The sequence below is a fragment of the Enterococcus sp. UD-01 genome (assembly GCF_044909655.1).
GTDB lineage: Bacteria > Bacillota > Bacilli > Lactobacillales > Enterococcaceae > Enterococcus_L.
The window spans coordinates 1-115,016 of sequence record NZ_JBIYEU010000005.1 but is presented as its reverse complement, the minus strand read 5'-3'; the positions used below and the strand labels follow the sequence as shown (position 1 = coordinate 115,016).

Annotated in this window: 118 protein-coding genes, 1 other RNA gene, 1 pseudogene, 1 CRISPR repeat array and 2 other annotated features; of the genes and pseudogenes, 21 read left to right on the top strand and 99 right to left on the bottom strand. The window is 39.8% G+C overall.

Going from position 1 to position 115,016, the window contains the following annotated elements; translation table 11 throughout:
- Positions 1-128: 128 nt before the first annotated feature.
- From ABH902_RS06455 to yidD, 7 genes are all read right to left on the bottom strand, one after another.
- Positions 129-782 (bottom strand): CBS domain-containing protein, encoded by a 654-nt coding sequence (locus ABH902_RS06455; RefSeq protein ID WP_404589737.1) that lies wholly within the window; start codon positions 780-782, stop codon positions 129-131.
- A 4-nt stretch (positions 783-786) separates the two neighbouring features.
- Positions 787-1,488 carry an ABC transporter ATP-binding protein gene (locus ABH902_RS06450; RefSeq protein WP_404589736.1) on the bottom strand — a complete coding sequence of 234 codons (702 nt, stop codon included), beginning with the start codon at positions 1,486-1,488 and terminating at the stop codon, positions 787-789.
- On the bottom strand, positions 1,488-2,264 hold the full coding sequence (locus ABH902_RS06445) for an ABC transporter ATP-binding protein (RefSeq protein ID WP_404589735.1): 777 nt from the start codon (positions 2,262-2,264) through the stop codon (positions 1,488-1,490). Before ABH902_RS06445 ends, ABH902_RS06450 begins: the two co-directional genes overlap by 1 nt.
- Positions 2,245-3,213: a branched-chain amino acid ABC transporter permease gene (locus ABH902_RS06440; RefSeq protein WP_404589734.1), complete on the bottom strand. Its 969-nt coding sequence runs from the start codon at positions 3,211-3,213 to the stop codon at positions 2,245-2,247. The genes ABH902_RS06445 and ABH902_RS06440 overlap by 20 nt, the downstream gene beginning before the upstream one ends.
- A gap of 9 nt (positions 3,214-3,222) precedes the next feature.
- Positions 3,223-4,101 (bottom strand): branched-chain amino acid ABC transporter permease, encoded by an 879-nt coding sequence (locus ABH902_RS06435; RefSeq protein ID WP_404589733.1) that lies wholly within the window; start codon positions 4,099-4,101, stop codon positions 3,223-3,225.
- A 126-nt stretch (positions 4,102-4,227) separates the two neighbouring features.
- Positions 4,228-5,394, bottom strand: a complete 1,167-nt coding sequence (locus tag ABH902_RS06430) for an ABC transporter substrate-binding protein (protein ID WP_404589732.1) — start codon at positions 5,392-5,394, stop codon at positions 4,228-4,230.
- 378 nt (positions 5,395-5,772) lie between these two features.
- Positions 5,773-6,060 (bottom strand): membrane protein insertion efficiency factor YidD, encoded by a 288-nt coding sequence (gene yidD / locus ABH902_RS06425; RefSeq protein ID WP_404589731.1) that lies wholly within the window; start codon positions 6,058-6,060, stop codon positions 5,773-5,775.
- A 188-nt stretch (positions 6,061-6,248) separates the two neighbouring features.
- Between yidD and ABH902_RS06420 the strand changes: the two genes are divergently transcribed.
- Complete coding sequence (locus ABH902_RS06420; protein ID WP_404589730.1) at positions 6,249-6,395, top strand: SPJ_0845 family protein; 147 nt, start codon at positions 6,249-6,251, stop codon at positions 6,393-6,395.
- A gap of 71 nt (positions 6,396-6,466) precedes the next feature.
- Here ABH902_RS06420 and yihA read toward each other — a convergent pair whose 3' ends face one another.
- Complete coding sequence (gene yihA / locus ABH902_RS06415) at positions 6,467-7,048, bottom strand: ribosome biogenesis GTP-binding protein YihA/YsxC (RefSeq protein ID WP_404589729.1); 582 nt, start codon at positions 7,046-7,048, stop codon at positions 6,467-6,469.
- Positions 7,049-7,164: 116 nt separating this feature from the next.
- A complete protein-coding gene (gene clpX, locus ABH902_RS06410; RefSeq protein ID WP_404589728.1) occupies positions 7,165-8,418 on the bottom strand; it encodes an ATP-dependent Clp protease ATP-binding subunit ClpX in 1,254 nt (417 codons plus the stop codon).
- A gap of 190 nt (positions 8,419-8,608) precedes the next feature.
- Between clpX and ABH902_RS06405 the strand changes: the two genes are divergently transcribed.
- Positions 8,609-9,637: a lactonase family protein gene (locus ABH902_RS06405; RefSeq protein WP_404589727.1), complete on the top strand. Its 1,029-nt coding sequence runs from the start codon at positions 8,609-8,611 to the stop codon at positions 9,635-9,637.
- 62 nt (positions 9,638-9,699) lie between these two features.
- Here the strand turns inward: ABH902_RS06405 and ABH902_RS06400 are convergent, their stop codons facing one another.
- From ABH902_RS06400 to ABH902_RS06345, 12 genes are all read right to left on the bottom strand, one after another.
- Positions 9,700-10,551 carry a MurR/RpiR family transcriptional regulator gene (locus ABH902_RS06400; RefSeq protein ID WP_404589726.1) on the bottom strand — a complete coding sequence of 284 codons (852 nt, stop codon included), beginning with the start codon at positions 10,549-10,551 and terminating at the stop codon, positions 9,700-9,702.
- 69 nt (positions 10,552-10,620) lie between these two features.
- Positions 10,621-11,748 (bottom strand): anhydro-N-acetylmuramic acid kinase AnmK, encoded by a 1,128-nt coding sequence (anmK, locus tag ABH902_RS06395; RefSeq protein ID WP_404589725.1) that lies wholly within the window; start codon positions 11,746-11,748, stop codon positions 10,621-10,623.
- A gap of 17 nt (positions 11,749-11,765) precedes the next feature.
- Positions 11,766-12,860, bottom strand: a complete 1,095-nt coding sequence (locus tag ABH902_RS06390; RefSeq protein ID WP_404589724.1) for a DUF871 domain-containing protein — start codon at positions 12,858-12,860, stop codon at positions 11,766-11,768.
- Positions 12,857-13,756: a BadF/BadG/BcrA/BcrD ATPase family protein gene (locus tag ABH902_RS06385; RefSeq protein WP_404589723.1), complete on the bottom strand. Its 900-nt coding sequence runs from the start codon at positions 13,754-13,756 to the stop codon at positions 12,857-12,859. Before ABH902_RS06385 ends, ABH902_RS06390 begins: the two co-directional genes overlap by 4 nt.
- Positions 13,757-13,764: 8 nt before the next feature.
- Complete coding sequence (locus ABH902_RS06380; protein ID WP_404589722.1) at positions 13,765-14,058, bottom strand: hypothetical protein; 294 nt, start codon at positions 14,056-14,058, stop codon at positions 13,765-13,767.
- Positions 14,059-14,164: 106 nt separating this feature from the next.
- Positions 14,165-15,472, bottom strand: a complete 1,308-nt coding sequence (locus tag ABH902_RS06375) for a PTS sugar transporter subunit IIC (RefSeq protein WP_404589721.1) — start codon at positions 15,470-15,472, stop codon at positions 14,165-14,167.
- A 25-nt stretch (positions 15,473-15,497) separates the two neighbouring features.
- Positions 15,498-16,397, bottom strand: a complete 900-nt coding sequence (gene murQ / locus ABH902_RS06370; RefSeq protein WP_404589720.1) for an N-acetylmuramic acid 6-phosphate etherase — start codon at positions 16,395-16,397, stop codon at positions 15,498-15,500.
- 168 nt (positions 16,398-16,565) lie between these two features.
- Positions 16,566-18,107 (bottom strand): CHAP domain-containing protein, encoded by a 1,542-nt coding sequence (locus ABH902_RS06365; RefSeq protein ID WP_404589719.1) that lies wholly within the window; start codon positions 18,105-18,107, stop codon positions 16,566-16,568.
- Positions 18,108-18,287: 180 nt separating this feature from the next.
- Positions 18,288-18,665: a hypothetical protein gene (locus ABH902_RS06360; protein WP_404589718.1), complete on the bottom strand. Its 378-nt coding sequence runs from the start codon at positions 18,663-18,665 to the stop codon at positions 18,288-18,290.
- A 12-nt stretch (positions 18,666-18,677) separates the two neighbouring features.
- Positions 18,678-19,145, bottom strand: a complete 468-nt coding sequence (locus tag ABH902_RS06355; RefSeq protein ID WP_404589717.1) for a nucleoside deaminase — start codon at positions 19,143-19,145, stop codon at positions 18,678-18,680.
- A gap of 88 nt (positions 19,146-19,233) precedes the next feature.
- A complete protein-coding gene (locus ABH902_RS06350; protein WP_404589716.1) occupies positions 19,234-19,545 on the bottom strand; it encodes a hypothetical protein in 312 nt (103 codons plus the stop codon).
- Between the two features lie 199 nt (positions 19,546-19,744).
- Positions 19,745-20,587 carry a CPBP family intramembrane glutamic endopeptidase gene (locus ABH902_RS06345; RefSeq protein WP_404589715.1) on the bottom strand — a complete coding sequence of 281 codons (843 nt, stop codon included), beginning with the start codon at positions 20,585-20,587 and terminating at the stop codon, positions 19,745-19,747.
- Positions 20,588-21,568: 981 nt separating this feature from the next.
- Here ABH902_RS06345 and ABH902_RS06340 point away from each other — a divergent pair.
- Positions 21,569-21,862, top strand: a complete 294-nt coding sequence (locus ABH902_RS06340; RefSeq protein WP_404589714.1) for a hypothetical protein — start codon at positions 21,569-21,571, stop codon at positions 21,860-21,862.
- A 69-nt stretch (positions 21,863-21,931) separates the two neighbouring features.
- On the opposite strand, the gene ABH902_RS06335 is transcribed toward ABH902_RS06340, so the two are convergent.
- Positions 21,932-23,191 (bottom strand): hypothetical protein, encoded by a 1,260-nt coding sequence (locus tag ABH902_RS06335; RefSeq protein WP_404589713.1) that lies wholly within the window; start codon positions 23,189-23,191, stop codon positions 21,932-21,934.
- Between the two features lie 196 nt (positions 23,192-23,387).
- Between ABH902_RS06335 and ABH902_RS06330 the strand changes: the two genes are divergently transcribed.
- Positions 23,388-23,696, top strand: a complete 309-nt coding sequence (locus tag ABH902_RS06330) for a PadR family transcriptional regulator (protein WP_404589712.1) — start codon at positions 23,388-23,390, stop codon at positions 23,694-23,696.
- Positions 23,697-23,706: 10 nt separating this feature from the next.
- Positions 23,707-24,306, top strand: coding sequence for a DUF2812 domain-containing protein (locus ABH902_RS06325; protein ID WP_404589711.1), 600 nt, complete (start codon positions 23,707-23,709; stop codon positions 24,304-24,306).
- 183 nt (positions 24,307-24,489) lie between these two features.
- Here the strand turns inward: ABH902_RS06325 and ABH902_RS06320 are convergent, their stop codons facing one another.
- The 7 genes from ABH902_RS06320 to ABH902_RS06290 form a co-directional block, all read right to left on the bottom strand.
- Complete coding sequence (locus ABH902_RS06320; protein ID WP_404589710.1) at positions 24,490-25,239, bottom strand: class I SAM-dependent methyltransferase; 750 nt, start codon at positions 25,237-25,239, stop codon at positions 24,490-24,492.
- A 28-nt stretch (positions 25,240-25,267) separates the two neighbouring features.
- Positions 25,268-25,855, bottom strand: coding sequence for a 3-isopropylmalate dehydratase small subunit (leuD, locus tag ABH902_RS06315; RefSeq protein WP_404589709.1), 588 nt, complete (start codon positions 25,853-25,855; stop codon positions 25,268-25,270).
- Positions 25,855-27,231 (bottom strand): 3-isopropylmalate dehydratase large subunit, encoded by a 1,377-nt coding sequence (gene leuC / locus ABH902_RS06310; RefSeq protein WP_404589708.1) that lies wholly within the window; start codon positions 27,229-27,231, stop codon positions 25,855-25,857. The genes leuD and leuC overlap by 1 nt, the downstream gene beginning before the upstream one ends.
- A gap of 46 nt (positions 27,232-27,277) precedes the next feature.
- Entirely contained in the window at positions 27,278-28,318 is a 1,041-nt protein-coding gene (gene leuB / locus ABH902_RS06305; RefSeq protein WP_404589707.1) for a 3-isopropylmalate dehydrogenase, read from the bottom strand.
- Complete coding sequence (locus ABH902_RS06300) at positions 28,315-29,844, bottom strand: 2-isopropylmalate synthase (RefSeq protein WP_404589706.1); 1,530 nt, start codon at positions 29,842-29,844, stop codon at positions 28,315-28,317. Before ABH902_RS06300 ends, leuB begins: the two co-directional genes overlap by 4 nt.
- Before the next feature lie 329 nt (positions 29,845-30,173).
- Positions 30,174-31,175 (bottom strand): reverse transcriptase family protein, encoded by a 1,002-nt coding sequence (locus ABH902_RS06295; RefSeq protein WP_404589705.1) that lies wholly within the window; start codon positions 31,173-31,175, stop codon positions 30,174-30,176.
- Between the two features lie 269 nt (positions 31,176-31,444).
- Positions 31,445-32,725 (bottom strand): O-acetylhomoserine aminocarboxypropyltransferase/cysteine synthase family protein, encoded by a 1,281-nt coding sequence (locus ABH902_RS06290; RefSeq protein WP_404589704.1) that lies wholly within the window; start codon positions 32,723-32,725, stop codon positions 31,445-31,447.
- A 218-nt stretch (positions 32,726-32,943) separates the two neighbouring features.
- Positions 32,944-33,201: a binding site (T-box leader), on the bottom strand.
- Positions 33,202-33,325: 124 nt separating this feature from the next.
- Between ABH902_RS06290 and ABH902_RS06285 the strand changes: the two genes are divergently transcribed.
- Both ABH902_RS06285 and ABH902_RS06280 read left to right on the top strand, forming a co-directional pair.
- A complete protein-coding gene (locus ABH902_RS06285; protein WP_404589703.1) occupies positions 33,326-33,682 on the top strand; it encodes a hypothetical protein in 357 nt (118 codons plus the stop codon).
- Between the two features lie 32 nt (positions 33,683-33,714).
- The gene (locus ABH902_RS06280; RefSeq protein WP_404589702.1) at positions 33,715-33,876 is read left to right on the top strand and encodes a hypothetical protein; all 162 of its coding nucleotides are present in this window, start codon (positions 33,715-33,717) and stop codon (positions 33,874-33,876) included.
- A 364-nt stretch (positions 33,877-34,240) separates the two neighbouring features.
- Here ABH902_RS06280 and ABH902_RS06275 read toward each other — a convergent pair whose 3' ends face one another.
- Both ABH902_RS06275 and ABH902_RS06270 read right to left on the bottom strand, forming a co-directional pair.
- Positions 34,241-34,675 (bottom strand): hypothetical protein, encoded by a 435-nt coding sequence (locus tag ABH902_RS06275; RefSeq protein ID WP_404589701.1) that lies wholly within the window; start codon positions 34,673-34,675, stop codon positions 34,241-34,243.
- Between the two features lie 141 nt (positions 34,676-34,816).
- A complete protein-coding gene (locus ABH902_RS06270; RefSeq protein WP_404589700.1) occupies positions 34,817-35,404 on the bottom strand; it encodes an ATP-dependent Clp protease proteolytic subunit in 588 nt (195 codons plus the stop codon).
- Between the two features lie 186 nt (positions 35,405-35,590).
- Between ABH902_RS06270 and ABH902_RS06265 the strand changes: the two genes are divergently transcribed.
- The gene (locus tag ABH902_RS06265; RefSeq protein ID WP_404589699.1) at positions 35,591-36,109 is read left to right on the top strand and encodes a type 1 glutamine amidotransferase domain-containing protein; all 519 of its coding nucleotides are present in this window, start codon (positions 35,591-35,593) and stop codon (positions 36,107-36,109) included.
- Positions 36,110-36,198: 89 nt separating this feature from the next.
- Here ABH902_RS06265 and ABH902_RS06260 read toward each other — a convergent pair whose 3' ends face one another.
- From ABH902_RS06260 to ABH902_RS06155, 22 genes are all read right to left on the bottom strand, one after another.
- Positions 36,199-38,916, bottom strand: a complete 2,718-nt coding sequence (locus ABH902_RS06260) for a cation-translocating P-type ATPase (protein ID WP_404589698.1) — start codon at positions 38,914-38,916, stop codon at positions 36,199-36,201.
- Between the two features lie 401 nt (positions 38,917-39,317).
- Entirely contained in the window at positions 39,318-40,076 is a 759-nt protein-coding gene (locus ABH902_RS06255) for a tRNA 2-thiocytidine biosynthesis TtcA family protein (protein ID WP_404589697.1), read from the bottom strand.
- Between the two features lie 15 nt (positions 40,077-40,091).
- Complete coding sequence (locus ABH902_RS06250; protein ID WP_404589836.1) at positions 40,092-41,936, bottom strand: LTA synthase family protein; 1,845 nt, start codon at positions 41,934-41,936, stop codon at positions 40,092-40,094.
- Positions 41,937-42,042: 106 nt separating this feature from the next.
- Entirely contained in the window at positions 42,043-42,183 is a 141-nt protein-coding gene (locus ABH902_RS06245) for a putative metal homeostasis protein (RefSeq protein WP_404589696.1), read from the bottom strand.
- Between the two features lie 34 nt (positions 42,184-42,217).
- The gene (gene rpsN / locus ABH902_RS06240) at positions 42,218-42,487 is read right to left on the bottom strand and encodes a 30S ribosomal protein S14 (protein WP_404589695.1); all 270 of its coding nucleotides are present in this window, start codon (positions 42,485-42,487) and stop codon (positions 42,218-42,220) included.
- 186 nt (positions 42,488-42,673) lie between these two features.
- Complete coding sequence (locus ABH902_RS06235; RefSeq protein ID WP_404589694.1) at positions 42,674-43,678, bottom strand: sulfate/molybdate ABC transporter ATP-binding protein; 1,005 nt, start codon at positions 43,676-43,678, stop codon at positions 42,674-42,676.
- Positions 43,675-44,346 (bottom strand): molybdate ABC transporter permease subunit, encoded by a 672-nt coding sequence (gene modB / locus ABH902_RS06230; RefSeq protein ID WP_404589693.1) that lies wholly within the window; start codon positions 44,344-44,346, stop codon positions 43,675-43,677. Before modB ends, ABH902_RS06235 begins: the two co-directional genes overlap by 4 nt.
- A 9-nt stretch (positions 44,347-44,355) precedes the next feature.
- Entirely contained in the window at positions 44,356-45,186 is an 831-nt protein-coding gene (modA, locus tag ABH902_RS06225; RefSeq protein WP_404589692.1) for a molybdate ABC transporter substrate-binding protein, read from the bottom strand.
- 17 nt (positions 45,187-45,203) lie between these two features.
- The gene (locus ABH902_RS06220) at positions 45,204-46,178 is read right to left on the bottom strand and encodes a molybdopterin-binding protein (RefSeq protein ID WP_404589691.1); all 975 of its coding nucleotides are present in this window, start codon (positions 46,176-46,178) and stop codon (positions 45,204-45,206) included.
- A gap of 15 nt (positions 46,179-46,193) precedes the next feature.
- Positions 46,194-46,667 carry a molybdenum cofactor biosynthesis protein B gene (locus tag ABH902_RS06215; protein ID WP_404589690.1) on the bottom strand — a complete coding sequence of 158 codons (474 nt, stop codon included), beginning with the start codon at positions 46,665-46,667 and terminating at the stop codon, positions 46,194-46,196.
- Positions 46,660-47,094: an MOSC domain-containing protein gene (locus ABH902_RS06210; RefSeq protein WP_404589689.1), complete on the bottom strand. Its 435-nt coding sequence runs from the start codon at positions 47,092-47,094 to the stop codon at positions 46,660-46,662. The genes ABH902_RS06215 and ABH902_RS06210 overlap by 8 nt, the downstream gene beginning before the upstream one ends.
- Before the next feature lie 3 nt (positions 47,095-47,097).
- Positions 47,098-48,063 (bottom strand): GTP 3',8-cyclase MoaA, encoded by a 966-nt coding sequence (gene moaA / locus ABH902_RS06205; protein WP_404589688.1) that lies wholly within the window; start codon positions 48,061-48,063, stop codon positions 47,098-47,100.
- An 18-nt stretch (positions 48,064-48,081) separates the two neighbouring features.
- Positions 48,082-48,579 (bottom strand): cyclic pyranopterin monophosphate synthase MoaC, encoded by a 498-nt coding sequence (gene moaC, locus ABH902_RS06200; RefSeq protein ID WP_404589687.1) that lies wholly within the window; start codon positions 48,577-48,579, stop codon positions 48,082-48,084.
- Positions 48,580-48,741: 162 nt separating this feature from the next.
- Positions 48,742-49,944 carry a gephyrin-like molybdotransferase Glp gene (glp, locus tag ABH902_RS06195; RefSeq protein WP_404589686.1) on the bottom strand — a complete coding sequence of 401 codons (1,203 nt, stop codon included), beginning with the start codon at positions 49,942-49,944 and terminating at the stop codon, positions 48,742-48,744.
- A 58-nt stretch (positions 49,945-50,002) separates the two neighbouring features.
- Positions 50,003-52,735, bottom strand: a complete 2,733-nt coding sequence (fdhF, locus tag ABH902_RS06190; protein WP_404589685.1) for a formate dehydrogenase subunit alpha — start codon at positions 52,733-52,735, stop codon at positions 50,003-50,005.
- 1 nt (position 52,736) lies between these two features.
- Entirely contained in the window at positions 52,737-54,035 is a 1,299-nt protein-coding gene (locus ABH902_RS06185) for an NADH-quinone oxidoreductase subunit F (RefSeq protein ID WP_404589684.1), read from the bottom strand.
- An 11-nt stretch (positions 54,036-54,046) separates the two neighbouring features.
- Positions 54,047-54,535 (bottom strand): NAD(P)H-dependent oxidoreductase subunit E, encoded by a 489-nt coding sequence (locus tag ABH902_RS06180; RefSeq protein WP_404589683.1) that lies wholly within the window; start codon positions 54,533-54,535, stop codon positions 54,047-54,049.
- Positions 54,523-55,107, bottom strand: a complete 585-nt coding sequence (locus tag ABH902_RS06175; RefSeq protein WP_404589682.1) for a hypothetical protein — start codon at positions 55,105-55,107, stop codon at positions 54,523-54,525. Before ABH902_RS06175 ends, ABH902_RS06180 begins: the two co-directional genes overlap by 13 nt.
- Positions 55,097-55,912, bottom strand: a complete 816-nt coding sequence (locus tag ABH902_RS06170; protein WP_404589681.1) for a formate/nitrite transporter family protein — start codon at positions 55,910-55,912, stop codon at positions 55,097-55,099. Before ABH902_RS06170 ends, ABH902_RS06175 begins: the two co-directional genes overlap by 11 nt.
- A gap of 29 nt (positions 55,913-55,941) precedes the next feature.
- Positions 55,942-56,511 (bottom strand): molybdenum cofactor guanylyltransferase, encoded by a 570-nt coding sequence (locus ABH902_RS06165; RefSeq protein ID WP_404589835.1) that lies wholly within the window; start codon positions 56,509-56,511, stop codon positions 55,942-55,944.
- A gap of 269 nt (positions 56,512-56,780) precedes the next feature.
- Positions 56,781-58,112: a DUF438 domain-containing protein gene (locus ABH902_RS06160; protein ID WP_404589680.1), complete on the bottom strand. Its 1,332-nt coding sequence runs from the start codon at positions 58,110-58,112 to the stop codon at positions 56,781-56,783.
- On the bottom strand, positions 58,109-58,342 hold the full coding sequence (locus ABH902_RS06155) for a DUF1858 domain-containing protein (RefSeq protein ID WP_404589679.1): 234 nt from the start codon (positions 58,340-58,342) through the stop codon (positions 58,109-58,111). Before ABH902_RS06155 ends, ABH902_RS06160 begins: the two co-directional genes overlap by 4 nt.
- A 199-nt stretch (positions 58,343-58,541) precedes the next feature.
- Here ABH902_RS06155 and ABH902_RS06150 point away from each other — a divergent pair, with 199 nt between their 5' ends.
- On the top strand, positions 58,542-59,246 hold the full coding sequence (locus tag ABH902_RS06150) for a TIGR00266 family protein (RefSeq protein WP_404589678.1): 705 nt from the start codon (positions 58,542-58,544) through the stop codon (positions 59,244-59,246).
- A gap of 115 nt (positions 59,247-59,361) precedes the next feature.
- A CRISPR array of direct repeats spans positions 59,362-60,292; the repeat unit is 34 nt; unit sequence ATTTCAATCCACTCACTCCAGAATAGAGTGAGAC.
- Positions 60,293-60,474: 182 nt separating this feature from the next.
- Here the strand turns inward: ABH902_RS06150 and ABH902_RS06145 are convergent.
- The 4 genes from ABH902_RS06145 to ABH902_RS06130 all read right to left on the bottom strand — a co-directional run bounded on the left by ABH902_RS06145 (position 60,475) and on the right by ABH902_RS06130 (position 63,284).
- Positions 60,475-60,825: a DUF2200 domain-containing protein gene (locus ABH902_RS06145; RefSeq protein ID WP_404589677.1), complete on the bottom strand. Its 351-nt coding sequence runs from the start codon at positions 60,823-60,825 to the stop codon at positions 60,475-60,477.
- A 13-nt stretch (positions 60,826-60,838) separates the two neighbouring features.
- Positions 60,839-61,093 (bottom strand): hypothetical protein, encoded by a 255-nt coding sequence (locus ABH902_RS06140; RefSeq protein ID WP_404589676.1) that lies wholly within the window; start codon positions 61,091-61,093, stop codon positions 60,839-60,841.
- Positions 61,094-61,329: 236 nt separating this feature from the next.
- Complete coding sequence (locus tag ABH902_RS06135) at positions 61,330-62,007, bottom strand: winged helix-turn-helix domain-containing protein (RefSeq protein WP_404589675.1); 678 nt, start codon at positions 62,005-62,007, stop codon at positions 61,330-61,332.
- 155 nt (positions 62,008-62,162) lie between these two features.
- Positions 62,163-63,284 (bottom strand): tyrosine-type recombinase/integrase, encoded by a 1,122-nt coding sequence (locus ABH902_RS06130; protein ID WP_404589674.1) that lies wholly within the window; start codon positions 63,282-63,284, stop codon positions 62,163-62,165.
- Positions 63,285-64,053: 769 nt separating this feature from the next.
- On the opposite strand from ABH902_RS06130, the gene ABH902_RS06125 reads away from it, so the two are divergent.
- Positions 64,054-65,019 (top strand): sensor histidine kinase, encoded by a 966-nt coding sequence (locus ABH902_RS06125; protein ID WP_404589673.1) that lies wholly within the window; start codon positions 64,054-64,056, stop codon positions 65,017-65,019.
- A gap of 36 nt (positions 65,020-65,055) precedes the next feature.
- Complete coding sequence (locus tag ABH902_RS06120; protein WP_404589834.1) at positions 65,056-65,823, top strand: LytR/AlgR family response regulator transcription factor; 768 nt, start codon at positions 65,056-65,058, stop codon at positions 65,821-65,823.
- 255 nt (positions 65,824-66,078) lie between these two features.
- Here ABH902_RS06120 and eno read toward each other — a convergent pair whose 3' ends face one another.
- From eno to ABH902_RS06070, 10 genes are all read right to left on the bottom strand, one after another.
- A complete protein-coding gene (gene eno, locus ABH902_RS06115; protein WP_404589672.1) occupies positions 66,079-67,377 on the bottom strand; it encodes a phosphopyruvate hydratase in 1,299 nt (432 codons plus the stop codon).
- Between the two features lie 160 nt (positions 67,378-67,537).
- The gene (tpiA, locus tag ABH902_RS06110; protein WP_404589671.1) at positions 67,538-68,293 is read right to left on the bottom strand and encodes a triose-phosphate isomerase; all 756 of its coding nucleotides are present in this window, start codon (positions 68,291-68,293) and stop codon (positions 67,538-67,540) included.
- Between the two features lie 145 nt (positions 68,294-68,438).
- Positions 68,439-69,629, bottom strand: coding sequence for a phosphoglycerate kinase (locus ABH902_RS06105; RefSeq protein WP_404589670.1), 1,191 nt, complete (start codon positions 69,627-69,629; stop codon positions 68,439-68,441).
- 126 nt (positions 69,630-69,755) lie between these two features.
- The gene (gene gap, locus ABH902_RS06100; protein WP_404589669.1) at positions 69,756-70,757 is read right to left on the bottom strand and encodes a type I glyceraldehyde-3-phosphate dehydrogenase; all 1,002 of its coding nucleotides are present in this window, start codon (positions 70,755-70,757) and stop codon (positions 69,756-69,758) included.
- Between the two features lie 40 nt (positions 70,758-70,797).
- Positions 70,798-71,835: a sugar-binding transcriptional regulator gene (locus ABH902_RS06095; RefSeq protein WP_404589668.1), complete on the bottom strand. Its 1,038-nt coding sequence runs from the start codon at positions 71,833-71,835 to the stop codon at positions 70,798-70,800.
- Positions 71,836-72,159: 324 nt separating this feature from the next.
- Positions 72,160-73,035, bottom strand: coding sequence for a YitT family protein (locus ABH902_RS06090; protein WP_404589667.1), 876 nt, complete (start codon positions 73,033-73,035; stop codon positions 72,160-72,162).
- Positions 73,036-73,150: 115 nt separating this feature from the next.
- Complete coding sequence (locus tag ABH902_RS06085) at positions 73,151-73,927, bottom strand: ankyrin repeat domain-containing protein (RefSeq protein ID WP_404589666.1); 777 nt, start codon at positions 73,925-73,927, stop codon at positions 73,151-73,153.
- Positions 73,928-74,044: 117 nt separating this feature from the next.
- Positions 74,045-75,349, bottom strand: coding sequence for a PTS sugar transporter subunit IIC (locus tag ABH902_RS06080; protein ID WP_404589665.1), 1,305 nt, complete (start codon positions 75,347-75,349; stop codon positions 74,045-74,047).
- A gap of 3 nt (positions 75,350-75,352) precedes the next feature.
- On the bottom strand, positions 75,353-77,746 hold the full coding sequence (locus ABH902_RS06075) for a glycoside hydrolase family 9 protein (RefSeq protein ID WP_404589664.1): 2,394 nt from the start codon (positions 77,744-77,746) through the stop codon (positions 75,353-75,355).
- Positions 77,739-78,701, bottom strand: coding sequence for an ROK family protein (locus ABH902_RS06070; protein WP_404589663.1), 963 nt, complete (start codon positions 78,699-78,701; stop codon positions 77,739-77,741). The genes ABH902_RS06075 and ABH902_RS06070 overlap by 8 nt, the downstream gene beginning before the upstream one ends.
- A 184-nt stretch (positions 78,702-78,885) precedes the next feature.
- Between ABH902_RS06070 and ABH902_RS06065 the strand changes: the two genes are divergently transcribed.
- Genes ABH902_RS06065 through ABH902_RS06055 form a run of 3 tightly spaced genes read left to right on the top strand, consistent with a single transcriptional unit; the run spans position 78,886 to position 81,873 of the window.
- A complete protein-coding gene (locus ABH902_RS06065) occupies positions 78,886-79,944 on the top strand; it encodes a LacI family DNA-binding transcriptional regulator (protein WP_404589662.1) in 1,059 nt (352 codons plus the stop codon).
- A gap of 4 nt (positions 79,945-79,948) precedes the next feature.
- Positions 79,949-80,776, top strand: coding sequence for an HAD family hydrolase (locus ABH902_RS06060; RefSeq protein WP_404589661.1), 828 nt, complete (start codon positions 79,949-79,951; stop codon positions 80,774-80,776).
- Positions 80,770-81,873: an SIS domain-containing protein gene (locus ABH902_RS06055; RefSeq protein ID WP_404589660.1), complete on the top strand. Its 1,104-nt coding sequence runs from the start codon at positions 80,770-80,772 to the stop codon at positions 81,871-81,873. The genes ABH902_RS06060 and ABH902_RS06055 overlap by 7 nt, the downstream gene beginning before the upstream one ends.
- Positions 81,874-81,927: 54 nt before the next feature.
- Here ABH902_RS06055 and aspS read toward each other — a convergent pair whose 3' ends face one another.
- From aspS to ABH902_RS05985, 14 genes and pseudogenes are all read right to left on the bottom strand, one after another.
- Complete coding sequence (aspS, locus tag ABH902_RS06050; protein WP_404589659.1) at positions 81,928-83,697, bottom strand: aspartate--tRNA ligase; 1,770 nt, start codon at positions 83,695-83,697, stop codon at positions 81,928-81,930.
- 30 nt (positions 83,698-83,727) lie between these two features.
- The gene (gene hisS / locus ABH902_RS06045; protein ID WP_404589658.1) at positions 83,728-85,029 is read right to left on the bottom strand and encodes a histidine--tRNA ligase; all 1,302 of its coding nucleotides are present in this window, start codon (positions 85,027-85,029) and stop codon (positions 83,728-83,730) included.
- A gap of 172 nt (positions 85,030-85,201) precedes the next feature.
- Positions 85,202-85,409: a binding site (T-box leader), on the bottom strand.
- 90 nt (positions 85,410-85,499) lie between these two features.
- Complete coding sequence (gene folP, locus ABH902_RS06040; protein ID WP_404589657.1) at positions 85,500-86,300, bottom strand: dihydropteroate synthase; 801 nt, start codon at positions 86,298-86,300, stop codon at positions 85,500-85,502.
- The gene (locus ABH902_RS06035) at positions 86,293-86,892 is read right to left on the bottom strand and encodes a non-canonical purine NTP pyrophosphatase (protein WP_404589656.1); all 600 of its coding nucleotides are present in this window, start codon (positions 86,890-86,892) and stop codon (positions 86,293-86,295) included. Before ABH902_RS06035 ends, folP begins: the two co-directional genes overlap by 8 nt.
- 12 nt (positions 86,893-86,904) lie before the next feature.
- The gene (gene folE / locus ABH902_RS06030) at positions 86,905-87,471 is read right to left on the bottom strand and encodes a GTP cyclohydrolase I FolE (RefSeq protein ID WP_404589832.1); all 567 of its coding nucleotides are present in this window, start codon (positions 87,469-87,471) and stop codon (positions 86,905-86,907) included.
- Between the two features lie 4 nt (positions 87,472-87,475).
- Positions 87,476-87,964, bottom strand: coding sequence for a 2-amino-4-hydroxy-6-hydroxymethyldihydropteridine diphosphokinase (folK, locus tag ABH902_RS06025; protein WP_404589655.1), 489 nt, complete (start codon positions 87,962-87,964; stop codon positions 87,476-87,478).
- Positions 87,961-88,326: a dihydroneopterin aldolase gene (gene folB / locus ABH902_RS06020; RefSeq protein ID WP_404589654.1), complete on the bottom strand. Its 366-nt coding sequence runs from the start codon at positions 88,324-88,326 to the stop codon at positions 87,961-87,963. The genes folK and folB overlap by 4 nt, the downstream gene beginning before the upstream one ends.
- 192 nt (positions 88,327-88,518) lie before the next feature.
- The gene (dtd, locus tag ABH902_RS06015; RefSeq protein WP_404589653.1) at positions 88,519-88,965 is read right to left on the bottom strand and encodes a D-aminoacyl-tRNA deacylase; all 447 of its coding nucleotides are present in this window, start codon (positions 88,963-88,965) and stop codon (positions 88,519-88,521) included.
- Positions 88,966-88,976: 11 nt separating this feature from the next.
- Positions 88,977-91,190: a RelA/SpoT family protein gene (locus ABH902_RS06010; RefSeq protein ID WP_404589652.1), complete on the bottom strand. Its 2,214-nt coding sequence runs from the start codon at positions 91,188-91,190 to the stop codon at positions 88,977-88,979.
- A 199-nt stretch (positions 91,191-91,389) separates the two neighbouring features.
- Positions 91,390-92,043 carry a deoxyribose-phosphate aldolase gene (locus tag ABH902_RS06005; protein WP_404589651.1) on the bottom strand — a complete coding sequence of 218 codons (654 nt, stop codon included), beginning with the start codon at positions 92,041-92,043 and terminating at the stop codon, positions 91,390-91,392.
- 13 nt (positions 92,044-92,056) lie between these two features.
- Positions 92,057-92,806 carry a 16S rRNA (uracil(1498)-N(3))-methyltransferase gene (locus tag ABH902_RS06000; protein WP_404589650.1) on the bottom strand — a complete coding sequence of 250 codons (750 nt, stop codon included), beginning with the start codon at positions 92,804-92,806 and terminating at the stop codon, positions 92,057-92,059.
- Between the two features lies 1 nt (position 92,807).
- Positions 92,808-93,755: a 50S ribosomal protein L11 methyltransferase gene (gene prmA / locus ABH902_RS05995; RefSeq protein WP_404589649.1), complete on the bottom strand. Its 948-nt coding sequence runs from the start codon at positions 93,753-93,755 to the stop codon at positions 92,808-92,810.
- 15 nt (positions 93,756-93,770) lie between these two features.
- Positions 93,771-94,256, bottom strand: a complete 486-nt coding sequence (locus tag ABH902_RS05990; protein ID WP_404589648.1) for a DUF3013 family protein — start codon at positions 94,254-94,256, stop codon at positions 93,771-93,773.
- A pseudogene (locus tag ABH902_RS05985) lies at positions 94,192-94,891 on the bottom strand (DNA-3-methyladenine glycosylase). The gene ABH902_RS05990 and the pseudogene ABH902_RS05985 overlap by 65 nt, the downstream one beginning before the upstream one ends.
- Positions 94,892-95,079: 188 nt before the next feature.
- Here ABH902_RS05985 and ABH902_RS05980 point away from each other — a divergent pair.
- From ABH902_RS05980 to ABH902_RS05965, 4 genes are all read left to right on the top strand, one after another.
- Positions 95,080-96,357: a replication-associated recombination protein A gene (locus ABH902_RS05980; protein ID WP_404589647.1), complete on the top strand. Its 1,278-nt coding sequence runs from the start codon at positions 95,080-95,082 to the stop codon at positions 96,355-96,357.
- Between the two features lie 61 nt (positions 96,358-96,418).
- Positions 96,419-96,612, top strand: a non-coding RNA gene (gene ssrS, locus ABH902_RS05975) — 6S RNA.
- A gap of 68 nt (positions 96,613-96,680) precedes the next feature.
- On the top strand, positions 96,681-96,959 hold the full coding sequence (locus ABH902_RS05970; RefSeq protein WP_404589646.1) for a hypothetical protein: 279 nt from the start codon (positions 96,681-96,683) through the stop codon (positions 96,957-96,959).
- A gap of 103 nt (positions 96,960-97,062) precedes the next feature.
- A complete protein-coding gene (locus tag ABH902_RS05965) occupies positions 97,063-97,536 on the top strand; it encodes a universal stress protein (protein WP_404589645.1) in 474 nt (157 codons plus the stop codon).
- A gap of 49 nt (positions 97,537-97,585) precedes the next feature.
- Here ABH902_RS05965 and ABH902_RS05960 read toward each other — a convergent pair whose 3' ends face one another.
- The 17 genes from ABH902_RS05960 to ulaG all read right to left on the bottom strand — a co-directional run bounded on the left by ABH902_RS05960 (position 97,586) and on the right by ulaG (position 111,383).
- The gene (locus tag ABH902_RS05960) at positions 97,586-98,773 is read right to left on the bottom strand and encodes an acetate kinase (RefSeq protein WP_404589644.1); all 1,188 of its coding nucleotides are present in this window, start codon (positions 98,771-98,773) and stop codon (positions 97,586-97,588) included.
- Between the two features lie 25 nt (positions 98,774-98,798).
- A complete protein-coding gene (locus tag ABH902_RS05955) occupies positions 98,799-99,803 on the bottom strand; it encodes a class I SAM-dependent methyltransferase (protein WP_404589643.1) in 1,005 nt (334 codons plus the stop codon).
- A gap of 173 nt (positions 99,804-99,976) precedes the next feature.
- Positions 99,977-100,408 carry a competence type IV pilus minor pilin ComGG gene (gene comGG / locus ABH902_RS05950; RefSeq protein WP_404589642.1) on the bottom strand — a complete coding sequence of 144 codons (432 nt, stop codon included), beginning with the start codon at positions 100,406-100,408 and terminating at the stop codon, positions 99,977-99,979.
- Positions 100,344-100,808 (bottom strand): competence type IV pilus minor pilin ComGF, encoded by a 465-nt coding sequence (comGF, locus tag ABH902_RS05945; RefSeq protein WP_404589641.1) that lies wholly within the window; start codon positions 100,806-100,808, stop codon positions 100,344-100,346. The genes comGG and comGF overlap by 65 nt, the downstream gene beginning before the upstream one ends.
- On the bottom strand, positions 100,774-101,097 hold the full coding sequence (gene comGE, locus ABH902_RS05940) for a competence type IV pilus minor pilin ComGE (protein WP_404589640.1): 324 nt from the start codon (positions 101,095-101,097) through the stop codon (positions 100,774-100,776). Before comGE ends, comGF begins: the two co-directional genes overlap by 35 nt.
- Positions 101,072-101,533, bottom strand: coding sequence for a competence type IV pilus minor pilin ComGD (gene comGD / locus ABH902_RS05935; protein WP_404589639.1), 462 nt, complete (start codon positions 101,531-101,533; stop codon positions 101,072-101,074). The genes comGE and comGD overlap by 26 nt, the downstream gene beginning before the upstream one ends.
- A complete protein-coding gene (gene comGC / locus ABH902_RS05930; RefSeq protein ID WP_404589638.1) occupies positions 101,505-101,792 on the bottom strand; it encodes a competence type IV pilus major pilin ComGC in 288 nt (95 codons plus the stop codon). Before comGC ends, comGD begins: the two co-directional genes overlap by 29 nt.
- Complete coding sequence (gene comGB / locus ABH902_RS05925) at positions 101,789-102,835, bottom strand: competence type IV pilus assembly protein ComGB (protein ID WP_404589637.1); 1,047 nt, start codon at positions 102,833-102,835, stop codon at positions 101,789-101,791. The genes comGC and comGB overlap by 4 nt, the downstream gene beginning before the upstream one ends.
- Entirely contained in the window at positions 102,789-103,751 is a 963-nt protein-coding gene (gene comGA, locus ABH902_RS05920; RefSeq protein WP_404589636.1) for a competence type IV pilus ATPase ComGA, read from the bottom strand. The genes comGB and comGA overlap by 47 nt, the downstream gene beginning before the upstream one ends.
- A 546-nt stretch (positions 103,752-104,297) precedes the next feature.
- The gene (locus ABH902_RS05915) at positions 104,298-105,620 is read right to left on the bottom strand and encodes an APC family permease (protein ID WP_404589635.1); all 1,323 of its coding nucleotides are present in this window, start codon (positions 105,618-105,620) and stop codon (positions 104,298-104,300) included.
- A 122-nt stretch (positions 105,621-105,742) separates the two neighbouring features.
- A complete protein-coding gene (locus ABH902_RS05910; RefSeq protein WP_404589634.1) occupies positions 105,743-106,450 on the bottom strand; it encodes an L-ribulose-5-phosphate 4-epimerase in 708 nt (235 codons plus the stop codon).
- Entirely contained in the window at positions 106,443-107,303 is an 861-nt protein-coding gene (locus ABH902_RS05905) for an L-ribulose-5-phosphate 3-epimerase (protein ID WP_404589633.1), read from the bottom strand. The genes ABH902_RS05910 and ABH902_RS05905 overlap by 8 nt, the downstream gene beginning before the upstream one ends.
- 4 nt (positions 107,304-107,307) lie before the next feature.
- The gene (locus ABH902_RS05900) at positions 107,308-107,946 is read right to left on the bottom strand and encodes a 3-keto-L-gulonate-6-phosphate decarboxylase UlaD (RefSeq protein WP_404589632.1); all 639 of its coding nucleotides are present in this window, start codon (positions 107,944-107,946) and stop codon (positions 107,308-107,310) included.
- Positions 107,947-108,030: 84 nt separating this feature from the next.
- Positions 108,031-108,330: a PTS sugar transporter subunit IIB gene (locus ABH902_RS05895; protein ID WP_404589631.1), complete on the bottom strand. Its 300-nt coding sequence runs from the start codon at positions 108,328-108,330 to the stop codon at positions 108,031-108,033.
- Between the two features lie 19 nt (positions 108,331-108,349).
- On the bottom strand, positions 108,350-109,828 hold the full coding sequence (locus tag ABH902_RS05890; protein WP_404589630.1) for a PTS ascorbate transporter subunit IIC: 1,479 nt from the start codon (positions 109,826-109,828) through the stop codon (positions 108,350-108,352).
- A 16-nt stretch (positions 109,829-109,844) separates the two neighbouring features.
- A complete protein-coding gene (locus tag ABH902_RS05885; protein WP_404589629.1) occupies positions 109,845-110,303 on the bottom strand; it encodes a PTS sugar transporter subunit IIA in 459 nt (152 codons plus the stop codon).
- Positions 110,304-110,318: 15 nt separating this feature from the next.
- Complete coding sequence (gene ulaG / locus ABH902_RS05880; RefSeq protein ID WP_404589628.1) at positions 110,319-111,383, bottom strand: L-ascorbate 6-phosphate lactonase; 1,065 nt, start codon at positions 111,381-111,383, stop codon at positions 110,319-110,321.
- Between the two features lie 205 nt (positions 111,384-111,588).
- On the opposite strand from ulaG, the gene ABH902_RS05875 reads away from it, so the two are divergent.
- Both ABH902_RS05875 and ABH902_RS05870 read left to right on the top strand, forming a co-directional pair.
- On the top strand, positions 111,589-112,368 hold the full coding sequence (locus ABH902_RS05875) for a hypothetical protein (RefSeq protein WP_404589627.1): 780 nt from the start codon (positions 111,589-111,591) through the stop codon (positions 112,366-112,368).
- Positions 112,369-113,136 (top strand): DeoR/GlpR family DNA-binding transcription regulator, encoded by a 768-nt coding sequence (locus ABH902_RS05870; protein ID WP_404589626.1) that lies wholly within the window; start codon positions 112,369-112,371, stop codon positions 113,134-113,136.
- Positions 113,137-113,197: 61 nt separating this feature from the next.
- Here ABH902_RS05870 and rlmN read toward each other — a convergent pair whose 3' ends face one another.
- Positions 113,198-114,268, bottom strand: a complete 1,071-nt coding sequence (rlmN, locus tag ABH902_RS05865; protein ID WP_404589625.1) for a 23S rRNA (adenine(2503)-C(2))-methyltransferase RlmN — start codon at positions 114,266-114,268, stop codon at positions 113,198-113,200.
- 368 nt (positions 114,269-114,636) lie between these two features.
- On the opposite strand from rlmN, the gene ABH902_RS05860 reads away from it, so the two are divergent.
- Positions 114,637-115,016 (top strand): transposase (locus tag ABH902_RS05860; protein WP_404589624.1); only part of this gene is annotated, 380 nt, incomplete at its 3' end.

Below are 115,016 nucleotides of genomic sequence, written 5' to 3'. Positions count from 1 at the left end.
GTTCTAAAAATAACCATCAACCTTTTACTTAATTAAGTGACTACCAATACCACTCTTTATAAAATTATCACAAGGAATTCTAATAGTCAAACCCATTTTACAAGAAGAAATAATAAGCACGCGAACTTTTAATTTGGTTTAGACAGTAGAACCGCTTCAAAAACATCATAACCGGCCGCAGTCAAAATATTTTTTATTGTTGCCGTTTCTCTGCTTTCAATTTGTAATTCAATAATAGTCTCCAGTTCTTTTCGGTGAACGATAACCGTTAGTATGCTAAAATCGTTATCTGCCAGAAGCTTAGCAATATCAGCTAAAATTCCTTTATGGTCTTCTGGAATACGTAACTGAATTCTTGTTCCGCCGTCTGTGTATCCTGAAATCTTCAAAAAGGCATCAAAGATATCGTTGTTTGTAATGATTCCTACGAGTGCTTCATTCTCGTTTACAACCGGCAAAACACCTATGTTTTTTTGACGCATGATAAAAATCCCGTCCTCAAGAGACGCTTGCGGATTGATCGTCTGCACATCTTTTACCATAATATCTGCTACTGTCGTTTTATTAAGCAGGTAGTTTACTTCATAAACACTTAGACTCGTCGCTTTTGACGGCAAGGCGGATTGAATCGTTCCTTCTGTAATTAGCCCGATCAAATGCTCATTCTCCACGACTGGTAAACGATGGATCTGATGTTTTTTCATCAAATCGACTGCATCAAAAATCTTCATTTCAGGCTGTGCCACTACTAAGTTTTTGGTCATAAAATCACTTACGCTCATGTTCTTACCCTCCTAAATAGGCTTTTTTCACTTCTTCACTTTCAAGCAGCTCTTGTCCCGGACCGCTTAAAACCACTTCGCCTGTTTCTAATACGTAGCCGCGATCTGCAATTGACAAAGCCATTTTAGCATTTTGTTCAATTAACAGAACCGTCGTTCCTTGTTTATTGATTTCTTTTATAATATTAAAAATTTCTTGAATAAAGATCGGAGCCAATCCCATGGAGGGTTCATCCAGTAATAACAGCTTAGGCTTCGACATTAAAGCTCGCCCCATTGCCAGCATTTGCTGTTCGCCCCCTGATAAAGTCGACGCATCTTGATTTCTGCGTTCTTTCAAAATAGGGAAACGCTCAAAAATCATTTCATAGTCTTCTTTAAGGTTCTTATCTTTTCTTAAGAAAGCACCCATTTCCAAATTTTCCTGAACCGTCAAGCCGGCAAAAACATGTCGCCCTTCCGGCACTTGACATAGACCGCCAGCGACAATCTTTTGCGGCAGCGTTTTTTGGATTTCCTTCCCTTCAAAGGAAATAGTCCCGTTTGAAGGTCGAATTAAGCCAGAAATAGTTCTTAAAATCGTTGTTTTACCAGCGCCGTTTGCACCAATCAGCGAGACGATTTCACCCTGATTCACTTTAAAGCTCACTTCTCGTACTGCTTGAATCACGCCGTAATGCACGGATAGATTATCAATAGTTAACATTACAGCTCACCTCCTAAGTAGGCTTCAATAACTCGTGGATCAGCCTTGATTTCTTCCGGTTTTCCTTCGGCAATAATCCGACCGTATTCCAACACATAAATGCGTTGACACACATCCATGACCAGACTCATATCATGTTCAATTAAGACGATAGTAATTTGAAATTCTTTTTGGATCTTACGAATTAATTCAGTTAAATCAGCCGTTTCCTGGGGATTCATTCCGGCTGCAGGTTCATCTAAGAATAATACTTTTGGTTCAGTCGCTAAGGCTCGCACAATTTCCAATCGTCGTTGTTCTCCATACGGCAAGTTCTTTGCCAGCGTATGCACTTTATTTTCTAAGCCAAAAATTGAAAGTAAGTTTATTACCTTTTTTTCCATTTTTTCTTCTTTTTTATAAAAACCAGGCAGACGCAAAATACTTGAAAAAAGATTTTCTTTGTTTTTACTGTCCATAGCAATTAACACATTATCCATGACAGTTAAATCTTTGAACAAACGAATATTTTGAAAGGTTCGGCTTAAGCCCAGATCAGCAATTTTGTATGGCTTAAGTCCGTTAAGCACTTGCTCTTTTCCTAAAGCCTCCAAGGTTACGGTTCCTTCACTTGGTTCGTAAACGCCTGTTAACAGGTTAAACAGTGTGGTTTTCCCTGCTCCGTTCGGTCCGATCAATCCAATTAATTCATCTGTTTCAAGGGTAATATTTACATTGGAAACGGCGGCAAGTCCGCCAAAGTTTTTAGTTAAGTTTTTAACGCTCAGTAGAGGCATTGGCTTTTTCCTCCTTTTTATTGAATAATTTTTTAACAGAAAATTCCCAAGTACCAAGTAGGCCACCTGGTTTGAAAATCATAATGATAATCAAAGCCAACGCATAAATAATCATTCTAAGCGCACCAGCATCTTGTAAAAACATATTTAAAATACCTAAAACAATCGCTGAAATAAAGGTGCCCGTTACACTACCGATGCCGCCAAAAACAACGATAATTAAAATATCAATAGATTTCATAAAGCCAAAATCCTTCGGCGCAATGGTTTGGACATAGCTTGAATAGATCGCGCCGGCAACACTGGCCGTTACCGCACCGATAATAAAAGCGGTCACCTTGTATTTAGTGGTATTGACGCCCATTGACTCGGCAGCAATTTCATCCTCTCTAATCGCCATTGTCGCCCGTCCCGGACCACTGTGAATGAAATTAACAATAATTAGTGTTACCACCACCACAAAACCAAAAACCATTGGCCAGCTTACCATTGGCGGAATACCGAAGATTCCGGCCGGTCCGTTCGTCAACTCTTTCATGTTGATAATAATGATCCGAATGATTTCAGAAATTCCCAGTGTGGCAATCGCTAAATAGTCTCCTTTTAATCGAAGCGTCGGAATCCCCACAAGCAGTGCAACTACTCCAGAGATCACAATTCCTAATAATAAACCGCTGAAAAAACCGCCCATCGTTGGGTATTTTACCGACATAATAGCGGCACTGTAAGCACCAATTGCCATAAAGCCGGCATGCCCTAATGAAAATTGCCCCGAAAAACCAATAATTAAATTTAAGCCCAGCGCCAGCATAATATTGATGCCGATTGTAATCAATGTGTATTCAGTAAAGGGTGTGATGATCCCCGTGATATACAAAACATAGATAAAAGCATAAGCAAAAGCTGCAATACAGAGCCAAATAAGATTATATTTTAGATTCTTTTTCATGCTTTACACCTACACTTTCTCTTTTATATTTTTGCCTAAAATTCCAGCCGGACGAATCAACAGAATAATAATCAATAATGCGTAAACCACCGCATCCTTATATTCTGAAAAACCTAAAGCAATCGTAATAGTTTCCAAAAGCCCGATAACAAAGCCGCCTAAAGCAGCCCCTGGAATAATACCAATACCGCCTAAAACCGCAGCGACAAATGACTTAAGTCCCGGTACGACACCCATCATCGGATCAATCGAATTGTAATACAAACCGATTAAAATCCCCGCAGCAGCAGCTAAAGCTGAGCCGATTGCAAAGGTAAAGGAAATCGTACGATTCACATTAATTCCCATTAATTGAGCAGCATCCGCATCAACAGAAACCGCCCGCATGGCTTTACCCATTTTGGTTTTTTTAACAATTAACTGCAAAGCTACCATCAGCACTAAAGAAATAACTAAAATAAGAACCTGAATATTTGAAATTTGAATAAAACCTAGCTGATAGCTTTTGTAAGCAATGGCCTGCGGAAATGATTTTTTCTCTGGACCCAACCAATAGATCATCCCGTTTTGCAGTAAAAAGGAAACACCGATCGCTGTGATTAACGCCGCAATTCTGGTTGACTTTCTCAATGGTCGATACGCTAAAAATTCAATGACTACGCCGATAATTGCTGCACCAATCATTGCTAAAATTAAGGCTGGGAAAAAGCCTAAACTTAGTTTGTTAATAAAGAAATAGCCCATAAAACCACCGAGCATGTAAATTTCACCATGTGCAAAGTTAATCAATTTAATAATTCCGTAAACCATGGTATAGCCCAAGGCTAAAAGAGCATAAATACTGCCGAGAAACAGCCCGTTTACTAATTGTTGGATCAAGACTTCCATGTTTATCACTTCCAATACTTTAGTGTAGTTATTCTTGCTTTAAAGAAAAAAGAGGATGGACAAAACGCAAAATATTGTCTCACCCTCTTCAAATTTGTCTTCAGTTGCCTTTAACAGGTAGCTGCTTTACGGATTTACAGCGTCTGCTGAGGTTTCTTTTCCTTCCGTCAATCCTAATACCACTGCAGATTTTTCAGGGTTGTGATCTTTGTCCATCGTCATTTTACCTGTCACACCAACAAAGTCTTTTAATGAAGCAAGTCCAGCGGTGATGTCTTTTGAATCAGCAGAATCTTTGTCTTCCATTGCTTGTTTTAACATATACACAGAGTCGTAGCCTAACGCATTAAATGCAGAAGGTTGTTTGTTGTACTTTTTCTTGAAGGCTTCTACAAACGGGGTTACTTTATCCGTTGCAGGTGCTTTTTCAGAGAAGTGACCAGTGTAGTAAACTTTAGATACATTCTTTGCTCCAGCAATTTCAACTAGCTTTTCATCGCCGAATCCGTCAGCGCCAAGAATTGGCTTGTCAATGCCCATTTCACGTGCCTGTTTGATAATCAAACCGGCTTCAGCGTAGTAACCTGGGATGTAGATTGCATCATAGTCAAGGTCTTTAATTTTAGTTAGTGTTGCTTGGAAATCCTTGTCGCCTGCGGTAAAGGTTTCTTCCTTAGCAATCTTGCCTTTGTAAGTCTCTTTGAAGGATTTAGTTAGCCCAATTGCATAATCACTTGAATTATCACCAATAATGACTACATTTTTCGCTTTTAAATTATCTTGAGCAAAGTTGGCTAAAATAACGCCTTGGAAAGTATCCTGGAAACAAGCTCTAAAGATATATTCCTGCACTTTGTCATTAGCAACAGTAATCGAATCATCTGTTCCAGAAGGAGTGATGACTGGGACTTGAGCTTTGGTCATATTGGGAATGGTCGCTTTCGTTGCACCGGATGTTGCCGGGCCTACTACTGCAACGACTTTATCTTTAGCAGTCAGATTGGCTGCCACAGATGTTGCTTCACCATTTTCCGACTTATTGTCTTTTTCAATAAGTTCTAATTTTTTCCCTAACACGCCGCCTGCATCATTGATTTCCTCAACAGCTAAAGCAATACCTTCTTTTTCTGCATTGCCATAAGCGGATACATCTCCAGAAAGCTCCATGTTCATACCGATTTTGATTGTATCGCCATCCGCTTTATTTCCGCCGCCTGATGTACTGCCGCCGGCTGCCGGACCACATGCTGCTAGTAAGAATAAACTAGCGAACAAAAAACTAAACTTTTTCATTTTATTTCCCCCTTCATTTGAAAAACAACTCGGCTCGTTCTAAACGAACTAACTAGCTGATTCCTATCTCCGCTAAATAGTATTAATCTTTATGATTCACTAGCTGCTTTTTTAGCTACCTATTTCTCTCAATCAAACCTATTAAAGCGAAGTAATTCTCTTTGCATATATAATTATTAAAGAGTATGTATACAAATATAATCAATAACCTTGAAAATGTCAATGAATATTCAGAAAATTTCTATAATTCAAATTATTGGCAATCGTCCGTTAATTAAAAATAATTGGTTGAACGTTTTAAATAGCAGTACGCCGTTCATCAAGGTTTAGCGAATCCAGCCAAATTAAAAACGAGAACTGTCTGCACAGCTCCCGCTTTTAATTTTTCTTATTTCTTCTATAGTTGTAGGGACCATGGTATTCTTGATCCGGATTTCTTTTTAAGCTGAACTTTAGCGGCACATAGTCAATTCCGCCCTTGGTCAGTGGATGACAGCGTAAAAATCGCGAGGTTCCCATCAAAATGCCCTTAAATGAACCATGCGTTTGAATCGCATCAATCATATATTGTGAGCAGGTTGGGTGATAACGACAGCTTGCCGGCAAGCCCGGTGAAATAAAACGCTGATAGCCCCGCACCATTCCTACAAAAATATTTTTTGCCATATCCTCCCTCTTTTCTCTATCCGAAAGAACTATACCGTTTTTTATCAGGAAATGCAAGTCGGAGAGCAATTTATAAAGATCTCTTTAAGTTAAAAAGAAAACTACCCAAATTTCAAAAATGGTGCTACACTATCACCATGGAGCTATCTGATAGTTTACTCAATTTAAAAAGAATGGAGCGAATAAATATGGGATTAAAATTCGAACGTACAGATGATTTAGATAAATTATTTGATGCTTTTGCGGTTGATCCGAAAAAAGTAGAGATGCCCAATGAAGAATTAGAAAAACAACAAGCAAAAGCTGCAGAAAAAGAAGCGAAAAAAGAAAAATAAGGCTTGTTGCTTTCCTGACTGCTTAATCAAAAAAGAGCTGCGACAGAAGATTGTCGCAGCTCTTTTTCTTTCTATAAGTACTTTTCAATTGCCTGCCATGCTTCTTCCTTACCTTCTTTTGTTTGAGAAGAAAAAAGAATAAAGTCGTCATTTTTATCAAAATCCAAAGCTTTTTTGACCATACTTTCGTGTTTATTCCATTTGCCGCGCGGAATTTTATCCTTTTTCGTCGCTACAACGATTACCGGAATATTGTAGTATTTCAAAAACTCATACATTTGAATATCTTCACGCGTTGGTTCATGACGTAAATCCACCAGTGATACGACAGCCTTCAACTGCTTTCTGGATGTGATGTAGGTTTCGATCATTTCGCCCCACTTCGCCCGTTCAGTTTTAGAAACCTTCGCATAGCCATAACCGGGAACATCGACAAAATGCAGTGCGTTTTCGATTAGGTAAAAGTTTAGCGTTTGCGTTTTTCCTGGTTTACCTGAAGTTCTTGCCAGATTTTTCCGATTAATCAGCGTATTGATAAAAGAGGATTTCCCAACGTTTGAGCGACCTGCCAAGGCAATTTCCGGCAGCTCTGTTTCAGGGTACTGCTTTGGTGAAACGGCACTGATGACAATTTCAGCGTTATGTACGTTCATGTTTAGCCCTCCAATCTGTTTATTTTTCACACAGTAAAAGAGGCAGAGACAGAAGTCTTTAACTCAAACACTCAGTTAAAAAACTGTTTCCATCCCGCCATCTCATTATTCTTTATTTAGCCGGCTTTTTGGTCTGTTTTGTCATAGACAATCGCTGGTTTGCCGGTACCTTCTGCAGCCATTTCAGTGATAATGACTTTTTTGATCGTATCATCAGACGGAACATCAAACATGACATCCATCATGATATCCTCGATGATCGAACGCAAGCCACGTGCACCAGTATTACGTTCGATCGCTTTATTCGCAATCGCCCGTAAGGCTTCTTCCTCAAATTCCAGTTCAGTATCATCTAATGAAAGCAATTTTTGATATTGCTTCACTAACGCATTTTTTGGTTCAGTCAAGATTCGAACCAAATCATCCGTCGTTAGTTTTTCTAAAGCTGCGGTTACTGGTAAACGTCCGATGAATTCAGGAATCAAACCGAATTTTAGTAAATCTTCCGGAATGATTTGCTGCATAACACTTTCACCTTCAACCAGTTTGCCGTTATTTGTACCAAAGCCAATCGTTTTTTCACCTAAGCGGTTTTTAACAATTGTTTCGATGCCATCAAATGCTCCACCAACAATAAACAAGACATTCGTGGTATCAATTTGGATAAATTCTTGATGAGGATGTTTACGTCCGCCTTGTGGTGGTACACTGGCAACCGTTCCTTCCAGAATTTTCAGCAATGCCTGCTGTACTCCTTCACCTGAAACATCTCGTGTGATAGAAACATTTTCGCTTTTACGGGCAATCTTGTCGATTTCATCAATATAGATGATGCCTTTTTCAGCACGCTCAACGTTAAAATCAGCAGACTGCAGTAATTTTAAGAGAATGTTTTCGACATCCTCTCCCACGTAACCTGCTTCCGTTAGGCTCGTTGCATCGGCAATCGCAAATGGCACGTTTAATGTTCTAGCCAAGGTTTGCGCTAAGAACGTTTTTCCAGAACCCGTTGGTCCAATTAAACAAATATTGCTCTTTTGTAATTCTACTTCATCGGAGCTTGAATTTTCAGTTTGATTTACACGTTTATAGTGATTATAGACCGCTACTGCTAGTGAGCGCTTTGCCTGATCTTGTCCAATGACATATTCGTTTAAGACGTCCAATATTTCTTGGGGTTTAGGAACATCTGTTAATTCACGTACGGCTTCATCGTAAAATTCTTCATCAATAATCTCTTTACATAAGTCGATACATTCATTACAAATATAGACACCAGGTCCGGCAACGATCTTCTTCACTTCTTCTTGTGTTTTTCCGCAGAATGAACAGCGAACAGCACCGTTGTTGTTATTTGTATTATCGTACATGCATGTCACCCCTCTAAAATTAAAAATGACTGTCCTTACAGTCTTAGAATATAATAGCATAAAACAAGTGAAAATGCGAACATTGGATTTATAAAGATTTTATTAATAAAAGCATTCTTATGTTATACTAAAAGAGCAAAAAAGATTCGCTGTTTCTTTGCTGAACAGCAGTAAAAATGGAGGGAAATGCATGCTGGAACAGATTTTATTGGGAACGTATACGCGTCGAGTAAGTAAAGGAATTTATCAGATTGCCTTGGATACGGAAAAGGGACAGCTTTCTGAGGCTGCCTTATTAATAGAAGAAACTAGTCCTACTTACTTAGCACTAGATGAAAAGGGTGAGCTTTTCAATGTCACTTCTGTAGACGGAAAAGGTGGTATGGCCGCTTACCAGAACAACAAAGGTCAATTCGACTTATTAAACAAAGTAACGGAAGAAGGAGCACCTCCTTGCTACGTTGCTGTCGATGAAGAAAAACAATTAGTGTTTGGTGCAAATTATCATCAAGGAATCGTTCACGTATACCGTATTTTAGCGGATGGGCGTTTAGAGGATGCGGACAAGCTGATTCATGATGAAGCCACTGGACCTCATGAAAATCAAGACAATGCCCATGTTCATTACACAGATTTAACGCCTGATCGTCGTTTAGTTGTCTGCGATCTGGGAACAGATCGCGTCTATACGTATGATGTAAGTGCTGAAGGAAAGCTTACTGAAGTCGCTCAATATGTAGCGGAACCGGGAACTGGTCCTCGTCACCTTGTTTTTCATCCGAATAATCAAATCGCTTATCTTTTCGGCGAATTAGACAGTACGGTAACTGTATTGGCCTATGATGCTGTAGCTGGTTCTTTCAAACAGCTGCAAAAGGTTTCAACTTTACCGGAAGGCTTTAATGAATTCAACGGCGGAGCAGCGATTCGGATTTCTGCTGACGGCCGCTTCGTCTATGCTTCCAATCGCGGCCATGATTCAATTGCTATCTTTGCTGTAGCAGAAGATGGGACAAGCGTTGAACGTATTCAGTTGATTTCAACAGAAGGCGAAATTCCTAGAGACTTTGACCTTGATCCTTCAGGTAAGTTTGTCGTAGCGGCTAACCAAAACACCGACAACTTAACACTTTATCGTCGTGATGAAGCAACAGGATTGTTGGAAATGATCCAAAAGGACGTTTACGCACCTGAATGTGTTTGTGTTTATTTTAAATAATTCATAAAAAAGACGATTTCGTTTGCCGAGCTTAATGCCAGGAACAAACGAAATCGTTTTGTCTATTTTTCGTATTCTCTCACTTCTTCTTTCGATTTTTGAATTCTATCTAAGGTTTGATCAAAGTTTCTGGAGGCATACGCATAGAATAAGACATCTACCACAATAAACTGATCATGTAAGGACGTCGTAGCAGCACTTCGTAAAACAGCTTCATTGGAACGAACTGTTTGCAGCGCATAATCGGCTTTACTGCTTAACGAATTATCGCCGAACTGGGTCAAGCCAATTGTTTTTAACTGATGCTTTTTGGCAACCTCCATTAAGCGTAAGACCTCCTTCGTTTCTCCAGAATGAGAAATTCCAAAAAAGACGGCATTCTTTGGCGCTGATACTAATGTAGCGATCAACACATGTGGATCTTGGACACAAACCACTGTTTTACCGATTCGGTTCCATTTTTGCGCAATATTTTCTGCAACTAAATAAGAAGCGCCAATGCCGTAAACGTAAAGAATCGGGGCTTGTACAAGTATATCAACAATCCGCTCAATTCGTTCTTCTTTTAGGAGAGCAACAGTTTCCTGCATGGACTGATAGGCATTACCTAATAGTTTCGCTTTAATTTCCGCAACCGTTTCGTCCGCTGCAATATCGGAATAGCCTTCATGAACGGGCGTATCGATTTCTGCGGAAAGTCCAATTTTTAATTTTGTAAAGCTGGGGATATCAATTTTTTTGCAAAAACGAATAACTGTGGCTGGACTCGTACCGGCATAAGCCGCCAGTTCAGAGGCGGTCATACTAATTATCTTGGCCGGCTCCATTAAAATAGTCTTGCCGATTTTTTGTTCTGATTTAGGTAAAAGTTCCAGCACACTGCTGATTCTGCGTTGAATATTGTCCCTGCTCATTTTTTCATCTCCCGATTTTTCTTCACTTTATGTAAGCCATAACGGCGGCTAAGTACCGTTATGCTTTGATTAATAATAAGTAATACTGCCTAAAGGCACCGCTCGCGCAGCCCCTGTTGCACTTGGTACATTCCCAGCCTGATAATGAAGCGTTTGGTTAGCTAGAACCGCCATGGCGATTGCTTCTTTGGCTTCTGATGAATAGCCCAAATCTTCTTGAATTTTTACGCTCACTTCAGGCAAAGCTTCTTGCAGCATGTTTATCAGCGTGTGATTATAGCTGCCGCCACCACCGATAATCAGCTCTGTCGGTCCGTTGATAAACGGTTGTACAGCCAGCGCAATTGATTGCGCGGTAAACATTGTTGCTGTGGCAATGAGATCGATTGGTTTAAGCGGCCACTTTTTAATCAAAGCTTGCGTAAATGGCTTGCCGAACTCTTCTCGTCCCGTTGTTTTTGGAAAGGACTTTTGTAGATAGGGATGTGCCAATAGTTCTGCTAACAGTGCTTGGTTGACAGTTCCTTGCTTGGCATAGTCTCCATTTTTATCATACTCGATATCAAAAAAATGTAAACACAATTCATTCATAATCATATTGCCAGGTCCTGTATCGAAGGCGATAACATCCTTTAATGTCCCATTTTTCGGTAAAACTGTCAAATTGCCGATGCCGCCGATATTCTGCAGCAGCCGTACTACTTTATCACTGCGGTAAAGAATATATTCAGAATACGGCACAATCGGCGCTCCTTGTCCACCCACAGCCATATCACGCTCTCTAAAATTAGAAACAACCGTCGTTTTTGTCCGTTCACAAATGACAGCCGGTGCTCCTACCTGCAGGGTTGAAGCCAAATAATTAGGCTGAGCGGTCGGGAGGTGATACAAGGTTTGACCATGACTGCCAATAAAAGCGAGCTGCCTCTTATCGATCTGCGCTTTTTGACAAACGGCCAGCGCAGCAGCAGCAAAAGCTTCTGCCAATTCAACATTTAAAGAACAAATCTTTGCCACATTCGACTCGCTAAGTGAAAGCGCCTCTCTGATTCGCTGAACTGTCTGCTCCCGAAACGGCAAGGTTAAAAATTCAATTAAGCGGACAGTTGTCTGTTCATTTTCACCGGCAATATCAACTAAAGCGGCGTCAATGCCATCTAACGAGGTTCCTGACATTAAGCCAACTGCATATACCATGTATCTTCCTCCTGTACTTATCCTTCGTTAATTTCGTTAAAAGCAAACTTCTGCCAAGGACGTAAATACGGCAGCAGGACTTGATCCGCTGCACTGATTTTACCTACAACATTGGATTTACCGGAATTTTCCATTGGCAACAAAGCGATTTGTAATTCTCCTGCATAATGCGCATACAAGGAAGTTTCCACAATAATGTCTCCTGTTTGCATATTGATCGTATTGAATGGCTCAAAAGAATGGCCTTTATATTTCACCCGACTTTGTGTCGAACGTACCACATAATCCGAAACATCGCCACGATTAAAATGAAATTCTTCTAAAACGATCTTCCGCTCAAGCTCCGGCGTTTTTGCATCAATGACACAATCAAAGGTAAGCTTATAGGGATCGATTTCACTCAACGCTTTTAATTCTGCCTCAGAAGCAAAGGCATTGGCAATAATCACATCATCAATTAAATCCGTTGCCCATAAATGCTTGGCCTGCGTCGTAATCGGCCACTGGCGATGCATTTCCAGTGTGCAAAGACCTTCTTCAACCGGCCAAGGACCAATCGTCGCACTGGGTGAATTCACAAAGGCAGCCGTATGAATACCGTTTTCCTTGTAAATTTGCGTTGTTTTAAAAAAGTGTTCATAACTTAGACCGGTATAACGATGCGGATAAAAATTATGACAGCCTAGCAAGCGATCTGCGTTCGCCTGATAGCTTAAAATATTTTCTAAATAGCGTGTCCCTGAACTAATATTTAACTCGATAAATAAATCCTGTGGGTTAAAGGTCATGATGGATTCTTCATTTCCGGTAAATCCCATATCCAAACGAATCCCATCTGCGCCAATTTCCTTAAAAAAAGCTAAATCCTGATAGCTAATCCCCAGCTCGCCAAAAACCTTTGGACTTACATCCGCGATTACTTCCATCCCAAGATTTTTCGCGTAGGCAATGGTTTCTGTAAAATCCTTAACGATCTGCTCCTTGCCTTCTTCAACCGATAACAAGCAAGTGAATACCCGTTTAAAACGATAGCTTGCTGCCAACGACATATATTCTTTAATTTCTGCTACACTGCTGTGATTAGGATAAACGGAAATACCCAGTCTTCTCATGTTTCCACTGCTCCATTCTTCAAATAAAAATATAAAGCGCCTTTTGCGCTAGAACTGTTTTTTTCAATAAAGTTGCACTGAAACGAACAATGACGTAGATACTCAAAAAAAGCTTGCCGTACAAAGGGATTATGTTCAATTACACTCCCATTTAGTCCTACGTTGACTACCGCACTATAGGGCATTTTCTTTGCCGTTTTTTCCACAAGTATGGCAAGCTTAACGCCTGCTTCATGCAGCAGGGTTCGCGCTGCAATTTCCGTTTCTGCCACCTCGCTGACAATCTTAGCGAGCTCTGCCAGCTGATCCTTAGTCAAACGATAAGCAAGCTTAACCAGCTCTAAAATGGTGGCTACTTGAAAATGCAGCAGCAGCTTTTTGGTCAGTAAGCTTGGCGGTCGATTGTCATCATAATCAGCAAGCACCTGTTGAATGGCACATTTGCCAATATCATAGGCACTGCCTTCATCGCCAAACAAATGCCCCCAGCCACCCACGCGGTACCAGTCTTTTTGCCGGCGGCCAATGCTGACAGAGCCAGTTCCTGCGATTAATAAAATGCCCGCTTCACCTTTTAACAACGCATAATGAGCCAGCTGGCCATCATTTAACAGCACTAGCGGTACCTGAAATACGGCTAACTCTTCAGCCAATATTTCTTTTAAGCCACCGCTGTCCATTCCGGCTAGACCTAAGACAAGCAAGCGACACTTTTCAGCTGCCCGATTCATTAACACCGTTTGAATAGCCGTTTTGATGTTCAATAGCCCTTGCTCAGCATCCACCAGCATATTCCCAAAGCCGGTCATGACACGTTGCAGCTGATTCCCCGCTAAATCATAGACAATTGCCTCTGTTTTCGTACCGCCACTATCGACTCCAATGATATATTCCATGCTTCTCACTACTTTCCTTTTGGCTGCGTTTTGACAATTCCTTTGTATTCATTGCGTTCTAATATGCCTCTAGTCGTTTCAAAGAAAATCACTGCCAGCAATGCACTTATGCCATAAAACAATTGTTTAAACCCAAGCGGCAGCTGTGGAAAAAGAACACTGGGAATTAAAATCACCAGAAAAACCAAACAGCCTGTCAGCCAACGACTCGGTAGCCAATGTCTTGTTTCCAAAAAATGTGTAATGCCAACGCCTAAAAGAATAAAGCCAATAATAGCTACAATCAATAGTAATTTTAACATAGGATGCTTCCTTTCTATCTGCTTCTTCTCTTTACTTAAAGTGTGAAACAAAGGTTTTTTCACCTCTGTTCCACACTCACTACTCTCTCATCAGCCGCAGACTAACTTAAGCCAGTTGTTCTGCGTTTTCCTTTTCATTTTCCTCTGCCAGCATTTGTTTGTCATACATTTGGACAAATGGGAAGTAGATAGCCATCGCTACTAAAATATTAACGACGACTAACACGATCATGCGCCAGTCATTTCCTGAAGATAGGTAAGCCCCAATCGGTGCTGGCAACGTCCAAGCCTGATTACTGATAAAGCCGTTCACCAGCTCAAATTTTACTGCAAAATAACTAATCGTTGTCGTTACTAAAGGCGCAACGATAAACGGTAATGCCAAAATAGGGTTCATAATAATCGGTACACCGAAAATCAACATTTCATTGATGTTAAACAATCCGGGAATCAACGAGAAACGCCCTACTTGTTTTAGGAACTTAGAACGACAGAATAATAATAAAATACAGATAGAAATCGACACCCCTGCGCCACCAATCGTTACTGTCCATTGATAAAATTGTTCCGGCGCGATATACGGCAATTTCGTAATCGGCGTACCTGAAGCAAATGCATCAGCATTGGCATCCAGCATAACCAGCCACATTGGACGAACCAGTGAACCAATGATACTCATGCCGTGAACACCGGCAGCCCATAACAAATGAATAAAGAACATCGGCAATAAAACACCTAATAAATTATTGCCCATAATATCCACTAACGGAGCAAATAGATCCATCAAGAATTTATTCACATCAAATCCGATTAACACGCGAATAACCCAAACAATCGTAATAATAACAAAACCTGGAATCAATGCTTCAAAACTTCTTGCCACAGCTGGCGGTACTTGCTCCGGCATGCGGATCGTAATATTATGTTTCGTAAATAAACGATATAACTCACTGGCAAAAATCGCCGCAATAATGGCTGAGAACATACCTGATCCGCCTAAATAATCCATTGGCATAACCCATGCTAAACCAAGACCTTTTCCTTCTGGTAAGAGTGCATCTACATTTTGTGGAATTGTCAGCATTAAAAAGCTGGCCAACGACAACATCCCGCCGGTAATGCCGTCCAGCTTATAGGATTTCGTCAAGTTGTACCCAATACTGAATGAGCCGTAAATCCCCAACAAGCCCATCGTAATGCGGAAGGGAATCACTAAATCAGCCTGATAAGGCTTGATCCATTCTTCAAACCCAGGAATCGGCAAATTAGAGATGGTTAAAAACAGCGTGCCGATCATAATCAGAGATAAGGTGGAAATAACCCCGTTACGGATGGCTTTCATGTGACGCTGCTCAGCAAACCTTGCCATTGGCGGCATTAGCTTTTCTTCAATCCAGTTTAATACGTTTTGCATTGCATTTCATCTCCCTAACATTTATTCATTTTTTAGTGCTTTCAAGTGCTTTACCAACAAACCCTTTATTTTTTTGCAGTAACTGCTCCGCTACTTCTTTGCTTTCACCTGATAAAATTCGGACAATTGCCAATTTGGGATTTTGTTCGGAATCTTTTAAGTAAAAAGCCGCTTCTTCTTCTGTACAATCTGTTGCTTCCATAATAATTCTTTTTGCACGTTCAACTAATTTTTCATTGGTCGGCTGAACATCCACCATTAAATTTTGGTAGGCCTTGCCTTGTCGAATCATGCTGGCTGTGGAAATCATGTTCAACACCAGCTTTTGTGCTGTGCCGGCTTTTAAACGAGTCGAACCAGTCAAAACCTCTGCTCCGGTTGCTACTTCAATAGCAAAATCTGCATAGCGCGAAATAGCTGCGCCTTTGTTGCAGGACAGCGCACCGGTTGTCGCCCCTATTTCTTTAGCATACTCCAAACCGCCAATGACATAAGGTGTTCTGCCGCTAGCTGCAATACCTAAAACAAAATCTTCTTTCTTCAAATGATGTGCTTTCAAATCTGTTTTGGCTAAATCTAATGAATCTTCCGCACCTTCAACTGCAATTGTCATCGCTTTCATTCCACCTGCGATTAATCCTTGAACTTTTTCTGGCTTCGTATTAAACGTAGGGATACACTCAGCGGCATCCAACACGCCCAATCGACCGCTCGTTCCCGCACCAATGTAAAACAAATTGCCGCCTCGATCCAGACAGGCAACGACAGCTTCAATCAAGGCAACAATAGAAGAAAGTTCAGCCTTTACTGCGTAAGCGACCTGCTGATCCTCTTGGTTCATCGCTTCAACAATTTCTCTGACGGAAAAACGATCCAAATCAGTTGTCGTTTGATTTCTTCTTTCTGTTGCTAAAGCATCAAGCATAATTCTCCTCCTTCGTAGGTTTATTGTTTACACTTAGAATATAACTTATTCGAATTAAAATTTCAAGTTTTTTAAATTATTTTTGAAATAAAATTTCTTTTGTTTGCATAAATAATAGAGTAAAGGAAGAATGTTTATTCCTTTACTCTATTAAAATCAGTTGATGAATTATAATGAAATGATATTTTCAAACAATAGATCATCAATAGGATCATTACCTGCTGAATCTCTAGCATATCTAGCAATAACTTTGACTTTTTTCCCTTCTAATCCGGTTTTGTTGAAAGTCACATTAAAGCCACTATTTGAAGCAAATGGTTGTTTCGAATAGGCTCTACCTACATCTGGACGGGATGCTGAGACAAAGGTTTGACGTCTTACTTCCTTTCCTGTAGCCTGATCGATTAAAATTAAATAACGAAAAGTACTACTATCTGCATAGTTTGTCAGATGCCAACCATTCAAACACACAGCAGTCGAAGTAACTGTTGTACCATCTAAACGACCAACATTCAATCGGCTCAATGTTTTTTTCACCGAAGTGTAATAATAGTCGCTTACTCCGCCATTTCCACCTGCTTGTGTGGCATATCTGGACATTACTTTAATATTTTTTCCCAACAATCGATCGGTAACGGGAATACTTGTCGAAAAACCACTCATTCCTGAGCCTGAGATGTTCGGGTGAACTCTTGCCACATCTGGCCGCGCTACTCTATTAATTTTTTTACGAACTAACTCTTTTCCAGTATCTGCGTCCATCAAGAAAATATAACTGTAAGGCCCTTTACCACTATTTGAGGTGGCGTGCCAGCCACTTACAATGATTTCTCTTGCTTTGATATTGAAAGAATCTAGACTTCCACCTTGAATTTGACTTGGTACTTTTTTAACTGAAGAATAATTATAGTCGCTTACTCCGCCATTGCCGCCTGCTTCTGTAGCATATCTTGACATTACTTTAATATTTTTCCCTAACAATCGATCAGTGATTGGGATACTTGTCGAAAAGCCGCTCATTCCTGAACCTGGAATGTTTGGGTGCGCTCTTGCCACATCTGGCCGCGCTACTCTATTAATTTTTTTGCGAACTAATTCCTTCCCTGTACTCGCATCCATTAAAAAGATATAACTATGCGGGCCTTTTCCACTATTGCTAGCTGCATGCCAGCCCCCCACTGTAATGTCTCTTGCTTGGATGTTAAAAGAATCTAAACAGCCTATATTTTGTTCAGATACTTTATTCTTTAATGTATTCTCCGGTGCATGAAGAATACACTTGACTGATCTACTTGCTGAAAGACCTGTGTAATGACTGCCATTATAGTTATATGTCACCCGACCGTTTGCTGAAGCATTTTGCTCAACTGCATAAATGATTCCCTTGCTTGTATCCGTGTAATCTACAACTGATACGTGTCCGTAAGGGTTCCAGCTATTTCCATTTTCAATAACCAAATCCCCAGGTACGGGAACATATTTAGAACCCGGATTATATCTTTTTAAACCTGGTGAACCTTCTGGAATATACTGTGCTCCTCCATTTCCTGCTGCATACACTCTAGGCCAGCCCATTTTAGGGTATAATCTTTGCTGGGGCAATTCCACACACTGATAATAGGTGCTGTAATTACCTCCATTCGAATAGACAGGAACCCCTTTTCCACCTAGCCATTGAGTACCTGAAATTAAAACTGTTCCTTCTGCCATTTTTGTAACTCCTTTCTTTAAACTATATTTTTTCTCAATCGTATGCTTCAAAATAATTAAAACAAATTGACTGAGTAAATAAAGTATAGGTTATAGTTAGGAGTCACTTCTTTTGATTTTCTTTCAACAATTGTTCAACTTTCATTTACTTTTCTTTCATGCTTTGAATTTAAATCATTCTTAAATACAAGTACTATCAGAAATAAAAGCTGAATAATATCGTATATTTTTATTATTGCTTTTCGCAAATGCAATTTCTTTTCTGGTACTTTCTCCAATGTACCCGCCAACATCCATGACAAATATTTCGTCGGCTAGTTCTATTTTTCTAAAATGCATGTTCCCTAATAGCTGTGCAACTTCTTTCGTAATTTTGCTGGTTTTGCTTTGTTCAAAAAATATTGGACTGAGTACAGCGATACCTTTTAAACTTAAATTTGCTTCAACTTCTTTAAACTCTTTCATAAACTTTGCAGAGCCACATAACGTTATTACTTTTATTTTTGATACATCTTCTCCATAATTGGTATATTCAATTTTATGTTTTTTCAGCATCATTCCTTACTCTTTCTAATCATTTTTAGTTAAATTATTATGTCTAGTAAAGTACCCTTTTATATCATCAATCATATAATCTTTAATCAAACTGACTTTATGAAGATCTTTTCCGCGGGATAAAACTTCCTCACAAGAAATAAACGACCAGTTAGCTTCTTCCCCTCTATATTTTGGATTATTCGCATAAACGATGCCGTCAATACCTGCCCAAACAGCTGCTGATGCACAAAGCGGACATGGTTCGAATGTAGAATATAACCAATAACCTTGCGGCAATTTATCCGTCCTTAACACCTTACAAGCATGCCTGATTGCATTAATTTCTGCATGAGCTGTTGGATCTGAAGCAGCAACAACTGTCGTCTTTCCCTCACCTACTACTTTTAATTCATTATCTACAACAGCAGCATATATAGAATGCATTTCCCATTGTTTCTTAATTAAATCCGACATTATTTCTTTTTTTGGATGCCTTCTCATTTTTCACCTCTTATATATTTGGATATAATTTTATTTATTTGCCTCGTTCATATTGAAACATACTTTAGCATTCTAATCTGACAACTAATTACTCTAATTCATTCACAATTACTGTCGCATTATAGCCAATATAGATATTCGTTTTCAAGCCTGTGTCGGCATCAATATATTCTAAGCGACCTTCGCTGTAGTTGATATCAAACTTTCCTTTTTCTTTGTAAATTACTGATCCATCAGAATTATAAACGATAATTTCTCGATTTAGCCCGTCATTTAAAGACGACTGCATATTTTTTTGCCAACGTCTGCCACCTGCCGTACCAAAAATAATGAAAAGTACCAAGACAATCAACAATACTACCGAAATAACCGTTCCAATTAATAATTTTTTCTTTTTCATTTTAATCCCCACTTTTCATTTTTTATAGTTAATAAAAATCCCTTTTATTTAACTTCGTATATTTCTATTAAGCTTACCATAATAACAAATCTATTTTAACCATACAAATGAATATAATTCACAATTTTTCTACATTTCTGCCAAAAAATAAACGAGCTAAAAGACGTAATATAAGACCCTTTAGCTCGTGTTTTCTACTCTAGTTTTTCTTGTGTTTCTTCTTTTGATATAAATAGACCAAATACGCAATAACCAGCACATAGCTCAGCATCGCGAACAGGGAAACCTCCACGCCAAATTCACCGCCAGTTAATAGTAGAGAGCGACTTTTTAATACATAATTGGTTAATGAATAACTACTCTGCTCTATCCCGATATTGAATATTCCTCCAATCATGAAAATATTCCACACCGCATGCAACGCTGTACTTGCCCAAATTGATTGATAATAATCGGCCATTAGTGAAAACATCACACCTGCCAGTGTTCCGCCAAGCAGTAATAGCAGGGTACTTTGTATATTTAGTGCTCCATTCAATAAATGGACGAGACTAAATAAAAAGGACGGTAGAATAATTGCTACAAGTTTATTGCTTTTTCGTTCAACCACATTCATGATAATACCGCGGAAAATCATTTCTTCCACAATGCCTGTCGCTACTCCAATTAGAAAAACTGCAGAAAAAATCGTTCGAACAGTATCTCCTGTAGAAAAATGGTTTACTGAAAATGTTCCTGCCATTAACAGGATAAAGCAGCCGATAACAGCCAGCGGCAACAAGAACGCTATGATTCCCCAGCTAGCTTTCAGATGAAAACGATCAATCAGCAAGTCTTGTAATGATACTCCTATCCACTTTTCCATCAATAATTTCAGTAATACATAAACGACACCAGCGTAAGTAACGCCTGTCAAGATCTGCTCCACACCGTACAAATCCAGTATAAGCCAAAAGCTCGCAACGAATTGTGCGGCTAAGAGGATGGCAAGGCTTGCTATACTGATGACAACTACTTTCCATAAAGACAACTCTTTTTTCATTAGAACACTCCCTTTTTATAGACAATAAAAGTTTACCATAACAACAAAAACTAGAACTCCTTCTTAAGTCCTAGTTTTTGTTTTTACATTCTATTTCGTAAAAAAATTTTTGTTATTTTTCTTTATATAAGGGATGATTTTTATTTGTTATTTAATTCTATCAAATAGTAAATTCGTTTGCGCTATCATTGGTCTTTCGGTATAATATAATTCATGGGATAGAAATTCGTTTTACAGAACAATTATAGTAGATTGCTGATGTAAAATAAGACAAATAAATAAAAAATTGGCACTTCAATCGTTTGGCGGCAACCTTACGATCGAAGTCTTGTTAAGACTTAGTAGACCAAGTCCAAACAAGTTGCCAATAGTACTAGCAACATGTTACTAGCTCTTTTATTGTACCAAATTTGAAGAAGATTTCCAGAAAAACTTTTCTTTGTGTACAATTTAGTTAGCGCATGTATGAATCTAGTCTATTGTCGACGGTATTGGGCGTTTGCTCGATGCCGTTTTTTCTATCCCTAAATTTTGTTGGAAAGGAGGATCGCAGAATTTATTGTTACCTGTAAAACAAAAAGGCACTTCACTACTTGGCGGCAACCAAATAATGAAGCCTTGCATAGACATTAGACCCTATCTATACAAGTTGCCTCTTTCCTAGTACCGTAGTCCTAGTTTCTTTATTGTACCTAATTTTCTTTTAAATTTCTAGTTTTTTCTAACTTTTAGGAATGTTTGGGTTATTTTTAGAAAGAAATGATAGGTTCGGTATAGTGGATGATTGGCGGTATTGGTGGTGCAATAGCGCTTTTTTGTTTTATAGATGTGTATGCTATGAATACAGCAAGGCTAAAAAGCCATTGATAGCATATGCTTAAAGGCTTGCCTCGTCAATGTACAATAAACCAGAAAATAATTGATATTGCTGGGAAAAGTCTGGAATGGCTTTTCCCGTCTATGTAAAAGGAGAGTGGGCGAATGGATAAGCAAGTGAGTCATTTAAAAGCAGTTTCCTATCAGGAAATTAATGAACTGAAAGATGTAATGGAAAAGCTGAGTTCTTGGCAAGAGCCTTTAGCGATTTTGGAGCATTTCTTTGCTTTTCGTGCCGGACCGATCAATAAGAAACAAATAATCAAAGAATATTATGCGCGAGCACAGCTGTTTCATGCTTTCTATGAGGATTACAATCACTTGGTTGAAGTTGGGGATAAAGCCGTGCAGGAAATGAATCGCGCGAAAAAAATTGATTTGACAAAGAAATTGGGCTAATTTGCGTATAGTATAAAAGAGGATGGAGCGACCATCCTCTTAAAGTTTTTCACTTTTAATATTCCCTTATCATTTCTCCACCAAAATCACATCACGGACGTCTCGCGGATTGCCTACATCAACACTGACTACCTTCATCTCGTTCACAATTTTTTGCGTCATTTCTCTGATTTTATCTGGATTATTAGCGATCTCTGCCGGCATTTGCCAATGACTTGGAACTGGATAAAGATTAATCGTACCGTTATGATTGCTCGTATAGACGACCTGGCCTTCTGCTGCATAAGAGCCGTAAAGCATCACTGCGTCTGCTGGATAACCGAGACTGCCCTTATCGTATTGATTAATTGGAGTTCCTGCCGGAATTCTCTTCACATTTAATTCAGAAGGTTTGCTGCCGATGACTTTCAGCCACACGCGGGCAAATTCAATTTGATCATCTGAATAGCCTTCCAGCAGCTTCTCATCACTTGTCGCATCGTTTAGTGCTTTTTCTGTTTCTGCTTTGGCTTTTTCCAAAGCTTTATCCATTTCAGCTTCAGCCGCTTGTTGTTGTAAGGTCAAAGCATTGATCTGGCCTTGTGTGTCAATCATCGCTTTCATCAAAATTAATTTTGCCGTATAGTTCGTTTTAAGCTCTGCGTTCTTGACCTTTTCAACTGCTTGATTCAATGTATTGTATTGAGCTTGCTGTACCGTTTCTTTTGGTACATTTCCATCAAAGGCTTCATTAAACAGCTGTTCGATTTTTTCCTTTTGTTCTACTTGCTCTTGGGCATTTTTTACAACTAAACCAAGTGCATTCTTCCACTTGCCTTCAAGTTGTTTGTTTTTCGCAAGCGCTTTTTCAACAATGGCAATTTTGTCTTTGGTTAATTCCGCAGTGATTGGCAGCTCATCATTTACATGATTCCCTTCAACAGCTGAATCCATAGAACTGAAAAGCTGATTGGCTTCTGTTTGGATATCGAGCTTTTCATTAGCTAGTGACGTTTTTTCCAGAAGCTCTTGAAGATTCTTTTCAGCACCGTCGAACGTTAATTTAAAGGTATTTTCACGTTTTAATAGTGCAATCTCAGCTTGTTTTTTTAGTAATTGATTCTTCACTTTCTTAATTGAGGATTGTTTCGTCTCTTTATTTAGAAACTCCTGATCCTTGTCATACAAAGAAGCTACCTCTTCATACAGCATGCCAGATTTGTCTGTTTCTATTTCAATCGCTGCGATTTTTTTGTTGGCACTGACAGATTTTTGCAGTAAAAATCCGCCAATAATCAGCAAAATAGCTGCCGCTCCCCCAATAGCGATGCCCCAATATTTCTTTTTCACTTCGTCAAACACTCCTATCTTTTCATTCCTTGGCTATTATTAGTTTAGCATATTTATAAATTATTTTGATATAAATTCAGAAAAGATTGTCAAAAAATCTTTTCAAAAAAAGTTGACATATACAGTCAGACGATATAAACTCTAACTATACAGTAACACTATATAGTTTACCGATATAAAAAAAGGATGTGCCTCAATGAACAAAAACAAATTACTGCCTTTAACCGAAACAACGTTTTTTATTCTGCTTGCTTTGCTTGAACCGCTGCATGGCTATGCGATTATGCAAAAGGTCGAGGAATTAAGCAATGGTCGCGTAAGAATCGCCGCTGGTACATTATATGGCGCTACTGAGAACCTGCTAAAGCAAAAGTTGATTCACGAAGTACCCGGTACTGACAAACGCCGCCGAGTTTATGCCTTAACAGATGCCGGCAAAGATCTTTTGACACAAGAAGCCGCTCGTCTAAAAGAACTATCAGCACTTGCTGATGCACTACTATAGGAGGGGTACGATGAAAAAATTTAGAGTATTTATTGATATGGAAAAAGAGGAACACTATTTGAAGCAATTAGCTGAACAGGGCTGGGGCTTGGTAAAATACAGCTCATTAAATATCTATACCTTTGAAAAAATTACTCCGCAGACACTTAACTATAAAATTGACTATCGCGTCTTTAAAAATAAGGCTGCATATAGGGATTATCTTACTTTATTTGAAGATAGCGGCTGGCGGCATGTCAGTGGCAGTAAAGATAGCGGCATTCATATTTTTTTACCTCTAGATAGTCAAGCTCAAGCTATGGATATCTTCTCTGATAATACCTCAAGAAATGAGCGTTATAAACACCTATATAATCATGCATTGTCTTATGGCACATTGATGTTAATCTATTTGGTTCTCTTTCAATCATCATGGCCTTCTTGGTACCTGCAGGAAAGTCTTTGGTCTTCTTACAGTGGACTTCAATTAGTCGGTATGGTTGTGATGGAAACCTTCTTCCTGCTCGTTCAAGCAATGCCGCTTCTATTCTTTTTAGCGGCGGCGATCTATTACGTGATTGTAGGAACGAACGCGAAAAAGTATCTAAAAGACGATCAAATCGCCGAATAAACCGAAAATGTGAGCGGGACAAAACTAAAAAAAGTTTTGTCCCGCTCACTACTTACGAATAAATGGCGGCCAGAAGTCAGGTTCTTAGGCAATTTCATAAAATCCGAACAATATAAAAAGTATATTGTTCGTCTTTTACCCCAATTGCTCGAACCTAACCGACTTTTGGCTCAACCTTATTTTTTAATCAAGTTTTCGCGCTCTGATTTTCAAACGACGATAATCCGCTTCCCAATGATCCTCATGCCATAATTCAGGCATTAATTTTTGTTCTATCTTTTGAAATAATCGTTCTTTTTGACTGGCAGTTAATCGGTCAAGCTCTGTCGGGTAAAATTGCTGCAGCCATTCTCTTAGCCCTAGCTCTCCAGCCTTTAACGGTGTTGGGCGATCATATTCCTGAATGAACAAAATTTCAAAATGATTAGCGACTAATAAATTCCGGTACTCAGCAATCGGCGTAAAACAGAATGGCTCTTCGAACACGTAGTCCAAGATCTGCAGTTCCTCTCCAAATGCTGCGCGAATCAAGGCGACATTGCCAGCAGCTCCAAACTCACATAACAGTTCTCCATGTGAGTTTAATCTACGATAGATCTGCTTTAATAACAAATCTTGATCTAAAATCCAATGAAAAACCGCATTGGAAAAGGCAATATCGTATGTTTCCAGCTGTTCTGACGGCTTTAAAATATCTTCCCGTAAAAAGGTCAGCTCCGGAAAACTGGCTCTGGCTTGTTCAATCATATTTGCCGACTGATCGATTCCAGTCACCTCATGCCCTAAATCAGCCAGTTGCTTTGTGAGCTGTCCCGTACCACAGCCAATATCTAGAATCCGTTTTGATTCCTTCGGCAGCGATTCAAATAAGTTTGCGCCATATTTAAAAATAAAATCATGACTTGTATTGTATTTTTTTGCATCCCACTCCATTGGTTACCCTCCTTTAAACGACGAGCTCTTATTGCCAATAGGCTGGAATATTTTGCTCATATGCTGTGATTTCTGCTTCGTGTGACATACTGATAGCTATATCGTCCAAACCATTTACCAGCTTATGTTTCCACGTGCTGTCAATCTCAAAAGAATACGTACCGGTGCTTGAAAGAACTTGCTGCTTCGGTAGATCAATGGTAATTGTTTCAGTTGAAGCGAGCGCCGCCAAAGCTTCTAGCTCTTTACGTTTTAGCACAATCGGCAGCAAGCCGTTTTTGGTGGCATTCATATAGAAGATATCGCTAAAGCTTCCGGCAATCACCGCCTTAAATCCATAGTCTGTCAGCGCCCAAGCCGCATGCTCGCGGGAAGAGCCTGAACCGAAATTATCCCCGGAAATTAAGATTGAAGCACCCTGATATTGCGTTTCATTCAACGTAAAATCCGGATTAGGCGTTCGATCAGGTAAATAACGCCATTCATCAAATAGAAATTCGCCAAAGCCTGTTTTTTCAATTCGTTTTAGAAACGATTTAGGAATAATCTGGTCTGTATCAATATTATCATTCATCAAAGGAACCGTGGTCCCCGTATGTTGTGTAAAAGCCTCCATTATGCACCTAGCTCCTTTCTAATATCTACGAATGTGCCTGCAAGCGCGGCCGTTGCTGCCATTGCTGGACTACAAAGATGGGTTCGCGCGCCTTTCCCTTGACGACCTTCAAAATTTCGATTGGACGTTGAAGCACAGTGAACGCCCGCCGGTACCTGATCCGGATTCATCCCCAGACACATCGAGCAACCTGGCTCACGCCATTCGAAGCCCGCTTCTATAAAAATTTTGTCCAAACCGATTTTTTCAGCTGCTTTGCGAACCGGTCTGGAGCCGGGTACCACAATCGCAGTAATGCCTGCTTTGACTTTTTTACCTTTGACAATTTGTGCGGCTTCTTCTAAGTCGGAAAGGCGGCCATTCGTACAAGAACCGATAAAGACATAACCAATTTCAATATCTGACGGTCGTTGTCCCGGTTTTAGATCCATATAATGGTAGGCGCGTTTATCATTGATATCCTTGATTTCAGGGAAAGTGCCTGTTACAGGAATGCCCATTTCCGGATTGGTTCCCCAAGTGATAAACGGCACTAGCTCGTCCGCGTTCAATTCCAAATTGGCATCATAAACAGCATCTGGATCTGTCGGCAGTTTTTCCCATTCAGCAATCGCTGCTGCCAAATCCTTTGGTGCGTACTCTCGGTCGCGAAGATACGCATAGGTTTTTTCATCCGGCGCCATCATCCCCATTTTCGCTCCGCCTTCAATCGCCATGTTACAGATGGTCATTCGTTCTTCCATGGTTAAGTTTTCGATCGTTTCGCCATAAAATTCAACTGCATAGCCCACGCCGAAATCCACGCCGTATTTAGCAATCAACGCTAGAATAATATCCTTGGCATACACGCCTTTCGCTAGCTTGCCGGTAATTTTAACGCCCATCGATTTAGGTTTTCTTTGCCATAAACACTGTGTCGCAAAAACATGCTCAACTTCACTTGTCCCAATCCCAAAGGCTAAAGCGCCAAAAGCCCCATGCGTCGCTGTATGCGAATCGCCGCAGACAATCGTTTTCCCCGGCTGTGTCAAGCCAGTTTCTGGTCCTACCATGTGAACAATTCCTTGGCGATCACTGCCATTTTCACACAAGGTAATGCCGAATTCTTCACAGTTTTTTTGCAAAGCTTCAATTTGTTTTTTCGCGACTAAATCAGTAATATTGAAAATATCTTTAGTTGGAACATTATGATCCATGGTTGCGAAGGTTCGATCCGGACGGCGCACTTTACGACCTGCTTCTCTTAAGCCTTCAAATGCTTGCGGCGAGGTTACTTCATGAATCAGATGAAGATTGATATATAGTAGCTGCGGTTCGCCTTCTTTACCGGTTACGACGTGCTGTTCCCAAAGTTTGTCAAATAGTGTTTTCCCCATTGTTGTCACATCCATTTTTTTATTTTTTATTCTTTGCTGAATCTTTTCAGTGTAATGCCTGAATTACAGCATCGGTAAACTCCGTCGTTGAAGCCTTTCCGCCTAAATCAGCAGTTAAAATCCCTTGATTCATCACTTGATCACAAGCCGTTTCAATTCTCTTGGCAGCCGTTTCCAAACCAAATGATTGACGTAGCATCATTGCCGCAGATAAAATCATTGACATCGGATTGGCAATATTTTGATTGGCAATATCCGGCGCAGAGCCATGAATGGGTTCATATAAAGAAGGTCCATTTTCGCTGTGACTGGCACTTGGCATCATGCCCAATGAACCGGGAATCACCGATGCTTCATCACTTAAAATATCGCCAAACAGATTTTCGGTAACAACCACATCAAAGGCTTTTGGTTTTTGAATCATCACCATAGCTGCTGAATCTACTAATTGGTGCTCTAGGGTACAATCCGGATATTCAGCCGCTACCTCTTCTGCTGTTTGACGCCATAATTTGCTAGTAGCCAAGACATTGGCTTTATCAACGGAGGTAACCTTTTTGCTTCTGGTACGGGCAATATCAAAGGCTTTACGAATAATTCGCTGAATTTCGGCTTTGGAATAGGTACAAAGATCAGAGGCCGCTTCAGCCGCCAGCTGCTTCTCACCAAAATAAATACCGCCAGTTAATTCACGAACTACTACGAAATCAACCCCACGAACATTTTCGGCTTTTAAGGGTGACAAGTGAACGATTGCATCCGGCACTGTAATTGGACGAATATTGGCAAACAAACCCAATGCTTTTCGTAAACCTAGTAGACCTTGTTCCGGACGTTTCGGTGCCTGATCCCATTTAGGACCACCGATCGCACCAAGTAAAATCGCCTCTGCTTTTTCACAAGCTGCCAAAGTCGCCGGCGGCAAAGGATCACCGGCTTCATCAATCCCGGCACCCCCAAAGGGATACTGTTGAATATCAAAATCCAAATTTTCTAAAAGCATAATTTCTGCCAAAATTTTTAAAGCACTGGACATAATTTCTGCGCCAATCCCGTCACCTGGCAAAGCTACAATCCGTTTGGTCATTTGTTTTTCCCCATTTCTTTTTGAAATTGTTCGCTAGCTTTCACGTAAGCCTTAGCGGAGGCTTCTAAAACATCGAAATCAATGCCGATGCCGTTAAATTTCTTTTTGGTTTGGCGGTCGGAAAGCGTGACATGCACCTCTGCCTGAGCGTCTTCTCCTCCCGTAATGGCTTTAATATAGTACTCTTCCAATGCCGGTCTTTGTTCAAAAATTTTATCAATGGAATTATAAATCGCTTGAATACTACCGGAACCGATCGCTGATTCAGTCTTGACTGCTTCAGCTTCACCGGAATGAATAGAAACAATGGCGCCTTGGCTGCCGTCTGAAACATATTGCAGCTGAACCCGCTCCAAGCGATAATCCTCACTACATTCTTGCGTTTGCCCGACCATTAATGCAATTAAATCATCCTCTGTTACTTGTTTCTTCTTATCTGCCAATGATTTAAAGCGTTTAAAGGCAGCTTTTAATTCCCCTTCTGTCAGCTGATAGCCGAGTGCCTCCATTTTTTTAGTAAATGCGTGCCGTCCGGATAATTTCCCTAGCGGTAAGGAATTTTCGTTTACACCGACTAATGACGGCGTGATAATTTCATAGGTATCCGGATTTTTCAATACGCCATCCTGATGAATTCCCGATTCGTGGGCGTAGGCATTGGCTCCAATAATGGCTTTGTTTCTCGGCACAGCCACGCCCGACAAACGACTGACCAGATCGCTGGTTCTTTTCGTTTCGTTTAAGGTAATGTTACTTTGAACCTGATAAAAATCTTTCCGAATATACAAGGCCAGCGCCACTTCTTCTAGTGCAGTATTGCCGGCACGTTCGCCAATGCCGTTAACTGTTCCTTCCACGCGACGTGCTCCATTTTCGATGGCGGCCAGCGCGTTTGCGGTAGCCATGCCCAGATCATCATGGCAGTGAGAAGAAAAGATGATTTCTTCTTTACTTTGAATATTTTCAATTAAAAATTTGAACAGAGCGCCGTATTCAGTCGGATTAGAATAGCCCACCGTATCCGGTACATTAATAATTGTTGCGCCGGCATCAATTGCTGTTTGAACAGCTTTCAGTAAAAATTGTTTCTCTGTACGTGTTGCATCTTCCGGCGAGAATTGAACCTTGTCGAATTTGGTTTTGGCATAGCTGACATGCTCTTTAATTGAAGCAAGTACTTCATCCGGCGACATTTTCAGCTTATATTCCATATGAACTGGACTTGTGGCTAAAAAAACGTGGATTTGCGGGTAGCACGCATGCTGCAGTGCTTCATAGGCGCGATCAATATCGGCTTTTTGACAGCGAGCTAAACCAGCTACGGTCATCTTTTCTACATTTTCCGCAATGGCCTTGACTGCTTCAAAATCACCATCAGAAGCGATCGGAAAGCCGGCTTCGATAGTATCAATGCCCCATTTTTCCAGCTGCTTGGCAATTTGAACCTTTTCTTTGGTATTAAAGTTTACTCCGGGTGTTTGTTCGCCATCTCTAAGCGTGGTGTCGAAAAATTGAATGTTTTCCATACGTTGACATCCTTTCCTGTTTGACTACTTCATTTTTTAATTGCTCATTCTTGCAACAAAAAAGCATCCCATGATTTGGGATGCTTGTCATCCCGTTCATGCAATGCGAAAACAGGACTCCTCATAAACTGAATGTTCAGCCAGCTGAGTCCTTACAGTAATAATAAGAATGTAGTTGTGATTTGTCTGTTCATTGTCGTCAACATCCTTTATTGTCAGAATTTTTGAATAATTCAAACTATAGTGTTAAAGATACAGAACTTTTGAATGAAAGTCAACCGTTTTATGAGAATTTCTTTAAGAAAACAAGGGTATAATCTTCGTCAGATTTAGAGAAAGTCAGATTGACACAATTTTTTTAAAGTTATTTTCGCCTGAAGAAATTCCTGATCTGATGGATTTACCTGCAAAATGAAGTTTGTTTTACCAATCAGCTGCTGGAGATATTGTTGCATTTCTTCTTGTCCTAATGTCTGTTGATCGTCGGTTCTTTGCTGCATAAGATGTGAACGCACGCCAAACTTTAGACAATAGTAAATTTCCTGACGCAGTTTTTTGCGGTAAGAACGGTTGGCTTGTAGCTTGGCATTCACTACAATTCCTGTAACGCATTGGCGCTGACTCGCCTTACGCTGGCTGGTTTTCTTTTTGTTCAACGAAAAGCCTAGTTCAAACAAGAAATTTTGTACCTTATTTTTCACCTCTTTTAGCTCAAACGTTCCAGAAAAAGTCAGATCATCACAAAAACGCGTATAGGTAATTTGCCGATCGGCGCACCAAGCTCCGATATAATCATCGAAAGGCTTCATCACTAAATTAGAAATGCATGGCGAGGTTGGCGCTCCTTGTGGCAAGCAGTCCTCATAGGAACATAGCTGCGTTAGAAGACCAGCAACAGACGGTGGAAAATAAATTCTGGGAAATGCACTTCTAGCGATCATCGGTACAGTAATACTGCCAAAAAAATCCTCAATATCCAGCTTCAATAGCTGCTTTTGACCTAGATGAGGTCTTGCATTATCTACCAGTTGGACACCTTTTCGATAGGCAGTCGCATACGGGGAACAGCTTCTCTGAGCCAGGCAACTAGTAACTATATTTTTTTGAACTCGTTTTAAAAGCTGATCGGGAGCTGAAATCTTGCGTTTTGCACCATTTCGCTTCGTTAAAAAATAAGTCCGATAATGTGCTTCAAGCTGATTGCTTAAACGATATAAACAGCTAATTTGTTGCTCTGCACTCAAATCTGTTCGTCCCAACAGCTGCAAAGACAATAGAAATTCGCGATTTTTTTCTGACGTACTATATTTCCATAAATCCCCGTGACTCATCTGTTACCTCCACTTTATTGGTTAAAACAAACGAGAGAGAATACTAAAAAATGATCCTGTTCCTTGAGAGAGGTACCCAGCCAAAGGCGCAGCACATGCAGTGTGCGGTTGTACCTTGAACAAGGAACAGGCCTTTATACACGATGATTGTTTCCCGATGATGACTCACCAGCAGGCTGAAAGCAAGTTTCAGTGTCGCTATTCTCTCGATTTTTAACGTTTGTTTCTTTTATGATACCATAGTTGCTTTTATTTAATACAGGCTCTTTTTAAAGCTTATCCAAGGCTTGCGCCAAGTCTGCCAATATATCGGCAATATTTTCGGTACCAATTGATACTCGAATCAATTCTGGCGAGGTACCGGATGCCTGCAGCTCTGCTTCACTTAACTGAGAATGGGTGGTTGAAGCAGGATGAATGATCAGGGATTTAGCATCGCCAACATTTGCCAATAATGAAAATAGCTGAACCTGATTAATCAGTTTTTTGCCGGCTTCCGCTCCACCCACGACGCCAAATGTAAACACAGAGCCTGCTCCTTTCGGCAAATATTTTTCTGCGAGTGCATGATACGGATTCGCACTCAAGCCGGGATAATTCACCCAAGCGACTTTAGGGTGCGTTTCTAAAAATTCCGCGACCAGCTGTGCGTTTTCAACATGACGTTCCAAGCGCAAGGATAAGGTTTCCAACCCTAAAATCAATAAAAAGCTGTTAAACGGGGCGATCGCTGCGCCAGTATCTCTTAATAGCGAAACCCGCAGACGCGTAATATAGGCAGCTGCACCAATGTCTTTTACGTACGATAATCCGTGATAGCTAGGGTCAGGATCGACAAGTTTAGGGAATTTACCATTGTTCCAATCAAATTTTCCCGAGTCAATCACTACGCCGCCTAAAGCAACGCCATGTCCGCCAATGAATTTGGTCGCAGAATAAACGACAATATCCGCCCCAAAATCAAACGGACGATTTAGATACGCTGTAGCAAAGGTATTATCCACAATCAAAGGAATCTGATGCTTATGGGCGATTGCTGCCAGCTGCTCGATATCCGCTACATTCGTTGTGGGATTCCCAATAGTTTCGACAAAAACTGCTTTCGTATTTTCTTTAATTGCCGCTTCCAGCTCTTCTAAGTGATCAGGATCAACAAATGTTGTGGTAATACCGAATTCCGGCAAGGTATGCGCCAATAAATTAAAGGTGCCGCCATACAAGGTAGAGGCTGATACAATGTGATCGCCGGCGCTTGCCAAGTTTTGAATCGCATACGTAATCGCTGCTGATCCGGAGGCTACCGCCACTGCACCAATACCACCTTCCAATTCATTTAAACGATCCTCAAGTACCGCTGTCGTCGGATTGGTAATCCGAGTGTAAATGTTACCGGCTTTGGCTAAAGCGAATTTCTCCGCTGCATCCTGCGTGTCATCAAAGGTGTAAGAGGTTGTCTGGTAAATCGGTACAGCTCTGGAATTGGTATCCTTGTCCGGTGTATGTCCGCCGTGGACTTGAATCGTTTCAAAGTGATAGTTTTGATTGGTCATTTTACTCATTTCCTTTCTTATGCGATAGTTTGGTCTTGCTAGTAAAAAAATATACGTGCTTTTTTTGCGTATAATTTATTATGAAAGTAGTAGAAGCTGCCTGTATTATCTGCAGCTCTGCTACTGAAAGCCAACTTCTTCTTAGCCAAACAAATAATATTGCCCTGATTCCGGATAGATGTATGAAAAAAAGCCCTCTACCAGCAGCTGCTCTGCTAGTAAAGGGCGACAATCGCGGTACCACCTTTATTGGACGTTTCTTTCCATCTCAATTCAAACCACAACTTTGTGTGAGTTGACACCTTGTTAACGGTGGCAGCCGTAAAAATCAGTCTGATTTTTCCTCTCCAAGTTCATCTTCAACAAGCGTTTATTGCTTTCTCGCACCAGCCGAAAGCTCTCTGAAACCGTCTTTTAATAATCTTTGGGACGGCTATGAATGTCTGCCTGCCTACTCTTCTTTTCTCCGAGTTTTAGTTATTGCTCATAATATTAGAGTATTCTCATTTAAAAGTCAATGGTTTTTCTATTGAAATAAGGGATACTAGTTTTCTTTCTATTCATTATTGATTATAATAAAAAAAACTGGAGGTCGATAAAATGGCAGCAAGCAACGAAAAAATTGAGGTTCTTTTGGGCTACTTATCTGAAATTCATAATAAAAGCTTATCTTTGTATGATTTAATTACCAGCCAGCCTCGTACAGATGAAACACGTATTCTTTTGAATATTAATGAAGTTTTCACCTATTATCACAGCATCCGCATCTTCTATTATAGTCAGGATGAATTGTTTACAGCCGATGTTCAGCCCTTTTTTACTTCGTTCGAAGATTTCTATTTCGAGCTGAAACAGGTCTTTCTTCATGATGACAATAACACTGCCTTACTCTATAACAAGCTTTCTTCAATGAAAGATTCCTTCGAGCAGTTGACGAATGATTTTAATGTTTTATAATGGAGAAGATGACAAATAAGGAAGGTGCTTAAATGGATCAAAACGAGGTACTTGATCGTTTACGTGAAGAATTAGAAATTCCATTTTTTAATGGAAAAATTGAAGAACGTGAGTATACCGAAGCAGAATATCAAAAAATCAAAGCTGATCTTGTTCAGTATTTTGATGACTATGTTCGTAATGTAGAAAACTAGTATTCGTTAAGCATGCGGTTAGAGGAGCTGATTCACCTTAAGTGATCAGCTTCTTTTTTAATAAACAGGGATGTATATTTACGTATATAATTTATCGCTTTTTTTATGATAAAAATAAATAAATAATCATTTTGTCAAATAATAAAAAAAACGACGTTATTTTTTATTGTTATAAAAAAACAAAAAACCACCGACGTGACCGTCGATGGAAAAGGAGTATTACTCAATAAGAGTAAAATGAAAAATAAAAAGGTTGTTGTTGGTATGAACTAATAATACAATAATTCCCCAAAACTGTCTACTAAAAATAATATTAATTTAGAATTAGACATTCCTTTTTTTATTCATTTTTTCCTTTGTTTTTTTATTTTTTTAACAAAAGATTACTCATGCGTGTAATGGAGAATGAAATATCATCTGTTGCTTTATCCTGCTTCTCTTCTGAGCGATTGAACAAATCAACATCAATGCCTTTTTCCGGATCTAAGGATAGCACCATTTCATTGCAGCCCGCTAAATATTCGATGTAAGAACGTTCAAATTTTTTGTGAATCCCCATGACGCGTGCCGGCGGACGTAATTGAGAAACCTGTTCCAGCATCCGCTTGTATTCTTTCGTACCTTCTTCAAAAATACGTTGAATTTCAGCAATTCGTTCAGGAGCCAAGTCTACTGTCTTCCCCTCGTCAATCGCTGTGCGAATTTCTTCGTAGTAGACGTTCATTTTTTCGCCGACTTCTTCTGTTTCTTTTACAATATCGTTAATGTTTTGTACATAATAGCCTAAGTTTGGTTTCACATTCTTTCCTACTTTCTTTTGGTAGTCACTTAATTTTACACTTTTTTATAGGGCTGTGACAAGAAGAATCTGTGCAAAGAAAAAGTCCTGCCGCCAAACGCTGATTGGGTTTGCAGCAGGAGCTTTTAAAAGCTTGTTTGATTAGATAATTTCATCACTCGTTTGAATGATTTTTGAAACCATGCCATAGTCTTTGGCTTCATCCGCTGACATCCAGAAATTACGATCGGTATCCTTCGCAATTTTTTCATAGGATTGACCTGTCGCTTCAGCAATAATCCGATTCACGCGTTCACGCATGCGAATGATTTCTTTGGCTTCAATTTGAATTTCTGTACTTTGCCCTTGAACACCGCCGGCAGGCTGATGAATCATGTAGCGTGTATTTGGCAAGCTGTATCTATTTTTCGCTTCAGCCGCTAAGTAAATGGTAATCCCAGCACTTGCTACCCAGCCGGTACCAATGACAATTACTTCCGGTTTTACAAATTTAATCATGTCATGGATCGTATCACCTGACTCTACATGTCCGCCTTGGCTGTTTATGAAAATCTTAATTGGTTCGTCGCCCATAGCCGCAAGCAACAATAATTGAGAAGAGACTTCACGTGCTAAATCCTGAGTGATTTCGCCGTAGATTAAAATAGTCCGTTCTTCAAAAAGTTTTTTCATAAATACATTAGGTTGTTGCTTTTCTTCTGTTTCTTCATTTTCATCTAGATAAAACATTCTTTTCCCTCCAATAATAAACAATTTATTAAGATAGAAAAACTCTTCTACATCAATTCCTTATTTTATCAGAAAAACCAGTATTTGGTAAATAGAAAAGGCTGATCTTTTGCAACAATCCAAAATCCCCTTTACTATAAAGATATGCTCTTCAATGAGCAAAATAGAGATGAAAGAGGAGATTTTATGACAAAAAAAGTAGCAGTACTCGTCACTGATATGGTTGAAGACGTAGAATTAACCTCACCTAAAGAGGCTTTAGAACAAGCTGGTTATGATGTTGTTTTAATTGAAAAGGAAGCAGGAAAAGAAATTACTGGTAAAAAGGGAACGACCTTTGTGATTGATGCTGCCATTGACGACGTAAAACCTGAAGAGTTTGATGCACTTTTACTTCCGGGTGGGTATTCGCCGGATCAGCTGCGCAGTGATGAGCGTTTTGTTGCCTTCACAAAATACTTTCTAGAAAACGACCAGCCGCTTTTTGCCATTTGCCACGGACCTCAATTATTCATCCAAACCGGATTAACCAAAGGTCGGACACTTACTGCTTATACAACGGTTCAACCGGATCTAGGTTATGCAGGTGCTAATGTTAAGGACGAAGCCGTTGTCATCGACAAGCAATTGATTACCAGCAGAAATCCTGATGACTTACCGGCATTTGACGAAGCAATCGTTAAAGCACTGAAAGAACAAGCTTAGACCTAATAAATAAAAAAGAGAGCCAAACGTTGAAAAAATAACGTCTGGCTCTCCTTTTTTAGAATTTATTTCAACTGTTAGTCAAATGATTAATTCGCTTCTTTTACGAACCGGCGCTGAAAGAACTTAACAATTTCCACGATTGGAATAATTGAGAAGGAAGTTCCAGCAACAATTGCCCATTGATAAGCATCTAAATGCGTTACACTAAACAAATCATTAAAGCCAGGAATAACGATGGTTGCCGCCAATAATAGGAAGGAAACCAAAATCGCCCAGTTAAATGATTTATTTCTAAACAAGCCAACTTTAAAGATAGACTGGTAAATAGATTTCACATTAAAGGCATGGAACAGCTGAATCAAGCCCAACGTAGCAAAAGCCATCGTCAAGGCATCCCCATGCTGTAAATCATACAAGGCTTGTGCAGAAAGGTTTGGCATGTTAGCCGCAGTATGCGCTGGGAAATCAATGGCCATCTTATAAACGAACAGAGTTAAGCCACCTTGGACAATCCCTTGATAAATAACGCTGCTAAACACGCCGCCAGAAAAGAAGTTGGACTTCTTACCGCGCGGTGCATGGCTCATTACATCACGCTCGGCAGGCTCTACTCCTAAAGCAATCGCCGGGAATGTATCCGTTACTAGGTTAATCCACAACAAGTGAACCGGCAATAGTGTGTCCCAAGCAAGCAGTGTGGCAATAAAGAGAGTCAACACTTCACCCAAGTTAGCAGAAAGCAAGTATTGAATCGTTTTTTGGATATTTGAGAAAACCTTACGTCCTTCTTCAACAGCTACAATAATGGTTGAGAAGTTATCATCCGCCAAGACCATGTCTGAAGCACCTTTGGAAACTTCAGTTCCGGTAATTCCCATACCAATCCCAATATCGGCAGCTTTTAAAGCCGGCGCATCATTCACACCGTCACCTGTCATGGCAACGACTTTGCCTTCTTGCTGCCAAGCTTTAACAATCCGTACTTTATGTTCAGGCGAAACCCGTGCATAAACAGAATAGTTTTCAACTACTTTTGCAAAAGCTTCGTCGGATAATTCGTTTAATTCAGCACCTGTAATAACCGCGTCATCTTCGCCTTCTTTAATGATACCAAGACGAGCAGCAATTGCTTCTGCCGTATCTCTGTGGTCACCAGTAATCATAATCGGACGAACACCGGCTTCTTTGGCTACTTTTACAGCTTCTGCTGCTTCTTTTCTTTCAGGGTCAATCATTCCGACTAAACCGGCAAAAGTCAGCTCATTTTCCACAAGATCTGAATCCATTTCAGCGGGAACTGCATCAACATATTTATAAGCCATTCCTAAAACACGTAGTGCTTGTTTGGCCATGTTTGTATTGTTGGATAAAATTTCTTGACGTTTTGAGTCAGTCATTGCTGTTTCTTGTTCATTTAGCAGAACCTGATTACAACGTTTTAACAGCTCATCCGGTGCACCTTTGACTGCCACTAAGAATTTACCATTCGCTAATTGGTGAACGGTAGTCATTAATTTACGGTCAGAATCAAACGGAATTTCCGCAACACGAGGCTGATCAGCGACTTTCTCCGTCACATTGAAGCCATGATCCAAACCATATTGAATTAACGCTGTTTCAGTAGGATCACCGATTAAAGTACCATCCTGTGCAATTTTTGTATCGTTGGCAAAGGTCATAATTTTTAAAGCCATATTATCGGCGGCAACCTCTGTTGTCGCAGGGATTACTTCATTATTTGAGTAAAGAGCTTCAACAGTCATTTGATTTAAGGTTAAAGTACCTGTCTTATCTGAACAGATAATATCTGTACTTCCTAATGTTTCAACTGCCGGCAGCTTACGAACAATAGCGTTTTTCTTCGCCATCTTTTGCGTACCTAACGCTAGAATAATCGTTACAATTGCAGGCAAGCCTTCCGGAATTGCAGCAACGGCTAAGGAAATAGATGTTAACAGCATATCAATCCAGGTTTTGCCGTTCATCATTCCGACAACAAACATAATTGCGGCAATCACTAAAATCGCAATTGTCAGCATTTTTCCTAATTGGTTTAAGTTTTGTTTTAACGGAGTTTCAGTTTCTTGTTCATTTGCCAGCATACCGGCGATTTTACCAACTTCGGTATTCATCCCCGTACCGACAACGACACCCAAACCGCGCCCGTAAGTGACATTACTATTGGAATAAGCCATATTAATGCGGTCGCCAATCTCGATATCTTCAGCAGTACCTTCTAAAACGACTGCTTCTTTTTCAACCGGCACAGATTCACCTGTCAAGGCTGCTTCTTCGATTTTTAAGCTTGCGGCTTCTAGCAAACGTAAGTCGGCAGGTACGACATCTCCTGCTTCCAGTAAAACGATATCTCCGGGAACCAGTTCATCACTTTTAACGGTAATCACGTGACCATCGCGGCGAATATTGGCATTTGGCGAAGACATTTCTTTTAAGGCTTCAATCGCTTGCTCTGCTTTGGCTTCTTGAATCACACCAAAAATAGCATTTAAAACCACTACCAGTAAAATGATCACCGAGTCAACCACATCATGTGAAAAGACAGCTGAAATCACTGCGGCAACCAGCAACACAATAATCATAAAATCTTTAAATTGTTCAAAGAATTTCACGACAATTGATTTCTTTTTCCCTTCATCTAGTGCATTGGCTCCATAACTGGCCAACCTTTTTTTAGCTTCCTGATCTGATAAGCCTGCGGCAGTCGTGTTCATTTTTTCCAGAACCGTTTCCTCCGACTGCGTGTAAAACGCCTCAGATAGTTGAACCTTTTTTTCTTCTGACATGTTCTTCCTCCTCTGTAATTTGCAGCTCCTTAGATCTATTTTACTTCATAAATGAACAACAAACACGAGTTAACCCTCTTAATTTGTTGCTCAAAAACAAAAAAATAGACCTGTGTATGCTACCTAAATAGAACATACATAAGTCTCACCGTTTAAGACAACACCAGAAATTTCTTTCGGAGTTGGTGATGTTGTCACGGCTAACGCCGTCAGTTACTCCCTCATGAAATAATCGTTCGATAAGTGACCAACGCCAATTACCAATTAATTATTGCTGTCATTTATTATACCTGTTCTTTTAGTGTTTTTCAAATGAAACTTATTGATTTTCTGAAATGAACTTGAAAATTGTTCTCCTAAAAAAGCCCGCAACTAGAAAGTCGCGGGTTCAGTCTTTATTTTTATTTTTGTAAAGGGGCATAGGTCTTGGTCCAGAAATTAGCTGCCAGACCTTGCTCCATCCCCATAATGAATTTTTCTCGAATATCGGGATAGCTTTGGGCCAAGTTTGTAACTAAGTGCTTGATCTCTTCCCGCTTCGTCTGCTTATCTACCGGACAAGGATTAAAAATAACCGGGAGCTCTTCGCGTTTTACAAAGTGGATAATCTGTTTTTCTTCAACATAGATCAGCGGACGAATCAGGGTAATGCCTGTTTTGGACAAATAGCTCTTAGGCTCAAAGCTGGCCATTTGGCCATGAAATAAAAAGTTCATGAAATAGGTCTCAATCGCATCATCCAAGTGATGGCCTAAAGCTACCTTGTTACAGCCTAGCTCCTTCGCACGATTGTAAAGAATGCCTCGCCGCAGCTTCGCGCACAAAGAGCAAGGTGAACGTTCTTCCCGAATATCAAAGACGACTTGCGCAATATTTGTCGGAACAATCTCCAGCTCATACCCTAAAGAGGTCGTAAACGCCTGAAGTGGTGCAATATCTACATCAAAGCCCATCGCTAAGGTAATCGGCACAATTTCAAATTCAAAACCCAGCCGTTTTTGCTTGGCAATCATATCCAAAAAGTACAGCAGACTGGTACTATCTTTTCCCCCACTCATCCCGATTGCGACTTTATCGCCCGGTTCAATCAACTGATGATTTAACACCGCCCGCCGAATGGGATTATAATAAATCTGATTATCTTTCTTTTTAAAACTCATGTTCTGCTCCTTTGGTTACTTTTCTTTAAAAAAATCGGAATCCAAACTGTAGCCCTGACCAGATACAATATCGTACTGAATCAGCTGATACTCCTGATACAGCTTTTCCTGCTCCTTCGTTAATGACAAGGTCTTTTGCCACTGCTGCTCCTGATAGTAAAGACCATTTTCAAAAGCCGGCACTTCTTTTTCCAGCTCTGTTAAAAGCTGATAAAAACCGGAAACAGCTAACTCACTTTGCTCAAATAAGGTGGGAGCAAAATAAAAAGGACTGGTCATCGCTTCATGATTTTTTTTATCTGAAAGCTGATTTTGGGTATCATACATTAAAAATTCTGTTTGATGCAACGTTGCTTGATCATTATCTGCTTTGATTTCATCAGAATAAATACTTGGCAAATGATCTCCCCAAAATACGACCAAGGTTCGTCGGTCCAGCTTGTTTAATGCGGTCGTAAATTCCTTCAACGCTTCACTACTGTAGGCAATATCCTGCATGTAATTATCAATCGCAGTTTTGTTGCCTTTACTTTGTGACGAATACGCTGATGAAGTGTACTTGTCGCTGTACGGCATATGAGTTTGCATTGTCACTAAATGAACAAACTGCGGAGTATCTCCGTCTTTCAGCACATCCAAAATTTCTTTATACGCTGAAGCATCGGAAATATACGGGTTATTTTGCAGTTTTTCCTTATGAGTCATTGTTTCTTCACTAATAAACTGATCGAAGCCTAAGATCTGATACACATCTTTTCGTTTATACATCGAGGTATTGTACGGATGAATGGCTGTGGCATGATACGTTTGGTTTTTCAATAAAGAGACAATGGACGGCAGCTCCTGCATTTTAGGCACCAGCATCGTATAAGGTGTTGTCATTTGTGGATTAAAAAGTGCCATGGAAAAGCTCGTCAGCGCTTCAAATTCAATATTGGCTGTACCACCGCCGTAGTTTTGTGACAGCATTTGACCACTGTAGGTTGTATTCGCTACTGAGCGATAATCAGCTAAGGGATCCTGATTGACAGTTACACCGTTGAGATGCTGCGGATCAGAGAAGCTTTCGCTCATCACAAAAATAATATTGGGCTGCTCCGTAGAAGCTTTTTGATTGAGCTTTTGCGCTTTTTCGGTATATTTTTCAGTAATGGTATTGATTGTTTTTTCACTATAATTAGCCGGTTTTTCCATTGCTTCTACTTTTAAATTATATAAAAAGCCGCCGATAAAGCCTGTGTTATAGTAATTCATTTTTTGACTATAGGGAATCCATAAAGCTGTACGATTGTAGGCTTTACGCAATAAATTCGTTGGCTGGTTGAAGTTGCTGACATAGCTCAATGAACCAATTGTTATAACTAGCCCGAGCACACGCAGGATTTGGGCTTTTTTCGACAACAACCGACTTTTATAAATTGCTCGACCAAAGAAAAATAATCCGACAGCAGCTATTACTAAGATCACCACAAAAGGAATGGTGCCAACCATTTCTCTAAGCAAACCAAATTCAGTAATCATCTTTAAGTCATCTGGATAAATCGGCTCCGTTCGATAAAACATCTTCTGATAATCTGCAAAGCCTAAAATCCCAATCGCAATAGCATATAGTAGACCTCCTAAGGCAAACGAGCCCGCCACACTGCACAAAAGCAGCAAAAAGAGCAGCAGAACGAAGCAACCTAACATAAATTTTTCTGTATGCCACGAAAAAGCAAATTTGACTGCCAAATCAACTGACAGCTCATTTTGACACCACTGTAAATAAAGATTACTTACCAATACTAGCAGCAGTAAGCCAATAATTATCAAAGGATACTTGATTGTTTTTTTCTTGAATATCTGTAATTTTTCTTTCACACGATTCTCCCATTCATTTTCCAAGTTCTGTCCTCTATTAGTTTATGCTTAGTCAAAAAAAAAGTAAAGCTTTCTACGAATGAGAGCTTTACTTTAACTAGGTTTATTAATTAGCGCTGCTTACTGCCAGCAGTTGTTTTCTTTTTTCTCTTTTGGCCTGTTGAATAATTTTCAAGGCACGTTTGCGTGTTTTTCGATTTGCACATTTCAAACGTCTGCGGGCACTGGCAAGGTCTTGCTTTTCCATTGAATCACCTCTTAATTAACTTAACTATTATGTGTTACCAGCTGGCTTTTTTTACACCGGGAATTTTCCCTTGATGAGCCAAGGTTCTAAAGTTGATCCGTGACAGACCAAATTTGCGCATATACGCTCTTGGTCGTCCGTCAAACTGATCGCGGTTTTTTAAGCGATTCGGATTTGAATCCTTTGGCAGCTTCGCTAAAGCCGCGTAATCTTTATTCGCTTTTAATGCTTGTCGACGTTCGGCATATTGTTCAATCAGCGCTTGCTGCTGCTTTGCTTTTGCTATTTTAGCTTTTTTGGCCATACGTTTCCCCTTTCCCAAATCGTAATAATTACGTTTTACAGGTTATAGGATACCATTTATATTTCTCAATTGCAAGCAGCTTTATTCAAAGAAAAAGTTGCGTTCGACTGATCCCGCCGTTTATTCGTAAATAGAGAGCGTAGCAAAACTGTTTTTTAGTTTTGCCTCGCTCTCACATTCACTTTTTTATTCACTTAACGCCATAATCGCTTCCGGTAGAACTGCAACTTCCGTCACTGTCTCAATCTGCAGCTGTTTACTTCCTTTCCACCAAAGCTTCGTTCCTTCATGATTCAACCACGCATTTTGTTCAAAAGGTGTTTGTTGAGCGTACAAATACTCGACTGCCAGTTGATTGACACCAGATACCTTAGGCAAAAGGTCATGGGCACGAATTCCTATATAACGATGCTTTTCCTGTACCTCACAAGCGACCGTCAGTGTTTGAGACCAGCCCAACACACGAACCGTATGCGCATCAATACGTTCGATCGGCAAAATGTTTTTGCAGCCAGTCAGCTTTGCGGCAGTTACGGTCTGCGGCTGTTGAAATAATTGATCCGTTTGGGCAAAGACACATTCCTTTTCCGAAACTACAATTAACGCCGGACACAAACGATACAGCTCGTCCAAGCTATGACTGACAATCAGTACATTACCGTTAAAATCAGCTAAATGCTTTTGCAGTTCAATTTGCAGCTCCTCTTTTAAAGAAGTATCCAGCGCCGCAAAGGGTTCATCTAATAAAATCAGCTCAGGCTTTGCTGCCAGCATCCTTGCAAAAGCAGCTCTTTGCTTTTGGCCACCAGATAATTGAGCGGGATAGCTTTGCTGCACATTTTCCAAATGAAACATCTGCAGCAGCTTCACCAAAAAAGACTGATCCTGCGTGACACTTTGCAAATTTTGCGTAACAGTTAAATGAGGGAAAAGCGCGTATTGCTGAAACAACAAGCCGGTTTTACGCTTTTGCGGCGGCAGATTAATCCCTTGTTTATCATCGTATAAAATCCGTTCTCCTAATTGAATCCGACCAGTGTCCGGCGTTTCAATCCCGGCAATACATTTTAGCAGCATACTTTTCCCGCAGCCCGAAGCACCTAAAATGCCTAACTTGGTAGATTCAATCTCAAACTGGATCGTTAACTGATGATTTTTTAATTGCTTTTGAATATCCACCAATAGCTTCATCTATTAAACCCTCGTGTTTTCTTAGTAAAAATTTCGGTTAAAAATAAAATGACCAAACAAATTACTATAATAATCAAAACGTATTTTTGGGCTAAAGACCAATCACCAGCCGCTACTGCTGAATAAATCGCTAAGGGTAAGGTTCTAGTTTTTCCGGCGATATTCCCTGCCAGCATGGTTGTTGCACCAAATTCTCCCAAGCCTCTGGCAAACGCCAGTACACCGCCTGCCAGCAACCCATTTACCGCTAGCGGCAAAGCGATTTTTCCAAAAATTTTCATTTCGGAAAAGCCCAGTGTTTGTGCTGCGGCAAATAACTCCGGATCGATCTGCTCAAAAGCGGCAATCGCAGAACGATACATCATAGGAAAAGAAACGGCAACGGACGCAATCACCGTCGCTTGCCATGAAAATACCACTTTTACCGCAAAAAAATCCAGCAAGAAACGTCCGATAGGCTGCTCCACACCAAAAATTTCCAACAGGAAAAAGCCAAAAACAGTCGGCGGTAAGACTAGCGGTAATGTAAACAAGCTATTAAAAAGCATTTTCAGCTCTCGCGTTTTCATTCGAAAAATAAGATAGGCACTGACCGTTCCAATAAAAAAGGTGAATACAATCGCAACAATTGCTGTTTTAAATGAAATAAAGATTGGACTCAAATCCATCTGCTCCACCTACTTATTCACAGTAAATCCTGCTTCTTTAAAGGCCTTCGCTGCCGTATCACTTTGTAAAAAGTCTAGGAAGTCTGCAGCAGCCTTGTTGTCTTTGGTTTTTTCTAAAGGAGCGACCGGATAAATAATCGGATCATCCAAGGTATCCTCCGGTAAAGTAGCAATGATCTTCACTTCATCACTGGATGCTGCATCCGTCGCATAGACCAGACCAGCTTCGGAGCTACCTTTTGCCACCCAATTTAATACTTCAGTTACATTGGTTCCAAAACTGGCATGCTCTTTTACTTCATCCCAAATACCAAGTGCTTTTAAGCCTTTTTCTGCATACTGACCTGCCGGCACACTTGCAGGATCTCCGATCGCAACCATTTCCGCTTTCTTTAAATCATTAAAATCCTTCCAGTCTTTATCTGAATTTTTCGGTACAATTAAGACTAACTGATTTTCCAGCAACGGAACGACCTCGTCTTTAGCGACTAGCTTTTGCGAGACCAATGCATCCATTTGTTTGGTAGCGGCGGAAAAGAAAATATCGGCTTCTAAGCCTTTTTCAATTTGCGTCTGTAACTTTCCCGAGCTATCATAATTACCTTCAATAGTGACGCCTGAATGTTCTTTTTCAAAAGCAGGAATCAACTCTTTTTCCATAACATTTTCCAAACTGGCAGCGGCGGCAATCAGTACATGTCCACTCTCGGCTTGACTTGAGCTGGAGCTGGCGGTTTCTGAAGAATCCTTATTCGCTTCATTGTTGGAAGAACAAGCGCCTAGGCCTCCTAAAGTCAGTACAATCAAACTAATCAGCGAAAATTTTTTAATTCCTTTCATTTCTGTTTCTCCTCCTTTTATAGGTAACCGCCATAGCCTAAACCGGCGATTTCTTCCTTTGTAATTTTGTCCTGTGCCATTATCCGTGGTAACAGCAAATCAAACACTGTTCGTTTGGAATACAGCACACCACCCGGCAGTCCGACAATCGTTCGACCATTTAAATAAGCCACCAACAACATGGAACCTGGTAAAACAGGCGTTCCGTAAAAGGCAATCTCAGCTCCGGTTTGCTTAATGCCTAAGGGTGTTCGGTCGTCAGGATCCACACTCATTCCACCTGTACAAAAAATTAGATCCGCTCCTTTAGCCAGCATACGTTCAATCGCAGCGGTAATATTTTGCGGCTCGTCGTTGACAATTTCATGAAACCGGATCGTCGCATTCGGATATTCAGCTAGCTTCGCTTTGACAACCGGCGTAAACGCATCTTCAATTAAACCATTAAAAACCTCACTGCCCGTTGTGACAATGCCAACCGTTATACTTTCAAAAGATAACAAAGACAGTACCGGCTCATTGCCGACCAAAGCTTCTGCCTGTGCCAAACGTTCCGCCTCAATCGTTAAGGGAATGATTCTGGTTCCCGCCAGTTTTTGGCCAGCAGTGACTTTTTGATTCGTAGGTAATGTAGCGATGGCAATTTTAGCTAATAAATTAAGCTTAAGTAGCTTTTCTTGATCAATTTTTAACAAACCATCTTTCTCAGCAACTACTTCGATTTTTCCTTCTGAAATCTTAGTAGGCTTCATGTTTTTATCAGCAACCAGTTGATACAGCACTTCAGCTGCTTCATTTTCATGAACCATACCGGGCTCTTTCGACCAGACAAACAAATGCTCTTTTCCCAAAGACAACAAAACCGGAATATCCTCTGCGGTCACTTGATGACCTTTTTTGAACAAAGCACCTTTAAATTCGTCTTTAACAATTTTAGTAATGTCCTGACACAAGGTTAGCCCTTGAGCCTCGACTGTTTTAACCACTTCCATATAATTCCCTCCATATTAATGCTCTGTCTTTCGGTCTGTGAGTATATCTAACGCGTGCGGCAAAATCGGCAGAACATACGTCAAATTCTCCGAAACACCGGTAGGACTTCCGGGTAAATTAATAATTAAGGTTTTGCCTCGCTGAACACAAACCGCTCGACTTAACATCGCAAAAGGAGTTTTCTGCAAATTAAATAGACGCATGCCTTCTGTAATTCCGGGAACTTCCTTATCAGCAATTGACAGCGTCACTTCCGGTGTAATATCTCGCACGCCTAAGCCTGTTCCTCCGGTAGTTAGCAGCAAATCACAGACCGAACACCAATCAATTAAAAGCGAGCGCAACTGCTCCTTATCATCCGGTAAGATCGTTTGCTTGACCACTTGAAAATTTTCCGGCAGCAGCTCTTTGATCAAGGCACCAGATATATCCTCCCGCAGCCCTTGAGCCCCCTTGTCGCTTAACGTAATAATCCCTACTTTATACAACTTCCAGCCGATCTCCTTTTTTAATATGTCCTGGTGTGACCACAACTGCAAAAATCCCTTCCCTAGGCATAATACAATCACCGACGCGCGCATAAATTTGGCAATGATGATGACATTCCTTACCAATTTGAGTCACTACTAATTCAGCTGCGCCAATTCGGATTTGACTACCTACTGGTAATTGACGTAAATCTATTCCCGAAACGACGATATTTTCACCAAAAGCGCCATTGCCTACACGTGCACCGCGCTCATTGAATTCTGTTACCTTTTCAAAGGATAAAAGACTCACTTGGCGGTGCCAGTTGCCGCCATGAGCATCATCCTCCAAACCAAAGCCTTTAATTAGTTCGACTTCCTCAATTTCCTTTTTTTGTGTTCCTCTTCGTTCACTAATGTTAATTGCAATTACTTCCCCAGTTGCCATAATCTATCCTCCAATTTGAGACATAAACCGTTTGTCTCCTTGTTTTTCTAAAAAATGATGCTTTTCCGGTTTTTGTTGAATCGCAGAAAGAATTTGTTTCATTAATAAAGATTTATTGCCTGTTTGCAGCGCTGCCTTCAGCTCACAGCCATCGTCCATATGTAAACAGGTTTTCAGGCTACCGTCAGCTGTAATTCGAATGCGATCACATTCGGCACAAAAGCAATGACCTAGCGCACTGATAAACCCGATTTTCCCTTTAAAATCAGGTAAAGAATAGTAATTAGCAGGTCCATTGCCTAACCGCTGTTCAAAAGCAGTCAATGCTCCATATCTCTCCGTTAAAATAGCCATAATTTCTTCCTGACTCTTTCCTGAACAACCGCTACCCAAGCCAATCGGCATTAATTCAATAAAACGTACATGAAGCGCATCCTCTTGTGCCAGCTCCGCAATTCGACAAATCGCTTCTGCAGATAATTCTCCTCTAGCAACAGTATTGACTTTAATATTCGGCAACCCAACTGCAAGCGCTGCGTTTAAGCCTGAAAGAACCTGCGGCAAAGCACCTACACGAGTTATTTGGCGAAATTCTTTCGGCTCTAGGGTATCGATACTAATGTTTACGCCATCTAACCCGGCAGCTTTTAACTCCTGAGCATATCTGGCCAGTTGAACGCCATTGGTAGTAAGCGTGACTTTTTCAATACCTTTAATTGCTTTCAATGCTTTAATGATCGGCACCGTATCTTTGCGGGTCAGCGGTTCGCCCCCTGTGATTTTCACTTTGCGTACACCGTGTTCTGCCAAGCTTTCAATTAAAAATAAAATCTCACTAAAGCTCAAAACTTCAGCTTTTTTTAAAAAGCACATACCTGTTTCTGGCATACAATACGTGCAGCGTAGATCACAGCGATCGGTTACGGATAAACGAACATAGTCAATGGTTCGGCCAAAGGAATCCTTCATTGATTTCGCGCCCTTTCTTTAATCACGGTTATCAGTTGGAGCCATATAGTGCCCGCTTTTCCCGCCGTCTTTTTCTAGTAAATGAATATTCGTAATCTTCATCCCTCTATCCAATGCTTTGCACATATCATAGACCGTCAATAACGCAGCGTTTACTCCTGTTAAGGCTTCCATTTCAACACCAGTCACGCCTGTGGTTTTTGCCTCACATTGGACTGATAAGGTAGACTCTGACACCCAATCGAAATCAACCGAGCATTTAGTTAAAGCAATCAAGTGACACAAAGGAATCAGCTCAAAGGTACGCTTAGCGGCTGAAATACCAGCTATTCTAGCCACCTGCAACACCTCGCCTTTTTTGATTGTCTGATTTTTGATTGCTTGTGCTACGGAAACCTTCATGATAATTTCACCATATGCGACGGCTTTTCTCTCTGTGCTTTGCTTAGCGGAAACATCAACCATTCGTGCCTGTCCTTGCTCGTTTATATGAGTAAAGTAAGCTTCATTCTTCATCTTCGCACCTCTTAAAAACGCTTTCATTTCGTAATAATAAATGATCCTTGTCTTGATTTAAGTTTATCACTCTGGCTAAAAAAAAACAATCTGCTATAAATAATTTTTTTTAGCATAAAAACAGCATCTCTAAACGATAAAGCTGCTGTTTTCTCTATTGATTTAAAACTTCCAATAATAAACGGTGACATGCTCACCTTTTTTCAACTCGCTGTTGGCAGGCTGATCAATCAGACAATTCGTTGCTAAGGTATTCTGAAAAACAGAAGAACGATGACAGGCTGAAACCAATGATACTTTTCCATCTGCTTCAAAAGCACGAATGAAACGACGAATCTTAGTCAAAGGCAAATCAGCAGCTAAACGAACCTGCCGCTGTTGGAGACTCAGCTCTGGACAATTCATAAAGTGCGCCAGCAAGGCCCAGTAAAACACGTGAAGATTAACCACGGCTGCAAAAGGATTACCGGATAAGCTTAAGATAACTCGATCTTGGTATAAGCTGGCCATCACCGGCGTTCCCGGCTTCATATTTACAAAGTGAAATAGCTGTTCACCCTTTAAATTCTGAATAGCGGCCGGTACATCATCCTTAGCCCCCACAGATACACCACCAGTCGTGATTAAAAGGTCTACCTGTGAAATTCCTGCTTGAATTGCTTGTGACAAGGCAGTTACATCATCAGAGCAATGTTTAGCAAAAACTACTTCACTGCCACTCCCTTTAAGAAAAGCGGCAATCGTATACAAGTTACTGTTGTAAATTTTCCCTTCAGATAAGTCTTCTTCTAAAGCAACTAGCTCACTTCCAGTTGCTAAAAGACCAACCTTCATTGGCGCAAAAACACGAATTTCTTTCAGCCCTTGGCTGGCCAAAACCCCAATCATACGGCTATTTATCCGCTGATGCTTATGAATGATTTTCTGCTGAAACTGAATATCCTCGCCAATTTCACCATAGTTTGCTCCTTTGACCACTGATCGGTAAATCTTTACTTCTGTTTTGCCGCCATCTGTCCATTCTTGCTTAATCACCGCATCAAAGCCAGCAGGAATTGGCGCGCCAGTCATAATTTTAACTGCCGAACCTTTAGCTGCTCGGCCTTTTTTCGGAGAATCACCGGCATAAATGGTTTCAGTAACCGGCAAAATAAGCGGCTGTTCCCCACTAGCTCCTTGTGTTTCACAAGCTCTCACTGCATAGCCATCCATTCCTGCCCGTGGAAAAGTGGGAACTGCCACTCTCGCCAAGATATCCTCCGCACAAATTCGTCCTAATCCATCTAAAAGAGCAACAACCTCTGTTCTTTTTTGTTGCGGTAATACCTGACAAATTTTTTCTACTGCAGCTTCCACTTCGAGCATCGCTTTTCATCTCCTTTTTCCGTCTGATCAACAGGTAGCACATCAATGACCCTTGTCATTAGTTTGCTTGTTCAACCGGCTCAATCGTCACCGCACAAACCTTGTATTCTGGAATAATCGCTATATCGTCAAATTCCGCATTGGTTAATTCATTAACATTCCCGTCTGGAAAATGGAATGTCATAAACACTTCCTGCGGAAATACTCGATTACCAACCGCTGCATAGGTTTCAATCGTTCCTCTGCGGGAGCTGACTTTCACTTTATCGCCTTCATTAATTCCTAGACGAGCCGCATCTACTGCATTTATTTCAATATAGGAACGATTCACAATTTGATTAATCCCTTCCGTCCGTCCGGTCATTGCACGCGTATTATAATGATACAGCATGCGTCCGGTAGACATTAAGTATGGATATTCCTCGTCCGGCAGCTCACGTGCTTTTTTATAAGGGATTGCCATAAATAAGCCTTTGCCCCGAGCAAATTCGCCCACGTGCATAATGGCTGTTCCCGGATCCTCTAAGCTGCGACAAGGCCATTGCAGCCCACCATTTTCCAAGCGTTCAAAATTAATCCCCGCAAATGAAGGTGTAACCGCCGCAATTTCATCCATAATTTCCTTTGCCGAATTATAATGACAAGGATAGCCTAAACGCGTCATCACATCACAGAAAATTGCATAGTCTTCTCGCGCCTGTCCTTTTGGCTCCACCGCTTTGCGGATACGCTGAACTCTTCGTTCCGTATTAGTGAAGGTGCCGTCTTTTTCTGCATAGCTAATTCCCGGTAAAACAACATCCGCATACGCAGCAGTTTCCGTCATAAATAATTCCTGTACCACTAAGAAATCCAGATTTTCCAAGGCTTTACGAACGTGATTAGTATCCGGATCAGTGACAATCGGATCTTCTCCAAAAATATACAAACCTTTAATCGTTCCCTTAATCGCTGCTGGCAGAACTTGAGTTGAGGTTAAGCCCGTCTTTTTATTTAATTCAACATTCCAAGCTTTTTCAAACTTCGCCATTACCTCTGGATTATTCACCTTTTGATACCCAGGGAAATCGTATGGCATACAGCCCATATCACAAGCTCCCTGCACATTGTTTTGTCCACGAAGCGGATTGACACCACAGCCTGGCTTGCCCAGTTTGCCAACTAGCATTGCTAGGTTTGACATACTCATTACGCCTTCCGTTCCAGTCGAGTGCTCCGTTACACCTAGACAATAAATGATCGGCGCCTTTTCCGCCTGTGCATAAAGTCTGGCCGCTTGAACCAAGTCGTCAGGATGAATATGACAAATTTCAGCTACCTTTTCCGGTGTATATTCTGCTACCAGCTGTTCCAAAGCTTCAAAGCCTTCCGTTCGTTTTTCGATAAAGTCACGGTCAGCTAAGCCTTCTTTCAAAATAACATGCATCATACCGTTGGCAAAAGCGACGTTAGTTCCTGCTTGTAGCTGGAGATGCAGTTCACAGTTTTTCACTAAATCGATTTTCCGCGGATCGACTACAATAACCTTCGTGCCCCGCTGCATCGCTTGACGAATTTGCGAGCCAATGACCGGATGGGCTTCTTCCGGATTTGAGCCGACTAATAAAATAACGTCGACATCTGTTGTAATGTCTGCGATCGGATTCGTCATAGCACCAGAGCCTAAGGTATGAGCCAAGCCGTGTACTGAAGCCGAGTGACAGACCCGCGCACAGTTATCCACATTGTTAGTACCAAAGGCCGCCCGCATCATTTTCTGGAAGACGAAATTATCTTCATTCGTTGAACGCGAGCAGGAGAAGCCTGCAAGTGAATCTGCCCCATAATCTGCTTTCAGTTGACTAAATTTATCCGCTACTAACGTAAGGGCTTCTTCCCAGCTGGCTGGTTCAAAGACACCATTGCGTTTAATTAAGGGCTCCGTTAAACGATCACCCGACCCGACAAATTTATAAGAAGCAAATTTACCTTTCACGCATAACAAGTTTTTATTTGCTTCACCGTTTAATGGTTCCACGCCAACCAGTTTATTGCCTTTAACGACTAAATTCATTTGACAGCCAGTACCGCAATGCGGGCAGGTAGTCGGAATTTTTTTCGTTTCCCATTCACGATAGCTCTTATGCTCCTTAGCCACCAATGCGCCGGTTGGACATACAGAAACACAATTTCCGCAGGATTCGCATAGTGATTGATCAAAGGAAGCTTCATAGCTTGGCGTCATCTTGGTATCAAAGCCGCGTTTTGCAATACTGATAATGTCCCGACCCTGACGCAACTGACAAACCCGTGAACAACGACGACACATAATACATTTTTCTGGATCATAGTCAAAGAATGGACTAGTCGTATCCTCTTGATGACAAGGCATCCGTTTTCCATCTGTAAAAGTGGTATTGTCAACGCCGTATTCCATACTATAATCCTGCAGCTTGCAGTCGCCGTTTTTCCCACAGGAGAAGCACTCCATTTTGTGATTGCTCAATAATAAATCCAAGACAAAGCGGCGTGAATCCTTCACTCGTTCGGAGCTAGTATAAACCACCATATTTTCTTGACAATGTGCCGTGCAGGCAGTGGTTAAGCCGCCTTTTCGTCCACCTTCGATTTCAACAGTACACATTCTACAGGAGCCGTCCGGTGCTAATTCTTTCAAATGACACAAGGTAGGAATTTCAATACCGAGCTGCTCTGCGGCTTCCAGTATCGTTGTCCCTTTTGGCACCGAGACCGCTTGTCCATCAATGGATAAGGTAACTGTTTGTGTCTTTACTTTTGTTTGTGTCTCCATTTTACCAAAGCCCTCCTTTGACTGGAATCGCTGCTTCACGAATACCGGCTGCGAACTCTTCAGGGAAGTGAGTTAAACCACTGCGCATGGGATTTGCTACTGATTGTCCTAAGCCGCAAGCCGAAAGATTCGTTACATGGGTCAGCATTTTTTCAAAGCGTTCAAGATCGCCAACCGCCGCTGTTTGATGATTAAATTTTGTCAATTGCTCTAGAATGCGAGTCGTTCCTAAGCGACATGGTGTGCATTTTCCGCAAGATTCATGTGCAAAGAAAGCCGCCACCTGCACCAGATAATCGACGATACTGACGCTGTCATCCATAACTACAATCGCACCGGAGCCAATTGATAAATCCTTAGCCCAGAGTCCTTCATAGGAATATACGCAATCCTCTAAATCTGAAACAGCCCCAATCGGACCGGATTGTCCACCAAAATGAATGAATTTCAACGGACGACCAGTAGCCGAGCCGCCACCGTATTCCTCCGAATAAAGAATTTCTGACAAAGGTGTGCCCAGATTCACTTCGTAAAGACCGCGATTTTTAATATGACCAGATAAACAGATCAGCTTCGTACCGCCGCCATCCTCTGTGCCTAAGTCCCGGTATGCTTGTCCGCCAGCACGTAAAATAACTGGAATGCCAGCAAAGGACTCGACATTATTGACCAAGGTAGGCTTCAGATACAAACCGACATCGGCTAAGTGCGGTGGTTTCACTCGCGGACGACCGGTTTTCCCTTCAATTGAGTTGAGCAAAGCGGAATTCTCTCCACAAACATAAGCCCCGGCTCCTGAAATGATGGTTATCTTGTAATCAAAGCCTTCAATTCCCAAAATATTTTTACCTAAAAAACCGGCTTGTTCAGCATTATCCAATGCTTTTTGAAAGGTTTCCTGAATCTTGCGATACTCGCCCCGCATGTAGATGTATCCGGCTGTTGCAGAAAACAAATACCCGGCAATGACCATGCCTTCAATTACACTAAGCGGATCATGCGCCAATAAAGCCTTATCTTTAAAGGTTCCCGGCTCGCCTTCATCGGCATTACAGACAATATATTTTGTGTCTCCTTTCGCACCATATAAATGTCGCCACTTTCGTCCTAACGGAAAAGCAGCACCGCCCCGACCACGTAAATGAGCCACATCCAGTTCATCCAAAATCGCTTCTTTATCCATTTGAATTGCTTTCATTAAACCGCTAAATCCTTCAAGTTGCTGATATTCTGCGACATTGGTGGCATCCAACATTTTCCCCATTCGAGCCAGTAAGACTGGCTGGTTTCGTTTTATCATCCTTTGTCCTCCTATAGTTCCTGATAGCGGTTGTTCTGGAGATCTACAATCAGCTGTTCAATCTTCGCCTCCGTCAAATGTCCGAAAACAGTATCCTTGATCTTAATCACTGGACCTTGGTCGCAAGCACCAATACAAGGAATACTGTGATACATAAATAAACCATCCGGTGTTGGCTGATCCGCCGGTACCTCTAAGATTGTTTCCAAAATCTCAGCCACTCTTTCTCCGCCAGAATAGTGACAAGGCGTACTATTGCAGATCTTTAAGACATATTTGGCCTGCGGCTCCGTTTTTAAAATGGCATAAAAGCTTAAAATTTCATATACTCTGGCCTCTGTTAAATGCAGATGCTTCGCAACCAGCTTGGCGGTTTCTTCGTCAATATAGCCTTCTTCTGATTGATACTGTAAGGCAAGCAACATATTTAAAATACGCTGCGGATCAGCCTCATTAGCTAAAATAAACGCTTCCTTTTCTGCTAAACTTAATGAACCCATGCATTCACTCTCCTATCTTTTGATCCAACGATCAGCTTATCGACTCCCTGCTGAAGGCAAAAGGTTTCCGGTAATTCCGGTGTTTTTAAAATCAAATCTGCCTGATCAATCACTTTTGCTGCTGTTTTTTTCATTCCTTTTTGATTGTCCATCATGATAAAATAAGCTGGCTCAACCACTTCTCTTAACGAATTCGATTCACAAACAATGAGCGCATCTTGCGGCACTAATGCTAAAAATGCTTGAAAACCAGTAAATAAATGTTCTTGAAATGCTTTTAGTAAATAGACTTTTTGACAGCCTGCCCGTAAAAGCTGCATTGTATCCTTATCGCCGCGCCGATTTTTTTCTTCAATCAGCTCATAGCCCTGATCAATGCTCGTACAAATCCCACAACCGACAGCTCCCCGCTGACAAGCACCGCGAGCGCCACTGATGGTAATAATCTTTAAGCCGTAAATCGTAAATTCTTGGCTGTATTTGGTAATTAAAGCCTTGGCAATGGTCGTTTTTCCGCTGTTGCGCCCCGTTGAACCAATTTGAATCAAACTGGCAACAATCTCATTTTTCATAAACGCCTGCCCCGCTCAGCTCAACTTCTTTAGGCTTGGGTTTGGTTGTCACAAACATCAAGGGAACTGCTAGAAATAGACTGCCGCCAACCGCATTCCCAAGAAAAACAAACAACACGTTTTCTAAGTAATCCAGCCATTGAATTTGACTACTGTGACTGAAAATCGCTGCTGGAATAATGAAGGCGTTGGCTACAACGTGCTGAAAGCCGCAGACAACAAAAACCATCACAGGAAACCATAAGCCAAAAATTTTACCTAAATAGCTTTTGCCCATCGCACCTAGATAAACAGCGAGACAAACAAAAATATTACAGCCGATGCCTGAAACAAATGCCACCATAGGGGAATCAGCAATTTTTCCTTGTGCTACAGATAATGTCTTTTCTAAAAAAGCTCCCTCTGTCAATCCGACAACATGCCCAAAAAGATAGGCCACTAGAATTCCGCCCAGACAATTTGTCACTAAGACAATCAGCCAGTTGAATAAAAGTGCGTTAAGGCGAATTTTCTGTTGCATTACACCTAGGGTCATAACCATCATATTGCCAGTTGCCAGCTCTCCACCAACAAAAGTAAGCGCTACCAATCCAATTGGAAACAAACAACCACCCAGAAAGGTTGACAGACTGCCCCAGTTTTGCGGCAGAGTTCCGGTAATTCTAATAAATGATAAATAGCCTAATGCAATAAAAAAACCCGCCATGATTCCTAAAATGCTCACCCGCAACAGAGAAAGTCTACTCTTTTCCTCTGCTTTATCTCCCAATGCTGTAACGACTTCCTGACTACTATAAAAATCCATCTTGCCGCTCCTTTCTCGAACCTGTTTGACTACTGCCAAAAAACCAATTCCTCAGGAGTATTCACATTGTTTAATCCATATGAATCCTTCAAGGGTATTTTCTTTACCGAAAATTGCGCAAATTCTTTACGAATGCGCCAATCATCTGTAGCCAGCTGTTTTAAAAAGATCGGCAAACACGACCGATGATAAAAAGCAAACAACGGCTCCAAACGCGACTCTTGCTGACAAATAACCACCTCGTGCGTGTAAATATACAGCGCCATTTCTTCAATTAAAGGCACACTAAACTGGGGAATATCACAAGCCATTAAAAATAAATGACTGGTTTCAAGCTGCTCCAGTGCCGTAACCAAGCCGCCCAACGGACCTTTTTCAGAATAATGATCTTCGATAATTGCTGCTTGCTGAAAGGTTGGTGGAAACTTTTGACGATCATTTGTCACTAAAAGAACTTTCGGAAAAAGCTGTTCTAATTGCTGTACCATTTTTAATAAAACATATTCTCCGTTCACTTGAAGTAAAGCTTTATCAAATCCCATGCGTAAACTTTTCCCTCCGCATAGAATTACAGCACTGCAATCTGATAATTGCTTAATTCTTGTCACCTCCTCGATGAACTAATGAAGCACTGACAAAAATACTCTACTCGATAAAAATTAATTAGAACTAAAAAATAATTTTTAGCTCCAACTTTTATTCTATTATAAAACATCCATCCAACATGTCAATTACTATTTTGTTATTTCTTACAATTAAATTCAATTCTTTAGTGCAATATGAACAATTAATGTAGCACTTTGACTATCTTTCAAATAGAAAAACGTGAAACAAAAGTAGCTTCTGCTTCACGTTTTTTATTTCCGATTTAGTTGTTGCTTTCATTGTCCAATAAACGATTTTGCCCTTCTATTGTTTGAATTTCGGTAATATCTTGGGTGACTTCCAAACAGCCAAGATATTCGTTCGCTTCGTTTTTTAAAGCAAAATAGCGAATGTAGATCTTCCGTCCCCGCATATCAATCCAAAAATCGGCCTGCTCTCTAACATTCGTCCGAAAATCATCCAATATTTGTTGTACGATATGCATACTTTTTGGCGGATGACAGTTGACTACTTCACGGCCGATGACAGAGGTTGTTCTTGGAAAAACACGTGATTTTCCTTCTGAAAAGAAACGGACGCGGTCATTTTTATCAACGAAGGTCAAATCAACCGGCAATACCTGAAACAACGCTGTTAATTCTGCCAACTGCAAGGTTCCTGTAGGTAAAACGACGGTTGCTTCGGATTGTGCCTTTTGCCAATCGAAGTATTCTTCGTTTGCGTTTTGCTCTGCTGTTTCTACATCAATACTGCCGGCAATTGCTGCCGTATTTTCCTGCGCCTGCTTAATAGCCGCTAAACGTTGTGGCTCTCGCTCTTCCTCACTCTTTCTAGCACTGGCGCTGGCTTTCCAAGGTAAAGGTTCCGGGATAAAGGCATAGCCGATATCTTTGCTGTCGTGAGCTATTTTTTCCCAATCATCCAGAGTGAAGGTATCCAACGTCATCGGCGTCATAATTTCTTCTTCTTTGAAAATCATTTCTTCGATTTCTTTTTGAACGGTCTCTAATTTTTCTCTTAACGGATTAATAGCTGCTTTTTCACTGCTTAAGTAGCTAATCACTTCTTTAATCGCTGAACGAATACTATCATCCACACCCCACATTACTTTAGGCGGTGCAGAAATACCATATTTTTCCATATAAGAGAAAATCAAGGTTTCTTTGCGCTGATAATGAATGTCAATGGTTAACAGCTCTTCTAAAGCTTTCAGTAAGCGCTCACGGTAGCTCCAATCACCTGCCGCCATTTTTTCAAAAACCCACATGATCTCATCATCTAAAAGAGATTGAATGATCTTGTTTTCCAGCTTTAAGGTATGAATAGGATGACCAGGCTGCTCATGCTCATAATTCGAACGATGAATCTCATTAATTGCTCCTTTAAAGACCGCAGCATGGACATTGCAGAGTCTTTGAATTTCACTAGGATCTAACCCGCTTGCCAACAGTGCTTTTTCTGCGGCTGTAATTTCTGTGACATCGACCCCTTCAAAGGACTCATTAAACAGCCGCTTGGCTTCTTCAAAAGAACCTCCTTCATGCAACAAGGAAAGAATCTCAACAATTTTTTTCTGACGCTCTACTGTATTCATAGCCAGTCTCCTTTCAAAACAAACCCCTTTTCAGTAAAAGCTTGTTCAATAGTATTTATAGGAATTTTCTTTAATTTTGCACCCTTGGCAAGTGTCATGTAACGTCCGGCTGTATTCAGCATTCCAGGCTCAATAATACTCTTGAAGCCCAAATCATACATGATCTTCTTTGTTTCTGGGAAAGTAGTGACCATTTGATACACAGATTGGTTCACATTAATTTCTTGCATAAAACCATACCTCCATCCATTGAGAATGATTCTCAACAAAGTTATTATACGCTTTTTGTGATTGTTTGCACGATATTTTAGAGAATTTTCATTTTTTATTTTGTTATTAGGGAAGACCCTTAGAAAAGAAAAAATTTTAACCTAGAGAATTTACCAACGAAATAAGGTATACTAGTAGATAACAAAAGGAGGTTATTCAATGAAGTATACAATGACAGAGAATACGGTATTTCCGTTGGTAGAAGTTTTTTTAGCCGCCGATGAGTATATTCAATTAGAAAGCGGTGCGATGGTTTATCACAATGGAGAAATCAAATTAGAAGGTAAAATGAACAGTAATGGTAAAGCCGGTATCGGTGGAGCTCTTCGTGCGCTAGGTCGTTCGATCACAAGTGGTGAAAGCTTCTTTATTACAAAAGCGATTGGTTTAAGCGATTCAGCTAAAGTTGCTCTAGCACCGCCCACACCGGGAACAATTAAAGAATTACAGGTTGGTCAGCAGCATTGGCGTTTAAATACAGGTGCTTTTTTAGCCTGTGATGAAGCTGTTTCTTATAATATGAAACGCCAAAAATTAAGCGGTGCTATCTTTGGCGGAACCGGCGGATTATTTGTTATGGAAACGGCTGGCACAGGTTCATTATTGATAAACAGTTACGGCGATATCATCGAAATTCACTTAGATGGCTCAAAACCTTTTGTAGTGGATAATCAACATGTAGTGGCATGGTCAGAATCCTTAGATTACAATATCAAAGTGGCTTCCGGTATCTTTGGCTTTACAACAGGTGAAGGTGTTGTCAACGAGTTTCACGGTAAAGGTACAATTATGATTCAAACAAGAAATATTCAAGGCTTGGCAGATTTAGTCAGCCCTTTTATCAGTACCGGATCAAGTAATTAATAAAACATAAAAAAGCAGAAACATCTTTGAAGCGATGTTTCTGCTTTTTTGTGACTTTTTCATTTTGAAACAAAGAGTGATTCTCAACACCTTGTTGAGGACACCAACTAGATGGACTCTCCATTACTCACTCCAGAATAGAGTGAGACAAAATAATCAACGTATCACACCAAGAAATAGCTATTTCAATCCACTCACTCCAGAATAGAGTGAGACATAATGATTTTTTGTCGATTGTATCGTCAGTTACTAATTTCAATCCACTCACTCCAGAATAGAGTGAGACCCTAACAGAAAAGGCGTCTCACGTCCTAAGCAGAATTTCAATCCACTCACTCCAGAATAGAGTGAGACCCCACAAATCAACGTTCGTGATTCTGATTAAAGATTTCAATCCACTCACTCCAGAATAGAGTGAGACTAAAACAAGTCACTCAAGATTTAAATTACAGCGAATTTCAATCCACTCACTCCAGAATAGAGTGAGACACTAACTATCCGCTTAGCCATGTGATTGGTAATACAATTTCAATCCACTCACTCCAGAATAGAGTGAGACGTGTAGCTGAAAATCCTAATCTTGGGATATCTGAATTTCAATCCACTCACTCCAGAATAGAGTGAGACCTGCGGAAACGACTAGTCAAAACGTGTCATCACAAATTTCAATCCACTCACTCCAGAATAGAGTGAGACTTCAGTTCCGGCTAGTTGTAACGCTTTAAGTTCTTTATTTCAATCCACTCACTCCAGAATAGAGTGAGACTATCAGGGAGCAACTGGAGTGGCGTTTCGTCTACTCATTTCAATCCACTCACTCCAGAATAGAGTGAGACTACCTATAGGCAAGCAATGGGGTTGGTCGCACAAATTATTTCAATCCACTCACTCCAGAATAGAGTGAGACGTACATCCAGATAAATTTATCACAGAATTTATCAAAATTTCAATCCACTCACTCCAGAATAGAGTGAGACGTTATGTGGCTTTTCTTGATGATGAGTGTTTAGGCATTTCAATCCACTCACTCCAGAATAGAGTGAGACCGTGAAAAACGAGTTAATTTCCATCTTTTCCTCTGTCTTCCACTAACTTATTTCTTTAATATTAAATTATAATGAGAAAACGTACGATTTATTATACATTTTTAAGCAAAAAGTGGTGCGAATCCCTCAGACTTTTTATGGGCACTTAAGGTTCGCACCAAAAAAATCGCGCTTTTGTCGCTTTACTTGCGCAGAATTTTTTCCATTTTTTTACCTTTTGCCAGCTCATCAATTAATTTGTCTAGATAACGAATCTTTTGCATGAGAGCATCTTCAATCTCTTCTACCCGATATCCGCATATTACGCCTTTAATCAAAGATGCATTTGGATTAAGCTGCGGTGCTTCTGCAAAAAATGTTTCAAAATCCACCTGTTCATCAAGTTGACGCTGCAGCCCCGCTTGATCATAGCCAGTTAACCAAAAAATAATTTCATCCACTTCTGATTTTGTCCGGTTTTTCTTTTCGGCCTTTTTAATATATAGCGGGTAAACACTACTAAATGCCATTGCAAAAATTTTTGGTTTACTCATAACCGATATCCTCTCAATCAATTGTTTTTGTTTGCTTTAAATTGTCAATAATTGTTACTAGCTGCACAGCAGTCTTTTTTTCTATCTCTGTAAGAACCAAAACCAATTTTACCAGATTTTCTTCTTTTTCTTGCTTCAGCCTTTCATCAAGTGACAACCTTTTAACGGGAACCTTTTTCTCAATCACTTTATTTTCTCGTTTATTTCTATTCGTCAAACTAAGATATAAAAGAATAACTATTATTACGGTATTTACTAAATAAATCATAACAAAATACCTCCAATAACTATAGTATACTGAATAATTCAAAAAATGGAAACTTACAATTAAATCAGGCAGCAGAATATTTCTACTATTTCTATTAAAAAATTTATCGTTTATTTACAAAAAAACTGCAAACAAAAGTTGTTTACAGTTTCTAATTAATTATAATATTATATACTTTATAATTACGTAGCTAATAACTTAATCCAAACCAATGGCCTAAGCAATTCTCATGCCAATTACCATTTGATCATTGAATCATCAAATAAATAGCCGCGCGACCGAACCGTCTTAATACTTTCAGGATAACTTTGATTGTATTTTACAAATTTATTTCGAATATGCGAAATAATATTGGCAATCTGTGCTTTATATTCAGTAACTTCACCAATCCATACTTGTTCGGCTATTTGTTCATATGTACAAACCGCTTTTTTATTTTGGAACAACAAGTCCATTACTTTGTATTCAATTCTAGTAAGCTCAATTTCATTTTGATTAAAGACAACACTACAATTTTGTGAATTCAGTTTTATTTCTTTGACTTCTTCTACTAAAGCTTCTTCTACTAAATGGACTTGATTATTTTTAATTGATAATAAAATTTCTTCTGGTAAATAATCATGACCAAAAATTCCCATAGCGCCCATTTGTAAATAAATAATGCGTTCTTCGCGATTTTTATCATCCCCAACAATCCAAACTGGTAGCTTAACCCCTACTGCTTTCAGCATCCACTCACAAACGTCTCTAATACCGATTTTTTCATCTTTGAAAATGAGTACTCCCTCAATTTCTTCCAATTGTTTTGGTGAAAGCATATTGCAAAATTCGAATGAAAAATGATAATTTGATCTACTTTTATCTTCTAAAGTGTTTAACGTGTCCAAATCGCTACTAACTACTCCTAATTTCATCGAATAACCCCCTCATTATTGATTTATTTATATTCTTAATTTAAAGAAACATATTACTATATTTTTTTTCGTAATTCTTTTACAATTACGAAATACTGCTTCAAATTGCTTGTATTACATAGTCTAAATAACGATTTCTACCATTTTTTTGACGGCTATTTTATATTTGAAAACAGATCGTCCAATTTTGAAATAGCAATTCGTCTGGTTTCCATTAATGAGTTTGCATAAGTATCTAACGTCATTTTTATTGACTGATGGCCCAAAATTTTACTTAAGCTAGCAATATCAACATTTTTCTCCAAGCATCTTGTTGCAAAAGTATGCCTTAATAAATGAAAATTAATATGGTCCAGCTCTGATTCTTCTAAGTTCTTTTTCAAGCGATTCGTGATCGTCCTTGGCTCAGTTACACCGTTTTCGTTCTCGATGACATATTCTGAAGTTGAATTTTGCTTTTTTTCCAGTAAATAATCACGTAAATTTCTAGCAAGCGGAATCTTTCTGATTGAACAGCTCGTTTTCGGTGGTCCTTCAATTAATTTTGTTTTTTTTATTGCCGAATTTTCATCAATGATTCTTGAAATTGTACGTTTCACATAAATTAGATCAGATTCAAAATCAATATCCTCCCATTTTAATCCACTGATTTCGCCAATTCTCATTCCAGAATATAAGCTTAAAATTACTGGAGAACAGGTGCTTTCTTGTATAGCAACTCTTTCCAATTTTTGCTGTTGTTCCCTCGTCAGCACTTCTATTTCTTTTCTTTCCAGCTTCGGGAGAATGGCGTATGCACACAGATTTTCTGAAACATAACCGTATCTTTTGGCTGATTTCATGCACATATTAACAATATTGAAGATATTCTTTATAGAACCTGCGGATAATCCTTTGTCCTGTAAGTCATAAACAAAATTCTGCAAATCCTTAATTTGAATTTTACTTACAATTCGTTCCCCCAGAATTGGAATAATATGCTTATCTATCAGTCTAGAATAGGCAGAATAAGTTGTTATTTTTACATTATTTCGAACCTCCGTTGACATCCAATATTGAATCCAATCTTGAAAAGTACCACTGTAAGGTTGTATTCTTTTCGAATTTCCTTCAAAATGTTTTGCTTTAATCATAACCAACTTGTCTTTTACTTCTGAGTATTTCTTTCCATAGACAGAACCATAGATAATTTTTCCAGAACCATTTCTAGATTTAATATACCGTCCTTCCCATCGTCCATCTTTACGTTTATAAATATTCTCTCCTTTATTTGTCATTCAAACACATCCTTTTAATCAAAGTAATTACGATATTTTGACGGCTAATAATTTCAACTCGGATAAAAAACAATAAAAATTCTTATATTTTTTTACTTTTCCAAATAATTTTGATAAAAAAATGAATTGACTCTTGTTTATCCAATTGATATTATTACTTTGTGAGATAAAAATCCTACTCATATCGGTTACATAATTGTAAAAGAATTACGAATTTAGAGGTCAGAATAAGATTCTGACCTCTTTTAGATTACCCCAATAAAAAAATGAAAAATCCAATTTTATGCATATAAAATGAGATTTGATGTAATTTTTTCAAACAAATATTGAAAAAAAGTTGTATACTAGTATAAAATAAAATAATAAATAGAAAAAACTACTGATAACAAAACCAATAATAAAAAAAATAATAGTTATGCTCTAAGCATATTTTTAAGGATGATGTCCCTTGCACAGCATAGGTCTTGTATTTTTATCACAAATTACTTATTCTCTTATATTATTATGGGGAATACAATATCATATTTTCTTACATAAAAGACAGACAATACTATTGTCACTATTCGTACTTAGTACTTACTTTATAAAAGTTTTTTCCATATTCGAATTTAAATATATAATTCTCATATTTTTCTTGCTTTTCCAAGCTTGGTTGGTTTATAGAAATTATCGCAATTTTCTAATTGCTCTTTTATCGCTAATAACCTCTTATACCTTGCTATTAGTAGTTTCTTTCTGTACCTTTGATCTGCCGAGAATTATTCTTAATATGAAATTACAAATGAATAATTTGTTTTTTTATCTATTTATGTTTCTTGGTTGTGCCATATTAATTGCAATCTGTTGGATTATTCACTATCTAGCAGATAAATTTGAAATAGTTACTGCTTTCGCTACCATTGAAAAAAATAATATTCTGCTGTCGACTATTATTTTTATTCTCTATTATTTGATGATTGTGATCCACCAAGAGCTGATGTATCCTGCTCATACCACTTCATTTTTATTTAGTTTACTTTATTTAATTTTAAACAGTCTTTTGTTTTGTTATACTATTTATCGAACTGTCCTTTCTTACAATAGAGAAAAAGAATGTCAGCAGCTTAATAGAACTTTAGAAGCTATTAAAGCCCAATACGAAACGACTCAGGAATTTCGTCATGATTATAAGGATATTTTGCGAAGTATCTCCGGATATTTGGAAAGTGATGAAATAGAAGCTTCTAAACAATATGTAGCTAAGATTATTGATTACTCTTCCCCAGTTTTAGTGTCAGAATATTATTCGCAGCTCGAAAGAATCCATATTTTACCCATCCAATCTGTTCTTGCCTCTTTCGGCGAAGAAATGGCGCAAAAAGATATTCCTTTTAGTTTATTGGTTAAAAGTAAGATTATTCAATTGGATATTAATTTGATCGATTTTGTCCGTTGCTTATCGATCCTATTAACGAACGCTAAAGAAGAGTTATTAAAACAAGAGCAGGGGCAATTACAGGTAACGATCTCAAGTGAAAAAAATAAAGTCACCTTTATTGTCCGAAATACGTTAATTAATACTGTTCCGCTAGCATCACTTGCTCAAAATGGTTACACTACTAAAGCGGATCATCAAGGCAAAGGCTTATACATCATTAAAAAGATCGTAAAAAGGTATAAGAATCTTGATTTTACCATACAAGCTTCTAAAAGCCTTTACACTGCCACACTTACAATAGAAAATACGAATATTTGAATTAGATAATTGACTGAAGGTGATGTTTTGAAAAGTGTGATTGATGTATACATAATTGAAGATAATCTCTCTCATATGAAAGAAATCCAAATAACGATTGATGATTTTTCAAAAAAAAGTGTACTACTGAACTTTATGCCCTATCCAATTTTAAATTATATTGAATTATATGAGAACCTCGCAGATTTTTCTTTTAAATCAGGAAGTTTATTCATTATAGACATTCATTTGCGCACCTATTTTACTGGATTTGATTTAGCACGTGAGCTGAGAAAGCTAGACAAAAATGTTAAGCTGGTTTTTCTTACCAGTGACCCTACATTAAGCATTGAAGCAATAAATTCTCATATCGATCTGTTTGCTTATTTAGTAAAACCTGTAGAATCTGATCAGTTCTTTAAAGCTGAGCTGCAAGAAACGTTAAAAAAAGTAGAAATAGAATCAAACCTTATTTTAGATAAAGGCAGCTCATTGATTGTGAAAATAGGAACAGAAAACTATCCGATCAACATTTCTGATATCGTCTATATCACTTCGATCAAAGATTGGCGCGGAAAGGTCGTTTTAAAGACGTTGTATTCTGAAGATATTTGTAATGGAAAGCTTTCTGATTTTAAAGCCCATTTAAACCCCGACATTTTCTTTCTAAAGGCTAAATCAGTGATTCTTAATCTAAACTACATAAAATCCTACAATCGTATAGAAGGCATCGTAGTGTTCAATAACGGCGATGAGCTATTTGTAGGAACAAGTATTGTTGAAAAATTAAACAAGTTCATAAAAAAAAGAGCGGTCAAAATCTGATCGTTCTTTTTTTGCACAAAAATAGGCGGGACAAAACTAAAAAAACAGTTTTGTCCCGCCCACTACTTACGAATAAACGGTGGCCCAAAGTCAGGTTCTTCGGCAATTTCATAAAAGACGATCAATATCAAAAACATATTGGTCATCTTTTACTCCAATTGCTCGAACCTAAACGACTTTTGGCTCAACCTTGTGTCAGAGTATAAGGAGAATGAATCACTAATTCACTGTCCCTTTGAACGTTTTATAATTGAATTATTTATTTTTTAAGTTGTAGAAAGATTTCAACCCTTTGTATTCAGCAACTTCGCCTAATTGGTCTTCGATACGTAATAATTGGTTGTATTTTGCAATACGGTCAGTACGTGATAGAGAACCAGTTTTGATTTGGCCAGCGTTTGTTGCAACAGCGATATCAGAGATTGTTGAATCTTCTGTTTCGCCTGAACGGTGAGATACAACTGCAGTGTAGCCAGCTTCTTTCGCCATTTCGATTGCTTCAAATGTTTCTGTCAAAGTACCGATTTGGTTAACTTTGATTAGGATTGAGTTAGCGATACCTTTTTCGATACCTTCAGCTAATTTTTGAGTGTTTGTTACGAATAAATCGTCACCAACTAATTGAACTTTGTCGCCTAATACTTCAGTTAATTTTTTGAATCCGTCCCAGTCGTTTTCGTCTAAGCCGTCTTCGATTGAAATGATTGGGTATTTAGAAACTAATTCTTCGTAGAACGCGATCATTTCTTCAGTTGTTTTTTCGCCTTCGCCTGAATCAGCTAAAACGTAAACGCCTTTTTCTTTATCGTAGAATTCTGAAGAAGCAGCATCCATAGCAAGAACAACGTCTTTACCAGGTACATAGCCAGCTTTTTCGATTGCTTCGATAATTACTTCAAAGCCTTCTTCGTTAGAACCCAAGTTAGGAGCGAAACCACCTTCGTCACCTACTGAAGTTGCCAAGCCGCGTGATTTTAAGATTGCAGCTAAAGCGTGGAATACTTCCGCACCCATACGTAAAGCTTCTTTGAATGTAGGCGCACCTACAGGCATAATCATGAATTCTTGGAAGTCAATGCTGTTGTCCGCATGTGATCCGCCATTGATGATGTTCATCATTGGAGTTGGTAATACTTTAGTATTGAATCCGCCTAGGTAGTGGTATAAAGGTACTTCTAGGTAATCAGCAGCAGCACGAGCTACAGCGATTGAAACACCAAGAATAGCGTTTGCGCCTAATTTACCTTTGTTAGGAGTTCCATCTAATTCGATCATTGCTTTGTCGATCGCCATTTGGTCACGAACATCATAGCCGATGATTGCTTCTGCAATGATATTGTTTACGTTGTCAACAGCTTTAGTTACGCCTTTTCCGCCATAACGAGCTTTGTCGCCGTCACGTAATTCAACGGCTTCGTATTCACCAGTTGAAGCACCTGAAGGAACCATCCCACGGCCGAAAGCACCGCTTTCTGTGTATACTTCTACTTCGATTGTTGGGTTACCGCGTGAGTCTAAGATCTCGCGAGCGTAAACATCAGTAATAATTGACATGTTTTGTCTCTCCTTTGAGTTTGTTTTTATACTAAGGGGATTCGATTTCCCTTAATTATGATTGTAGTGAATTAACGAAAATGTTGCAAACATTTTTTTGCAGATTTCATCGTTTATTCATGGATTTGTTCCAATAATGCGTATCTTTACTTAAGAAGGCTTATTTTACTGCTTCTAAAAGAGCTAAGAAAGAGTCAGCTTCTAAGCTGGCACCGCCGACTAATGCGCCGTCAACGTTTTCTTTTGCCATATATTCAGCAATATTTTCCGGTTTTACAGAGCCGCCGTATTGGATACGAACTGCTTCTGATACTTCTTTACCGTATAATTTTTCAACGGTTGAACGAACAACGCCGCAGATTTCATCTGCAATGTTAGCGTCAGCTGATTTACCAGTACCGATTGCCCAGATTGGTTCATAAGCAATCACCATTGAAGCAACTTGCTCGTTCGTTAAACCAACTAAACCATTAGTGATTTGACCTTCGATCCATTCTGCTGTTTTACCAGCTTCATAAGTTTCTAAAGTTTCGCCGCAGCAGAAGATTGGCGTCATGTTGTTGGCAAAAATAGCTTTGGCTTTTTTGTTAATGTCTTCGTCTGTTTCATGGAAATATTCACGACGTTCAGAGTGACCGATAATCACGTATTGAACACCTAGATCAGCGATTGCAGCTGGTGAGTTTTCACCAGTGAACGCGCCTGAATTTTCCCAGTAGCAGTTTTGAGCGGCTAATTGAACTTGAGAGTCTTTTAGGCTCCAAGCTAAAGGCGCTAGAAATAATGCTGGAGATCCAATCACTGAATCAACGACATCATTTGATGGAACAGCATTTTTTACTGCTTCAGCAAAGCTTTGTGCTTCTGCTAAAGTTTTGTTCATTTTCCAGTTACCAGCGATAATTGGTTTACGCATGAAAAAAACACTTCCTTATCTTTTTTAGGATGAATGGGTGAAACGCTCTGTAAAAAGCCCCTCTTCGCTTATTGATCACACCTATCGGAATTCCTTTTTTTGAAGCCCGACAGGTTCGATCCAATAATACAAAATTATATGCTTTTTATTTATCATTAATGGCAGCTAGACCAGGTAATTCTTTACCTTCTAGTAATTCTAAGCTAGCACCGCCACCTGTTGAGATGTGGGTAAATTTATCGGCAAAGCCTAACTGGATTGCTGCTGCAGCTGAATCGCCGCCGCCGATGATAGTTGTTGCACCTTCAAGGTTAGCAATTGCTTCACAGACACCGATTGTTCCTTTGGCGAAGTTGCTCATTTCAAACACGCCCATTGGTCCGTTCCAAACAACTGTTTTTGCACCTTCTAATTCTTTAGCGAATAAAGCAATTGTGTCAGGACCGATGTCTAATCCCATTTGTCCGTCAGGAACATCGCCTGTATGGATTTCTGTTGGTACGTCATTTGAAAATTCAGCTGCGGTTACAGAATCAATTGGTAAGACCAATTTGTCGCCTGCTTTTTCAATTAATTCTTTTGCTAATGCCACTTTATCTTCTTCAACTAAAGATTTACCAATATTCATGCCTTTTGCTTTATAGAATGTATACGTCATACCGCCGCCGATCAGAATTTTATCTGCTTTAGCGATTAGGTTTTCGATAACGCCAATTTTGTCAGAAACTTTTGCGCCACCTAAGATTGCCACGAAAGGACGTTTTGGTGCAGTGACTGCTTCACCGACAAATTTGATTTCTTTTTCCATTAAGAAGCCGGCTACAGTTGGGATACCAGTTGAAGCGATCCCTACATTAGAAGCATGCGCGCGGTGAGCTGTACCGAAAGCATCGTTTACAAAAACATCGCCTAAAGAAGCCCAGTATTTACCTAATTCAGCATCATTGCCGCTTTCTTTTTTGCCGTCAATATCTTCAAAACGAGTGTTTTCAAAGACTAAAACGTCGCCGTCTTTCATGTTATTAACAGCTGTTTCTAATTCAGTACCACGAGTTTCAGAAACAAAAGTCACTGGTTTGCCCAATAATTCGCCTAAACGTTCTGCTACTGGTTTTAATGATTTGCCTTCTTTATCCGCTTCTGTTTTCACACGTCCTAGGTGAGAAAATAGAATTGCTTTACCGCCATTGTCAATTACGTATTTAATTGTTGGCAAGGCAGCGACAATACGGTTATCGTTTGTGATAACGCCATTTTTCAAAGGCACGTTGAAATCAACACGGACAAGCACTTTTTTATCTTTTAAATCGATATCTTTGATTGTCTTTTTAGCCATTGTGGAGTACTCCTATCTAAATAAAGTTTTTTAGGTATCTTTTTAACATAATAAAAGCGGAGAAGCGCGTTGCTTCCCCGCTTATTATTTCACAACTGTTCAGATTTCACTAATGATAAGAACTTCTTATAGGTTAGCGAAGTATTCTAAAGTACGAACTAATTGTGCAGTATAAGACATTTCGTTGTCATACCAAGCAACAGTTTTCACTAATTGTTTGCCGCCAACAGTCATTACTTTTGTTTGAGTTGCATCAAATAATGAACCGAAAGTCATACCTACGATATCAGAAGAAACGATTTCGTCTGTGTTGTAGCCGTATGATTCATTTGCAGCTTTTTCCATTACTGCATTGATTTCGTCAACAGTTACTTCTTTTTCTAATACAGTTACTAATTCAGTTAATGAACCAGTTGCAACTGGAACACGTTGAGCAGCACCGTCTAATTTACCGTTTAATTCTGGAATTACTAAGCCGATTGCTTTAGCAGCACCAGTTGTGTTAGGAACGATGTTTGCAGCTGCAGCGCGTGCACGACGGAAGTCACCTTTAGGGTGTGGTCCATCAAGAGTCATTTGGTCACCAGTGTAAGCGTGAATTGTTGTCATAAGTCCTTCAACAACACCAAAGTTGTCTTGTAAAGCTTTAGCCATAGGAGCTAAACAGTTAGTAGTACATGAAGCACCTGAGATAACTGTTTCTTTACCAGTTAAGATATCATGGTTTGTGTTGTAAACGATTGTTGGTACATCGTTTCCGCCTGGTGCAGAGATAACAACACGTTTAGCACCAGCTTTTAAGTGTAATTCTGCTTTTTCTTTTGAAGTGAAGAAACCAGTACATTCAAGAACGATATCTACACCTAGTTCGCCCCAAGGTAATTCTTCTGGGTTACGGTTAGCAAGAACTTTTACTTCTTTACCGTTAACGTTGAAAGAACCTTCGTGAACTTCAACTGTTCCGTTGAAACGTCCTTGAGTTGTGTCATATTTTAACAAGTGAGCCAACATTTTAGCGTCTGTTAAGTCGTTGATTGCTACTACTTCGATTCCTGCTACATCTTGGATACGACGGAATGCTAAGCGTCCGATACGTCCAAATCCATTAATACCTACTTTAACTGTCATTAAAGATTTCCTCCTTATGAAAATCAAAAATTTTTTTATTTTAAAGGGTCGCCCCTTTTAAAATCTCGTTTGCTGCAGCTTCATCAGTGATGAGCCACGTTTGTTTTGGTGCGTTTTTCATGTATGCGTGAATAGCTTTGGCTTTTGTCTTTCCGCCGGCAATTGCGACAACATTGGGAATTTTTTGGACATCTTTTAATTGAAGTCCAATCCGCGGGATCTTATAGACGACTTCTCCTTCTTCATCAAAAAAATAGCCGAAAGATTCTGCTACTGCATTGTTTTGCTTCAGCATGACCATTTCTTCATCTGACATCTTGCGGCGCGCCGCCATGTGCAGAGCTCTGCCGATACTATGAACCACACAGTTGCTTTGTTCAATTAATGTCAGCACCTCTTGAATCGAAGGTTCCTGTAATAAAGATTTATATGTTTCAGAGCTTAATTGCTCCGGGACATACAAGGCTCTATGATGTCCGCCAGTATTACTGGCCATTACTGCACTAACAGAATTAGCCTGAACCGACATTGCTTCGCCGATACCACCTCTTGCAGGAACGAATAAGTTATGACGCTTTTCCGTTTCCAATGTTCCTAAGTGTTCAGCAGTGACTGCCATCGTCGTTCCGCCCATAACAGCGATAATATTATTGCCTTCCGGTAAAAGCAAGTCCAGTGATTCAGTTAAAACATCGCCAAATTCATAAAGAACTTTTTCCTGAATATCACTATTTCCGGCAACAACAATACAACGATGTATTCCAAAGTATTGACTGATTTCTTTTTCGATTTGGTGCATACCAAGTAATTGATTCATCATTGATTCTAATCCTTGATAGGCCTCCAAGCCTTTTTCAGTCAATGTCATTCCGCTTTTAGAAGTTTTAATCAGCTGTTGTTGCTTCAAGAAATCCGTCTCGGTCCTCAAGACACGTTCTGTGATTCCCATACTGTCTGATAAACTTCTACGTCCAATAGGCTGCATCCAGTATATATTACGAAGAATATGAAACCTTTCCTGCATTACATCTAGCAAGTCTGGAGCAACAGCTTCAATCATTTTTAATTCATCTAGCATGATGCGCTCCTTTGTTGGTCTAAATATGTCCAAGTAAGACTAAAAACGACCTATGAACTTTAAAAAAATAAAATTGAGTTCAGCTTTTACCTTGTTAAATTCTTTCAACAGTCTTAAAAGTGTCCTTCAATCTTACAAACATAGTTTAACAGTTTTCATTATTCTTTTCAAGAAAAAGCGATTATTTTTTTGAAACTCTCATCTGACTGAGTAAAACGTATGAATCCCAATGATCTCAGGTTCTTTTTCGCAAAAAAATAAACAGCGCAACCTTGAACAGTCGCGCTGTTTTCACTTTTTAAACGGCTATTTTTATATGAAAATTTACAGCTCTTCTTCATAAAAGCGTCCGAGGATTTTCACATTATCAGAAATACTGACAAAGGCAGAAGGATCTGCTTCTTTCATTGCCGCTTCCAAAGCCGGCAATTCAAACCGTGTTACAACAGTCAACAACAACGTTTGCTTATCGTGCCGATACGCTCCCTCTGCTTCATGAATAATCGTGATTCCTCTGCGCATCTTATTTTGAATGCCATCAATCACGGCATCTGGATTTTTTGTAATAATCATTACCTGCATTTTCTTTTGCTTCGTGTAGACCGCATCTGTTACTTTTCCGCTGACAAAAATGGACAAGGCACTATAAAACATATACTGCCAGCCAAACAAATAGCCCGCCACAAAAATAATCAAACCGTTAAAATACATGGAAATAGAGCCAACCGAACGCCCTGTTTTCTTACGAATCGTAATACTAAAGATATCCAAGCCACCTGAAGACAGCCCGTTTTTCAGCGCAAAGCCAATGCCGGAGCCCATCACAGCCCCACCGAAGATCGCGCAAATAATCGGATCATTTGATAAAACCGTTTGAGGCACAATTTGCATAAAAATCGAGGTTAAGGTTACCGTTAAAAATGTAAAAACGGTAAATTTCTTACCGATTTTAAGCCACGCAACAAAAAACAATGGCACATTCAGCAAATACAAGGTAATCGAAACCGGAATTTTAAAGCCCACCAGCTTTGTAGACAAGGTTGTCAGGATTTGCGCCAGCCCGGTAATTCCGCTGGAGTATATATTTCCCGGTTGATAAAAGAAATTCATCGCTACAGATGCTAAGATGGCATAAACAATAGATACTGAAAGTTTGGTCGTATAATCGCCGACAGGTAAACTTCCAAAGAATTTTTTCATATAAAAGCAGCCTCACTTCATCAAAGTTGATTTGTGTTTTATTATACGTGCTTTGGCGTGAGAAAAAAAGCACAATCGCTGAATTCACATAAAAGAATCATATTTTTTTAAAAGATCAATAGGCTGCCAAAATCTCCTGCATTTCTGAATAACCTAAACTTTTGGCATAATCCTCCGCCGTTGTGCCAGTGTTATCCCGTAAGCTTTTATCGGCACCGGCGTTCAGTAATTCTGTAATAATTTCCTGATAAACGCTTGACCCGTCCCGCAAAGCTACTGCTTCAATCAAGGCAGTATAACCATAATTGTTTTGATGATTAATGTTTACCTGTCCATCCTGCAGCAGTAATTTCACATTAGCCAAATGCCCCTTTTCCGCAGCAGGAATTAAGGCATTACCGCCAAAACGATTCACCTTCTGTTGATCGGGATTGCTTTTGTCCAGCATATATTTAAGAATTTCCGTTTTCCCTTGTGCGCTTGCATAAAGATAAGAACTGTCGGATAAGTGATCCTGCTGATTAATATCAGCTCCAGCGTCGATCAGGGCTTTGGCGATTTCTATATAATTTTTGTGAGTTGCGATTAAGAGTGGACTTTCTCCTTGGTTATTGGTTTCATTAATCGGATAATCGCTGCTTTTAAGGATCGCTTGAACAGAAACCAAGTTATTGTTGCTGACAGCTTCCAGTAAAGAACCCGCAGCAAAATGAGCAGTTGTGTCTGAAATACTTTCTTGTGTAGATGAGATCGGTTCATTTGTTTGTTCTGAACGTGCTTTAGTCATTGTTTGACGCTCCTTTTCAGATGAATTAGTGGTGGCTTGCTGCTGACAGCCGGCTATTACAGGAATCAGACAAGCAGCCACTAAGATCCAGTAGTTTCGTTTCATCACACCACCCCTTCTTGTATCCAATTTAGTATAGAAACGCAATATAAACAACTAATTGAGCCTACCAAAAAAGAGCAGAGTGTCTTGCACTCTACTCCTAAACTATCTATCGTAGGATTAATCCTTAACTTTATTGGAAAAAAGAACAAACGGCATATAAATCAATGTACCAATAACAATAATTACTACTTGCAATAGCGCTGCTCGAAAATCTCCGGCAGTAGCCAAATAACCTGATAAAATTGGCGGAGTTACCCAAGGCACTAAGATATAAGTAGGCGAAACCAGCTGCAGACTGGTAGCTATATAAGCAACAATTGTTGAAACCATTGGAACAATACAAAATGGAATCGCATATACTGGATTAAAGACAATCGGCAAACCAAACATCATGGGTTCACTAATGTTAAATAAACTTGAAACCCCGCCTAGCTTAGCAATCATTCGCTGATCATCACGTTTTGACCAAATCAAAACAGCGATCACCAGACAAATCATTGTACCACCACCGCCCATGTAAACATAAGCATCTAAAAAGGGCTGTGTCACGATATTTGGCGCACCTGCTCCTGCTTGAATAGCCTCAATATTTTGTTGTAGAGAAGCCAAAAGAATAGGACTTGAAATGGCTCCGAAAACGAAGGCGCCATGAATCCCGAAAATAAAGACGAAGGTTGATAAAAAGACATAAGACAAGATTCCGGGCAACGTTTGAAAACCACCCACTAATGGCGCTTGAAGTATAGTAACCACGACTTCTGGAACAGTATGTCCGCTAAGTGTTCGTAAAGTTACTTCAAAAATTGCAAATAAGGAAACTGTAAAAATAGCGGGAATCAGATTGTTGAAAGATTTTGCGATAGCCGGCGGTACACTGTCAGGCATTTTTATCTTCAATTTACTATTTGCTGAAAGCTTCACCACTAATGGAACACTGACAATCGCAGCAATAATTCCTAAGAGCATCGCTGAAGCGCTCGTATATGTTTGCGTCAAGGCTCCAGCAGCTTGTATATCCTTCCCATCCAAACCAGTCACATTGATCACATTCGGAACTAAAGTCACGTAGCAGGCTAAAGCAATAATAGCCTCTAAAGCACCGTCGCTACCATAAGATTTTGCCAAACGCAGACCAATTAAAAAGGTCACCATCAATCCCAAAACACCGAGCGTACCATTATAGACCTGGTCTCCAATCTCAGCAATTAATGCATGTCCGGGCATATTTCGCAAAAGACCTGTGTCTGGTGCCAGTAAAACATTGTTGATTAACAAGAAAAGAGCAGCAGCAATCGTGATTGGAATCGTACTCGCAAATGCATCACGAATGGCGGCGATGAAGCGATTGGTGGCAATTTTGTCTGCATAAAAAGCAATTTTTTCTCCCAACGCTTCTTTATTGAACATTGATCCTTTATCCATTATTTATTCTCCTTTAACTGAATCATATTTGCTTAATTCTGCTGTTAATGATAGCCATTTTCCGGCAATCCCAACCCAAACTTCTTTGTAGGTAGCATTATTGAACTGCGGCCAGTATGGCTCATCCTCATTTCCAAAGGTCTGCATTCCTACAGGCAGCTCGCCCATCATTTCTCCAGAAGAGACAGAGTATTGCTGTGGATAATCATAGCCTTCTCCATACATCATCGATTGCCCAAAAGGGTTTTTACCGATCAGCCAATGTAACTGCCCATGAGCCATTTCCAGCAATGAGCGATTATTAGTCAGACGTCCGATAATAGCTGCACTGATGCCCATCGATAAGAGCACACCATTGTTGCCTCTAAATGAAAACCAAACTGGAAAACGCTTGATATATAAATCAGAACCAATCTTCACTCCATGCAGCAGCTGTTCCTGATACGCAGTTTCAGCCTCTTTATCCACTAGCAAATGCTGCCGATAAAAGCTTTCCTGCTCCTGCCATTCATCTGCGCGATAAATCCCGCTGGCAAACATAGGATACGGTGCTGTAAATTCCTTTAAAAAGACTAGATACTCTCCATAAGCTTCCGCACGCTGCTGCCATAATCCGACCTGTTCATGCGTCGGAAAAGCCCGCAGCATTTCTTCAAAGGCCTGGGCAAAAATATGTTCACGTGCTTGATGATTAAAATGCTGAAAGACTTTGTGCGTCTCATCCCGATAAAACATTCCTTTTAATTTTGTACCATTATTCAGTAAAATTCCCTGGCTTTCCTGACAAGCCAGAAGTGCTTCAAACCAGTCCAGCGCCTGCTTTTTATAAGAAGGCTCCGTTGTCAGCTGAAACAGCAAAGCGGCAGTCCAAGAAAGAGTGGCTAAAAAGGTGCTTTTTGAGGTGTTGTACGTATGCTCCCAAAAAACAGGATCATGTGTAAATGGCGCTTTTTTAAACCCTTCATAGGCGTAGCCATAATCTTCCTTTATGACTTGCAACAGTTTTTCGCGTAGTGGGTGGGTCTTTTCTAAATCAAGAACAATTTTTGCCAAAATTCCAGTAATCAGAAAATTATCGTATGGACTATTATGAATTCTCGGTACAGCATCATCCATATTTCCCAAGCGATTATCCGTCCAGCGAGTAATGCCGGCACTTGTTAAGCGGTCGCCCTCGTCAAGCCGCGTTTTTAAAATAAAATCAATGCCCCATTCGCCTTCCTCAAGCAAGCGTAAATAAAGCTGAGGCTGCTGTTCTCGAACTTGGGCAGCCATTTCAAAAATACTGGCTGTCACCTCGGCCGTTTGAACTAGCTGTTGAGATAAATCTCCCGCATCATGCCAGCCGCCGTTAAAAATAACGGTTGTTCCTTTGTATTCCGTCACAATATCCTCATGACAAGTCCCATGAATGCCATGAACCGGACAACCACAACGTTCACAAAAAATAAAATTCAATGATTTCCAAATGGATTCGTAGTTGAGCTTATACATCGTGTCAATCTTGAAGGGCTCTGTTTGAATAGTTCCAACCTGTAAGTAATACGTACCCGTGTCGTTGACTTCCGAAAAATCCAACAACCCAAAGGCACCAATACTTGTCGCTAACGGTTCCACGGCTTTGCGTATTATCGTTTTATGTGTCGTTGCTTCTTTTAATAAAAATTCTGCTGATTCCTGCTCCTGACGAATAAGAGCCGTTTTTTCGAACGCTGGGTGATAGCCATTATGCGCATAAATGATCGCTTGTTCTTTCGGCTGCCAGCCTTTCGCCGCAGTATTATTTTTATTTTTTTCTAAGCGTAAATCTTTGATAGTATAAGAAATACTTCCCTTCAGATTCATATAAGAACCGTTCGCATCTGTTGCAATACGTAAGCCAGTAATGACATCTCTAGGTAAGTTACTAATGTCTAACACACAAGTCTGCCATTGATTATTTTTTAAATTAATCACATGCGTACCTTCTCTGTCATAAATATCGGGAATTTTGATTTCACCCTCATTTTCCAAAGTAATTACTACATTGGGATTTACCACATTTGTGCACTCCGGTCGTATTTGGCATTTTAATTGGGTGTATTCTGACCAGTCCTGACGCTCAATCGGTAAACGAGCAATGATTGAGCCAAATGTTACATAATCTCCGTCGGCCGGAGCCCCATCAGGCCATTCGCAATACCGCGTACTTCCTGAAAGCTTCACCGTATCTGTACTCACCTCAAGAGAACCCCGACCTTCATGCTGCCAAGTAGTTGTATTTTTTGTCATTAAAGGCTGAGAGTTTTCGATTATTTCCTTAGCAAGCTGTCGCTGTTCATAGGAATGACAATCATCAACTATTAATGGACGATGTAACAGACCCGATTCCATTAAAGATGTTTGAAATTTATCCACAGCTATCCCTCCTGTTCATTTGATTCGCTGCCAATAAAGCAGCTCCTTTCAAAGCAATTGTTTGTGGATCTAACGTAGTAATCGTTACTCCTTTCGTCACAAACCTGATTGTTTTAGGATTTAGAAACGTTACCATTTTTTCCAAAAACCAAGAATTACTCATTACGCCTCCACCAAAAACAATGGCTTCAGGATCACTCACCCGAACCAAGTTCATGGTTAAAGCAGCAGCAGATTTCAAAGCTAAATCCACTACATAACGAGCTAATCCGTCCTTTTTTTCATACGCTTCCATTAATTCATCGAAACCGATACGTCGCTCCTTGCGAATATCAAGAATCGTTTCCGGATAACGCCAATGAGCATTTAGCGCTTGTTTATGCATACCCAATCCAGAAGCAAACAGCTCTACACACCCTTTTCTGCCGCAAGGACATTCCTCTTGACTGGTTATATCAACAACCATATGCCCGACTTCTCCGGCATTAAAATGCCCGCCGCTGATGATTTTTCCTTGTGATACTACACGAGCAGCGATACCGGTGCCGATGTTAATATAAATAAAATGATCCGTTTTTCGTCCTATCCCCAGCTGATTCTCTGCGATTGCAGCACTGGAAACATCATTCGTAATACTACATGGAAAACCAAAAGCAGTTTCAATCTCTTGAGCTAAAAATAAGCGTTCAGACAGCCCCGGATAAATCTCCAGCCACTCTCCTTTTTCCGTGTCTACACGTCCAACCACGCAAACACCGACTCCTGTAATTTGTCTCGTCGAAGGATGCTCCTCCAAATAGTCCGCTATGGCTGATTTAATTTTTTCCGTAGCCGCCCGCTGATTGGATGTATCAGATGGATACTTCTTACTTGCTATTATTTCTCCATCTTTGGTCACTTCTCCAACCAGAATCTTGGTGCCGCCTAAATCTACGGCTAAAACTGTTTCTTGCATTCTTTCACCTCTAAGTCTATCTGATAACGTTACCAAATGTATGCGTTTTATTTATTTGACAAACTCATCATATACGATGAATTTATCCATGTCAACACCTAAATTAAAGTTTTTGGTAACGTTATCAAATTATTCTTGATTTTTATTCATAACTAGCATAAACTACTACTGGGAGGTCAAATCTATGAAAAAAAATATCACAATTAAAGAAATTGCTAAAAAAAGTGGCGTTTCTGTTTCCACTGTGTCACGGGTATTAAATAATCATCCCTCCGTTTCACCCAGCAAGCGATTAAAAGTTCAAAAGATTATAAAAGAAGAAGGCTTTCAGCCCAGCATGCTGGCACGAGGAATGGTATCAAACAAAACACAGACATTGGCTGTACTAGTTCCTGATATTTCTAATCCCTACTTTACTGCTTTGGTCTCTGAAATTGAACTGGCTAGTCAACGTTTTGATTATTCCTTATTACTTTTCAATACAATGACCGCCGGACCTAATAAACAGGAAAACAGTAGTTTCACCGAACAAAATACTTTTCGCACGATTTTAGAGAAAAAAGTAGATGGTGTTATTATTCTTGGGGGAGAAATTGATAAGGATGAGCCGAATGAAGCTTACTTACAGGCGTTGAATCAATTAAATAACCAGATTCCAGTCTTGATTGTCGGACAGCAGCAAAAGAATTGTGACGCTTATTTTGTTGAACGGGATCTGGAAAAGGGCGTCTTTTTAGCTACGCAGCATTTACTTGCATTAGGAAATCGATCAATTGGTTTTATTGGCGGTGAGGCTGACATCAAGATAACGACACAAAGGGTAGCTGCTTTTAAAAAAGCTGTTTCGCTGTATGCATCCTTCGATGAATCTTTACTGTTTTTAAGCGATTTTTACACCATCGATGGCTACAACAGTATGACGCAATTGATTCAAGAAAAAGCTGAACTTCCGGATGCGGTTTTAGCGATTAATGATCATGTGGCGCTGGGTGCCTTTCGAGCGTTGAAGGATCATCAGCTCTCTTGTCCAAAAGACATCGCCTTGGTCAGCTGTGATGCGTTTCCTAATGGCGAATATCAAACACCGCGAATTACCACTGTCGATCAGCATAATTCTTATCTGGGCAGGATTGCCGTTGAACGCTTATTAGAATTGATTAATGAAGAAGCCGTGGAGCAGTTTAAAACACATTCTCCAGATTTGATTATTCGTGAATCATGCGGCATAAAAAGGGAGAACTAATTCAATGGAAAAACATTTGATTTTTATGGACATTGACGGAACTTTAGTTGATAATCAGCAAAACATATCGCTAAAAACTAAAAGAGTGATTACTAAGTTACAAAAGGAAGGCCATTTGTTTTATGTCGCCACTGGACGAAAATTTTCTTCTGCCGCTTCAATTGCTGAAACACTCAGTGATCAGACACAGGTCGTTGCTTCAAACGGCAGCATCTATTCTATCAATAAGCAATTGGTTAAACAGCAATTATCCGTTGAGGCACTGTCACTAATTTACACAACTGCAGCAGAGCTTTCTTTGCCAGTGTTCTTTTTTGGCGAGCATACTGTTTTTTATACCTCCGATTTACCGGATTATTTCACTCAAAAGGATCAGGCAAGAATTGCCAATACTCGGGAAAAGGATTTTATCGCCCTGCGCTCTTTGGACGATTTGCTCATGCATCATCAAGCGATCGTTAATGGCATTGTCATTTCTGAAACCGATCTAGTTGCATTAAATCAACTAAAAGAAATCTTACAAAAAAGTGAGCTACTGACCGTTTCCTCTTCTTATTTCAATAATCTTGAACTGATTCCAAAAGGGATTAGTAAAGCTACTGCGATTCAGGCAATACAAAAGAAACTAACCATTCCGACTGAACGAATTATCAGCTTTGGTGATGGTCAAAATGACATCGAAATGCTGCAAGCCTCTGGTATCAGCGTGGCCATGGGGAATGCAGAAGATTCTGTAAAAGCTGCGGCAACTCATGTTACCGATACAAATGAAGCAGACGGTATCGCCAATTTTCTTTCTAATTATTTCAATAAAGGAGCCTTCTCATGTTAGAAAAACCAACAATGCTAACTTACATTTTACAAGAACAAGAAACGTTGAGCGCTATCTTAGCGCAATATCCTAATAATATTGATCGTGCACTGACTGGTTTGGACATTACCACTCAAAAATGGTTAGTTCTAGGAACCGGTTCTAGTATCAACGCTGCTCAAAGCGCAAAATACTATATGGAAAAAACAGCGCAAATTAAACTGGATATTCAAGAGCCGTACAATTTTTCTCATTACGAAACCATTGATCCGGAGCTACAAGTCGTTATAGGGATTTCCCAAAGTGGTCAAAGCACCTCAACCATTGAAGCAATGCAAAAAGTTGCCGCGCATCACGCTGTTCACACAATGGCTGTAACGAGCATACCCGATAGTGAAATTACACAAGCAACCAGCTCCACCTTGGATATTTTGTCCGGGCGTGAAAGAGTCGGCTATGTTACACTAGGTTTTTCTGCGACCGTTTTAAACCTCATGCTTTTAGGCCTGAGGATAGCGGTTAAAAACCAGCTGCTTTCAGAAGCAGATGAAGCTATGGAATTGGCTGCTTTCAAAAAGCTGACGAAGCAATTTGGTGCGGCGATTGAAAGAACGTTGATCTTTTTTGAAAAACATCGTGCTGATTTTAAAGAAGCTCCCCGCTTTTCTGCCATCGCTTACGGACCAGCTGTTGGCACCGCTCAAGAAATGGAAACCAAGTTTTCTGAAACGATTCGTGTTCCCTCTCAAGGCGTCGAACTGGAAGCGTTTATGCACGGACCATATTTAGAAATCAATCCTCAGCATCGGCTCTTTTTTATTGATACACCGGCGCAATCAGACGTTATTGAAAAAGCTGGCTTATTGAAAGCTTATGAACAAAAGCACACAAAGCATGTTTTTACGATTTCTCTGCGTAAAGTGATACCCGAAGATGACTTTGAGCTGGCTTTAGGCATTTGCGAGGATGAGTACAAAGCTCCTTATTTAGCCATCGTACCGTTCCAAGTATTGTGTTGGTACATTTCTAAAGAAAAAGGCATTGACCTTACCCAACGAATCTTTACTGATTTTTCGCAAGCCGTTAAAAGTAAAACAGCTGTTCAAGATTATGTCTAAAAAATACCTGCTAAAAGCTGTTAATTGAACAGCTTTTAGCAGGTATTTTAGTTTTTATTCATCCACAGCCGTTACATCAATGTTTAATTCAAATAATTGTAACGGTGAAACTGTGCTTGGCGCGCTTGTCATCGGATCAGCGGCTTTCCCGTTTTTAGGGAAGGCAATCACGTCACGAATATTGTTTTCACCTGCTAATAGCATTACCAGACGATCCAGTCCTAAAGCAATGCCGCCATGTGGAGGGAAGCCATAATCCAAAGCATCCAGCAGATAACCAAACTGTTCTTGTGCTGTTTCTTTTGTAAAGCCTAAGGTTTCAAACATTTTTTCCTGTAATTCACGTTTATGAATCCGTAATGAACCACCGCCAAGCTCATAGCCGTTCAAGACAATATCATAAGCTTCTGCGTAAACTTTTGCAGGATCAGTTGAAAGTAACGGCACATCCGCTTCTTTTGGCTGAGTAAATGGATGGTGAGCTGAAACATAACGGCCCGCTTCTTCATCATATTCAAACAACGGCCAGTCAACGACCCAAAGGAAGTTGAATTTTGATTCATCAATTAAACCCAATTCTTTTCCTAAGCGTGAACGGATAGCGCCTAATGCTGCCGCTACAACTTCTGGTTTATCGGCACCAAACATTAAGATATCGCCTACTTCAGCATTTGTCGCTTTGATTAGCTCATCAGATACTTCCGTTAAGAACTTCGCAATCGGACCTTTTAAGCCATCTTCTTCCACTTTTAACCAAGCTAAGCCTTTAGCACCGAATTGGCTGACATAAGTGGCTAAGTTATCCATGTCTTTACGAGAATACTTATCTGCTGCACCCTTGGCATTTAGCGCCTTCACTTGACCGCCATTTTGCAGAGCCATTTGGAACACCTTAAAATCGACATCTTTCACTACATCTGCAATATCAATAAGTTCCATATCAAAGCGGGTATCCGGCTTGTCGCTGCCGAAACGAGCCATTGCTTCGTCATAGCTGATGCGCGGGAATGGCAAGGTTACTTCGATGCCTTTCGTTTCGCGCATAACTTTTGCCAGCATTTCTTCCGTCATTGTTTGGATTTCTTCCGGCGTTAAAAAGGTTGTTTCGATATCTACTTGGGTGAATTCCGGTTGGCGATCCCCACGTAAGTCTTCATCACGGAAGCAGCGAACGATTTGATAATAACGATCGAAGCCTGCATTCATTAGTAATTGTTTAAAAATTTGTGGTGATTGTGGCAAGGCATAAAAATGACCTGCATGCACACGAGAAGGCACTAAATAATCACGCGCACCTTCCGGCGATGATTTGCCTAAATAAGGTGTTTCAATATCAATAAAGTCCGTATTGTCTAAATAATGACGAATAGTTTTCGTCACTTGGTGGCGCAACTTTAGATTGGCAGTCATTTTCGGACGGCGCAGATCTAAATAACGATATTTTAAGCGTAGCTCATCTCCCACATTGTTTTCATCTTCAATTAAAAATGGCGGGGTTTTAGCTGTATTTAAAATGGTAATTGCTGTCGCCATTACTTCAAATTCGCCTGTTTTCATTTTAGGATTAATTGCTTCTTTGTCCCGATAAGTCAGCTCACCGGTAATTTCAATCACGTATTCGCTGCGGCATTTATCCGCAATTTCCCATGCTTCTTTTGAATGTGCCGGATTGAAAACAACCTGAGCGATCCCTTCACGATCACGCAAATCGATAAAAATAACTCCGCCTAAATCACGACGTTTTTGTACCCAGCCTTTTAATGTAATTACCTGTCCTGCTAAATCGGCAGAAATCTCGCCGCAATATGTTGTTCGTTTTGTCATCAGTGTTACTCCTCTTCATTTTTTTCTATTTCATTCTTCAAATGCTACGGTCAGCATTTCGTCATACACTTCATCAAAGCGTTCATAGATATCTGTTAAAGCAAAAGTCTTTTCATTCCGCGTAGCCATTGCCTTTACCTTTACAATGCCGTCTGTTAATTCACTCTCGCCAATTGTCAAGACCAGCTTCGCATTTGCTTTGTCCGCTGTTTTAAATTGTGCCTTAGGCTTGCGGTTCATAAAATCACGATCTGCTGAAAAACCAAAACCGCGAATGGCTTGTACTAATTTCAAGGCTTCCGCATTAGTTTCACTGCCGATGCCAACAATATACGCATCAATTTCATTAATTACCGGAATCACCACTTCTTCAGCTTCCATGGTCATCAATACACGTTCAATCCCCAGCGCAAAGCCAAATCCAGGTGTTTCGGGTCCGCCAAGTTCCTCGACGAGACCGTTATAACGTCCGCCCGCACAAATTGTAGATTGCGCCCCCATACCAGGTGCATCGCTCATAATTTCAAAAATAGTATCTGTGTAGTAATCCAAGCCGCGCACCATGTTGCTGTCGACTTCATACGGAATAGCCAACGCATCAAGCATCGCTTTTACTGTTTCAAAATGTGCTTTCGAAGAATCACTCAAATAATCCAGAATGGATGGTGCATCAACAACTATCGCGCGATCCTTTTTATCTTTACTGTCAAGGACACGCAGCGGATTTTCATGCAGACGGCGTTTAGAATCTTCGCTTAACTCTTCTTGTTTTGGCTCTAAATAATCAATAAGTGCTTGACGATAGGCTTTTCTAGTTGCTTTATCGCCTAAGGAATTAATTACTAAACGAATTTGTTGAATCCCCAGCTGTTTGAAAAAATCTAAAGCCATTGCCATACTTTCCACATCTACTGCCGGATTGACACTGCCAAAGGCTTCTGCCCCAATTTGATGAAACTGTCGCAAACGCCCTGCCTGTGGACGTTCATACCGGAACATCGGTCCCATGTAATACGTTTTGTAGGGTTTAGCAAATTCCGGGCCAAATAATTTGTGTTCCACGAAAGAACGGACAATTGGCGCTGTTCCTTCCGGACGTAAAGTAATATGGCGCTTGCCTTTATCATAAAAATCGTACATTTCCTTGGAAACAATATCAGTTGTATCGCCCACACTGCGGGAAATCACTTCGTAATGCTCAAAGATCGGGGTACGGATTTCTTCATATTGATAATCCCGAAAAATCAAACGGGCTGTTTCCTCAATAAACTGCCACTTTTCAGAAGTTCCAGGTAATAAGTCGTTGGTGCCCTTTGGTTTTTGATAACTCATTCTTTTTCATCTCCTAATTTATCAATCATTATCTAAAATACTATAGATAAATTTTTAGCTATTGTTGGTTGTAATCCACATTAAAGCGAGAGGTTTCGGCTACTGTTCAGATTATATAGCTTTTACACGTCAAGATTATGCAAATCACAATAAAAAACTCGCCCTTGTCTTAGACAAGGGCGAGTGAAAAGTCACACGCGGTACCACCTATATTTGAAAGATTTCTCTTTCCTTAAACGATTAACGCTCGCTACGGAACGGCTTTTCCTCCGTTCATCTCCAGAATGTCTTTCAATTTCTCAAACGAAACTGCTTTCAGCCGCGGCAGTCTTCTCTTTTACTATTTGTAGGAAATCTACTCGTTCTTTCATCGATTTTATTAGATATTATCTATAAATTACTAGAATCTCTCCTCAAAGTCAAGCGGAAATTGGTCCATTGCGTATAGTAATGAATTTTTTCACATTTTTTCAGTTATCTTTCAATGCCTGCCAAACCTTTAATGCATCCTTCATTCCTTTGACATTATGAACACGAACGATTTCTACGCCTCGATCAGCAGCATACAAAGAAGCAGTAACTGAACCAAAATCGCGTGCTAAGGGATCAGCTTCATCTGTTAAACTGCCAATCGTTCGTTTTCTTGATACCCCATAAAGCAGCGGAATGTCCTGATAACGAAAATGTTCGGGCGTTTTTAGAATCTCGATATTTTCAGCTAAGGTTTTACCGAAGCCAATCCCCGGATCAAAGCAAAGACGCTCTCTGGCAATGCCGACTTGTTCACAAACAGAAATTTTTTCCTGATAAAACTGCTGAATATCTTCCTCGACCGTTACAGCCTTCCTTCTTGGTCTTGAATGCATAATAATCAAACCAGAAGCCGGATACTGAAGTGCGACTTTCAGCATGCCTTCTGTATCCAGACCTTTGATGTCATTGATGATTTCTACCCCGAGATCCAAGGCTGCTTGAGCAACTTCCGGAAAATAGGTATCGACTGACAACGGAATCGTTGTTCGTTTCTTTATCGCTTGAATCACTGGTAAAATTCGGGCTTTCTCTTCTGCGGGCGTCACTTCCTGATAGCCTGGCCGAGTAGACTGACCGCCGATATCAATAATATCTACACCGTTTTTCAGCATATCATCACACTGATAAAGCGCAGCATCCAACTGCTGATAATGACCGCCATCTGAAAAGGAATCAGGCGTAACGTTTAAAATTCCCATGATTTGTGTTTGCTCTTTTTTGAAAAAATTCTCACTCATCCCCATGCTCCTTCAACTGTTTCATCATCGCTCTTAATGCTGAAATTCTTGGACTTAGATCATTGCGCTGCTTTTCAGGCAACTGAGCCAATGTTTTTTTCAACGCAGGAATGTAAAAAATTTTGTCAAAGCCATACCCCAGCTCACCGGTTTCTTGTTCAGCTAAGGTTCCGCTTAATTTTTCTTGGATAAGAAAATATTCTCCATTCGGCTGGGCATAGGCTAGCACAGCTTGCAGTGTAATCTCGCGAGGCAAGTCCGGCTGTTGATCAAAAAGTGCCAGCAACTGTTGGTTTTTTTGACTATCGGTTGCCTGTTTTGGAAAAAAACGTGCCGTTCTAATTCCTAAAATGGTTGGAAAAGCCTGAATTTCCAAGCCTCCATCATCGGCTAAGACCGGCAGCCCCAGCTCCTTTGCGTAGGTTCGTGCTTTGAGCAGTGCATTTTCGGCATAGGTTTGTCCTGTTTCTTCGACTAAAATCTGTTTACTTGTATAGTCAGCATACGAACGAAAGGCGATTGCCTGTTCTGCATAAGCCAGCTGCATTTCCTTCAATTTCCCCTGATTGGTTGTACCGACAATTATCTCCATCGTTTTCATTCCTTATGATTGAATGGCACGTAAAAAATCACGTTTACGTTCCGGATCGGTTTTAAATACACCCTGATAATGAAACGTCTTCGTTACGCTATGAGGAGATTTTACGCCACGCATCGTCATACACATATGCTCTGCTTCAATAGCTACAGCAACACCTTTCACCGGTACATTTGCTACCAGCTTGTCAGCAATCATGATGGTTAAATCCTCCTGCACGCTTGGACGTTTAGCACAATAATTCACCAAACGAGGCAGCTTGCTCAGTCCTAAAACTTTCTTTTGATCAGGCACATACGCAATGTGGACGTTCCCGAAAAACGGCAGCAGATGATGTTCACACATTGAGTAAAACTGGATATCTTTTACCAGCACCATATCATCCGTATTTAAGCTATCAAAAAGAGCATAATCGTCAAATTCAGGCTCCGTCAAAGAAGCAAATACTTCTCCATACATTTTTGCCACCCGCTTCGGTGTATTTTTCACGCCGGGACGTTCTGGATCTTCCCCAATAGCCAGTAAGATCTGCTTCACAGCAGCTTCGATTATTTGTTGTTGTTTTTCTTCCATTTCTTTACCAACTTTCTCCATTTGTCAGCACTTCTTCCCGATTACCGGTTGCTTCAATCCATTCATTAAAGGTTTTCCCTTGAAGAGTGTTTTCTTCATAGACATCCGCTAAAGGAATTAGCACAAATGAGCGTTTAAACATTTCTGCATGTGGAATTGTTAAGGTTGACGTGTTCATTTGTACCCCATCCAAGAGCAAAATATCAATATCTAAGGTTCTAGGTCCCCAATGAATCAAACGTTCTCTGCCTAACTTTTTTTCAATTTCTTGGGTATGTGCCAGCAATTCAAAAGGTTCATAAGCTGTTTCAATTTGCAGCACTGCATTTAAATAATTATCCTGAGGAACCTCTCCATAAGGCAGCGTTTCATAGAGCTTTGATTTAGCAAGCACATGGATCTTTGCATCTTGCTCCAGCAATGCTGTTGCTTTTTGTAAGGTTAACAAACGATCACCCAAATTGCTGCCTAAAGCTAAATATGCTTTTTTCATTTGAAGGCTCTTTCCATTTCAATTTCCACATTATCAAAAATCCCCGGCATCGGCACGCTGTATTTTCGAACACGAACAAGCGCGCTTTCAAGCACTGCACCATGTGCGGCTTCAATATCATCTAAAATCGCTGAAGCAACTGCTTCGATTAAATTATAGGAATGATTGCTTAAACGTTGCGCGATTTGATCATTTACCAGCGCATAGCTGACAGTGTCCTCCACATTATCGGTTTTACCTGCTGTTTCCAACGGTAAGCGCAGCTCCACGTCAACTTCCAGCTGTTGACCTAAGATGCGTTCTTGCGGCAAAACACCATTTTTAGTGTAAAATTTCATATTATTAATTCTGATTTTCCCCATTGTATCCATCCTTCCCGCTTTCAGTCAAATTCTCACTCATTATACTATAAAAAAAAGAGGTTAAACCAAAAAACTGATTTTCAGTTCCCGTTTATTCGAGTTTTACCTATAAAATTTTCTTTATTCATATTTTTGATAAAAAGATAACTGCCATTTCTACACGTTATTTTGCGTGAAATAGCAGTTATTTAATTACTTCTCTCTTGTATCAATAATAATCGTTACAGGCCCGTCATTAACTAAAGATACAGCCATATCTGCCCCGAACCTGCCGGTTTCTACAGGAATTTCCTGCTGCGCCAGCTGTTCGTTAAATAACTCATACAACGGAATCGCTTTTTCCGGTCGTGCCGCTTCTATGAAGCTGGGACGGTTCCCTTTTTTTGTTTCAGCATAAAGAGTAAATTGGGAAATACTTAAAATACTGCCCTTGACCTCTTGAATACTTACATTCATTTTTCCGTCATTGTCCTCAAATACACGCAACTTACTGATTTTACGAACGAGATAAGCAACATCTTCTGTCGTATCCGCTTCATGAATGCCTAATAAAATCATAAAGCCTTGGGCGATGCTACCAACCGTTTCTCCGTCAATGCTAACCTGTGCCTGAGAGACTCTTTGAATAACAGCTTTCACACCTCGTCCTCCTAGCCATTGGTTCGCCGAACGTTATAAACATCCGGAATATTTTTGATTTTATCAACGATCGTTTTCAAATGAGCCAAGTTTTGAATTTTGACCGTAATGTGAATCATCGCCATTTTATTTTTCGTTGGTTTTGCTTCAACGCTAACCAAATTTTTCGTCATAGAGCTGATCACCTGCAGAACGTCATTTAATAAACCGCTGCGGTTGTAGCCGTAAATTTCCAGATCGGCATCGTATTCTTTCGTTGAATGCTCGGTATCCTCCCACTCAACCTCGATCAAGCGCTGCGCCAATTCTTCCTGATGCTGCACGTTTGGACAATCCGCCCGGTGAATAGATACGCCACGCCCCTTAGTAATATAACCGACAATTTCATCTCCCGGCACTGGATTACAACAGCGACTGATACGTACCAATAAATTTTCCACACCCTGAATGACAATTCCGCCTTCATGGCGAACTTTCATTTTGGGTGCTTCTTTTTTAACCGGTTGTGTCATTAGCTCTTCTGCTTCTTGCTTTTGGCGCTCTTTTTCCTGCTCTTTTCGTTCCTTTTCAGTTAGACGATTCGCAACCATTTGAGCGCTAATTTCACCATAGCCGACTGCTGCATAAAGATCGTCCTCTGTTTGAAAATTAAAGCGATCCAAGGCTTCCGCAATTTTCGTCTTGCTTAGATATTCTTTAGGAGTAAAGCCTTGTTCGGTCAAAAACTTGCTGATCGCGTCATGACCTTTAATAATATTAACTTCCCGATCCTGTACTTTGAAAAAGCGTTTAATTTTATTTTTGGCTTTGCTGGTTGCTACCATTTTTAACCAGTCACGACTTGGTCCAAAGGAATTTGGTGAGGTCAGAACCTCAACAATATCCCCGTTTTTCAGCGTGTAATCCAACTGCACCATTTTGCCGTTGACTTTGGCGCCCGTTGCTTTGTTGCCAATTTCGGTATGCACGCTATATGCAAAATCCAGCGGTCCGGAGCCTTTTGGCAGCTCTGTCACTTCACCAGTTGGGGTAAATACATAAACCTTATCGCTGAAAATATCACCCTTTACGCTTTCCATAAAGTCAGAAGCATCATAGCTTTCATCCTGCAGCTCAAGAATTTCACGGAACCAGCTTAATTGCTTCGTATCCGTATCTTCTTCAACTTTCTCTGTCTTCCCTTCTTTGTAAGCCCAGTGAGCAGCAACCCCGAATTCAGCAATTTGGTGCATTTCATGGGTCCGGATTTGTACCTCAATCGGATTCCCGCTAGGACCAATAACAGTTGTATGCAGCGATTGATACATATTAGCTTTAGGCATCGCAATATAGTCCTTAAAACGTCCGGGCATCGGTGTCCATTTAGTATGAATCGCACCTAAAACAGCGTAACAATCCTTAATCGAATCCACTATAACCCGAATCGCCAGCAAGTCGTAGATTTCATTGAATTGCTTTTTCTGATCCTTCATTTTGCGATAAATAGAATAAATATGCTTCGGACGGCCATAGATTTCAGCGTAAATTTCCAGTTCTTCTGTCGCCAGACGAATATCTTCCACGGCTTCTTCGACATAAGCTTCGCGTTCATCCCGTTTGCTTTGCATTAAATTTACAATCCGATAGTATTGATTTGGATTGATATAACGTAAAGCGGTATCTTCCAGCTCCCATTTAATACGGCTGATCCCTAAGCGGTGAGCTAATGGCGCGTAGATCTCCAGTGTTTCCTGAGCGATTCTGCGCTGTTTATCCTCACGTAGATGCTTTAACGTACGCATATTGTGCAGACGATCGGCCAGCTTTACCATAATAACCCGCAAGTCCTGAGCCATCGCCAACAGCATTTTGCGGTGATTCTCTGCTAGTTGTTCCTCATGTGATTTGTATTTTATTTTTCCTAATTTGGTCACACCATCCACCAGCATGGCTACATCGACACCGAATTCCTTCTTTAAATCCTCCAAAGTCACATCGGTGTCTTCAACGACGTCATGTAAAAAACCCGTCGCAATTGTATGCGGGTCCATCCGCAGCTCTGCTAAAATACCGGCTACCTGTATCGGATGAATAAAATAAGGCTCTCCCGACTGTCTAACTTGACCAGCATGCGCTTTTTCTGCATAATCACAGGCTTTCTGTACAAAAGCAACATGGTTTGGTGCCATATATTTGGACACTATTTTTATGACTCCGGGACCTGTCATGATTTCTTCTTTTGGCATGTTTCTCACTCCTTAAAACTGATCATCCGTTAATTCACTTGATTCTATGTTAAGCTTCCAAACTTACGATCTGCTCTGTTGGTTAAATTTTTATTGATTATGTATCTAAATCACTTATTTAAAAAAAGAAAAGTACCACTTGAAACAGTAGCACTTTCAACATACTCATTATACTAAAAAATCCCAGATTTTCAATTCCTCACGTCTGATCCATTTTTGTAATCAACGGTAGAATTTCCCGACCGTTGGCAATTCCGATCTGGGTTGCTCCTGCTTGAAATAAAAGCTCAATTTCCATCAAGGTCGGTGCTTTAACATTGACTTGAAAAAACATTGCCCGATTGCGTCCTGTATGAAACAAGCTCATATCAGCAATTGCTTGCTCCATTGTTAAATCCAGACCTAGTGAAAAGTGTCTTACCTGCTGTTTGCTTAGATCATTGATCAAATTCTTCTTTTGTGCTTCCGTAATTTTCCCGCTATCGATAAAATAACCCAGCACCCCATGTCCAAAAGAAAGCTGCTCTAATACCTGATAATTGGAATTCCCCCATTGAGCCAGCTGCTCTGGTCCCATGGTTACAAAAACATCGGTTGCTCCATCTTTATACAAGCGTCCCGTTTCAAATGCTTTTTTGGCTAAAGTTCCGGCACCTAATGGAAAATCAACAAAACTGCCAACATTGATTTTTGTCCCCGCTAAAAGCTGCTTTGCTCTTGCCACATTATAAGGCAAAACAAAGATTGAGCGAATCGGAAACTCCTTTAGAAACAGAATTTCTTCTTTAAATGCTTGATCACTCAATGACGAATCCACTAACATAATTGAAAGTCTTTCCAACTCTAACTCCATATATTGCCCCCGTTCACACTAATTCAAAATGATAGCTTACTGCACTTAACACGTATAATGGCGCAGTTTCAGCCCGTAAAATTCGCGGCCCCAATCCACAAATCTGCGCACCAGCTGCCTGAAATTGTACTATTTCATCCGGCGCAAAACCGCCTTCCGGTCCGAAAACAACCAAAAGCGACTCTCCAGCACTCATGTCTGCCAAAACAGAAGCAAAACGGCTGCGTTCCCCTTCTTTGGCAGATTCCTCATAGGCCACCAAGACCTGATCGTAACTAGAAAAAAGCGCGACAAGCTGCTGCCTATTCTCTAATAATACAACACTTGGCGCAAACTGACGATGTGATTGCTCAGCAGCTTCTGTTGCAATTTTATTGAAGCGTTCCGTCTTTTTGGTCATTTTTTTATGATCCCATTTAACCACAGAAGACTTCGCCGGAAAACCAATAAAGCGATGCGCTCCTAATTCCGTGCCTTTTTGTACCACCCATTCTAATTTGTCGCCCTTGGGCAGACCGCAGGCGATCGTGACCTGAACAGGTAATTCTTTTTCCGTCAATTCCTTGCGCAGCTCTTTTAAATAAACCGTGTCTTCTGTAATTTCTGTAATTTCAGCCACTATCGCTACTTGATCGATAAAAGCGAGATATACTTGCTCTTTTGGCGCCATTCGCATCACACGTACAATATGATGATAATTCTCACCCGTAATGATGTACTGCTTTTGTAACTGATAAGGTTCTTTTATAAAATAACGCTGCATCTTATTCTTCCTCAGTTTTCTTTAGAATAATGGCATACCAGTCTCCTTGCTGGAAAATTTGATCAACAAGGAAGCCTGTTTCTGTCAATTTTTCTAAAATCATCGCTTTTTTCTCTGCGATAATGCCCGAAATAATTAAGGTGCCATCGTTTTTCAATAACCGCCAAGCATCGTCAATCATTAAAACAATGATATCCGCTAAAATATTCGCTACAATTACGTCTGCTTCTATCGTTATGCCGTTTAACAGATCGTTGGCTGACACTTGAACATCTTCAGCGACTGGATTCATGTCCATATTTTCCTGAGCTGCATTAACAGCAACTTCATCAAGATCATAAGCATAAACCTGTTTCGCGCCTAAATACTTACTGGCAATACTCAATACGCCAGAACCAGTACCTACGTCCAGTAAAGTTTCCCCGCCGCGCAGCACAGTTTCCAGCGCCTGCAAAGTCAGACGTGTGGTCGGATGCGTTCCCGTTCCAAACGCCATACCCGGATCCAACGTAATAATTTTTTCCGCCGCGTCCTTGGCTTCATACTTTTCCCAGCTAGGGACAATTGTTAAAAAGCGTGTTACTCGTACGGGATGGTAATATTTTTTCCAGGCAGTCGCCCAGTCACTTTCAGCTACCTCACTGACAGTAACTTCATTTTTGCCAATGCTTAGGCCGAATTCCGGTAAATGACAGATACTTTCTTTGATAAATGGCAAAATTTCAGGTAAAAAGGTTGTTTCAGGAAAATAAGCCATCACCAAAGCGCCTTCTTTAATATGGGTAAACTGCTCCTTGTCTAAAATTTCGCCATAAAGATCGCTCTTAAAATTCTCCACATCCAACGCGTCTTCAATCGCTACTCCGCTGGCACCGGCTTCCATCATGATATTGGAAATTGCCTCAACTGCCTCACTGGCCGTTTCAACTTTCACTTCAGTCCACTTCACAGAATCACTTCCTTTCTAATAGCTCGGATAAGCGATATCAGGATCGCTATCGGCTGTGTGATATTTTTTTACGGCTGCATCAAACGCTTCATTTGACCAGTTCAATTCAAAAACTTCTTGTTCGTTGTCAGCTAAAAAATCAAGCAAATCACTTTGTCCTTCTGCCAATACCTCATTTAAATAATCTACAAAACCATCAAGCAGTGATTTTTTCAAGCCTTTTTTTCCTTCATAGGGAATTACAGCCAAAAAGTCCTCTTCATCAAAAACCGATTTTTCCGGATGATAAAACAATACGCCATCCTCAAACTCGATAATGTCCTCAGCAGAAACGGTTCCTGCAGCATCATCAATCTGCTCGTTTTCTTTATTTTCAGCGAAGAGGCGGAACACTACTTCAATGGTATGATTTTTAGTATCCCAGTCCAAGGCTACATCATATTCGGTTATTTTCTTGGTTAATTGTTGATCTAGATAAGTAAGCATGGTTGCTTTTTTCATTAATTTTCTTCCTTCCAGCCGAATGACTGTTGATCAATTTGACTTCGTTTTTGTTTTGAAATATAAGGATTTCCTGAAACCGCATATCTTAAAGGCAGATCGGTCCAAATGCCTTTGTTGGGAATGCCGATACGCGGTAAAGCTAAGATCTTTTTTGGGTACTTCCGTTTTTGCGGTACGATCCGCAACGAGCTGTTAAAAATAGATTGTCCATATAATTCTTTGGTAATGCCCATTGCCCGAACTAATTTTCCGGGACCATTGGAAAGTTCAAAGCCAATTCTGCCGTTGCGATTTTCAGCCATCTGCTCAACTCCGTGCACCGGCTCTATCGCACGAATCATCACTCCCTGTGGCTTGCCTTTTTCCTGTGTAACCATGTTTAGGATCAAATGCGTATGCATCGTATATAAATAAATCGTTCCCGGCTCATCATACATTGCTTTTAATCTGGGTGTATTACGTAAGCCAAAGCTGTGTGCTGCTTCATCCTCCGGTCCCAGATAAGCTTCCGCATCAACGATGTAGCCAGCAAGAATTCCCGCTTCTGTTGTATGTTCTAAATACATGCCCAATAAAAATTGCGCGATTTCTTCTGTTGATTTCGTATTAAAATAATTAATTGTTTCCCTCATTTTTTCACCACTTTCTATGATACACGAATCGAGGGCTTTTATCCATGAAATTAATTAACAATTAGGATGGATAAACACGGATTGGACTTCACTTTATCCTTTATTTTACTATTAACCTGCGACCAATGCAAACGTACGTTCAATATGATATAATGAGGTATACAGAAAGAAAAAAAGGAGGTCCAACGATGCAAAAACCGTTAGCTTATCGTATGCGACCACGCAATTTAGATGAAGTCGTTGGGCAAAAACAGCTGGTTGGTCCTGGAAAAATTATTCGTCGAATGGTTGAAGCCAAGATGCTTTCTTCGATGATTTTATACGGCCCTCCTGGTACTGGCAAAACCAGCATTGCCAGTGCGATCGCTGGTTCAACCAATTACGCCTTTCGGATGTTAAATGCCGCAACGGACACAAAAAAAGACCTGCAGATTGTCGCTGAAGAAGCCAAAATGAGCGGCACAGTCATTTTGTTATTAGATGAAATTCACCGACTGGATAAGACCAAACAGGATTTTTTATTGCCGCATTTAGAAAACGGCCGCATTATTATGATTGGCGCAACAACCGAAAATCCTTATATTACGATTAATCCGGCGATCCGTAGTCGAACGCAAATTTTTGAAGTTACTCCCTTATCTGAAACAGATATTAAAGAAGCCATTCAAGCTGCGTTATCCGATCAAGAACGTGGCTTAGGTAAGTACCCAGTAGTTTTAGAAGAGAATGCACTGCAGCATTTAGCGCGCGCAACCAACGGGGATTTACGCAGTGCCTTAAATGGTCTAGAGCTTGCAGTAAAGTCTACGCCGGAAGATGCCAATGGAAAAATTGTATTGACTTTGTCTGTGATAGAAGAGTGTGTTCAGAGAAAGGCCTTGACCCATGACAAAGACGGCGATGCCCATTATGATGTTATTTCTGCCTTTCAAAAATCCATACGCGGTAGTGACGTGGATGCGGCTTTGCATTATCTCGCCCGTTTAGTTGAAGCGGGCGATCTACCGATTATTTGTCGTCGGTTAATGGTCGTCGCCTATGAAGATATTGGCTTAGGAAATCCTGCTGCAGCTGCCCGTACGGTAACCGCTGTTCAGGCGGCTGAAAAACTAGGCTTTCCCGAAGCCCGAATTCCGTTAGCCGATGCAGTGATTGATTTATGCTTGTCGCCAAAATCCAATTCAGGAATCTCAGCGATTGATGCGGCATTAGCCGATATCCGTGAAGGAAAAGCAGGTGAAATCCCTAGTCATTTACGCGATAGTCATTATTCAGGCGCCAAAGCGTTGAATCGCGGCATAGGCTATCAATATCCCCACAGCTTTGAAAACGCCTGGGTCAAGCAACAATATTTGCCTGATAAAATTAAACATGCCCATTACTACAAACCAATTGACACTGGCAAATACGAGCAAGCTTTGCATCAACAATACAAGCGCATCGAAGAATGGAAAAAGCAGTCTTAATCTTTCACAAAGACAAGCACTCTCGTTGCTGTTTGCTGGAGAGTATGCTATTATAAAGATGGTAAATCTGTGATGTACGCGTTGTCTTTTTTGTGTGTTGACCGAACATTTTATTGATATCTTGGGATCCTTCTGGTACTTAGGCTGGTAACATGCCTTATCATTTGGTAGTTCGAAGCTGATAGTCGTGGAACCCACCTGCTTAGTTTGCGGGTTCAATACTATAGGACGAATAACGGCATCGACGGATTTTACCATTTTTATAGCTTAATCGAACAATTTGCTTAAAAGCAAATTGTTTTTTATTTGATGGAGGTTGTCACATGATTCAAGTATTAATATTTCTTTCAGCGATTTTATTAGTCATTATTGGTATTTTTCTATTAAAAAGAAACACTTTATTTCTAGCTTTTATGCACAACGATCCTACTGAAGAAAATCAACAGTTTCTACGACAATTCGGTTATTTTTATTTAGCTTTGGCAATTATCGGTTTGTTGGTTGGTGTATTCGATTTGAAATTATTCTCTTTATTTTACATTTTTGGCTTATTTGCTATTTCTGCTGTTTTCAGCTTTATGCTGGCTAAAAAGATTCTATAATCTCTTCTCTTTTTTGTTTGCTTTTTCAGCATTTTGTTCTACAATTATAGTAAAGATACAGTTATCTTAAAACTGCTGTGAATTCAGCTTAGGAGTGATACGTATGTTACAAACCTATCAAAAAATCATGGTCGCTGTAGATGGCTCTGCTGAAGCAGAACTTGCGTTTCAAAAAGCCATGAACGTTGCTACAAGAAATGATGCTGAATTATTATTAGCTCACGTCATTGACACACGAGCTTTTCAATCCGTCTCTTCATTTGATGGTGTTTTAGCGGAACAAGCTACTGAAATGGCGAAACAAACACTAGAAGGATACAAAAAACAAGCGAAAGACAATGGCTGTGAAAAAGTAACGACAATTATTGAATTTGGTTCTCCGAAACCTTTAATTGCCAAAGAATTACCTCAAGCTCATGACGTAGATTTAATCATGTTGGGTGCTACCGGATTAAATGCAGTAGAACGATTATTTATCGGTTCTGTTTCTGAATATGTTATTCGCACAGCATCTTGTGATGTACTAGTTGTAAGAACAGATTTAGAAAATAAAGTACCAGACAAAACAGAAGAGTAACTAAAAAGCAAGTGATCAGCCGTAGCCGATCACTTGCTTTTTACTTTTATTATTTTCTTAAACGTTCAACGTCACGTGCAATCATTAATTCTTCATCTGTAGGAATCAATAATACTTTCACTTTTGAGTCATCTGTTGAAATAACAGATTCTTTACCGCGAACATTATTTTTATCAGCATCTAATTCACAGCCAAACCAAGTCATGCCTTTGATTACTTCGCTACGAACATGCGCATCATTTTCACCGATACCAGCAGTAAATACAATCGCATCTACGCCATTCATTACAGTTACGTAGCTACCAATATATTTGCGGATGCGGTCAGTAAAGATATCGTAAGCAACTTGTACTGCTTCTTTATCCATATTCGCTTCTAAATCACGCATATCACTGGAAATACCAGTCAAACCAAGTAATCCTGATTTTTTATTTAAAATATTAATCATATCTTTAATATCTGTTAATTCAAGTTTTTCCATTAGGTATGCTAGCAATGAAGGATCGATATCACCAGAACGAGTACCCATTGTCACACCAGCAAGCGGCGTGAAGCCCATTGAAGTATCTACTGATTTACCACCATCAACTGCAGTAATTGAAGCACCGTTACCTAAATGACAAGTAATGATTTTTAATTCTTCGATCGGACGGCCTAACATTTCCGCTGCACGATGCGCAACAAATTTGTGGCTTGTTCCGTGAGCACCATATTTACGCGCTGCAAATTTTTCATAATATTCAGTTGGAATGCTGTACAGATAGTTATGTTTTGGCATTGTTGTGTGGAATGCTGTATCGAAAACGGCTACGCTGATAATCTCAGGTAAAATTTTCTTGAAAGCTCTAATACCCATTGCATTTGCTGGATTGTGTAAAGGCGCAAGATCTGCTAATTTTTCGATTTTCGCTAAAACTTCATCGTCAATGACAACAGAATCTTTAAAGTCTTCCCCACCGGCAACAACACGGTGACCAACACCAGTAATTTCATCGTAAGAAGATAAAATGTTCAATTCAATCAATTTATCCAATAACATTTTTACAGCAATATCATGATCGTGGATATCTACTACTTCTTCATATTTTTCGTCGTTTCCGTATTTAATCGTAAAGATTGAGTCGTTTAAGCCAATTCTTTCAACGATTCCTTTAGCGACTACTTCTTCGTTTGGCATTTGATATAATTGCCATTTTAAACTTGAACTTCCAGCATTGATTGCAATTGTTTTAGACATAATAATCTCCTCTTTATTGATTGTTTTATTTTAAATTTGAAGACTTCCAAGCCTCAAATTGTTGAAAAAATTGTGTGATTTTGGCAGGATCCTTTAACGAGCCTAGCTTGGCCACCAGCACTTCTGCCTGTGTACTTGCTTCTCCTTTGTTCTGGACAAACAAAATACTTTTTCTTGATTGTTCTGATTTGAATAGTTCATCAGGCAACTGAATCATGCCTTGCAGATAAACGTTTTTCTGCAACCAATTTTTGAAAAATTCACTTTGTTCGGTTTCCAGAATATTGGATGGAACTAAAAACAAACCATAACCATCAGGTTTTACAAATTTCATTGCCTGTTCCATCAACAAGTGATGTGCATAACTGTGTCCTGTTTCTGCCGCGGAATCAAACCCTTGTGCTTTTTCGTCATTCGGGTAATACCCAATCGGCAAATCACTAATCGCAATGTCGACAGGCTCAATCAGTAAATCCTGCAGCCCGTCTTGATGGAATAATTGAATCGCAGCATTGGTCCACTCATTATTGGTTGCTGAAACAGCTAACAAAGTATCATCAATGTCTACACCGATTCCCTGCGCTTGATAATCAGCTAAGTTTAGATTAAGCAACACAGTTAAAAGCAAATTGCCCATACCAGAAGCAATATCTAAAATCTTCAGCTCCTGCTTTGAATTGAACAACTGCTCAATTAAGTAGACAAATAGAAAACCGATACTATCCGGCGTTAACTGATGATTGGCCTGTAAGACTTCCGTCTTGCTGCCTTTCAGTAAAATCAGTTGCGACAAGCGTCTGATTTCTTCCGGAGTCAATTCAATCGCTTGCAATTGTTGATAGAGTGCTTCAAGCTGTTGAACCGTCTGTTCGTCCGGTACGCCGTCTAAAACCCGCACTTGATAAGAATCAAGAATGTTTTCACCATTTTCGATATAGGCATCCAAAAAAGAAGTATCCAAAGAACCTTTTAACAGCTGAATCGCCTGTTCCATCAAATCGAAAGCCTTTTCTATTTTTTCAGGAAACAAAAAAACACCTCAATTTCTATCTATAATATAACAATTTTCATACCTGTTCTATTTTAACGAAAAAATGTATAATAATCAATCAATTTCCTAAGAATATTTATAAAAGACTGAACTCCATTGAGCTCAACAACTAAAACAAAAGCCATTTTTTCCAAACTGATAGAAATTCTGTATTAGTCCTTTTCAAAAAAATTTGATACACGTTTCACAAATTGCTGCTTTGATTCCTTGTGCTGTTTAACAGGCGTCTTTTCATGAAAAGTAATCACTTGATTATCAAGTTTGACTGTGAACATGATGGAATCCTCTTGATATTCGTAATAAAGAATTCCGGATGAAAACTTTTGCTGTCCGCTTTTTTTCGTTTGATCCTCTTTCACTTCAAGTAAAAACATGCTTGCCATTGTCTTGGCAAGATAGTAGTTGCTGGTTTTTTTGGTAAATTGACCAGCAATTCTATAATCCTCTAAAACCACTTCAAACAAAAAGCTGAATAAAAAGACCAGCAGCAAGACTGTTAATAAAATACCGCCTTGTGGTTTATGACGCAGAAGAGGGCTCTTTAGGAATAATCCATCTTGCTGAACAGCTCGTACTCTCTTCAAATTGAACATCTATGATTACCATCTCTTTCCTTTTAGTGAACTGTGCTTGTTTGACTTCCGTCAAAAGCGGCTGATAGCCGCCATTTTCGACTTTGACAATTTTACCTAATTTAAATTCAATCCAGACTGGTGTATTTTTTTTACTGTTTTTGAAAATCATTTTATTCTCTTGCGTTGTTTCATAGCGACAATTTTTCAGTTCATTTTCCAGTTGAATCAGGAATACCTGCCATTCTTTTTCCTTGGTATTTTTCAAACGATTTGTAACAGCCGCCATATTTTTAATGAGCGCAGAAAATAGTAGACAAATCACCATCAATAGATAAAGTGCCAGCAAACACTCCATTAAGGTAAAACCAGGATAGCTATTCTTTTTTGAGTACAATCGTTTCTTTTCCATCTGTCATCCTCACTTCAGTCAGTTTATCCTTCGTTTTTTGAATCTGCAGTCGATAGGTTTGCTGGTCTCTGGAAATAGTCTGTTCAGAAAAGGTACCATGCTGCTCATAATATTTCATCTCTTCATACATTACTCGGGATAACTGTAGTCGCTGCGCGCCTTCTTGATTTTTTCTTAATAGAAAGGTATTGAGACTTACAAAGCTGCCGATTAACAAACAAATTAAGCTTAAGCCAACCAAACTTTCCAACAAAATATATCCTTTAGTATTCTTTAATTTTCTTAACATAGCGCCCACTTCCTAATTGAAATTGACAGTCAATTTTTAGCCGCCGATTTGCCCAAATAAACACATACTTTGATAAAGTTCCGTTGTTGCCTGAGCCTTTTTTAAAGGTGATCTTTTGGGGCCCGCTCATAGTGATATCCGGCGGAACAGTCAAGACTTCCTCTGTAGATGGAGAAGCTAAGAAATAGACTGCCTGTTTGGTTTCGTCAAAAATAACTTGAGTATCATGGTTATCTACAATAGCCAATTGCTGGGTAAATAGTAGCTGTTTTTCAAACGCTGCGATAAATTGTTCGCCTTCCAGACTCCTCTTCACCTGCTTTACTGCCAAGACTGGCAAAAATAGAAAAGTACTGCATACCAATAACACGATCAAGGCTTCAACTAAGGTAAATGCTTGCCAAATTTTATTTTTTAGCTGCTTGGTATTTATCATACTGATCCTTGGTAATGTATTGTTCGTTTAGTAGCTGTTCAATAGTGGGCGTCTGATTTTTATCCATCTGGTATAAATCCATTTGTGTTTCAACAAGCTTTACGACTGCTTCATTGCCTTTTTTATCAACCCCTTCTTTATGTTTCGATAAATTAGGCACAAACAATAAAATTAAAACCGAAATAATCAATAATACGACCAACATTTCCAGAAGTGTGAAGCCTGAATAGCCTTTTTTCTTTTTCCATTTCGCTTTCAAATAAATTCCTCCATTCCCCCATAAATCGGCAGCAGCATGGCCGCATAGACGCTTACAATCAATAAAGCAACAACTAAGAAAATAAGCGGTTGAATCCATTGAATCATTTTTTCCATTCTTGTAAAAAATCGTTGCCAACATAATTCACTATAAACAACTAGCTCCTTACCTAAATTGCCTTTAAGCTCTCCCTGTTGAATAATCAGCGACAGCTCTGGAACAAAAAATGAAAATGACGGCAATTGTTCATAAAAGGTTTGACCAGCTAAAGAGCGCATTTCAATCGTTTCAGCTAAAGCATTCATTAAACTACTCTTGCTGGAGTTGCGCATTAACTGAATTACAGCTTTAATTTCCAGTCCTTGTGAAAATAACTTGCCCCATTCCAAAGCAAAAAAAGCCGAGCTGTATTGTTTATAAAACAAGCCAAAAATAGGAATTTGAGCAAAAAAAACAGCTTGTTCCAGCGGGTTTTTCCGCTTTAAAAGAAGACGAATAAAAAGCCACACTACTATAATAAAAATCAATAAAAAAAGTACATAATAGGGACTATGCTGAATAAATTGAATGCCGATATTATCCGCGCGGACAGAATCATTTTTCAGCAACTGTGGCAATAAGATCTGACGGATACTGATAAGAACCACCGTTAGAAAAATTAACAGCAATAATGGATAGCTGAGTATTTTATAAAAATTTTGGGTTTGCTTTGCCATTATTCGCTGATGCTGCTTTATTTTTTTTAAAGTTCCGGTAAAATCGCCATGCGTTTGAGCAAATTGAATCTGAATAGTTGTCAGTTCGTTAAATCCTATTTGATTTAAGCCTATGTGAAATGCCTCTCCTTTTTCCAATAACGCAATTAAATAATCTACTGTATTTGCAGGAATTGCCTGAGATTTTTTCATAAAAGCCAAGCTCTCTTGTATAGAAAAGCCGTTTCCCAGTAAATCTGCTAAAAGCTGAATGAACAATTGTTGTACTTTTTTAGATAACTTATTGCTCTTTTTCTTGTTCAAATGTTTGATCATCAATAAAGCCATATGCCCAGACCTTTCTTAAATTATTGAGCCAATTTGAATCGGTTGTTTTTGAAAAATTACAATCCATTAGTAAGCCGCTCTGTTCTTCATGAAAAGTTGCTTTACAAGGTAAAAGACGTTGATAAATAATTCCCGTAATACATTCTGCTATTTCTCTTTGTTGAATTCCCAGCTCCAGCAAACGTTCATAGACGCCACCAATACTTCTAGCATGAAGCGTTGCAAAAACAGTATGCCCGGTTAAAGCAGCTCGAATAGCAGCCTGTGCAGTTAATGCATCTCGAATCTCACCAATAATCAATATATCCGGTCGATGACGTAAACATGCTTTGATTAAAACATCATAGGTTAAATTAATTTTTGCATTCGTCTGCAGCTGTAAAAAGGCTTTTTCTTCGATTTCTACCGGATCTTCAATAGTAATGACCTGCTGAAAGCGATCTGTTTCTTTTGCCAATTTGTACATTAACGTAGTCTTGCCGGAGCCTACCGGACCACAAAATAAATGCAGCCCCCGATGCTTCACACGCTCTCGCACTTGTCTCAATTGCTGCGGTAAAAAATAATTTTCCTGGCTGTTGCCAAAAGCATGCAAAAAACGAATGACCAAGCTCTCTCTTTGTCTGAAATCACCGACTGTGGACAGACGCAAGCGTTTATCCTCATCATTGATCCTATAAGTTACTGCCCCTACCTGTGCTTGACGCTTCTCGCCTACATCCATACTGCCGATAAATTTAAAGTGAAAAATCAATTTTTCACCCTCATCATCTGTCAGTTCTGTAAAAATTAGTCGGTTTCTTCCTCTTCTGGCGGACACTTGAATCTTGTCTCCTCTAGGCAAGATATATACATCTTGAATGCCCTGCTTAATTCCCCACGCAATAATATTTAAAGAAAGCTGCTTAATATCCATTCTATTTTTCCTCCTTCAAAATAATATACGCAGTAAACGACAAAAAAAGCGCAACAAATAAATAAAATTTGCTGCACCTTACAAGTAATATAGACCAATTTTCTATAAACTATAATACCATTTTTGTTAAATGGAATTTTTCTTAGAATAAAGGAATGAAACGAAATAAAAAAATACGTACATTTTTTATTCTTATTTCACGCTTCAAATAAGGAGAAAACCTCTATACCAATTTTCAGATGAAATAAAAAAAGGTTATAAACATCGTTTAACCGATATTTATAACCTTATCAAGAGTTCTGATGCACTATCTTCCCCAAAATAGTTTATCGTTTTGATATATCTATTATACTAAAAAAACAATGAGAATAACTTTCAAAATTTGTGAATATCATTAAAATTTTTGAGAAAATCGTTGCTGCTTAAAAGGGATAAGCAGCAGCGAACGCTTTGCCTAAAGACAAAGACTTTAGATCTCTTACATTGTACCAAATTTTTTACCTCTATTTTCTCAATCTCTTTATTGAATCAAATAAATTTTGACAGTTAGTTAGAATGAAACTTTTTAGTCAGCAAATAGACAGGTATGCCCAGTAACGTTATACCAATCCCTACACTCGCTAAAACCGGTTGTACGACCAGCGTAGTTATCAAGATAAATAAGCCGCCAGCCATTGCGATGATAGGAATGAACGGGTAAAGCGGAACCTTATATGGCCGTAGAAGCGCTGGTTCTCTTTTACGTAAAAGAATAACCCCTATAAAGAGTAGAACGCTAAACAGCCACATGACAAAAACCAGCATATCCGTTAATAAATCAAAGCTGCCCAAATACATCATGACAGCAGCCACCCCAAACTGAAATAATCCAGCAATATACGGAACAGCAAAGCTTTTTGATAATTTTCCAAATTGTTTACTAAAAGGAATCATCTCTTCCAATGCTAGTGAATAAGGCACGCGAATTCCTGTCATGGTATAACCATTTAACGCACCGTAAACAGAAACCAATATACCAATCGTTACTAATTTACCGCCCATAGCGCCAAAAATCAGTGTAGAAGCATCTGAAGCAGCGTTCAGATTCCCTGCAATTTGGTCAACCGGCAACGTTTTAAGAAAAACAGTATTAATTAACACGTAGACCAGCATAATAAATGTCAAACCAAAAACAATCGCCTTAGGCAGATCTTTCTCAGGTCGCTTCATTTCTCCGGCTACTGCCCCTACGCCTAGCCAGCCGTCGTAAGCAAACATGGTTGCTAATAACGAGCCGCTTAAAGCTTGGACAAACCCTGTGTTTTCCCCTACTTTAATTGGAAAAAGCGAGATTTCAACATTAGCAGGCATAAACAATCCGACAAAAACAATCAAAGCGATCGGCACTAGCTTCATAACTAATGTAAAAGATTGAAGATTCGCTGCCTGTCTGGTGCCTAGTAAATTAATCATCGTTACACTAAAGCCTGTAAGCAAAGCCACCGGAAATAAAATAGTTGTTGATAAGTGAAACAAATGAATAAATTGTGTCGCAAAAATAATGGATAATGCCGCAATATTTGCTGGAAAATAAACGACACTTTGCGCCCATCCAAGTAAAAAGCCTGGAAGTTTCCCATAAATATATTCAATATATTTGACGGCTCCGCCCGTTTTAGGAATTGCCGTTGCCAGTTCCGCACTAGTTAACCCCGCACAAATCGTTAATATTCCTCCAAGCGCCCAAGCAAAAATAGTCAAACTAGGCGATTGTGCATAACTAACAACGCTGGCGGTCTTGAAGAATACGCCAGCGCCAATAACAGTTCCCATCACTGTGGAGAAAGCACCAAATAAAGTAATTTCACGTTTTAGTTGATTCTGTTTCATAAATGCCCTCTTCCCACTTAAATGTTATTTTTCTAGTATAACTTTTTTCAAAGTAAATTCAAGTGGTTGAGAGGAAATATACCTTAGTTGGAGATGATTTAATCAAAAAAAATTGATCTCTTCTAACCCTGTCCATAATAGGCATGGGCACCATGCTTTCTAAAATAATGTTTATCCAATAAATATTGCGGAATTGGGTCTATGTGTTGATTGACTACCTCCGTCACACAAGCCATTTCAGCAATTTCATCCAGTACAATGCTATTTTCTACTGCTTTTTGCGGTGTTGCTCCCCAGGTAAACGGCCCGTGTCCATAAACTAATACACCTGGAACCGCAGCCGGATCAATGACTTTTTCGTTAAACGTTTCTACGATAACCTTCCCTGTTTCGAGCTCATAATTGGTCATAATTTCGGTTGAAGTCAGCTGTCTAGTACACGGTACTTCACCATAAAAAGTATCTGCATGAGTCGTACCGTAAGCCGGAATATTTCGTCCAGCTTGGGCCCACATGACGGCATTTTTTGAATGAGTATGAACGACTGCATTGATCGTATTAAACGCTTTGTATAATTGTACATGAGTCGCTAAGTCAGAAGAAGGCTTTAGACCAACTTCCAATAGCTCACCTTCTAAATCAGTCACTACCATCTCTTCTGCAGTCATTGAAGCATATGGAACACCGCTTGGTTTAATGACAATGATGCCGGCTTGGCGATTGATTTCACTGACATTACCCCAGGTTAATTTCACTAGCCCTGCTTCAGGCAACGCTAGATTTGCTGCGAAAACACGAGCTTTCATTTCTTTAATTAATTCATTATCCATGGCCGTAGCCTGCCTCCTTTAAAAGTGGTTGTAGAAAGTTCAGTGCCTCATTAATTTCTTTGATTGGCTCTGTACTTGTTTCGCTCCACATTTCAATTAGAAAGGGTCCGTTATAATCCAAAGCTTGCAACGTTTTAAGACAGCCTAAAAAATCCACACAGCCCGTGCCGAAGGGAACCCCTTTGAATTTACCGGGAAATTCGTTGGTTACAGCTAACGTATCTTTCAAATGAACCGCTGTAATATATTCGATGCCGCATTCTAATTCATAGCCCACATCATTTGACGGCCAAGCTGAAAGATTTCCTAAATCAGGATAGACTTGTAAATAAGGCGAAGGAATTTGCTTTTTTATTTTTAAAAATTCAGAAATGGAAGGAATAAATGAATCGTCCATAATTTCAATGGCTAATACAACCTCTTTAGCCGCTGCCAGCGCCACAGCTTTTTGCAAATTTTTAATGAAATCGGCTCGCGTATTAACGTTTTTCTTTTCATAGTAAACATCATAGCCGGCTAATTGAATTGTCCGAATGCCTAAATCAGCCGCAAGCTCAATCGCTTTTGCCACGATCACCAGCGCTTGTTCTCTTTTTTTCGGATCTGCGGAGCCAAAAGGATAACGCCGATGTCCGCTTAGGCAAAGCGAAAGAATCTTCACGCCTGTTTCTTGCATGGCTAGCCAGACTTCTTTCCGTTGCTCTTGGTTCCAATCTAAGCGAGCCAGTCGTTCATCGGTTTCGTCAATAGACATTTCCACAAAATCAAAATTCAATTTTTTTGCCAGCATTAAACGTTCTTGCCAACTACTTTCTTTGGGTAATGCTTTTTCGTAAATTCCTAATGTTGCCATCCCCTCACCCCCAGATACGCTTAATTTCAGCTTGAAAAGCCTGAGCAGCCTTTTTGGGATCACTGGCAGCTGTAATTCCTCTTCCGGCGATAAAGGTGAAGACCTCCAGCTCTTTAAATAGTTCTAATGTTTCCACAGACAAGCCGCCAGTAACAGAAACCTTGAAACCCATCTCAATTAATCGTTTGACCTTTGCTAAATCTTTGGTTCCCCACGTCTCTCCTGCTAAAAGTGCATCACGACTTTGATGATAAATCGCTTGAGAAATACCAGCTGCCAGCCATTGTTCTGCTTGCTCAAACGTCCAGTCGCCATAAAGCTCAACCTGCACTTCTTGAACCTTCTCAGCAGCAGCTTTCATGGTAGGCAACGTAGCACAGCAAATAACCGTCATCCAGTCTGCTCCTGCTGCTTGGCAATTTTGAGCTACTGTGCCGCCAGCATCTGCACATTTAGTATCTGCAACAATTTTTTTCTCAGGATATAGCGCTCGAATACAGCGAATTGCCTCTGCTCCGGCTTGTAAACACAAAATAGTTCCAACTTCAATAATGTCCACAATCTCTCCTACATAAGCGGCAGCCTCGATTGCACTAGGCAAATCCGAATGATCTAAAGCTATTTGTAAATTAGGTCTGCTCATTTTCTCTTCTCCTTTACAGCATCAATAGGTAGAAATATCCAGCCTTTATCGTCGAATCTGATCCTTTCAATGCTTTTTTATTAATTAGTTAAATTTCTCCCCTAAATCAATCGCTTGTACACGTTCGCTAATTTCTTTGGCTGACATCACATTTTTAACGCCGATAACGATGATACCTTTTTTCTTCGCATCCTCAAACATGTTTAAAAAATTCATCGGACAGAAAACGACATCATATTGTCCCGCTGTACTTTTCCCTTCTGAAATAGCGCAATGATGGATATTGGTAATGTTAAAGCCCAGTTCTTTTAAAGCTTTCTCCACGCTTTTTTTCATCATCAAACTCGTTCCAGACCCATTCGCACAAGATACTAATACTCTCATTCCTTTTACCTCCTATTAATTAAGCTTCTTTCGTCGTCATTTGTTTTACGTATTCATCATAATCTTCTGTAATTAAGAAATAGCCTTTCGGGTTTGCCCGATACTGCAGCTGCGGAATCGCCAACAATAGCACTACGACTAAAGCAATACCGAAATACCCCAGATATTTCATCAAAATTGTAAATATTGGCCAAACGGTTGCCCAGTCAAACATGCCCAAATAGCCACCGTATTGAGAAAGTCCGATAAATGTGGCAATCAAAGCGGAGCCTAATACCTGGATAATACCGGATAGTAGCGGGAAAAGACACGCTGCTTTAAAGCCACCGCGATTGTTAGCATATACGGCAATAACGGCATTATCAAAAAATAATGGAATAAAGCCAGCAATAACAATCGTTGGTGATTTGAGTAAAATTAACAAACCAATGGTTACAAATTGACCTAAGGCTCCAAATAAAAAGCCGATCGTTACGGCATTTGGCGAGCCAAAGCCAAAGGTTGCCGCAACATCAATACCCGGTACCGCTCCTGGCAGCAAGGTATTGGAGATTCCCTGAAAGGACTCTGTCAGCTCAGAAACAAAGGTTCTTACACCCAACTGCAAAATCGCTAAATATACAGCAAAATATAACGCTGTTTGCAATATATAGAAAAGAAAGCTTTGACCTTCCTGCATAAACTCAGCTTCAATCAAATAATCAGGTCCTAAAACTACCAGAATAATGCCGAAGAAAAAGAGCATTAAGATGGAGGTAGCAACCATATTTTCATTAAAAATAGAAAGGAAGCCCGGTAACTGAACATCTTCAAGCTTGCGGTTGTTCTTATCCTTCTTCATTTTTTCAGCTAAGCGGGCAAAAAGATACACGCCAAACAATTGTTGGTGAGCAATAGCAAAGCCTGCCCCTTCGGTTAACTCTTGGGTAATATCCACCGTCAAATTAGAGCCCACTGCCCAATAGCAGCCTAAAATAAGTCCCATAATCAGTAAGATCGGAATTTGTCCTAAATTTGGGAAGCAGAACAATAAAATCCAAAAGGCTGTCGCTGCTTGTTGAATTTGGACATTACCGGTAGTAAAGACCGCTCTCAGCTTGGTGTATTTTTTAAAACGAACCAATAAAATATTCATAACAAAGGCAATTAACAATAAAATCATCGTATCGCTGAACGTTCGACCAAAGGTTTCCTCAATTCCGGCTGTTACCGCATTTTGTCCAAAATAAGGATCGATCACCATTGCATCCAAGTTGAACCGCTCTTTCAAGCCAACTAAAATCGGCCGGAAATTATTAACCAAACCGCCGGAGCCAACTGTTAAGATCAGATAACCCACTGTTGCCTTTAAAAATCCAGCAATACTTTCATACAACGGTTTTCTCAGCAAAACATACCCCAAAAGTACAATAAACCCGATTAAAAATGCTGGTTGGGTTAAAATATTTGCAGCGAAATAATCCCAAATTCCCAACAGAAACGCTAAAATTTGTGTCATTTACTCCCCTTCTTTCTTAGACATTAAACCTCGTCATCACTTGCCGATAATCCGCCATTGTTTCAACTGCCGATAATGCTTCAATCAAACCGTCTGTCATCAGCATTTCCGATAATTTTGAAATATTTTCTACATGCTCGTCACTGTTTTTAGCTGCCAGAGTGAAAAATAAACGGGCATTTTTATCTTCATTGCCTTCTTCAAAAACCACATCCTGAGGCATTTTAGTAAACGAAATAGCGGTTCCCAAAACACCTTCACTGTCCTGTGAGGAATGCGGCATCGCGACGCCCGGAACAATGACAATATACGGGCCATACTTTTGCACACAAGTAATTATTTCAGCCACATACTGCTGGGTTATCAGTCCTTTTTCAATTAAGGTTTGACAGCTGAATTCAATCGCTTCCTGCCAGGTTTCCGGTATCTTTTCACACAGACGAATTAAGTCATTATCATAAAAATACTTAAGCATCCAACTCCTCCTTTCTTATAAAAATGATGGAAACGGCGTGTCATTTTCAGTCGTAAAGACATCATCAAATCCACGATAAAAATTAAATTCCAATTTGTCCTTATCATTGGGATACGTGAATTTGCCGCCAACCTGCCAGATAAAAGGTTTAAACTGGTAATTCAAGCGATCTTTTTTGAATTTCCAGATTTCCGTGATTTCCTTTGGATCCGCCATGAAATTTGCCCAGATATCATAATGGACAGGAATTACAACGCTGGCATTCAGGGATTCAGCCATTCGCAGCATGTCAACTGAGGTCACCTTATCCGTAATACCCCGTGGATTTTCTCCGTAAGCACCTAAGCACACATCGATTTTGTGTTCGTTCCCATGCTTGGCAAATAAATTAGAATAGTGAGAGTCCCCGGCATGATAAATATTTCCGCCGCTCGTTTCAAATAAATAGTTCACCGCAATCTCATCCATATTCTGCGGCATTTTGCCTTTTAACGTCTTTTCCGGATCATCACAGGTAATTAAGGCTGTCCGATCGAAGGCTTCTAAGGCAACAATTTCTACATCATTCACTGTGATACGATCACCGGGTGCGACAACTTTAGTTTTTTCCGATGGAATACCCCAGCTTAGCCACGTATTAACAACTTCTTTTGGCCCAATAAACTGTGCTTGCGGACAATTTTGATGAACTGCTGCCGCCGTATTAATGTCCAGATGATCAGAATGAATATGAGTCACTACTAACGCATCAACATTTTTCACAGCAAATGGATCAATCACAAAGGGCTGCGTCCGCAAATTTGGCTGCATAGTTTCACAGCCGCTCATTCGCATCATTTGATGGCCTTTTTTCATTTTGCCGTTGCCATGACTGCGTTTGCCTGTTCCACACCATAAATCACATAAAATGTTCGTACCCTCATGTGATTTCAGCCAAATACCTGTACAGCCCAGCCACCAAAGCGCTACTGTCCCGGCTTGCACCTCTTCTCGCTCAATTTCCTCATTCAAATACGTTCCCCATTCAGGAAATGTACTTAAAAGCCAGCTTTCTCTTGTTACCTCATGAATCGTTGTCATAAAATCCCTCCAAGTTTATTAATTGAACTGGTCGTCCAAATACACTTTCATTTTACAACAACAAAAAGCGTTTTCAATCTATTTTTAAGATCGTTTATCTATTTTAAGATCGTTTTATCCGTAAAAAGAAAGATGAACAACTTTTTATTATTTTTTATGTTCATTTAATCTTTTTTTATGATATAGTCTTCATGAGGTGATCAGAATGAGAGTAGTCTTTTGGAAAAGTATGTATTGGGGTAAAAAAATTTCCACGTGGTGTCTGTACCTGATTTTTGCCGGCTATATTTGTTATTTGTTAATGCAGACGCCGCAAGTGGGAACAAAGCTAATTTTTGGTTTGGCCGGAGTGATTGTATTGGTCATTGTTCTGCTGTTTGAGTATCTCAAAAACTTATACGAAAAGATGATTTATGCTCTGACAGTCGAATGCGAGGTTGGAAAAGCAGTCGCTCTAAAAGAGCGTTTACAGCAAAAAGATTTGTTTAATGGCTTTAAACAGTCTATTATTATTTTTGACAGCTTACTTTTATTAGACACCGGCAACTATACCGATTGTTTGCAGCATCTGGCACGACATCAGTCCTTTTTCCGTTCGTCCCTTGATTACCTGTTCATTTATTATCATACGCAGCTTTATTGCTATTTCTTTTTAAAGGAGCCAGAAAAAATAATTTCCGTGAGTAAAGAACTTGCCAAATTAAAGCATGTCAAAAAGAAACGGCTGAGTCAGCTGTTTTCCTGGCATGAAATTGAAGGAATCAGCTATTATGCTCAAAATAGAAATAAAAAATGCCTGAATGAATTAGAACAAGTGGATCGAACACGTTTAAATAATCGTGAATTAGCCTACTGTCTGTACATACAAGGACAATGTTTTTTACGACTAGATGATCCAGCAACTGGTAATCGTTTATTAAAAGAAGCGCAGGCAGTGGGAAAAACACTTGCCAGTATACAAGTAAACCAAAGTGGAGGAAACTAAATGAAAAGCTCGCACAAAACAATTGAAAAACGTCGGAAAAAGCTAATCGCTTTGCTAAAAGAAAAACACACCTTGTTAGTAACTGAAATCAGCAGTCACTTGCAGGTTTCTGAAATCACCGTTCGGCGGGATTTGATTGCCCTGGAAAAAATGGGACTGGTCAAGCGGCAGCATGGCAAAGCCCAGCTCATTGAAAAAAACAGCGATAAAGAAGTGAATGAGGAAATTGAAGGACTTAAAAATGCTATCGCAAAAAAAGCAGCAGAATTTGTTCATGAAGGAAATACGTTATTTGTTAATACCGGAACCACAGCATTAGCCGCTTTAAAATATTTGGAGAACAAACGGGTAACGATTGTTTCGAACAATGTGAAAGTGGCTGGTTTAGAGCATAATCCCAATTCGACCGTTATTTTATCTGGGGGAGAGATCCGCTACCCCAAAGAGGCACTGGTCGGCGATATTGCTATTGATTCCTTTTCAAAAATGTCTTCAGATATTTCCATTCTAGGTTGTTCCGGTCTAAGTGTTGAAAACGGCATTACAACCTCTGTTCTACATGAATCAAAAATTAACTCACTTATTATTGAACGAACCAAGGGATTGGTTATTGTGGTGGCTGATTACCGAAAAATTGGTTTTTCTTCGAATTTTACCAGCGGTCATCTAAAAGATGTTAATTATTTAATTACAGATACTTTTGCTGATCCTGAGGTCTTGCGAAGTATTGAAAAACAAGGCGTCCAAGTGATTCAAATTGAAGTGTAATAAAAAAAACTGAGACAAAAGTCGTTTTGGACTTTTATCTCAGTTTTTTGTGAAAGTGAGCTTAACGAGCTTTTTCAGCTTTTTTTATTTGTTTACTTCTTAATTGACCGCAGGCGGCGTCAATGTCAGTGCCGTGCTCTCTTCTAATCACACAATTGATGCCGTTTTTCTTTAAAACATCATAGAATTTTAGCACATCGGCACGATCACTACGGCTGTATTGGTCATGCTCGCTTACTGGATTATACGGAATTAAGTTTACATACGTCAGCTTTTTCTTGTCTTTTAGTAAGTCAGCCAGCTGCTGCGCATGCTCCGGACGATCATTCACCTGACTTAACATAATATATTCAAAGGTAATTCGACGATTTGTCTTTTCAATGTAGTCATCAACTGCTGCCATTAATTTTTCAATTGGGAAGCTGCGATTGATTCGCATAATAGAGGTTCGAACGTCGTTATTCGGTGCATGCAGCGAGATCGCCAGATTCACCTGCAAGCCATTTTCAGCGAATTCTCTGATTTTAGGCACCAGTCCACTTGTAGAAACGGTAATATGCCGTGCACCGATTGCCAGACCCTTCGCATCGTTAATTGTATGTAAAAAGTTCATCAGGTTATTATAATTGTCGAAAGGTTCGCCGATTCCCATCACTACTACATGACTCACTCGCTCATCCTGTCCTCGTTCATCAAAGTAATGCTGTACCTGCATAACTTGAGCGACAATTTCACCCGCCGTTAAATCACGCTGCTTTGTCAACAAGCCGCTGGCACAAAACGTACAGCCAATATTACAGCCGACTTGAGTTGTTACGCAAACAGACAAACCATATTCTTGGCGCATAAGAACCGTTTCAATCATATTTTTGTCAGGCAGCTCAAATAAATATTTGACTGTGCCGTCTTTCGCTTCTTGAATAATAACCTGACGTAATGGATTAATAATGAAATTTTCTTCTAATAAAGTCATTAAGTCTTTTGATATGTTGGTCATTTCACTAAAACTTGTTACTCGTTTAATATATAGCCATTCCCAAACCTGAGTGGCTCGAAATTTCTTTTCGCCGTGTTCAATAAACCATGAAATAAGTTCTTCTTTTGTTAATCCGTAGATAGATCCTTTTTCCACTTATTTTTCCTCATTTCTTCTAGACATTCGCTTCATACTATAACTTATTGCCTGCCGTTTGTCCATATCTTCTCTTAGTTTGTGAATAAATTACCTCCCTTAAAAACAAAAACATACTAAGATTAGAGGAGAAACTTATCGACGGATGAGTTTCTCCTCTATTTTCCTTTTTTAGGTTTATAGTAGAGAGTGAAAGGAAGATCGATCATGCGCTCATGGACTTCGAGTCCCTATCAAAAAACGGTCTCCTTCACTGTCATTTTGGAATCTGGTTTAAGTATGTTGGGGCTTCGAGCTCGTGTTTAGGAAATTAGGTACGAAATGAAACAGTGAAGAACCTTTCAAAAAAAAGAAAGAAGATGAAAAGAATGGCTTATGTACTTGCGTTGGATGTTTCTATGGGAAAAAGTTATAAAGTGCTTTATTTGGATGATCTTTGTCTCTCTGAAGGAGAAATTCTTCATACAAAATCTGGGTTTGACACCTTACTTCAAGAAATTTTGGCTCTGCCTGAAACGCCAAGTATTGTGTTCGAGTCAACGGGCGTTTATTCAAAAGTAATCGAAACATTTTGCCAAAACAATCACTTTTCTTATTGCCTATTGAATCCGTTAGAAGCGAAAAAACAACTAGATAACGGGTTACGTGTGCTTAAAACTGATAAACAAGATGCCCATCGTCTTGCGCAAACTCACTGGCAATATGTACGGAAAATCAAGAGACACCAGTCAACTATTTATGAAGAATC

What these genes read in the sequence shown, in the direction of transcription:
- ABH902_RS06455 (WP_404589737.1), bottom strand. Translation starts at nt 782, where the DNA reads ATGAGCGTAAGTGATTTTATGACCAAAAACTTAGTAGTGGCACAGCCT.
- ABH902_RS06450 (WP_404589736.1), bottom strand. Translation starts at nt 1,488, where the DNA reads ATGTTAACTATTGATAATCTATCCGTGCATTACGGCGTGATTCAAGCA.
- ABH902_RS06445 (WP_404589735.1), bottom strand. Translation starts at nt 2,264, where the DNA reads ATGCCTCTACTGAGCGTTAAAAACTTAACTAAAAACTTTGGCGGACTT.
- ABH902_RS06440 (WP_404589734.1), bottom strand. Translation starts at nt 3,213, where the DNA reads ATGAAAAAGAATCTAAAATATAATCTTATTTGGCTCTGTATTGCAGCT.
- ABH902_RS06435 (WP_404589733.1), bottom strand. Translation starts at nt 4,101, where the DNA reads ATGGAAGTCTTGATCCAACAATTAGTAAACGGGCTGTTTCTCGGCAGT.
- ABH902_RS06430 (WP_404589732.1), bottom strand. Translation starts at nt 5,394, where the DNA reads ATGAAAAAGTTTAGTTTTTTGTTCGCTAGTTTATTCTTACTAGCAGCA.
- yidD (WP_404589731.1), bottom strand. Translation starts at nt 6,060, where the DNA reads ATGGCAAAAAATATTTTTGTAGGAATGGTGCGGGGCTATCAGCGTTTT.
- ABH902_RS06420 (WP_404589730.1), top strand. Translation starts at nt 6,249, where the DNA reads ATGGGATTAAAATTCGAACGTACAGATGATTTAGATAAATTATTTGAT.
- yihA (WP_404589729.1), bottom strand. Translation starts at nt 7,048, where the DNA reads ATGAACGTACATAACGCTGAAATTGTCATCAGTGCCGTTTCACCAAAG.
- clpX (WP_404589728.1), bottom strand. Translation starts at nt 8,418, where the DNA reads ATGTACGATAATACAAATAACAACAACGGTGCTGTTCGCTGTTCATTC.
- ABH902_RS06405 (WP_404589727.1), top strand. Translation starts at nt 8,609, where the DNA reads ATGCTGGAACAGATTTTATTGGGAACGTATACGCGTCGAGTAAGTAAA.
- ABH902_RS06400 (WP_404589726.1), bottom strand. Translation starts at nt 10,551, where the DNA reads ATGAGCAGGGACAATATTCAACGCAGAATCAGCAGTGTGCTGGAACTT.
- anmK (WP_404589725.1), bottom strand. Translation starts at nt 11,748, where the DNA reads ATGGTATATGCAGTTGGCTTAATGTCAGGAACCTCGTTAGATGGCATT.
- ABH902_RS06390 (WP_404589724.1), bottom strand. Translation starts at nt 12,860, where the DNA reads ATGAGAAGACTGGGTATTTCCGTTTATCCTAATCACAGCAGTGTAGCA.
- ABH902_RS06385 (WP_404589723.1), bottom strand. Translation starts at nt 13,756, where the DNA reads ATGGAATATATCATTGGAGTCGATAGTGGCGGTACGAAAACAGAGGCA.
- ABH902_RS06380 (WP_404589722.1), bottom strand. Translation starts at nt 14,058, where the DNA reads ATGTTAAAATTACTATTGATTGTAGCTATTATTGGCTTTATTCTTTTA.
- ABH902_RS06375 (WP_404589721.1), bottom strand. Translation starts at nt 15,472, where the DNA reads ATGCAAAACGTATTAAACTGGATTGAAGAAAAGCTAATGCCGCCAATG.
- murQ (WP_404589720.1), bottom strand. Translation starts at nt 16,397, where the DNA reads ATGCTTGATGCTTTAGCAACAGAAAGAAGAAATCAAACGACAACTGAT.
- ABH902_RS06365 (WP_404589719.1), bottom strand. Translation starts at nt 18,107, where the DNA reads ATGGCAGAAGGAACAGTTTTAATTTCAGGTACTCAATGGCTAGGTGGA.
- ABH902_RS06360 (WP_404589718.1), bottom strand. Translation starts at nt 18,665, where the DNA reads ATGATGCTGAAAAAACATAAAATTGAATATACCAATTATGGAGAAGAT.
- ABH902_RS06355 (WP_404589717.1), bottom strand. Translation starts at nt 19,145, where the DNA reads ATGAGAAGGCATCCAAAAAAAGAAATAATGTCGGATTTAATTAAGAAA.
- ABH902_RS06350 (WP_404589716.1), bottom strand. Translation starts at nt 19,545, where the DNA reads ATGAAAAAGAAAAAATTATTAATTGGAACGGTTATTTCGGTAGTATTG.
- ABH902_RS06345 (WP_404589715.1), bottom strand. Translation starts at nt 20,587, where the DNA reads ATGAAAAAAGAGTTGTCTTTATGGAAAGTAGTTGTCATCAGTATAGCA.
- ABH902_RS06340 (WP_404589714.1), top strand. Translation starts at nt 21,569, where the DNA reads ATGGATAAGCAAGTGAGTCATTTAAAAGCAGTTTCCTATCAGGAAATT.
- ABH902_RS06330 (WP_404589712.1), top strand. Translation starts at nt 23,388, where the DNA reads ATGAACAAAAACAAATTACTGCCTTTAACCGAAACAACGTTTTTTATT.
- ABH902_RS06325 (WP_404589711.1), top strand. Translation starts at nt 23,707, where the DNA reads ATGAAAAAATTTAGAGTATTTATTGATATGGAAAAAGAGGAACACTAT.
- ABH902_RS06320 (WP_404589710.1), bottom strand. Translation starts at nt 25,239, where the DNA reads ATGGAGTGGGATGCAAAAAAATACAATACAAGTCATGATTTTATTTTT.
- leuD (WP_404589709.1), bottom strand. Translation starts at nt 25,855, where the DNA reads ATGGAGGCTTTTACACAACATACGGGGACCACGGTTCCTTTGATGAAT.
- leuC (WP_404589708.1), bottom strand. Translation starts at nt 27,231, where the DNA reads ATGGGGAAAACACTATTTGACAAACTTTGGGAACAGCACGTCGTAACC.
- leuB (WP_404589707.1), bottom strand. Translation starts at nt 28,318, where the DNA reads ATGACCAAACGGATTGTAGCTTTGCCAGGTGACGGGATTGGCGCAGAA.
- ABH902_RS06300 (WP_404589706.1), bottom strand. Translation starts at nt 29,844, where the DNA reads ATGGAAAACATTCAATTTTTCGACACCACGCTTAGAGATGGCGAACAA.
- ABH902_RS06295 (WP_404589705.1), bottom strand. Translation starts at nt 31,175, where the DNA reads ATGAGTCACGGGGATTTATGGAAATATAGTACGTCAGAAAAAAATCGC.
- ABH902_RS06290 (WP_404589704.1), bottom strand. Translation starts at nt 32,725, where the DNA reads ATGACCAATCAAAACTATCACTTTGAAACGATTCAAGTCCACGGCGGA.
- ABH902_RS06285 (WP_404589703.1), top strand. Translation starts at nt 33,326, where the DNA reads ATGGCAGCAAGCAACGAAAAAATTGAGGTTCTTTTGGGCTACTTATCT.
- ABH902_RS06280 (WP_404589702.1), top strand. Translation starts at nt 33,715, where the DNA reads ATGGATCAAAACGAGGTACTTGATCGTTTACGTGAAGAATTAGAAATT.
- ABH902_RS06270 (WP_404589700.1), bottom strand. Translation starts at nt 35,404, where the DNA reads ATGTTTTATCTAGATGAAAATGAAGAAACAGAAGAAAAGCAACAACCT.
- ABH902_RS06265 (WP_404589699.1), top strand. Translation starts at nt 35,591, where the DNA reads ATGACAAAAAAAGTAGCAGTACTCGTCACTGATATGGTTGAAGACGTA.
- ABH902_RS06260 (WP_404589698.1), bottom strand. Translation starts at nt 38,916, where the DNA reads ATGTCAGAAGAAAAAAAGGTTCAACTATCTGAGGCGTTTTACACGCAG.
- ABH902_RS06255 (WP_404589697.1), bottom strand. Translation starts at nt 40,076, where the DNA reads ATGAGTTTTAAAAAGAAAGATAATCAGATTTATTATAATCCCATTCGG.
- ABH902_RS06245 (WP_404589696.1), bottom strand. Translation starts at nt 42,183, where the DNA reads ATGGAAAAGCAAGACCTTGCCAGTGCCCGCAGACGTTTGAAATGTGCA.
- rpsN (WP_404589695.1), bottom strand. Translation starts at nt 42,487, where the DNA reads ATGGCCAAAAAAGCTAAAATAGCAAAAGCAAAGCAGCAGCAAGCGCTG.
- ABH902_RS06235 (WP_404589694.1), bottom strand. Translation starts at nt 43,678, where the DNA reads ATGAAGCTATTGGTGGATATTCAAAAGCAATTAAAAAATCATCAGTTA.
- modB (WP_404589693.1), bottom strand. Translation starts at nt 44,346, where the DNA reads ATGGATTTGAGTCCAATCTTTATTTCATTTAAAACAGCAATTGTTGCG.
- modA (WP_404589692.1), bottom strand. Translation starts at nt 45,186, where the DNA reads ATGAAAGGAATTAAAAAATTTTCGCTGATTAGTTTGATTGTACTGACT.
- ABH902_RS06220 (WP_404589691.1), bottom strand. Translation starts at nt 46,178, where the DNA reads ATGGAAGTGGTTAAAACAGTCGAGGCTCAAGGGCTAACCTTGTGTCAG.
- ABH902_RS06210 (WP_404589689.1), bottom strand. Translation starts at nt 47,094, where the DNA reads ATGGCAACTGGGGAAGTAATTGCAATTAACATTAGTGAACGAAGAGGA.
- moaA (WP_404589688.1), bottom strand. Translation starts at nt 48,063, where the DNA reads ATGAAGGATTCCTTTGGCCGAACCATTGACTATGTTCGTTTATCCGTA.
- moaC (WP_404589687.1), bottom strand. Translation starts at nt 48,579, where the DNA reads ATGAAGAATGAAGCTTACTTTACTCATATAAACGAGCAAGGACAGGCA.
- glp (WP_404589686.1), bottom strand. Translation starts at nt 49,944, where the DNA reads ATGCTCGAAGTGGAAGCTGCAGTAGAAAAAATTTGTCAGGTATTACCG.
- fdhF (WP_404589685.1), bottom strand. Translation starts at nt 52,735, where the DNA reads ATGGAGACACAAACAAAAGTAAAGACACAAACAGTTACCTTATCCATT.
- ABH902_RS06185 (WP_404589684.1), bottom strand. Translation starts at nt 54,035, where the DNA reads ATGATAAAACGAAACCAGCCAGTCTTACTGGCTCGAATGGGGAAAATG.
- ABH902_RS06180 (WP_404589683.1), bottom strand. Translation starts at nt 54,535, where the DNA reads ATGGGTTCATTAAGTTTAGCAGAAAAGGAAGCGTTTATTTTAGCTAAT.
- ABH902_RS06175 (WP_404589682.1), bottom strand. Translation starts at nt 55,107, where the DNA reads ATGAAAAATGAGATTGTTGCCAGTTTGATTCAAATTGGTTCAACGGGG.
- ABH902_RS06170 (WP_404589681.1), bottom strand. Translation starts at nt 55,912, where the DNA reads ATGGATTTTTATAGTAGTCAGGAAGTCGTTACAGCATTGGGAGATAAA.
- ABH902_RS06160 (WP_404589680.1), bottom strand. Translation starts at nt 58,112, where the DNA reads ATGAATACAGTAGAGCGTCAGAAAAAAATTGTTGAGATTCTTTCCTTG.
- ABH902_RS06155 (WP_404589679.1), bottom strand. Translation starts at nt 58,342, where the DNA reads ATGCAAGAAATTAATGTGAACCAATCTGTGTATCAAATGGTCACTACT.
- ABH902_RS06150 (WP_404589678.1), top strand. Translation starts at nt 58,542, where the DNA reads ATGAAGTATACAATGACAGAGAATACGGTATTTCCGTTGGTAGAAGTT.
- ABH902_RS06145 (WP_404589677.1), bottom strand. Translation starts at nt 60,825, where the DNA reads ATGAGTAAACCAAAAATTTTTGCAATGGCATTTAGTAGTGTTTACCCG.
- ABH902_RS06140 (WP_404589676.1), bottom strand. Translation starts at nt 61,093, where the DNA reads ATGATTTATTTAGTAAATACCGTAATAATAGTTATTCTTTTATATCTT.
- ABH902_RS06135 (WP_404589675.1), bottom strand. Translation starts at nt 62,007, where the DNA reads ATGAAATTAGGAGTAGTTAGTAGCGATTTGGACACGTTAAACACTTTA.
- ABH902_RS06130 (WP_404589674.1), bottom strand. Translation starts at nt 63,284, where the DNA reads ATGACAAATAAAGGAGAGAATATTTATAAACGTAAAGATGGACGATGG.
- ABH902_RS06125 (WP_404589673.1), top strand. Translation starts at nt 64,054, where the DNA reads ATGAAATTACAAATGAATAATTTGTTTTTTTATCTATTTATGTTTCTT.
- eno (WP_404589672.1), bottom strand. Translation starts at nt 67,377, where the DNA reads ATGTCAATTATTACTGATGTTTACGCTCGCGAGATCTTAGACTCACGC.
- tpiA (WP_404589671.1), bottom strand. Translation starts at nt 68,293, where the DNA reads ATGCGTAAACCAATTATCGCTGGTAACTGGAAAATGAACAAAACTTTA.
- ABH902_RS06105 (WP_404589670.1), bottom strand. Translation starts at nt 69,629, where the DNA reads ATGGCTAAAAAGACAATCAAAGATATCGATTTAAAAGATAAAAAAGTG.
- gap (WP_404589669.1), bottom strand. Translation starts at nt 70,757, where the DNA reads ATGACAGTTAAAGTAGGTATTAATGGATTTGGACGTATCGGACGCTTA.
- ABH902_RS06095 (WP_404589668.1), bottom strand. Translation starts at nt 71,835, where the DNA reads ATGCTAGATGAATTAAAAATGATTGAAGCTGTTGCTCCAGACTTGCTA.
- ABH902_RS06090 (WP_404589667.1), bottom strand. Translation starts at nt 73,035, where the DNA reads ATGAAAAAATTCTTTGGAAGTTTACCTGTCGGCGATTATACGACCAAA.
- ABH902_RS06085 (WP_404589666.1), bottom strand. Translation starts at nt 73,927, where the DNA reads ATGAAACGAAACTACTGGATCTTAGTGGCTGCTTGTCTGATTCCTGTA.
- ABH902_RS06080 (WP_404589665.1), bottom strand. Translation starts at nt 75,349, where the DNA reads ATGGATAAAGGATCAATGTTCAATAAAGAAGCGTTGGGAGAAAAAATT.
- ABH902_RS06070 (WP_404589663.1), bottom strand. Translation starts at nt 78,701, where the DNA reads ATGCAAGAAACAGTTTTAGCCGTAGATTTAGGCGGCACCAAGATTCTG.
- ABH902_RS06065 (WP_404589662.1), top strand. Translation starts at nt 78,886, where the DNA reads ATGAAAAAAAATATCACAATTAAAGAAATTGCTAAAAAAAGTGGCGTT.
- ABH902_RS06060 (WP_404589661.1), top strand. Translation starts at nt 79,949, where the DNA reads ATGGAAAAACATTTGATTTTTATGGACATTGACGGAACTTTAGTTGAT.
- ABH902_RS06055 (WP_404589660.1), top strand. Translation starts at nt 80,770, where the DNA reads ATGTTAGAAAAACCAACAATGCTAACTTACATTTTACAAGAACAAGAA.
- aspS (WP_404589659.1), bottom strand. Translation starts at nt 83,697, where the DNA reads ATGACAAAACGAACAACATATTGCGGCGAGATTTCTGCCGATTTAGCA.
- hisS (WP_404589658.1), bottom strand. Translation starts at nt 85,029, where the DNA reads ATGAGTTATCAAAAACCAAAGGGCACCAACGACTTATTACCTGGAACT.
- folP (WP_404589657.1), bottom strand. Translation starts at nt 86,300, where the DNA reads ATGAGTGAGAATTTTTTCAAAAAAGAGCAAACACAAATCATGGGAATT.
- ABH902_RS06035 (WP_404589656.1), bottom strand. Translation starts at nt 86,892, where the DNA reads ATGGAGATAATTGTCGGTACAACCAATCAGGGGAAATTGAAGGAAATG.
- folE (WP_404589832.1), bottom strand. Translation starts at nt 87,471, where the DNA reads ATGGAAGAAAAACAACAACAAATAATCGAAGCTGCTGTGAAGCAGATC.
- folK (WP_404589655.1), bottom strand. Translation starts at nt 87,964, where the DNA reads ATGAAAAAAGCATATTTAGCTTTAGGCAGCAATTTGGGTGATCGTTTG.
- folB (WP_404589654.1), bottom strand. Translation starts at nt 88,326, where the DNA reads ATGGGGAAAATCAGAATTAATAATATGAAATTTTACACTAAAAATGGT.
- ABH902_RS06010 (WP_404589652.1), bottom strand. Translation starts at nt 91,190, where the DNA reads ATGCCAAAAGAAGAAATCATGACAGGTCCCGGAGTCATAAAAATAGTG.
- ABH902_RS06005 (WP_404589651.1), bottom strand. Translation starts at nt 92,043, where the DNA reads ATGGAGTTAGAGTTGGAAAGACTTTCAATTATGTTAGTGGATTCGTCA.
- ABH902_RS06000 (WP_404589650.1), bottom strand. Translation starts at nt 92,806, where the DNA reads ATGCAGCGTTATTTTATAAAAGAACCTTATCAGTTACAAAAGCAGTAC.
- ABH902_RS05990 (WP_404589648.1), bottom strand. Translation starts at nt 94,256, where the DNA reads ATGAAAAAAGCAACCATGCTTACTTATCTAGATCAACAATTAACCAAG.
- ABH902_RS05980 (WP_404589647.1), top strand. Translation starts at nt 95,080, where the DNA reads ATGCAAAAACCGTTAGCTTATCGTATGCGACCACGCAATTTAGATGAA.
- ABH902_RS05970 (WP_404589646.1), top strand. Translation starts at nt 96,681, where the DNA reads ATGATTCAAGTATTAATATTTCTTTCAGCGATTTTATTAGTCATTATT.
- ABH902_RS05965 (WP_404589645.1), top strand. Translation starts at nt 97,063, where the DNA reads ATGTTACAAACCTATCAAAAAATCATGGTCGCTGTAGATGGCTCTGCT.
- ABH902_RS05960 (WP_404589644.1), bottom strand. Translation starts at nt 98,773, where the DNA reads ATGTCTAAAACAATTGCAATCAATGCTGGAAGTTCAAGTTTAAAATGG.
- comGF (WP_404589641.1), bottom strand. Translation starts at nt 100,808, where the DNA reads ATGGAAAAGAAACGATTGTACTCAAAAAAGAATAGCTATCCTGGTTTT.
- comGE (WP_404589640.1), bottom strand. Translation starts at nt 101,097, where the DNA reads ATGTTAAGAAAATTAAAGAATACTAAAGGATATATTTTGTTGGAAAGT.
- comGD (WP_404589639.1), bottom strand. Translation starts at nt 101,533, where the DNA reads ATGATAAATACCAAGCAGCTAAAAAATAAAATTTGGCAAGCATTTACC.
- comGB (WP_404589637.1), bottom strand. Translation starts at nt 102,835, where the DNA reads ATGGCTTTATTGATGATCAAACATTTGAACAAGAAAAAGAGCAATAAG.
- comGA (WP_404589636.1), bottom strand. Translation starts at nt 103,751, where the DNA reads ATGGATATTAAGCAGCTTTCTTTAAATATTATTGCGTGGGGAATTAAG.
- ABH902_RS05915 (WP_404589635.1), bottom strand. Translation starts at nt 105,620, where the DNA reads ATGAAACAGAATCAACTAAAACGTGAAATTACTTTATTTGGTGCTTTC.
- ABH902_RS05910 (WP_404589634.1), bottom strand. Translation starts at nt 106,450, where the DNA reads ATGGATAATGAATTAATTAAAGAAATGAAAGCTCGTGTTTTCGCAGCA.
- ABH902_RS05905 (WP_404589633.1), bottom strand. Translation starts at nt 107,303, where the DNA reads ATGGCAACATTAGGAATTTACGAAAAAGCATTACCCAAAGAAAGTAGT.
- ABH902_RS05900 (WP_404589632.1), bottom strand. Translation starts at nt 107,946, where the DNA reads ATGAGCAGACCTAATTTACAAATAGCTTTAGATCATTCGGATTTGCCT.
- ABH902_RS05895 (WP_404589631.1), bottom strand. Translation starts at nt 108,330, where the DNA reads ATGAGAGTATTAGTATCTTGTGCGAATGGGTCTGGAACGAGTTTGATG.
- ABH902_RS05890 (WP_404589630.1), bottom strand. Translation starts at nt 109,828, where the DNA reads ATGACACAAATTTTAGCGTTTCTGTTGGGAATTTGGGATTATTTCGCT.
- ABH902_RS05885 (WP_404589629.1), bottom strand. Translation starts at nt 110,303, where the DNA reads ATGCTTAAGTATTTTTATGATAATGACTTAATTCGTCTGTGTGAAAAG.
- ulaG (WP_404589628.1), bottom strand. Translation starts at nt 111,383, where the DNA reads ATGACAACGATTCATGAGGTAACAAGAGAAAGCTGGCTTTTAAGTACA.
- ABH902_RS05875 (WP_404589627.1), top strand. Translation starts at nt 111,589, where the DNA reads ATGAGAGTAGTCTTTTGGAAAAGTATGTATTGGGGTAAAAAAATTTCC.
- ABH902_RS05870 (WP_404589626.1), top strand. Translation starts at nt 112,369, where the DNA reads ATGAAAAGCTCGCACAAAACAATTGAAAAACGTCGGAAAAAGCTAATC.